Origin of the sequence: Paenibacillus sp. FJAT-27812 (genome assembly GCF_001273905.1) — a bacterium.
In the GTDB taxonomy this organism is placed as follows: Bacteria; Bacillota; Bacilli; order Paenibacillales; family Paenibacillaceae; genus Pristimantibacillus.
This window is the reverse complement of sequence record NZ_LIGH01000001.1, coordinates 4,490,674-4,600,437: the sequence shown is the minus strand read 5'-3', so window position 1 is coordinate 4,600,437 and position 109,764 is coordinate 4,490,674. Positions and strand designations below refer to the sequence as shown.

The following is a 109,764-nucleotide window of genomic DNA, read 5'->3' as shown; positions in this document are numbered from 1 at the left end:
AAGGGCTATGACCCGTTTCGTAATCCCATCGTACCGAGGCGCTTGTTTTTTTGCAAAGCTGATAATTAACGCTCTACAGGAATGCTATCGTTACCGTTAGGTCAATGCCAATCCCATTCCATTCCGAGTGATGGTGATGATTAGGCCCCGTTAGAGCCTCGCGAACGTGATGTAATCGACTTGGACGGGCTCTGCAGATTCGATCCGAAGTGCCCGGTTGATCTGTCCCCGGTGATATTGCCCATGTAAGAGGACCTGCGACAGGATGTCCCGGACGGACGTTCGGAACGGAACCCCGCTCTGGTTCTCATAGTCGACCATCTCGTCCAACTCTGATTCTTCGAGCCCTTCGATATAGACGCGATATTGCTCGGCGTTCTCTTCAAACATCGTCCGGATCGCCGTGAGGTCTTCTGCTTCCTCCCACAAGGAATATTGCGCGCTGCCCTTGCCCTGTAATCGGGACAACCAGACTCGTTCCGCGACCGCCACGTGCCGAACCAGCTTCAGAAGGTCCTTATTCTTCGTCTCACTCTCCTCGAGCGCGTCCAAGATACGTCCGTCCGCCCAGTACAGGTGGTCCATCATGCGCTTGATCGTCTTCATTACGGTTTCCCCCTATTCGTCTCATCGATTACTTGAACCTACTGTTCCTTGTTAACGTAATAATTTTGCATTTAAATGAAGCCCTAAAATTTCAATAATTTCTGCGATCGCAACTTTCCTTGGACCTTCCACAAAAAATAGAAAATTCCAACATTAATCCGATTCTCTGTACTTCTTTCCTCATTTCAGGGAAAATAATCCACATCCTAGCTTTCCCTTCCGTTGGTACAGGTTTATCGCTTTTTAAAACGACATTTCCATATTCATCCTCAAACTCAGGATGTATTGCGCTGTATTTTCCTGTATTCAAGTTATTTCCATCATAAAAAAATAAGAGCGTTAGCCTTGAAATACGGGATGCTTTCTACCACCTTCTTCCTGAGTTTAAAGCCTGTAATTAACTCTAAAACCAGATGGATGGTTCCATATTTCTTCATAGGATTTCCACACCGAGGCTTCCTCTTCACGGAATTAGTTCTCATCTCGAGAATACCATAACCAGGGAGACTGCATGCGGATTACTGCCAATTAGTTCAATAAAAAGATCAGGCATCGCAGCCCCTGCTAATCATGATTGTTATTTACCCGTTAGCTTAACGAGTTAAAGTATCTTGAATAACTCCAAGTTTGCAAATGTGTTTGCTGCATGTACCTTGTCTCCGTAAATGCCACTTACTCCGTTAAACCCTGCGTTTATCCAAAACCTAATTGCTGGCCAGTTTTTAACTGCAACATTCGCCCTTATTTCCTTATATCCTAGTTTTTTTAATTCGTCACTCAATTGAATTTCTGATTCTTTTCCAAATCCTTGTCCCTGTTTATCTTTGCAAATATACAGAAATGCGATATAGGCTGAATTATTTTTTGGATACCCATGGTAAACGCTTAATATCCCTATTAATTCGTTACTATCCATGAGTCTTACAGCAAACAAACAATAATTCTCTTTAACACCTCCTGGAGGCAAATCTCCGGTATAATACCATTGTTCGATTTGACTGGCATTGAGCTCACTGCCGTCCCACTCGCTAATATACTGACTACCTGAATAAAGGTTCTGCATCTCGGTTATTTCGTTTTCTAATAATCTTCGGAACACAAGATTTCTGGATTGCCATCTCTCAGGAAGAACGGATATCAATTAAAATCAACCCCTTTTGATACTTATCTAATTTAATAATAATCTAATTAGTTTGTTTTGAGAAGCTATGGGAAGAGGCATGCATTATATTGGCTGCCCATTAGTTGAGAAAACGGCAGCCACTATATCGGCTGCCGTCTCATCGAGTATATAGAACTTTCGTTTTCCGATAATTTAATGAAAATGCCTGCTTCCTTATAGTAGGAACCCTATATCCTTAGTATCTAGTCATTCCATTTATGAGTGGATTCATGCTTAAATTAGGTGATGCCTACAAATCATCGTGATCGATCTATTTTGTATCATCTTTCCTGCAGTCAACGTAGCTTTGATGCTACAAGGCCAAAATAAAGATCTTTTCATCCCGCTTTGACAACAACCTTACCCCATAAAATAAAAGCGTCGCGATTTACGTGGCACTTAATAGCTTAATAGCTAATGTTCTTGTCACCTGACAGCTAGAGTGGCACGGAACGTTTCGGACAAACGAGTCTTAAAACTGATTCGTTCCTACTTGAACGCAGGTAAGGTTATCATTTTTTTATTTCATTATTTCAAGAGATATTTATAATATGCTGGGAATTCTCGTATTACTGAGTAAATGTCTCTAGACTCAAAGATTTTGGCATGCGCTGCATACACTTCTTTAATATCCATTTTTCTAAACGCTAGTTTTGTCCTGGATATATGAAAATATTGAGTAATAACCATAACGGAGTCTAATTCTAATTCATCCATAATCTTGCTGGTATTTTGGGCGGTCATATATGAGTTGTACCCATTATTATCCTCTATAATTTTATTTTCCGGTATCCCTTTATCTATTAAGTAAGATTTCATAACCTTTGCCTCATCGAAGCCTTCCTTACCAATACCGCCACTTACAATGATAAAAGTATAATAGCTCCCACCATAAAGCTCTACGGACTTATCTAATCTTGCTTTTAACCGTTCAGAAGGCTGTCCATTAGCTTCTACTTTATTTCCTAATACTACAGCTACGTCAACAGGTTTTAATTCATCTTTCAACCCATCTATTATCACAAAAGTAGTGTGAATGATAAACCAGATGAAGAGACTTGCTAACAATATTAAAAATCGTTTAATGTAAACAAAGTTCAAACTCTCACCTGCATTCTCTCGTTTTTTATCCATAATCCTTCCTAAATCTTATCACACTTGGGCGCATGAAAATTGGATTCAATTCGCTAAATCCATCCGATATCCTTTATTTCCTTTGACGTAGAATCGTTGAGCTGTCATGCGCTCAATTAGTACATAAAAACCTCCCCACAGCATCGCTTCGCTGTAGGGAGGCTTCCATCTCATAAAATATCTTCTTATCCCGCTTTTCCTTAAGGATCTTCAACCTTTCCGAAACCGCACATAATCTACGACTCCGCACCTGTAGTACGTCGTGCACGAATACAGGCTGTTACAAAATCCTTCTCTTCTTTTGATAAATTTTATCCGTTTCATAATTTGAACTATTAAATCACTAGCTTCTCAGCTAGTTACCCTTGACTCAAACCTATTTTTATTTCTTAAATTTTGCTTTTACAAGTACTATTACTCCGCCAATAAAAATCCCAATAATGGCCCAAGTTGCAATAAATAATATCGAATCCATGATGTACGCTCCTTAGTTATTACTATTTTAGTGAATATATTCAGATCATTATTTCTCTTCAAACAATTATACGATTGAACGGGTACTTTGTCTCAGCTTTATAGAAGCACTCTTTAACCTTAAAGCTAGCACGGTAATATTCCAAAATGTCACATGATTAATTTGTGATTTTCCCCAAAATAAGTCTTCATACACTTCCCATTCTTATATGTTGAAAAACAAAAAAGCATCTGATCCTGCAAATTAAGGATCAAATGCTTTTTGTTGATCTTTCTATGTTCTTGCAAATCTAGCCTATGCTCAAACTGTTAATTTCACGCCAGTCAACTCCTCACTGATTTGCCAAAGCCTTTCCGCAAAATCCGGATCGATCGCCCACGGAAATACACCCGTTAGCTTTTGGCTCAGCCCTTGAGGGGCTTCTGCCGTAATGACTTCGGCAATATCGGCATCTAAACAGTAAACGCCGCCTTTGCCCTCAAGCTGAGGACTGGTCGCACACCACACGCTAGTTGCAGCACCCTGCCGTGTGGTTTTTAACTCCCCGGTTGCTGCAACCTTTTCCTCTTCTGACATAAAACGCACTAAATCAGTCATGATTCTGCCAGGATGAAGAGAAAAGGCGCGGACACCGTGCGCTTGACCGCGCTTGTCCAGCGCGAGCGCAAAAAGCGCATTAGCTGACTTGGACTGGCCGTAAGCTTTCCATTTGTCGTATTCTCGCCGTTCGAAGTTTGGATCCTCAAAATCAACGCCACCGAAGCGAACGCCAGTTGAAGAAACAGAGACCACTCGCGCCTCTCCCGCCTGTTTCAATGCAGGCCAGAGCCGTAACGTCAACTGAAAGTGTCCCAAATGATTGGTTGCAAATTGGGATTCGTAGCCGCGTGCATCACGTACTAGCGGAGGAGCCATAATTCCGGCATTATTGATCAAGATATCCAGCGGTCGCCCAGAGTCCAGAAACCGCTTCGCGAATGCGTCGATTGAAGCAGGATCGATCAGATCCAGCTCCTCCAGCTCAACTCGAGGGATGCCTGCAACCGAAGTGCGAGCTTTATCTGGTGTTCGTGCGGGTACAATGACTGTCGCACCTGCTTCAGCCAAAGCACGTGTTGTTTCGAGTCCGACGCCAGAATACCCACCTGTCACGATAGCCATTTTTCCACTCAAATCACGGCCTACAAGTACTTCCTGTGCGGTTGTTTGCGGACCAAAGCCCGAGTGAATCGGTTTTTGTGGCGTAGCTTGATAGTTGTTATCTGTATTCATGTTCAAACTCCTCCTAATCTTGATTTGCATCATTAGGTCATTGAAATGGTCCAGCTTATAATTCACCACATCCAAAGTAGCCCTCATTGCCACCATCTGCGACTCGATGTTGAGTTTATGTTCATAAAGTAAGTTATAACAGTTCTCGTAATTTTGAGCGGATGCCAATGTCATATAATGTTCAATTTCCTTTAGCGGCATGCCGGTTCGTTTGAGATGTGAAATGAAAATTAATCGTTCGAGATGGATTGTGCCATATTCCCTCTGCCCTTTTGCCTTACGCCTTGCTGGCGGCAGGAGTCCGATCTTTGCATAATACCGTATCGTATCGTAAGTGAGGCCTGACTTTTGGGAAATCTCTGCGATTGAATATGTGGGCTCCATCCTTCTCCTCCTCTCTGATTCCAGGTAAGCAGTTTCGTTTTCCATTGCATCCGCATCTTAACGTATGGAGCTTACTCCATGTCAAGCGATTCCTTCTAGAGTGTGCTCGATATCGCCATAAAATAATGATCCCATTTCATTTTACCAACCAATGTACCTATTTCTCGGAGCGGCATGATTATGAGTTTTTTGATGGAGCAAATCAATAAAATAAAAACCTCCCCACAGCCACTTCCGCTGCAGAGAGGTTTCCCTCTAATAAAAGATCTTCTCATCCCGCTTTTCCTTCAATATCTCCACCGCTTCCCGGAAACGCAGCGAATGCACGATCTCCCTCTCCCGAAGGAATTTCAAGCTGTCCTGCAGATCGACGTCATCGGTCAAATCAATCAGCCATTGATAAGTAGCCCGCGCCTTCTCTTCCGCCGCAATATCCTCATACAGATCGGCAATCGGATCGCCTTTGGCTTGGATGTAGGCAGCCGTCCATGGGACGCCGCCTGCGTTCTCATAGAACAAGGCGCTGTCGTGCGCGACATAGTGAGCACCGAGTCCGGCCGCCTTTAATTGCTCCGGCGTCGCATCCTTGGTCAGCTTGTAGATCATGGTTGCGATCATCTCGAGATGCGCAAATTCTTCCGTTCCTATGTCTGTAAGCAGTCCGATCACTTTATCCGGTATCGTGTAGCGCTGGTTCAAATATCGCAGCGCCGCTGCGAGCTCCCCGTCGGCACCGCCATACTGCTCCATGAGGAACTTGGCCATCAAAGGATCGCATTTGCTGACGCGTACGGGATATTGCAATTTTTTCTCATACACCCACATGCACGGTTACCTCCTCTAAAATGGATTTTAGCCAAGCACGTACCTTAAACCTGCCACGGCCATGGCGCTTCATTCCAGGACCAAGGCGTACCGGATAAGCTTTGGCCAAACGGCTTTAACGGACCATAATTGGTTTCATAGCGATGAGCGATTTGCTGCCTTAGCAGCGCGTACTGATTGTATTGCTGGATCGCATTCACATCTGTCGGATGCGTATCCAAATATAAATTCAACTCCACCAAAACAAAATCAACGGCCTGCAATTCATGCAGCAGTTTGTAATATTCCTCGTTGAGTACGATGGACACGCTTAGTCACCCTCTTCCTCTCTGTCGTGTTTCGAGCTGTAAGGACTGAATAACGAGGGCCAAAGGGTCCCGTATTTTAAGGCCTCGAATGGAGTGAATTGGGGCAGATTGGGGGGCTGGAACGAAATAAACAATTGTGGCGGCGTGCTGTAGCTCTTCACCAATATCGGTGGACAAGGATCGAGCGGACTGACAAAAGGCTTATAAAAACGAACCTGATCATTCACGATGATGTCTCCTCTCGCAATGTTCTTCACATCAATATATGTAAGGATGCTTGCCCATCATTACTGCTGCCTTTTAACCCGCATTTTGTACCGGTACAGATAGCCCTTTTTTTTGTTGTTCCTAGTCCGTTACTCGTTTACGATGTAATTACGGTTGCACAAGGTCATTATTAAAGCAGTCGATTTTTTAAAAATAAGAGGTGTATGCAAATGAATGGGCTGACCAGCGAGGAAATAAAAAGATATTTAAACAGAATCGGAATCGCAGATATTCAGGCTCCTACCCAGTCCTATTTGTTTGAACTGCATAAAGCTCATGTAAAGCATATTTCGTGGCAGACGATCGATATTTTTGCGGGAAGACCTGCTTCTATTGATGATAAACAAATAATTGAGCTTATGTTAGCTGGACGGAGCGGTTATTGCTTTCACTTAAATGGGGCGTTCAGCATCCTTCTCCGCTCGTTAGGCTACAAGGTTAACTTCCACCGAGCTGGCGTTCAGCCCGTAGGCACTGAGCCCCGGGTCAATGGCTTTCACTTAGGGCTCACCGTTACGTTGACTAACGAAAGTCAAATCGAAGAAATTTGGATTGTTGACGTTGGACTTGGCGACATGCCTTATGAGCCACTCCCCCTGCTAGCCGGCGTTTATCAACAAGGCCCCTTTATATATAAAGTAGTGGAATCCGGCGTGGCTCCTAAGGGTTGGCGATTAGAGCATGATCCTGTAGGTTCCGTTGTTGGCGTCGATTATGCCCCGGCGATCATCAAGGATTTAGAGCCATTTAAGCCAAACCACGAGCATTACAGCCGCTCAGCGGATTCCCCGTGGCTTAATTTGTTTATTCTCAAACAGCGGCACGAGACCGGCGGTAACGAAATACGCGGCTGCATTTGGACAAAGCGTGAAGAGAATGAGACTGTGAAGATCGAGATTACGAATAAATCGCAATGGCTTGACGTTTTAGCTGACCAGTTCGGAGAGAAGCTTGTTAACTATACGAAGCCGGAGCGTGATGAGCTGTGGAGAAAAGTACTGCTGAAGCATGAGGAATGGAAATTATCTAAAGCGCTGCAAACAACCGAATAAACCGTTTCGAAAATAGGCGTTTGCGGCGTTTGCAGGCGCCTTTACTCGTTCATCCTGCCGCAATCCCGTTTTTTTACCGTCCTTATGTGCATTACGACCTATTTTTTGCCAAAAGCATTTTCATTCCCCTCTTTAGCATAGGGAATCCTAGGAAGGAAATGAGTCTATTTCCATCCCCGTTTGTAGGATGTTCGCCTCTTATTCCCTTTTTTATAAAAGGGTATGCTAGCAGCAATTAAGGAAATGATTTCAAATTTTCGATGATTGCATCCTATTTAGAGAGGTGAAATTAGGTGGCATTTGCTCAAAAAATCGTCGCTGCCGCACTCGCTTTTGCAGTCACGGCAACATTATGCAGCGGGCTGTCGTTAAGCGGCCAAACCACTATGAATGTGAAGCATGGATTCGCTGGTACGGCAAGTGCAGCCGAGGCAGCGCCCAAAGCGAATTTGCAGAAGCTTTACAGCATCCATAATTCGCTGTCCGCAGGCGATCCTGCCGATGTACAAGCTGTGAAGGAGCTGCGCGCGGAAATAGCTGAACTGAATGAGGCGGCTGATCAAGCGCTAATCGATCCCGTATGGAACAAGATCAAGCTCAAGCTTCCAGCCTACGTTGACCAAACGAAGCTGCGAACGAATCTTTTCCGATTCGTGAACGCGGTTCGCCTCTATTTATTAGATCCGCAAGAGAACGATTTGGACCAAATTCGCAGCGATCCCGAATTCCGCTCTTCGCTTCAGATCATTTCTTCTGCCGCCGGGCTGCCTAGCCTTACGATGGAGGATTTCCTCCTTTTCTTATTTGGGGACAGCGCCATCCGCCCGGGGCTTGAGGGCACGCTTCGCGAAACGCTGCGGAACAAGTCGCCATACGAGCTGGCAGAGCTGATCAACGACATGGGGAAATCAAAAGCTTTTCTCTATCAAGAGCTGTCAAAGGTGCTCGGACTTGCAGACAAGTATCAGGTTAGCAGAGTGCTGCGCAATCTTGGCGTGAAGGCGCAGGACGTAACGGATATGCTGAAAAATTTTGAAACGAAGCTTCAAAAGGATGATGCTTCCTTTGCTGCTATCGCCATCGCCTATATGCGCTCGGAAGCGGCGATACAGGCCTCTACTTCGCATGTGCCGGAGCAATATTTGGCCTATCGGTACATTTTGCAATTATTTGGCGCGTACGTTGCCCCATATGACGATCTGCTTCCCATTCAAATGGCGAAAATTTCGGGAAGTCCAGACATCCTAGTAAACGCCTTCAACTCGACATACATTGGCTCTGCCTCCCTCATGAACAACGTTAGAAGTGCGACGGCCATCGTTCAAGTTAAGCTGCTGCATCCTTTTGGGGGACCGGAGAAGGTTATTTTAGAGAAGGAGATCCGACTTGCATATCCGATTTCCGATTTTCCGAAGGAACCTTTTTTCGAGTCGGCCAACACGCTGCACGAGTCACTGCGTACGGCTGCTCCGGCAGACGCACAAGAGGTTCAAGCTTATTATGATGAACGCCAAGCGCTGGATGCTACTGCGGACCACAGCTTGATTGACCCGATATGGAATAAGATTGAGCGTTATTTGACCGCAGCCGTCGACAAGCAAAAAAACAAACGGTCTCTATTTCAACTGGTAAAGGAAGCAGGTCAATTAGCCTATTATGCCGATGCAAATGATTTGCAAGCGTTCCTTACGAATGCGGAATACGATCAAGCGCTGTTTGACTACCTGACTACTATTCAAACCAACCTCTATGCCGAGGATTTGATGATTTTCCTATATGGTGACGGTGCAGCGAGGAAAGGTGTTCAGCGTACACAACTGGAGCTGCTTGCTGGTAAAAGCCCGCAGGAGCTGCTCTCGCTTCTGTATGACCAAGATAAACGCGATTTGCTGCTGCGTTCGGCGATAAGCACCGTCATGAGCCAAACGGATGAGAACTATTACAGATTTAGTCAAGCACTCAGTAAGCTTGGTGTTACTTCTGATGATATTATGGCAGTCGTAGCGCAATTTCAGAGCAAGCTTGAACATAGCCAAACAGCTGCCAGCGCCATGCTGCTCGCTTATCTGCGTACGCATACGGTCGAAAAAGTAACAATGAGCACGGATGGCCGCCAGCACGACTATACGTTATCTACGCTTGGCAAAGATATGCCGAATGAGCTTCTTGTCTGGTCCAAAGCTTCCGGTAGCGACGCCATATCGGTATCTGCCGGGGGAACTGTTGTCCTCTCCAAAACTAACAGGGAGGGCGCTGCTGTTATTGTGGCAAAAGCATTGAATCCTATCGACGGATCGGCGAAAATCATTTTCCAGAATGAGGTGACTTTGACGGCAGCGGACACAGGAAGCTCTATTCCGCAGGCGCTGCTTGATCGGATTCAGAAGCTGCATGAGGCGATAGCTGCAGGTGACGCGGATGACATTCAGGCTCTGCGCAATCTGCAAGAGGAAATAGCCAGCCTAAACGATGCGAGCCATCTGGAGCTTATCAACCCTATTTGGAACAAGGTAAAATTGAAGCTGCCCGCATCTTCCGACGAAGCGAAGCTTAGGAGCAGCTTGTTCAATATGCTGAGGGCATTTGGTTCTTTCCATTACGATCCGCAGCTTTCGGAACTCGAAGCCATTGCCGCAAATGCGGAGTACCAAGAGCTTCTCAGCACGCTTGCAGCTGCCGGAGGAAATTCGAATGTTGCGTTCGAGGACTTGCTCTTGTTTATTTTCGGAGACGGCAACGAAATCAATGGGATAGAGGGCACAATAAGAGCGATACTCGCTGAGAAAAAACCGCAGGCATTGTCCGCTTTGCTGATCAATAAGGATGCCATGAACAAGGTGTTTAAAGAGGCGCTAGTGGAAGTATTGAATCAGAAGGATACTTACGCGTTAAGCGGGGCATTGTCTAACCTTGGCATCAAGCCCGCGAATGTTTGGTCTACCATTCTGAATGTCCAAAATACGCTGAAGACGGACGAGCCGGCATTATACGCCCTCATCACTGCTTATATCCGTATGGAAGCAGCGGAAACGGTGAAGATTACTTCCAATGGCAAAAAGCATCATTATACGCTTAAGGTAATCGGATTCGAGCTTCCGTCTCTCCCTTTTATTACGTGGAAAAAAATATCGGGCGCAGACGAGGTTACCGTAAATCCGAATGGAACCGTGACGATTCCGAACAAAGCGGACAGCGGCACTGCGGTCATTGGCGCGTATCTCATGCATTTTTTTGGCGGGGAGGATAAACTGATTTTCCAAAAGGAAGTAACGCTCGTAAATGATAAGAGTGCGGATTCACAATAATGTAAAAAAAAAGGCGAGCCTGCTTCCCTTAGTCCGGGAGGAAGACTCGCCTTTATGCATGAAACCGTTAATCCCGAACCCAGCCCTCTTCAATCTCCAGCTCGCGGATCACCTTAGCGGGGCTTCCCCCTGCAAGCACGTTGCTGGGTACGTTTTTGTTAACGGTGCTTTTAGCTGCGATAACCGAATTATCGCCGATCGTGACGCCAGGAAGAATGGTGCAGTCGGCTCCAATCCAGACATTGTTGCCAATCGTTATCTTTTTGCTAAGCTCGCCTTTATCGGCGCTATCCATGCGATGGTAATTGCTATCGAAAATGCTCGTTCTTGGACCTATTTTCACATGATCGCCTATCGTAATTTCCTTATTGGCTGCAATTCCAACGCCTGCATTAATATAGACATGATCCCCAATCGTTAGGTTTGCGCCCTTGGTGCTCGTAATTTGAACAGCCCATGGATGCCCAACGATGGAAAGGTTTCTACCGACCTCGATCGCACCTGTTCGATTAACAAACACTTTGCCGCGCAGCTTTGGAGCTGTTTTCCCGAATTTGTAGAGTCCTTTGAGCTTGTACAGTACAGTATTAAACCTCATATAAATCCTCCCACTCCACAAAAGTTCGCTTTTCGAATATTATATCAGAAATAATGACTAATTTATGTTAAAGTTATTCAAAATGAATAATTTATAATAAAATAAAAACGGATAGCCAATGGATTGACTACCCGCTTTTTAAGCTTCTATTAGGATTCCCCATATTCCCACACCTGCAAAGCCGCACCGATCATGCCGCATAAATTGCCGCGATAGGCAGCAGTAATCCGTACGCCCTCCATCATCGACGGCATCGACCGGCGGCTTACTTCATCCCTAATTCCTGCGAACAAACGCTCGCCCGCTTCAGCAACGCCGCCGCCGATTACGATGACTTCCGGATTAAACATATGGATGAGGGAAGCGATGGCAGAGCCTAGCGCAGCCACCGTCTCCTCCATTACCTCAGCGGCAAGCGGATCGCCCGCCTCCCACCTTGCGAACACTTCGCGTGCGTCTACATTTTCACTGAGGCGGCCGTTCATCTGGAGCTTTTCCTGCATCCGGCGGGCAATGTTCGTACCAGACGCATATTGCTCCAAGCAGCCCTTACCCCCGCATAAGCAAGGCCTGCCATTAAAATCGACTGACAGATGTCCAAGCTCGCCGGCTCCGCCCCATGAACCATGAACTAGGCGGCCGTCAACGACGATCGCTCCGCCCACTCCCGTTCCTAGAGCAAGACAAAGAAAATGGTCGACGCCCCGCGCCGCTCCAAGGTATTTCTCCGTCAGCGCAAGCACATTCACGTCATTATCTACAATGGTTGGCAGAAGAAATTGCTGCTGCACCATACGTTTCAGTTCTGTTCCTGCATAATGAGGAATAAGGTCGGAGGCAGAACGCACGCTGCCCTGCGCCCAATCGATTTGCCCGGCGCTGCCAATGCCGATGCCTTTAAGCTGGATGGCTGGCTGCTCTGCTTTCACCTCTGCCAGCAATTCCCGAACAGCCTGCAGCACACGGTCTGCTGTTTTGGCTTGCCCAGCCAAGGTGCTGAGGCTTAAAGTGTGCAGGACATCCCCTTTCGCGCTTACGACGCCGGCATTTATTTTTGTGCCCCCAATATCCACGCCAATGGCATACTCTGCTAGGGGATCAGACCATTGCAAATCCACAAGCTTCCCTCCTTCATCCTATCGCGTACGAAGCGCGCTGACATAACGCGCCGTAATCAGCTGCGGCCTTGTAATCGCACTGCCTACAACGACATAAGATGCTCCGGTATTTAGCGCTTTCGCCGCATCCTCCGGCGTCCAAATCCGTCCTTCCGCAACGACCGGAACGTTTACCGCTTTGCATAATTGCCCCAGCAATTCAAAATCCGGCGTTTCCTGCTGCGTACTGTACGGCGTATATCCCGAAAGGGTCGTGCCGATGAAGTCCGCGCCAAGCTCCTCGGCTGCAAGCCCTTCCTCAAGCGTAGAGATGTCAGCCATCACCGCTGCGCCATGTTCATGGGCATACTCGATCAATGCCTTTACGGTTTCCAACCGTCCTTCGCGGTTCGTCACGTCGAGCGCAACGATATCCGCTTTGGCGGCTACGATAGCCTTCACTTCTTCCAGCGTCGGTGTGATGAAGATCGCCGAGCCCGGCATATCCCGCTTAATGAGTCCGATGACCGGTACATCCACTTCCCGTTTAATCGCAACAATATCCGGTACGCCGTTCGTTCGAATGCCGATGGCGCCTGCGCTTACGGCAGCACGTGCCATTTTTGCCATCGCATCGCCGCCATGAAGCGGCTCCTGTTCGAGCGCCTGACAGGAAACGATCAGCCCTTGCTTCGGAAAAATATCATTCATTCGAGTCATATTGGCTTATTCCCTTTCCGAGTCAATCAATGTTTACGCTAAGCTCTTTGCTTGCGATATATCATTCAAGATTCTTTCGTTCAACAGTTCAATTCGGTCCATATCGGAAGCTGCAACAGGCAATAACGGCATTCTAGGCTCGCCTGTATCGAAGCCGCGCAGCTTCAATATCGCCTTGCATGCCCCATATAAGGACGGGAAGGACAGCAGCTCTACAATAAGCTCATTAACGATGAACTGCCACTTCTGTGCTTCCGCCATTTTGCCTTGTACGTAACATTGCTCTATCTTTAAGAACAGCTCCGGCATGACGCCATACGTACCGCCGATTCCCCCATCCGCGCCGATGCTCCGGCCAGCCAGATATTGCTCGTCTGGTCCATTTAATACGAGGAAGTCCTTGCCGCCGGCAGCCTTGAATTGCTGAAGCTCAAACGTGCTCTCAGCGGAGATCTTTACGCCAATCACTTTGCCTTGTGCCGCCATCTTGACGAGCAGTCCCTTCGATAGCTGAAAGCCCGTCGTTTGTGGAATATGATAAATAATAAACGGCAGCGATGTGCTGTCCACGATTGCCTGCCAATGCGCTTCGACGCTTTGCGGAGATAACCGGTAATAGATTGCCGGCACGGCCGACACGGCATGAGCGCCAGCTTGCTCCGCATGCTTCGCCAGCTCTACGCTGTCCCGCGTTGACGGCGCTCCGACATGGGCAATAATCGTAAGCTCTTGGCCTACCTCCGCAATGACCGCCTCCAGCATTTGCTTGCGCTCCTCCGTGGATTGCAGCATCCCCTCGCCTGAGCTGCCTCCCACATAAAGGCCGCTTACACCAGTTGAAGCGTAGTGCCGTGCCAGCTTCCGCGCCGCTTCTTTATTGATTTCGCCATGCTCGTTGTAGCTGGAATACATCGCGATTGTAATGCCTTTGAATCGATCCAAATCATATGGTTTCATCGTATAATAGCCTCCGTTATTAGATAATTTTGATATAGCAATCCCCGAAGCCCTTACCCCTTAACGGCTCCCATCGTAATGCCTTGCGTAAACGCCTTCTGGAATAAAAGGAAGATAGCGATCATGGGGATAGAGGCCAGTGCCGCGCCTGCCATCAAAAGCCCGTAGTTTGTCGTGAATTCGCCTCTAAGCGTTGCTACGCCTAGCGGAAGCGTCATCATTGAGGTGGACCTTGTCATAATGAGCTGGCTGAAATAATCATTCCATGACGTAATGAACGTAAAGATAGCAAGTGCGCCTAATGCTGGTTTTAGCAAAGGCAATATGATCGTTGTAAACAAGCGCAGCTCCGAGCACCCGTCGATCTTTGCTGCCTCGATCAGCTCGCCCGGTATCGTTTGGGCAAATTGCTTCATGAGAAACACGCCGAATGGCCAGCCGATCGCCGGTAAAATAAGTCCCTTATACGTGTTCACCCAGCCGAAATCGGCCAGCATCGTAAAGAGCGGCACCAAAATAACCTGTTTAGGCAGCGCCATTGCCGCCACGAACATCGTAAATATAACGACGCGGCCGGGGAATGATTTTTTGGCAAGCACATATCCGGCAAGCGATGAAACGACACAGATCGCAATCATCTCCAGCAAGGCAATTATGAAGCTGTTGAACATCCAGCGCTCCACCGGATTTTTGAACAGTTCCGTCCAGTTCTGCATCGTTGGCTTGAGCGGGAACCATTCTGGCGGAATGGTGGTCGCTACGGTCTGAAGCTTAAAGGAGCCGGAAACGACCCAATAGAAAGGAAAGATAAAAAATAGAGTAGCCAATATTAAAAGGATGCCAGCCAGCACTTTCGATACGGTAAAATCTTTTTTCCATGCGCTTTTTTTGTTTGGCTGCATCATCGTTGTTTTCATTTCTAATGAATGGTATGCACTCATGATGTCCCCCCCTTAGTACTCAACATCGCTGCCAAAGTATTTGAATTGAATAATGGAAATGATGCCAATGACGATTGCGAGTAAAACACCCATCGCGGAGGCGTTGCCGAAATGCCCGAGTACGAATGCTTGCTCATATACGCCATACATGACGGTTGATGTACTGTAAACGGGACCTCCCGAGGTAAGCAGCTGAATCAAAGCAAAACACTGGAACGTATTAATCGTCGTGATCACGATAATATACAAATTGGTAGGCATCAGCATCGGCCAAACAATTTTCCGGAAAATTTGCCAAGGCGTCGCGCGGTCAAGCTCCGCCGCTTCAATGTAGGAGGTTGGAATGTTGCCAAGCGATGCGACATACAGAATGATCGGCTGACCAACGGATGTCGTAATTAAAACGGCGATAATCGCGAGCAGCGCAGTCCTCGTGTCCCCAAGCCAAGAAATAGGCTCAGCGCCGAACAAGCTTGTCAGGTAATTGAGAATGCCGTAGTTCGGATGGTAGATCCAGCCCCATACGACCGTAATGCTGACGACAGAGGATACGGCCGGCAAGTAGAACACGCCTCGAAAGAAGGATCTCGCAAACTCTTTTTTCTTATAAATATTGACCGCTACAAATATAGAGAACACGATAACGATCGGTACGGTAATGACAACAAGCAGAAGCGTATTTCTCATCGATTTCAAAAATGTCTCGTTATGAACCAGCGAAATATAGTTGTCGAACCAAATAAAATTAAAGTCTCTCAACGAGTAATCAAAAAAGCTGATATAAATCCCTTTGACCATTGGATAAGCGACAAAGAGCAGAAAAAATCCAAACGCCGGCAGTAAAAAGATATAGCTCATCAGCCAATCGCGCAGCACATAACCTTTCGTTTTGCGGACGGTTGCCTCCATTTCCCTCTCCCCATTCTTCGATGTTTTAAAAAGAGCAGAGCACTCGCGCACTCTACTCTCTCATGGACGCCATGTTTTTTATTTTGCAGCTGCTTTTGCTTTGGCAATCGCTTCGTTCGCACTCTTGGCAAAGCTGTCCAAAGCTTCTTTGCCCGTAGCGCCGCCGATCAATGCCCGCTGCAATTCAGGGAACCAGAACGTACGGATATCGGCATAACCGTCTGCGATTGTTGGTGCATCCGTCGTGAATTTACGTGCATATTCCGCGTAAGTGTACTCTGGGTCGTTATACAGGCCAGTTACGGAATTACGAACGGATAGCCCGCCGGTTTGAATCAAGTTTTTCTTGCCGTATACCGCATCATTCGCGATGAAATCGATCAATTTTTTGGAAGCTGCAATTTTATCCTCATTGCCGTTGTTGAACACGGCCATGCCGCCAAGGTAAGGCTCAAGCTTAGGCTCGGAACCGTCCATTGTAGGGAACGGAAGCAACACATCTTCAAACTCGACCATTTTTTTGGATACGTTTTGCGCTTTAAGAACAGCGGAATAGTTCAGCGTGAAGGCAAGCTTGCCTTGCAGGAACAAATCGTTCACATCTGCCGCAGCAAGCGAGGCTGCGCCAGCGACGCTTAATTTATCATTGGTCGCTTGAACGATCCAATCCAGCGCCTTTGCGGCATTGTCTGTATTAATGGCTACTGCGGAATTATCTTCATTCAAAAATCTGGATATGCCTAGGTTAGCGATATATGCGCGTGTTCCTTGATCTCCAGCTTGGCTTTTGGCGAAAAACCCGGTTGGAATAACCTCCGGCGCTTTCTCTTTAACCGCTTGCAGCGCTTTCTTGTACTCGTCAAACGTCCAAGTTCTGTCCTCTTTGTTCAGCGGAAGCAGATCCAGCGCACCGATTTTCTCGAAAATCGTTTTATTGACAGCCATCATGAACGGCGCGGTATTAATCGGATACATATAAATTTGATCGCCTACGCTCGACTGCTTCCAGAAGGCTGGCGAAATATCATTTTTCACTTCATCGGTTACCATATCATTCAGCGGAGCAAGCAAGTCCTTTTTGCCCCAATCGATAATGCGTCCAGGTGCATCATAGATGACATCAGGCGCTGTATTGGATGCGATCGCGACATTCAGCTTCTCAGGGCCGCCTTCAAAGGTGATCATTTCTAAATTAACTTTAATTTCCGGGTTTTTCTCATTGAATGCGGCAATAATTTCTTTCTCATATTTGCCGACCTCTCCGTCCAGCGCTTGGAAAGTTGGGAAGTTCCACCACGTAATTTCAACGGGCTTGGCGGCTGCTTCGGTAGCAGCAGGCGTATCACTGGCTGTATTGCTAGGCGCATTTGTCGCATTCGTATTCGTGTTCGAGTTTCCGCAGGCTGCAAGCTGCATGCCTAGTAAAGCGACACCTACAATCGTCATAAGTCCTTTTTTCATAACCGTCATTCGAATACCCCCCATTATGTTTTGGAATAAAATGAGAACGTCTTATCCCTTGCGCTAATCATAAAACATTTGTAAATTTAGAAGAATCCCTTACGATTGACATTCATGGTCGTATTCTGACATGTTCCTTCTATCATTCTATTAGCATGTTATAATTCATTACATCTATCGAAGAAATCCACTATAGGCATATCCTTCAGGAGGGAATATCATGTTTAAACTAATGATTGTAGAGGATGAACCCATTATACGGTTGGGATTAAAACATTATTTTTCCTGGGAAGAGCTTGAGGTTCATTCCATTATTGAAGCAGAGAACGGAAAGGACGGTCTTGCGCTTGCTCTCCGAGAGAAGCCTGATCTCGTCATCACTGATATTCGGATGCCTGAGATGGACGGCCTTCAAATGATCGAGCAGATCCGCGTGACGCTGCCCGGTACGCTATTTATTATTTTGACAGGTTTTAATGATTTTGAATATGCGCAGCGCGCGATCCGCGCGGGCGGAGTCCATGCTTTTCTGCTCAAGCCACTAGAGTATGAGGAGAGTCTGGCAACCATAAAAGATGGCATGGAAATACTTAAGCAGAAGCGGCATGAGCAGCAAAGCCTGTCTATTTTGGAGACGGAGATGAAGCAAAGCTCGAAGCTCAGAGGGAGCGAGCTCGTGAAGCTTCTGCTTGAGGATGAGCATGCCGAGGTTGATGAATCTATGATCGGCGAGTTATGCGAATGGAAGTGCGACTCGTATGTATACCAGCCATTTGCATTAACATGGCTGCCGTTGCTGGAAGCGCATACGCAGCCTAGCAGCTGGGGCAGGCAGCAAGCCGAGGCGTTCCTATCGGATGCGGCACAAACTCTTTTTCCCTGCCCTATTCCGCGCCATATTCTCACCTATGCCTATAAAACGAAGCTCTATGGCATGATTGCGTTGCCAGCTAATAACGCTAGCGAAATCGAAGTCTCTATAGCCGGGAGCATACAGGATCAATTGGAGCCTATGCTAATTAGCGCTGGCAATAAGCACCAGACCTCCCTGTTCATGGCGTTAGGCAAGCTTACATCCGATTTATCCCAAATGAATAAGCTGCTGCATCAAACGGATAAAGCGCTGTATGAGCGTTTTTATGAGGCAGGCCGCTGCGTATTCCTTGCAGACCGCTTGGGAGACGCTTCCCTATCAACCAAAGCAGCCCTTATCCAGCTGGATGAAAATGACCGTAAACGGATCGTTGCCTGCTTGGAAAGCGGCAATAAACTAGAGACCGAGCTGCTCATGCAGCGGCTGGCCCATGCGGTTTTGAGTAAAACTTCCTCTGCTTCTTATGAAAAAGCGCTTGCTTATTTACAAGAATTAATCAGCGTTACGATTCGATTTGCCCATAAAAACGGCATTCATATTGAAGGCGTCTATAGCGAAAAGCTTTTGAACCTTACATTCGTGGACGATTTCCCAACGCTTGAAGCACTTTTTGAGTGGCTGGGCAGATGGATGGTGCATTTGGGGCTCGTTTATACAGAAGGGTTAACGCAGCACCACCAACAGGATGTCATCATCTTTGAGCATATCGAGTCCTTCATCAAGCAAAATATCGATCAAGAGATTACGCTGCAAATGGTTGCTGACCGCTTCTTCTACAATCCCTCATATTTGAGCCGGCTGTTCAAGCGGAAGCTCGACAAAAACTACATGCGCTTCGTCACCGAGATTCGCATTCAATTTGCGCAGGAATGCTTGAGGAAGCCGGACTATTTGATCACTGATGTGTGTACGATGTGCGGCTATAAGAGCTATAAGCATTTTGTCAAAACGTTTAGAAGCATTACGAATATGACACCGACCGATTACAGAAAACAATCAGGATGGTGACCCCGTGAGAAAATTAGGCAGGTCCACCTACCAATACCGAATGAAGCATGTCAATCATCAAATTTTTGTGCTCATGGTTTTAACAATCACCATTCCACTGCTCGTCATATCGGCAATCATTTACATATTTTCAAATCAGGCCGTCAAAAACGAATATCAAAGCAGCTCCAATCTTATTCTCAACAATCTCTCCTTTAATATTGACCAGTATTTGCAAAGCATCGAGAAAGGCACGCTTAATGCCCAAATGGATAGCCGGCTTCAAATTGCGCTTGAGCATTGGACGAACAGCAAAGACAATACGGGCAACGACCAGAGCATTCAATACGGCAATACGATTGAGCATTTCATCAGCTCGATCGAAATGACGATTAAAAATGTCGACAGCGTGCAGATTTATGCGGGCTCCCGCGTCTTTTATTCCGCAAATTTCAACCGTGCCGATTACGACTTTAAAGACTTCACCAAAGAGGATTGGTATATTCAGACTCAGCAGAAAAAAGGCGGCGTCATCCTCTTTGGCAGCCATATTCCTTTTCACCGAACCAACTCCAAGGAGCCGGTGATCTCCATCGCGAGGGTGATCAACAAGGTCGGCAGCAAGCAGCCGTTAGGCGTCATGCTCATCGACATTCGCCTCGATTCTTTGCGGGAAATCTTGAAGTTATCCGAGACGAGCAAACGCAATTTCATTATTATCGATGATAAAGGCGGCATCACTTACCATTCCGATGCAAACGCAGACATTAACACATCCGTTTCTTTAGAGGATAATACGCTCCGAACCTTTTTGGAGGAAGACTCCGGCAGCTTTTATGCCCATGTAGCCGATACCAAGTCTTATATCAATTTTGTAACCTCTGGTTATTCGAATTGGAAGGTCATCCAGTATATCGCGGAGAAGGAGATGACAAAGCAAGCCGCTATACTTGGAAAAATCATTTTAACGTTAGCCATTCTATCGCTTGGCACTGCCATTTTGTTCATGTACATCTTGTCGGAGCGCGTAACAAAGCCGATTATTTTATTGAGCAGGCAGGTCAAAATGGTCGGCATGGGCAAATTTGATGTTGATCTAAGCAGTGACCGTCAGGATGAGTTCGGCGTTCTGTATCAAGGCATCCGCAAAATGGTCGAGGATCTGCAAAACTATATTGAACGATCTTCAATGGCGAAGGCTCAGCAAAAGGTCGCACAGTTTGGCGCGCTAAAGAGCCAAATCAATCCGCATTTTCTTGCAAATGTGCTGGAGTCCATCCAGATGAAGGCGGTCATAAACGGGCAGCGCGATATTGGCGAGATGGTCGGTACTGTCGGGCGGCTGTTTCGAATCCATATTCAAACCGGCAAGGATACGGTAACGCTTAAGGAGGAGCTGGAGCACATCCGTCTGTATGTCAAAATACAACAGCTGCGCTTCGGGGATAAAATTCAATATATCGAGCGGTTAGCGCCAAATAGCGAAACCGTTCAGGTGATGCATTTCTCGCTGCAGCCTTTGATCGAGAACGCCATCGTGCATGGCTTGGAACGCCGCAGCGGCCCCGGTCAGCTTGAAGTATCCTCACTTCGCTCCGGCAATGAGATGCTGATTATGATCAAAGATAACGGCGTCGGCATAAGTGAGGAGCAGCTAAAGCAGCTCCGATACCGTCTCTCTCAGCCGTCAGACACGCTCGACGAGGCGCATATAGGAATCAAGAACGTGCATGATCGCATTCTGTTTTATTTTGGGGAGCAATACGGACTTGAGATTGACAGCCAGCTGGGGGAAGGAACGACCATTAGCATCCGGCTGCCGGCAAATTAACTTTACTTGCGCTTGAAGCATTTTCAAAAAAAAGGAGACATTATGTTAGGATTCGCTATATTACTAGCCTTTAATTTGCTGGGAAGCTGGCTTCATCTGAGCCTTCACATCCCGTTGCCCGGCAATGTCATCGGTCTTATTCTTTTTCTCGTCGCGTTATTTACGAAGTTAATCAAGCTGGAGTGGGTGGAGCAGGCAGCAGGCTGGCTAACTGGGCATATGATGCTGTTTTTTATTCCATTTTTGGTAGGGACGATGGTTTTTTTCCCGCTGATCGGATCCAATTGGCTGTCGATTGGAATAGGCGTTATCGGGAGCGCTGTAGCCTCCCTTCTGGCAACCGGGTTCGTTACGGCTAAGCTGCTGAGAAAAGAAACACAAGGCGGTGCGGAATGAATCTGCAAGCATGGATCAATCAGCCGTTATTTGGCATTACGCTTAGCGTTGCCGCCTATGCCGCCGCACAGCTCATCCATCTTCGGTGGCGCTGGCTGCACCCGCTTTTTCTATGCTCGGGGTTCATTATTCTGCTTCTGCTTAGCTTTCACATTCCCTATGAAACCTACAAAGCAGGCGGAGATGTCCTTACCCTCCTGCTCGGACCCGCGACAGTGGCGCTCGGCGTGCCGATATACAAAAACGTTGGACTGATCAAAAAACATTTCATCAGCATTCTAATCGCGATAACCGTCGGCTCGCTTACGAGCATCGCAAGCGCCGCCGCTCTTGTTGCCCTGCTCGGCGGCAGCCGTGAAATCTTGCTGAGCATGCTTCCAAAGTCGGTGAGCTCCCCTATTGCGTTAGAAATTTCACGCCAGCTGGGAGGACTGCCTGAGCTAACTGCCGTATTAACCGTCCTTACCGGACTTTTTGGCAGCATGTTCGGAAAGAAGCTGTTAACCTCGCTTCGGCTGACAAATGGCATTGCGATTGGCGTTGCCATCGGCACCTCCTCACATGGCATCGGTACGGCAAAGCTCCTTCGAGATTCCGAAATGCAAGGCAGCATGAGCGGCTTTGCGATGGGCGTAGCTGGCATCGTGACCTCCCTCCTGTTCATCCCGATATATTGGTGGATGTCGAACTGAACAAATAACAAGAGCCGCGTCCCAGTACTGGGTGCGGCTCTTTCTTGTTAAGCTTCGATTTTATAGACGATTTTTCTCACCGTTTGTTCAGCCTGCTCATGAGCTCCCACCAAATGTGTGTCCTCAGGAAAACAAATGAGGAAGTAGCCTGGCTCTAAGTAACCTTTGAAGGCATGCCCCGCTGATGCATCGCCGAATTGAATATCATGCTCCGGATCGTACTCCGTCAAATCGGAAAGCCGCTCAACATCGCTTACCTCCACGTACTCTCTTCCCTCTAGAACGACATGAATATCGATAAACTTCCGATGCGCTTCGAATCGTTTTTCCCCTTTGGGGACCGTCGTAAATAAAAGGCTGTTCTTTTTAAAATCATTTGTTTCGGCCGCTTCACCGTGCAGATTATGGCTCATATCCGCAACAGCCTTCATTAATCGAACGTTAGGAAAAGCATACAGCCCTGCATTCGTGATTTTATCATAGATCATTTCGCCACAGCCCCATTTATTATGATTTATTTTCATTGTAGCTAAGAGAGACGTGTGCTGTCCAAATAAGAATGGAATGATTCAATGAAAATAAGCTATCTAATGGAACGTTTTAGCGTTCTAAAGATGGCTTATTTGGTGTCACTCTAATCATGGGTTATTAGATGGCTTTCTAGCTTACCATCTTTGCCGAATTTCAATTTGAGCAGACTGTCGTCAACTCCCAGACCCGCTCTCCCCAAGTAATATACAAATTCATGATTGGGTTCTTCGATCTTTTGCTCCGGTTCGCCTAATAAGCTTATAATTTCGCTCTCCGTTTTATCTTTCAACTCGCCTCTATTAATTAGATGATCTACCATACTATTTCTTTGCTCAGGTTCATCTTTCCATACTTCCGCGCTGAATTGTTTTTGACACGAACAAAGAAATAATAAAACTAACAAGGACAGCAATATCCTCTTCATCTTCTGCACCTCTATATTTCCGGAAATTTGATATAGATTTAAGCTAGTAAAACATAAGTTGCATCTGTTCCTCAAGCGAAAGAGCTTGCTTCTTTTTTCTAATGCCAAATAGCTTGAACATTCTCTTCTCCCCTTTAAGCTTTAGTGCTCAAACCTCCGCCCCTAACCTTAAACGTATTTATCATCCAATTAGTTTCTAAAATTTACCTTGGGCTAAACAATAAATAGGTGAACATCTTGTAAAAAAAACGCTTGATCCCGCGTGCTCGGTGGAATTGCCCGTAGGCGCTGTTCCAAAAAATATGCCTTTATGCGTACCCTTCACAATCATCCTTGATATGACCTTCTCCCCTTGTGCGATCATCTCTTCTACTGTGTAATGTTTATCGGGAAAAGAAGCTGATATTCGGCTTGCACATTGTTTCAGGCCTTCTTTGGATTGATAAGAAAATAAACAAAAGCCAGAGCCTAGCTTTGCCCGGAAATAAAACATTGCTGAATTATTTTTCAAAAAATAATTGCTGCTGTGTCGATTTTGCCGTCAATCGTTCGTCGTCTTAGTAAAGGCTCATACTCAGCGGCATTAGCAAAGGAGATATAACATGTACACAATAAAATCAAAAGACGGCACGAAGATTGCTTACGACAAAGCTGGTCAAGGGCCAGCGCTTATTTTGGTAGCAGGCGCGTTTAGCTACCGGAAATTTCCCGGACAGGTTCAGCTGGCTAATTTGTTGTCAGAGCGCTTCACGGTCTATAACTACGACCGCCGCGGACGCGGAGATAGCGGAGATACACAGCCCTATGCCATAGAACGGGAGATTGAAGATCTTCAAGCCATCATGAATGAAGCCGGAGGCTCGGCTTATGTTTGGGGGTTGTCATCAGGGGCGGCACTTGCGCTGCAGGCAGCAGCGAGCGGCTTAAATATAACGAAATTAGCGCTGCATGAGCCTCCATTTGTGGTCGATGCTGCGGATCGAAAGCCGCCGAAAGATTTCGTCAATCACGTTACGAAGCTTATCGCCGCTGATCAACGGGCTGAAGCTATCAACTATTTTATGACCAAGGGCATGGGCGCTCCATCATTCGTTATTGGTTTAATGCGCATTATGCCGGGAGTTTGGGCTAGGCTTATGGCCGTTGCCCACACGCTCCCTTACGATGCGGCATTATTGGATGGGTATATGGACGGTAAGCCGCTGCCAGCAAACTTGTGGAGCACTGTTAACATGCCTACGCTGGTGCTCGAAGGTACAGAAAGCCCCGCAGCGCTGCGTCACGCTGCTCAGGCACTGGCAGAGGTGCTCCCCAAAGCAAAGCTGCTGAGCAAAAAAGGACTTGGCCATACCAAAAAGCTCAATTCAAAGCTAATTTCATCGGAGCTTGTATCATTTTTTGTGGGCAACCATTAAATCTCATCACAGTAAACGTCAAATAAGGCTGCTACGTAACAACGTCGTCAGCCTTGGCACGTGATTTTTTACGCTTGTTTCTGCTTTTTGATCATTACTGCTAAACTGGACTCTATCACAGACCCATCCTCATTATCGAAATCCAGGTTCCACTGGCAAGCCTGCTCCAATCCGAGCCACAACTCTCCGGCATAGATGGCATTAGGCGCGACTGAAGCTTGAATCCACTCGTTGCCTAACGAGAGGTAAGCCGGACAGTATTAGAGACGTAAAATTGCAGCCATTGCCGTAAATCAGCTTTTGGTTTTTCATTTATATGTACCTCTTGCTAATCATTTTTTATTCTATGTACTCTTATTTCTTTTTAAAGAAAGCCTATGAAGGACGAGCGGAGTGAGTGCAAATAAGATGCCTATAACAATAAAAACGGTACCGTAAGTATGTAAGTGGTAGTCAGTAGCAGGAATAAATAGCCAGCTAAATTTATAGATCCCCATACTGCCATCGTAGCTTCTAGCACTAAATGTATAGGTAGAATAACCTTGATACATAAAGTATACGGCAGCTAAAAATAATAACACCCTTCCGAACAGCTTCAAATCGATTCCTCCTGCAGCATCGTATTATTGAACAAACTACATATTCTCATAAACGTTAAAAAATAGAATAATGTTGCTTCTTTTTTAGTTTTAAAATTCAACATTATTTAATTAGTCCGCTCGATCACTTGCTTTAGAAATAGGCAATTTAATAATAAACGAGCTTCCTTTATGGAGGCTGCTCCATACATCGACACTGCCATTATGCTCATGCAATATCCATTTTGCTATCGATAATCCAAGACCGGTTCCCGGCGTATTTCCTCTTGAAGGATCAGCGCGATAAAATCGTTCGAATATATGGGATACTTCAGTGGCATCCATGCCAATACCACTATCCATGATGTTGAATAGAATCTCATCCTCTGTCGTTGATAGCTTAAACTCAACCAACCCTCCCTTAGTGAATTTAAAAGCATTATCAAGAAAAATAAAAAAGAGCTGCTGTACGTAATCTTTATCGCCAGCAATATTAAGGTTCTCAATCGACTCCAGATTTTCAACCTTAAAAATAACCGATTTAGGCATTAAGTGTGCCGTTCTTACAACTGTCTCTATGATTGGCTTAATCTCAAAGCGCTCTTTCTTTATTCGTAGATTCGCATCCGCTCTTTAATTCATGCGAGGCATCCGCTACAAAGCGACGTTGGTTTAAAAATGATCTGTCTAGTTCAGCGTACATCGTTTGAATGCGTTCAAGCATTCCATTGATCGTCGTACCTAAGAGACTGACCTCGTCTCCCTTATGATGAAAGCGCACTCTTTTACCCAAATCCTCACTGCTTTGAATTTGCTTCGTCTCCTCGATCAGCGAGTAGATCGGTTTTAAAGATTGTTTGGCAGATAACCAACCGATATATGATGCTATGGCTACTATAAATAACGATAATGAAAAAAGAAGCCATCGCAAAATAGTGAAAAATTTGTTTATGACACCTATATGATAAGCGGTCTGTAAAACCCCAATTACATTTCCTTCAACCATTAATGGGTCATTGTATATGATAAAAAGTGAATTTTCGATTTTTGCCGTAACGAAGTAGCCTTGCTTTCTCTCTTCAAGATTCGTATGGGAATAGGGCAGCTCTGCGTTTCCTAGGTTTCTTGATCTCATTTTATTGCCATTCATCAGATTTATAACCTGTACATACATGCCTGACTGCACCGTATCGAAATCATCTACTTGTACTAATAAATGCCAGCCTGTCGGATCAATTTTCAGTTTGTATTTCACATATTCCTGAAAGGTTTCCGTTTGCTCTTTGAGCGAAGACTTCAGATCAATAAAGATGTAGAACTGCAAAAAGCTATACAAGGCTATACAAAAAACGAGTAATGCGGCTGCCAAAATACCTGCGTAAAATAAAGTCAACCTCAAACGGATCGTCATAACGTCCTCCATTTGTTTTTCCTTTATTATCCACATGATTACTTAAGAGAGCCTTAACTGAACATAAAAATCTTTTCGATATCGCTGGATCTTTTCTTCTTGGGGTTAGCTATAGCTAATTTCAGCTTTCGGAGGCCCAGAAGCTCATTAGATGGGACGGGAGAAATAGAGCTAGCTTCTAGCTCTATTTTCAGAAACCGGCGGTTCAGAGGCTCATTTCGATGGGTGGATTATCCCGTGTGCATCAGCCTTTCTAGCGGGCATCATGTCTGCCGTCCCCCTCTTACACAGCAATAACTTCAAGCTGTCCAGATTGGCAAAAACGGTTCCCGTGATTATCGTAAACACCCCTATTATCGATAACCAGCTAATGGTCTCTCCATATAATAAAAACCCTAGCACGAGGGCAATCGTCGGTGAAACATAAAACCAAGTTGCCGGGAATATGGGATTTGTTTTGGCAATAAGCCAGTAGAACAGGCTGTGTCCAACCATTGACCCGATAACGATTAAGTAGAGCAAAGACCCGATTGCTTTGGTCGTTAACATGCTCTGGATGTCCACTTGTTCTGTGACCGATGACAAAATAAGCAGCAGCAAGCCTCCCCAAATCATCTGAGCCGCGTTAAGCGCTATGGGCGATGCTTGCGGGAAGCGTTGAATGACTCGTTTCGAATAAAGGGTACCCGATGCATAGAAGAGCTGTCCGAATAAAATCGCGACGCAGCCGATCATCCATCCTAAATCAGCGGATAATGTAAGGCGCGGCAGCAGCAATAAGACGATTCCAGCAAATCCTAAAACGCTTCCGAATACGGAGCGTGCCGACGTCTTTTGCCGCAAGACAAGTACTTGCAGCACGAGAATAATCATAGGCGCGGTAGCTGATAAAACGGCGGCGATACCGGATGAGACATACTGCTCGGCCCAGTACAAAGTCGAGAAGGTACCGAACGTCAGCCCGATTCCCGTTAGCAGCATTTCTTTGTGAAAGAGCAGAGCAAAGCTAGCTTTCTTGTTCCAAGCCAGCCATAGGAACACAAGCAGGCCTGCTGCGAAAAACCGTATTCCCGCTGAGAAGAAAGGCGGTGTTGAAGCATCGACTCCTATCTTGATGGCTAAAAACGTCGTGCCAAAAATAAAACAAATAAGCAAATAGTTAAATATAATCATGGATGTTCCCCCTCTTGCTACGTATTATACAAGGCAGGGAATAGAACAGATGCGGGTTAGCAGAACAGATGAAGTGGACATCATATATAATAAGCTTTATGAGGGGGGAGAAATAATGAAGAAGTCACAGTCATCCACGAATGAGAACAAGCTGCTTTTCAGACAAGCTTACGATTACATCGCGACCAAGATCGAGCGTGGAGAGCTGAAGGCTCATGACAAGCTCCCTTCGATTAGGCTGCTCGCCCAAGACCTTAAGGTACACCGGCTGACGGTGCTTCGAGCCTATCAGCTGCTTAAGCAAAACGAGAAGGTTTATGTAAAAGAAAAATCAGGTTATTATGTGAGCCCGGATCAACCGGAGCCTGTTCTATACGAGGAGCAACTGGAGATAAGTCCAATCATCTCTTCCGGCCACTTAAAAAACGCCTTGTCAGAAATCCAGCAGATACCTGCCGTATACCAGTTCTCCCAATCGCTTATTGATCCGAATTTGCTGCCGAATCTATATCTATCCGACTATGTTAAAAAAGTTTTTGACATCTATCCAAAATTAATGGGAACATACGCAAGCGTACAAGGGGACGAAGAGCTGCGCGTGTTCTTATGCCGCTACTTGATGCAATACCACAGCTTTGAACTGACACCAAACGATCTGTTGATTACGACCGGGGGCCAGCAAGCTATTGATTTAATTTCCCGAATGTACATCAAACCGATGGATTTCATCTTGGTCGAGAGACCTACCTATAGCGCTGCGCTCGATATTTTCCTCCGACAAGGGGCTAGGTTTCTCCCTGTCGACATTTACCCGAGCGGCTATGATTTGGAGAAAGTTGAAATGCTCATGCAAAAATATCGGCCCCGTATTTTTTATATGAATCCTACCTTTCATAACCCGACAGGATATACGGTTCCTGCCGCCCAGCGCAAGCAGCTTGTCGAGCTGGCGGAGCGGTATCGGTGTTTACTAGTCGAAGACGACGCGATTCATGAAATGTATTTTGATCAGCCGCCGCCTCAGCCCTTCTTTTCTTACGACACAGATGGCTGGGTAGTCTATCTCCGCAGCTTCAGCAAGTATGTGGCGCCTGGACTGCGCATTTGTGCCGTTATATGCCGTCCATCCGTCATGAAACCGTTAATTACCGCAAAGTCATTGGCTGATAACGGAACGCCGCTCGTCAATCAGAAAATATTTTTACATTACTTCCAGTCCGAGCGGATGACGCAGCACTTCGACAAACTGCGTATCGCCCTCCAAATACGAAAAGAAATCGTTGAGAAGGAATTGTCCGCTTCCGGATGGAGCTGGGTTAGTCCAAATGGAGGCTTTAATTTGTGGCTTAAGCTTCCCGATACGCTTCCCGTGGAAGAGCTTTTGAACGAAAGCATCCGGCAATCCATCTCCTTTATTCCGGGTATAATCTGCGATCCGCATAGAGAGATGCGGTCTTGGATTCGCTTAAGCTATTCCTTCGTAAGTGAAGGACAATTGCGGGAAGGAGTCAGACGACTCGTAGAAATCTCTCAGCGATACTAGGGTAAAACAAAAAAGGAGCATTCCCCTAACAGAATGCTCCTTCACTCTCTAACCTGTTACTCTAAAATCCTCCGTGCTGCCAGCGCCAAATCGTCAATATTGATTATACCGTCGTTTGTTAGATCCGCATGCTTCACTTGCGCCCAGTCCAAACTGCTCGTATCCTTGCCGTAATTTGCCGCAACAATGGCAAGATCGCCGATCGACACTTTTCCATCATTGTTCACGTCACCCGGAATGCCAACAGGAGCTGCGGTTACTTGAATACGGTAGGCTGCGCCTGCTGCCTCCTTCTCCGCCCCCTCTTCATCTCCCATAACTATTTTGGATGCTATAATCCAGCTTTCTGTCGTTTGTGCCACCGTTTTGGCTTTGAAGGACAGCTCTAATAGCTGTGCATCGCCCTTGATCGCATTCGCGGGCCCTTCGCTGACCATTAGCAGCCGGATTTGACCAGGCGTATGCTTTGCCGCGTCCAGCAGTGCAACGCCTTCTTTCAGCGACTTTGAGGACACAAATTCCAGCGTATTCACGTCATAATCCAGCGTAATGTCAAGCGCGTAGACGCTGTCAGCCACACTCTTTAGACCAAGCCGGACACCAAAGGTTTGGCCTCCCGCAGCTGATCCGGCACCCGTTAACTCCGAATGCGTCCCTTCTGGAACAACGACTTCACCATCCCGCTTCACAGGGATCATTTCATGAATCTTTGGTTTTACGGCTCCGTCCCACGTAAGCTTCACCTCCAGCACATTTTCGTACTTTGCTGTGTCAATGACGTTGAACGATTGCGTTAAAGCGCCTGCTTGATGCCACCCTTTCAAGTCTCTTATCGAAACCTCCGCATTCGAACCTCCGAGCGGGCTTTGCATAATAATAACCTTGCTTAGCACCGTTTCATTCGATAGCTTGTAGTTCAAAGCACCTGCCCCCGCACCTGCCACCGGAGTATAGAAGGTTGACAGCTTATGATCGATTGCAGCTTCCGCTTCATTGCCTAAGCTCCCTTGCGGGCTTGCTTGAATGGAAGGATTCTCCCGTCCCGTATTTGGCAAGCCCTCATTGACGATGATTTCATTAAGCGCTAGCCACGAGGAGTCATTTACGGTAGAGATTAGCCTGATATATCTAGCTGGTTTGTTATCCACTTGAACACGCTTATAGCGGTATGGAACCTCATGCTCAGGAAAATTCAGGCTGCGATCATTCGGATTGTTAAAGCTATGAATCGTTTCCCAATTTTGGCCGTCTACCGAAAGCTGCAGATCACCCTTGCGAAAATAATCCCCTTCTCCGTCGCCGATGACAACCGCTGCGTTCTGTACACGGACGATTCCGCCCAAATCGACTTGCACGTATTTGCCAAGCCTCTGTTCGCCGCCGAACCAAACTTTATTTTCCAATTTCCCATTAAAAATATCTTGCAGCGAGCCTTGGTAGACGCTCTCGTAATTATGGGTGACAACCGGCTCGGAAAACTTATTCAGCCTGACCGTTAGCCTGCTTAATTCAAATGGAATAGGATCATCCCCTTTGTTTATTAACCTTATATAAGCGGCATTATTATACGGGCCTCCCGCGGTTGCTTCGCTCCATTCCACGCCGTTTACCGATAATTCAAGCACGGCTTGTAACGCTGTGCCTTCAAAGGTAATATCCGATATTTTCGCAATTGAAGGCAGCTTTATGCCTACGTATTGAGAAGGCTCCAGCGTCAATTGGCCAATGCTGTTTAGCTCGGCGGATGCATCGGCAGCAATAACAGCCTTTTGCTTCAGCGCCTCCACATTCGTATAGATGGCTGCCTTCCCTTTATCCGCATTTACCGTAAATTCTCTAACCGCTGTCCACAAGTCGGGCTTTCCGCCGGGAATTCCTGCATGCGTCAACCGATACCGGACATATCTAGCTTCCAGATCAAGCTCATTCGCCGTAATGCCAAAGCCTGATCTTTCCTCGCCAATTGCCGTCCAGGCTTGATTGTCATTCGAATATTCAAGAATGCCTCTCTGAAAAATATCATGATCCGTATCCGTTCTGCCCTGCGTAATCGCAATATCTTGTACTTTAATCGTCTTGCCAAAATCGATCCCGTACCAATCGCCGTTTTTTTGCAGCGTTTGGAAATAGATCGATGTGCTGCTGTCTCCATCAATCATCTGATTTAGTCCAGCTGGCGAGCCGTACGAGCTCACAGGAAGCGGTATAACAAATGCAGGGTCAATCGCCGTGTAAATTTGCGCATCCAGTTTGCTGAGTAATTGCTCGGCAAAAGGAACGAGCCGCTTCGCGCCCGCTTCTACCGTTACATCGGGGTAGTTTAATTTTTTGATCTTCATCTTCTTCGATTCGGATAAGGCATTCGTCGCTTTTGCAAGTCCTTCCCACGCGGCGCCCAGCTCACCCTTTTGAAGCGAAATAGCGGATTGCGCCGCATATTTGCTTGATTCAGCGACATAGCGCAGGCTGCTCAGCCACGGGTCAATTTCCTCGACCATGCTCGGGTTTTGGCTTTTTTCTCTGAACGACTCGATGGCTTGCAGCACATGCTCAAATTCAGCAATCAAGGTCTGCCCAACCCCTTCAACCGATTGCCCGCCCGCAAACCGGCTTGAAAATTGCTCAAGCTCAGCCTTTATATTTTCCGACTCCCCCACCTGCAAACCATGCCCGCTTGGCGATGGATCGCTTAGATGGTAAGCGATCGCATTAAGCTCGGATGCAGCCTCAGGCGCAACATAATCAAAGGAATTTATCCAGCTTTCATCGCTGTTAAAATCATCCACGTTCCACGTATAATCGGCAACGGCGAATAACGCTATTTTTGACAGCTCCGCATGCCCCATCGGATTGGATACGACGCCTGAAATATTATGCGTGCCTGGGCTTAGTACTTCCCCTTTGCCCAGCATCAGTCTCGAATCCTTATAATCATTAACCGGCCAGTTCAACCACACATAAGGGTCTCTGCCATGGGCATCCTTCGGCCACTGCATATCGGCCGTATTTACCGTGCCCACGACGCCTCTCCCGGTCCACATGATCTCCACGTTTTGCGGAACGCCGCGCAGTGCTTGAAGATAAGGCTTGCCCGATTCTCCCGTCCAGCCCTGATTGTAAAATGGCGGGCAATAGATCAACGATTTGACATCGCCCTTCGCTGTGACCCACTTGGCGACATCCGTAATCAGCTTCACATGTTTGTCCTTGTCCGCCAGCGATTGCGCCGTACTTATATCGTCCATAAACAGGCCGAATTGGCGCACGCCAACGCTGTAAAGCTGATCGAGCTTATTAAGCAGCGTTTGCAGCTCCGCGTCATAATTGTTCCAATTGATCATGTTGAAGCCGGGATGAATCGCCCATACAAACTGCGTTTTGGATTCGTGTCCGACATCAACAAGCTCTTTGATTTTCGCTAATTCAGCTGCCGGATACAGCGTTCTCCAAGCGGAGTTATGATACTTATCGTCCTTTGGCGCGAAAATATACGAATTCATTTTGACCGTGCCGCCAAAGCGCATTAAGCTGATCCGGTCCTCATGCGACCATGGAAATCCGTAGAAGCCTTCGATAAACCCCCTCCACTTCGCATCGGAATAATCCTCGTATTTTACCGTTTGAATGCTCTTCCCCGGCATTTGGTCAAAAATCATCTTTAAAGTAGCAAGCGCATAATAAGCGGCGTCCGTGCTTGCCCCGAGTATCGCGATGCTGCCGGCTTGCGCGGGCTTCTTGTCGATATCCAATACGTAAGCGTCATTTTTGCTAAAAATAGCAGCATCATACTTCACATGTTGATCGAAGTAGGCGTTTACGATTCCACCCGAATTTCGGACGCCGATGAGCACATTCGTCTGACCTGGCACCGCCGAATCCGACCGTGTCGCCTCAATCGATTTTGATGAGAGAATGCTCTCAATCAGATGAGTCGTTGCAGCATCAATTTCACTTTCGATAACGAGATTCACCTCATCCGTAATCGTAAAGCTTCCTCCGTAGTAGCTCTCATTGTGAGGCAGCGGATATACTTCATAGGTACCCTCGCCGCTTCCGCTTTGCAGCTTGCCCTCATCCGATTGTGCAGCGAAGCTCACCAGGTTAGAAAATACCGTTGTCAGCATAAAAAGCGCAAGCCATAGGCTAATCGTCTTTCTTGACATCTTATCCTTACCTCCCTTGTTTTTCACTAATCACGTGCCGCTTCAAACGAATGCCCACATTTGGGCATAGCAAAAAAAACCTCCTTCATGAACGCCGGAGATCTGGTTGCGAGTATCCCTAGAGGTCATTGGGGCGATTCTATCGCCTCCAATGTCTCTCTGCTGATTCTGCGGATGTGTATGAACACTTTGGAATGAGCGGAATGGGCGGCAGCGCTCCGTTAGCCTTTTAGAGCGCCCGCCGTAAGTCCGCCCGTAATTTGCCGTTGATAGAGAACATACATAACGATGACCGGGATCATCGAGATCGCTAATCCCGCGAATAAAGGACCCCATTCCGTCCTGTACTGCATCTCCGCCTGCATAATCGCAATGCCGACAGGGACGGTATATTTCTCGGGATCATTGATTAAAACCGTCGCCATAATATATTCATTCCAGACGGTTAAAGCGTTCATGATGCCAACGGTCACCAGTCCCGGCTTCGATAACGGAAGCATAATGCGGAAGAAAATGCCGTAATTCGTGCAGCCATCAATGGTTGCCGCCTCTTCCAGCTCCTTCGGAAGCGTCTTGTAGAAGCCTACCAAGAAGAAGATGGCGAATGGCAGAATACCGATTGTACCGACCGAATATACGATCATAAGCCCAAACAATGAATTCGACAAATGCAGATCGCTTAGCAGAAAAAATAACGGGATTAATCCGAGCGTGGTCGGGATCATCATCGAGGCGACATAAACAAAATATAGCGTCCCTTTTCCCTTAAACCTATATCGAGCCAATATGTAAGCCGTCGTAGCGGCCATTACCAATGACACGATCATGCTGCCGACTGTGACCATAATCGAATTGAAGAAGTAATCACCAAAATGCGCCCGGCTCCACACATCCGCGTAATTTTTAAAGTGAAAAAACGTTGGAATATCCCATGGCTTGCCCTGCATGACCTGTTTGTTATCCTTCAATGAGGTTAAAAATGTCCACATAACCGGATAGAGGACAAGCAAAGACCAAAGCAGTAATAAAATGCGAACGACCGATTTGGATAGGGTTAGCAGCGGCTTTTTGGTTGCAAGCTCATTCATTTGTTCACCTCATTACATTTCTATAGTGTCCCGATGAAGGATACGGTTCAGAATCAAGGTTGTAACTAGCGATAGTACTAAAATCAGAACACCTATCGTTGCCCCGTAGCTGAGATGATATTGCTTGAAGCCCATTTGATACAAATAATAGCCTAGCACCTGCGTTTGATTATCGGGCCCGCCCTCTGTCATAAGCTTCACGATAATAAATGAACCATTCAGCGTTGTAATGACAATGTGGATAACCGACGTCTTGAATTGCTCCCAGATGAGCGGCATCGTAATTTTCGTGAACTGCTTCCATTCGTTAGCCCCGTCTATGCTCGCTGCTTCATACAAGGAGCTGGGAATCCCTAGTATCGATGCGATGATGAGGAGCATATAGAAGCCAATGCCTGCCCATACGCTCGGCGGGAGAAGCGACCATATCGCAAGGTTAGGGGAGCCGAGCCAGTTAGTCGTTACGGGGTTATCGGTAAATAACGAGAGAAACGCATTCAGGAAACCAAGCGTCGGATTATAAATGAAGCTCCATAATACCCCGATAACGACAACGGATATAATATTCGGGAAGAAGAAGACAACCCGGTAAAATCCGTATTCCTTGAGCTTGAGCCTCGTTAAGGCGACCGCGAAAAAGGTAGCCAGCAGCATGATCAGGATGACCTTCCAGAAGATTAGGAAATAATCATTTTTAATGGCTGTCGGAATAATAGAATCCGAGAATAGTTCCTTATAATTATCAATACCGATAAAATTCATCGTTTCCGACCCGCCGGACCAATCAAAGAAGCTCAAGTATAAGCCGCGGATCAACGGATAGATCGTAAATAAAGAGAATAAAGCTAATGTGGGGAGCAGGAAGCTTGCAATAAACAGCTTGTTGCTCCGTGAGCTTGTATTTTTCTTTTTCTTTATTGTCGAGATCATGATTTCCTGCCTCCCTTATGATTTGAAAGAACAATCAGAGGAACGAGCGTCCTCTGATTGTTGGAATGAAGAGAGGTAATCGGATTAACGTGCTTTAGCTGCTGCTTTCTCCATCCGGTCGATCCACTCATCCGGTGTAATGGTCTTCTGCAGCAAAGCGATTGTTGCGTCATTTTGCGCTTGCTCAAGGTCCGAATTCAATTTGAATACAGGTGCTACGATCGTGTCGCCGCCGTTAAAATAGTTCATCGCTGTTTTTACGACGTTGCTTGCGCTGGAGGATTCCAGATCAGCTTTCACGTTCATTAGTGCGCCAGTAATCTCTGCCCAGCGTACGGCTGCTTTTTTCGTGAAAATAAACTCGATAAACGCTTTTGCGGCTTCCGGGTTTTTCGCTTTTTTCGCGATAGCGATATTGCTTGTGTACGGAATCGCTACATATTTGCCGCCTGCATTTTGCATAACCGATGGAATGAAGCCGAATGTAAAGCCTTCAGGCGTATCCTTGCTCATTTCATTTTCCAGCCATAGACCGTTCGGAATCATCGCATCCTTATGCTGCAAGAACAGCATTTGCGAATCGGTATGGTTCATACCGTAGGAAGCATTGTCGAAGTAGCCTTTATCGCGCATATCTACTAGCTTTGCTAAAGTTTTCTTAACGGCATCATTGTTGAAGGAGCCTTCTTTAGCTGCTTCCTGGTCTTTCAGAATTTGCGGGTTATCGCCGTTTTCGGATACGAAACCGGAGTTGAGCAATCCGCCCACGATGTAGTATGGATATTTGCCTGTGTGAATGTAAGGGTTAATGCCGGATGCTTTGATTTGTTCGCTTGTCGCCATGAAGCTATCCCAATCCGTTGGCACAGCCCAGCCCTTTTCCTTGAAAAGAGCCGCGTCGTAGAACGTTCCCCACGAGCCGAATACCATTGGAATCGTATAGTTTTTGCCGCTAAAATCTTGCGGGCCGGCAATCAGGTTGCTGACCAGATTCTCACCGTCAACATTATTCGCCTGCTTCACCCAATCCGTGATTTCCATCAGCTGGTCATCTTGAACCATTTGCGTTTCGTTCGAACCGGCGCCATCAATGTACACGACATCCGGCGGGTTGCCTTGAATCCAGCGCGGCTTCATTTGCTCATTGATTTGGGAGCCTGCGGACTCTTTGATTTTCAAATCAGGATACTTTTGTTGAAATTCGCCAATGACTTCTTTCCACCATGCGTCGCCATAGCCGCCGACAAAATATTGGATTTCAAAGTCTCCCGAAATTTTTGGTTCCTCTGCTGGCTTCGCTGTTTCTTCAACCTTGGGAGCATCCGTTGGCTTCTCTGTCGCTGTCGCCGGCGTGTTGTTTTTGTCGTTGCCGCTGCAGCCGGATAGAGCCAGCAGAACAAGAAATAGTGCCATTCCCCATGTAACTCTTTTTTTGAATTTGTTCCCCATTGCTTGTAATCCTCCTTAAAGTATCGTTCATGCTTCTTTCATCTGCTGTCTTCCTCCGAACTCTAGTTGTTTTCGTCATTTCTGTTTTCTCATTATATAAGTTGTAAAAGCGCTGCCACATGATATCTTTTGTAGTGAAGTTGATGTTTTTTGTCCTAATCTTAATTCCTTATCCCTATTAGAAAAGGGTAGGCCGCATGGCCTACCCTTCGTCCATTATTCTAAAATGATTTTGGCGATCGCCGCGAGATCCTCGATATCGATTTTGCTGTCTTTATTCGTATCTGCCTGTTTAATTTGCTGCCAATCCGGGCTCGTAGAATCTTTGCCGTAATGGGCTGCGACGATAGCAAGATCGCCAACGCTTACTTTGCCGTCTCCATTGATGTCACCCACGATTCCCACAGGAGCCGGCGTAATCTCTATGCTGTGCGCGGAAGGAGCCGCCTGCGCTTCAGCTCCTAGCTCATCGCCGAGCACGGCTGACGATACGGTAATCGTTCCCGTTACAGCGGCGCTCGCTTCCTTCGCTTTAAAGCTTAGCTCCAGCAGCTCCGCAGCTCCCGTGACCGCATGGCCGGCGCCAACGCTAGCTAGAATGAAACGAACTTTTCCCGGCTCGCTCGTTTCGGTTTCAATGAGATTAACCCCATCCATTAACGATTTTGCGGATGTGAAATCCATGACAGCAGGGTTGTAGAGCACCGTAATATCTTGTGCGTATACGCTTTGCGTGACATTTTTTAAACCGAATTGAATCTGGAATGGTTCACCCGATGCCGCTTTGGCTGCTCCCGTAAGCTGAGTCGCCGCTCCCTGCGCCTCGGCAGCTTTTGAGACGACTTGCGTTTGAAGCTTGTTTGCGGCCGTTTGTGCATTAAGGGCATTGCCGTAAGCATTGTAAGCTTTCAGATTAGGTCCAAACCCTGCACTTAGCGTATAAGCGCCTGGGGAGAGCTCCGGAAATTCCGCCTCGAAAATAAACTCCGTACCGGATGTATTCTGGCTTGCCAATTGGAACACTACAGCTGCGTCACCGATGGTGCCCTTTAAGCTTTTGTCGCCGCTAAGCAGCATATAATGGTCAAATGCCATTTTGATCCGCAGCTTGTCATGCAAGGCATATCCGCTTGGTTTAGGCGCGTCAAGCACGATCGATTTCGCCTTCGCTTCGGGACTGCTGCCTTGACGCTGCCATTTCAAATACGATTCATTAAATTTGATAAAGCTCATTTGCTCGCTTCCGGTGCCTTCATAAAATAGTCCAATCTCGCCGTTTGCTAGATTAGCTAGGCTCGAATACGCATAATGGCCCTCCTTCACCAGCTGCGAATATTTCCAATCGAAAGCATATTTGGTTCTGCCATTCGAATAGGTGCCGTTTTCAACGATCAGCCCAACTTTAACGGTACCATTAGTTCGGCTTGACGAGCTGCCCGGGCTGGCAAAAATAACGGCTTCCTTCCCATCGATTTGGCCGTTATACCGAATAGCCGTCATTTGGCAGTACGCAGCCGGCAAGCCGCGCTCGGTTACAACCTCCGAATCCCATGTTTCCCCGCCGTCAAAGCTTGTTGCGATTTGGGCGTAACCCGAATAGTTTCGCATGAATAGCTTAAGCTGGCCGTCCGGCATCTCAACGACCTGCGATTCCGTAATCTCATTGCCCGTAAAAGTCCTTTCGTTTAACGTAATCCCATTTACGATGCGCCCTTCATTAGGCGATTCCCCGCGATGCCAAGTCGCGCCATGGTCATCGCTATAGATAACCGCGCTTGCTTGAGCGCCGTTTTCGTTGGTGAAATAAACAGGATAAACGAGTCTGCCCGCGTGAGTTCCCTCGGTCAGCTGGATTCCCGTTCCCGGCCCAGCGCCGAGAAACGCCATCCAATCCTCTTTCAGCCCCGGATTCATATCGACTGGACCCTCCCAAGTCAGTCCTTCGTCGTCGCTGTGCCACAGCTCAAGGTAAGAGGTGCGAATCGGCTTTAACGGCGATGCCGGGAGGAAAATATGGCTGACCACAACGCCGTTGTTTGACAGGTTTCTCTTCTGGTCTACGACGTATGTCGTTTTAGCATTCGCGCTGTCGTACACCTCGCCGTTTTCTCTTACGGTAAACTCATTATTGTTTTGATCCTTAAGAATCATATATCGTTTTCCATTGACCGTCTTGAAGCCGCTGCCTTTCACCGAGGTAGGAAATCCTCCGCCATCTGGAAAACCAAGCACAAGCGAGAAGATTCTCTTCGTTTCGAGATCTTGCAGCAAGGACTGGTCAATATTAGACGCGTTGCCGGGATAATTGTTAATGAGTATGCCGCTCTCTTCCCACGTCTTGCCGTTGTCCAAGCTTCTTCTAACGAGCATATCGATATTTGCCGGCGAGTCGCCGCCGTGGTTGATCCGTTTATCGATGCCTGCGAGCAGCGTTCCCGCTTCCGTTTGCAGAAGAGCAGGAATGCGGTAAGCGTTCGAGCTATAGAGTCCCGGATAAAAAACGGAATATGGCTCTGTAATGAGAGCGCCCTCCGGCAATGGATTTTGCACCGGATTCGTGTTTGTAACGCCCGTAATCGCAAGCAGCTCCTGATCAGCAAGCGGCTTTCCGTACACCTCTGCAAAATCAATCTCGCCGTTAAACGGATAGGTGTTGGAGCCGGCCTTCCGCTCCGTGCGCCCGAGTTGCGAGCTATTGGGTTCATACACACTGCTCAGAAACTTTCGTGCTGATGCCGTATCGGTTTTGACCAATTTTCCATCGAGAAAATATTTATAGCCTTGATTTTTGTCAACGGCCATCGCTACCGTATGAACCTCTTTTTGCCTCACCGCAACGTCCGCTTTGACATGCGTGTTTACAGCTGTCTGGCCTGGCGCTTCCAGACGGTTTTCGCTGCCGATGGCAGACGGGGTCACATAGAGATGAAAGTGGCCATTTGCCATCGTGCTGTTGCTTAGTGAAAATAAGGACATAATCGAAGTGCCGGAATAACGAAACCGAACGATAATCGTCCCTTCCTCCAGCCCTTTCAGCGCATCCACCTTGTCGTTCAGATTCGTATAGTTATTGTTGTAAATTTGCTGATTGTCGACTCGAAAGACGAGGTTAGGGTCGGACGCTTCCAACGTTTGTTGGTTTGCCATAATCGTTGACGGCAGCATAACAAAAACCATGATCAAAGCAAGAAAAGCAGATGCAGCTTTCTTCAATTTTATACAGCTCCTTCGTTTTTGATAGAGAAGGGAGAAGCATGCGAGATGCCCTATGGTTCCCCCATTTTCTAGAATAGCTATTCCAGCATTTTCCGAGCGACAGCAGCTAGGTCGATAAGATCGATGCTGCCATCTCCATTGATATCCGCATGCTTAACCTGTGCCCAATCTGGGCTGGACGAATTTTTGCCATAGTGCTTAGCGATAATCGCAAGATCGCCGACGCTTATTTTGCCGTCGCCGTTCGTATCCTCCGGATTGCCCCTCACCTCCGGCGTAACCTCAATCGCGATAACGGCAAGGCCTACACTCGTCTCGCTGCCCTGTGCATCTCCAAGCAAAGCCGATGCAATCGAGACATTTGCCGATACCGTATCCGATACTTCCTTCGCTTTAAAAGCAATATCCAGCACCTTCGCATCTCCCGTGACGGCTTTTCCAGCACCCGTGCTTGCAAGAATAAACCGGAGCGTGCCTGGCGCGTTATGCTGCGTCTCTAGCAGCTGGACGCCATCCTTAACGGCTGCGGCAGATACAAAATCAAATCGTTCCGCGTCATAGCTAAACCGGAAATCCTGCGCATAGACGGACTGGGTCACGCTTTTGAGGGCAACGCCCACTGTGAACGTTTTTCCGCTGGCAATCGACTTTGGCCCGGTTAACTCGGCAGTCGAAAGCGCTTCGTCCTCGTCGTAAGGAAGATACTCAAAGGCGTCGATCATTCCAATCGTATTGGAGGAAGCGTTGTTCTTGGTACCTTTCACTACTACTTTTATCGTGTGCGGCCCTTTTGGCAGAGCCGCCCGCTCGAATAAAACCTGCTGCTTTAACGTGGCTGGCCCGTAACCATCGATGTTCTCCTCCGCTAGCTCGCCATCGATATAAACGTCAATTCGGCCATGGTTCGCCTGCTTCGCGCTTATTAGCTTGATCTCGGTGCCTGCGAACGTCAATTCCGCAGAGCTGCCCGCCGTGCTGCTAAAGGACTCCGTGCCTTTATAGTCGCCGCCATCGTTGTAAGGGCTCCATGTCCCTGAATAAACAACCGACGCATCACGATCATCTACTTTTACCGGCAGAATCGGCGGCTTCATATGCGATACGATTCGGTATTGCTCCCCTGCCTCTGTGCCAAAAGTAACGATGCCGTCCTTCAACGCGTAATGGATGGATTGGTTGTCTCTTGCACGAACGATATTGAAGGAGCCTTGCTCCACAAAATCCTTATATTTCACCTTCGCTTCATTGCCTTGCTTCGATGTAATGGTTGCTTCTTTCAGCGCTGTATCCTTCCACGTCATCGCCACCTCGAAGCCGCCTCTTGCCGCCAAGCCTTTTACGCTTCCCGCTGCCCATGCAGAAGGCATAGCCGGCAAAAGGTCGATCGTTCCCGTATGGCTTTGCAACAGCATCTCCGCTATGCCCGATGTCGCGCCAAAATTGCCGTCGATTTGGAACGGCGGATGCGTATCAAACAGATTTTGCAGCGTGCTGCCCTTCAATTGCTCCCCGAGCAGCTTGTGCGCGCGGTCTCCGTCCTGCAATCGCGCCCATAAATTAATCTTGTTCGCTTTGCTCCAGCCTGTTCCGCCGTCGCCGCGTGCGTTTAAGGTCACTTTGGCCGCAGCGAATAAATCCGGCGTATCCACTTTATTGATGAGCGTGCCCGGATACAAGCCGATCAAATGCGAGATATGGCGGTGCTGGTCGTTCGGATTGTCGATATCATTTTTCCATTCCTGTACCTGACCCCAGCTTCCGACCTTCGGCATCCACAGCTTGCTTCTTTTCTCGAGTGCTTCTGCGCGCAAGCCGCTATCCAGCCCAAGAACCTCGCTTGCTTCAATAAACTGCGTGAATAGCTGCCAGATCAGCTCCTGATCATAGGAGACGCCGATAGCTACGTCTCCTTGCTCCGGGGAATACGAAGGGGACGACACCAAGCTGCCATCCGAATCCTCTACCAAATACTCCAGCCAAAACTGCGCCGTTTCTTTCATCATGTCATAGACTCTGCCTTTTAATAGATCCGTATCTCCGCTGAAGGCATAGTGGTCCCATACCTGCTGAACCATAAAAGCATTGGCTGCGGGCGACCAGCCCCAATAAAAATCCGAGCCGGGAGCCGTATAACCGAACGGGTTGTTTACGGTATGGATAGCCCAGCCTTCGCCCTTTATGCCATGCTGCTTTTGCGCCGTTACGCGGCCCGGCTCCCTAAGTGAATCAATGTAATCGATATAAGGAATATCCGTCTCCGCAAGGTTTACTGCCTCAGATGGCCAATAGTTCATCTGCACATTAATATTCGTATGGTAGTCGCTATTCCAAGGCGGGTTATTCACCTGGTTCCATACGCCCTGCAAATTCGCCGGAAGCGAGCCTTCACGCGAAGAGGCAATGAGCAAATAGCGCCCATATTGGAAGAAGAGCGCTTCCAGGCTTCTTTTCTCACTCTCAGTCGCATTTGTTTTATATTTGTTCAGCAGCTCACCGGTAGACAGCTCAGCCTCTCCCCCGCCTAAATCCAGCTCTACGCGGTCAAACAGCGTTTGATAGTCCGCAAGATGGCTTGCGCGCAGCTGGTCAAAGGTTTTGGATGCAGCCGCATTCATACTCTCTTCTACCTTCGCTTTAGGCGTTATAACGCTCTTATAGGTTGGAAAATCATTCGCGTAATCCGTTGCGGCCGTCAGCAAAATCGTGACTGCGCTCGCCCCAGCTACCGAAATCTTTCCTCCGCCCGCGGTAAGCGTTCCTCCCTCGTTTTTCACCTTAAGCTGAGCTTCGTAACCCATTTTGTTGCTGGGGACCAGACCCTTAAGGACTAACGTGTCATTTCCTGAAGCTGTAACGGAATGGGCAGGCTGCGCGCCTGTTACACGCACGTCAAAGCTTAGCGGACTCCCTTCCGTAGTCAATCTCATGACCATAACCTTGTCGGGATAACTTAAAAAATACTCCCGTTTATACTTCACGCCATCCTGCTTGTAGGTCACTCTTGCCATCGCATCCTGAATATCCAGCTCGCGCCTGTACTCGGATACGTTTTTTGGCGCTTCCGCTCCATCATTCAGCTGAAGCTCCGACAATTGGATTTGCGTACCGCCCTTGCTTGCAAGATCAAACTTGTAGAAGACATAGGGCTGACTGTTCGTAAAGGTGTATGATTTCTTTTGCTTGCGGCTCTCGAACTGTTCATTTGTCCTTGTGTCTAGAACCGTCCACGTCAACCCATCATTCGAGCCTTTAAGCGTCCAGTCCTTCGGGTCGCGATTCGCTACATCATTCGCGGAAGTGAACGAGTAACTAGCGATCGCCTTCGCCTCGCTGTACTGCCAATTAATCCAAAACGGCGGCTGGCCGTCGCCGGAATACCATTTCGTATCTACGGAGCCATCCGTAAGCTTCTCGATCCCTTCACCGTAAGCCGGATTCGACGAGCTGGCTGTTACCGTATAGGTCGCCTGCTTATTGAAATCCAGAAATACGTCTCCAAAAGCTTGGTAAGCGCCAAAGGAAGAATCGTTAGCGCCCATGTTGCCGGTTATGCGGCCAACCAGCGCTCTTGCCTCATTGACTTTGCCTTCCTTCAGCAAGGTACGAATCGTCTCGACATGCGTTTGAGCGCCGTCTTTGATCCCGTATTGATAATTCGGGTCAGCGCCTGGACCGCCGCTCCATAACGTCTTTTCGTTAAACTGAATGCGCTCTTGGTCGACGCCGCCGAACACCATGCCGCCCATATGTCCGTTGCCGATCGGCAGCGCCTGCGTCTCCCAGCTCGTTGCAGGCTGCCCGTACCAAAGCGACAGATTATTCTCAGGTTTTGCTGTATGCGCTGTCTCTGACGCGAAACCTGCACCGTCCGCGCTTGCCCTCGAAGGCACGATATACGTTGCTATGACCGAATAAGTCATTAACACAGACAACAAAAGCGCCGTTTTGGCAGCCAGCTTATTCGCTCCGGTATTCAATGTCAGGAGTCTCCTCTCTTGAAACAAATAGGGGCTTATCATCCTGCGGATAAGCCCCCCCATTCATGGCTTACTCTAGTATTTTCTTAGCAATCGCTGCCAGATCCTCGATGCCGATCTTACCGTCGCCGTTCAGATCAGCGCCTTTGATTTTCTCCCAATCCGGGCTTGTCGTATCTTTGCCATAATGGGAAGCTGCCAGAGCAAGATCCCCAATGCTGACTTTCCCGTCATTGTTCGTGTCACCCGGAATTCCGATGACGACCGGAGCCACTTCCACGCTAATGGAAGAAGCCTTCAGCTTCGACTCCGTCCCGTTCTCGTCGGCGAGTGTCGCATCCGTTACCGCGATCGTGCCTGATACGGCTTTCACAACATCGCTTGCCTTGAAGCTAAGCTCCAGCACCTGCGCATCTCCAGTCAGCGCTTGGTCTGCACCTGCGCTTGCCAGAATAATCCGCAGCTTGCCCGGCGATACCGTCTTCGTTTCAATAAGCTTCACGCCTTCGATTAACGACTTAGCCGATTGGAACGTCATGACCGAGGCATCGAAGTCGATGAAAATATCCTGTGCATATGCCTTGCTCGTCACAGCTTTGATTCCAAATTGAATAGCAAATGACTCGCCGCTCTGAACGCTGCTCTTGCCTGACAATTGGGACTGCGGCTCCGTGGCGGTTTTCTTCACTTGGAATACCGAAAGCTCGGCTGCCGAAGCAAATTCGCCTACTCCTTGAACGGCTTCCAGCTTCACGTAAGCAGCATCGACCGGCTTGAAATTCGCTTCCTTCAGCGCATTATTTCTGAGCCATGCGCCGCTCGTTGCCTTCGTAAACGTTTCGCCATCCATGCTTGTGTACACGTTATAGCCGGTAATCGTTCCGTTAGCCGCATCCGGCCTTGGCAAATAACCAAGCTTGCTGACCTTGAACGTGCCGCCTAAATTTACGGTAATCGATTGCGGCAGCGGATCAACGTTGAACCATTTCGTATGCCAGTGCGTATCCGGATCTCCGTCAAGCGCAAACTTCGGATCGTTTGTGCCGGTTTGCGAGCTTGTTGCCGTAGCGCTCATTTGGCTTGCCGGAATCTCCACGAGCTCCGTCTGGCCAATTACCGTCACTTCGCTTACAGCCGTAAAGCCTCCCTCTACAGTCGTAACCGTAATCGTCGCCTTGCCCTGTCCCTTCGGCGTCACTTTGCCTTTGCTGTCAACCTCTGCTATGCCCGGGTTGCTGCTTGCCCATGTTACCGATTTGTTCGCAGCGCCATCAGGCTCTACGCTTGCGATCAAAATAACCGGCTCATCCAAAACATTCAGCGCAAGAGATGCCTTATCAAGTGAAACGCCAGTAGGCTTCTGTCCCCCGCCTAACGGAATGCCGAATAATTTAAACTCCGAGAAGCTCGCTTTCGCAACCGCATCCGGCAGTCCGGTTACCGTAATTTTTGCGTATCTGCCTTGGCTGCCAAAGTTATCCTTCAGCACCGCGCCAATGGTAGCATTGCTTGAACGGTCTACGACCGTAATCCAATTCGTGCTGCCGGCCTCTCTCACTTCAATCTTGTATTTATAAAGCTTGTCGCTATGCTCGAAGGAAACCTCCGAGGATTGAATCGAGTACATGCCGCCCAAATCAACGGTCCATGTATGGTTTGCAGACGCATCGTTTGCTGACCATCTTGTAGCCGGGTTTCCATCATTTCCTCCAGCTGCCGGGAACAATGGATCCTCGCTATCGGCTGTTGCAGCCTTGCCTTCGGAGATAAGCTGAAGCTCCGGCGCCCCTTTCGGCGCTTCATATACGTCCAGCTCCGAAGCAGACGCGAAGCCGCCAAGCGCAGCGACCGCTTCCAGCTTCACATAACGAGCCGATACGGTATCAAAGGAAATATATTTTTTCACATTATTTCGAATCCACGTGCCGCTAGAAATATTCTTATACGTTTGTCCGTCTGTGCTGACGTATAGGTTGTAAGAGGTAATCGTTCCGTTTCCGGCATCCTTGCGCGGAGCATAGCGGAACTGGCTGATCTCATACGCCTTGCCAAGATCAAGGATGATCGATTGCGGCAATTTGTCGGATCCGTCCCACTTTGTATGCCATACGGAATTGGAATCTCCGTCGATCGCTTTGGATGCTTCGCTGCCGGATTGGAAGCTCACAGCTGTAGCCTTCATCAGCTTTTTCTCGATAGCAGTCGGCGCCGGCATCAACAGATCCCGGTACACGTTTATTTCCGCCGCAGAAGCGAGGTTGCCTACGCCAGCAGTCGCCTCCAATTTAACAAAGAGCGCCTCAGCAGTATCAAACGTATCCACCTTCTCCAGCTTATCGGCGTTCCATTGCCCGCTGCTTACCTTCGTATAATTTGTGCCGTCCAAGCTAACGTACACGTTGTAATCTGTAATCATTCCGTCTGTGCCTCCGTACTGCCTTGGCAAATATTTAATTTTATTCACATACTGCTTGAATCCTAAATGGAGCGTAATCGACTGCGGCAATGCAGCGCTACCGTTTAGCGCGGTGCTCCAAATCGATTCGAAATTGCCGTCAATCACGTTTGATGCAGGGGCAGCTGCATCCGCGCTAGTTGCGGTTGCAATCATATCGTCCTGCGGAATTTTGCTTGGATCGGTATCCGTCGTTGGCAGTTCAATAACGACCGTATCCAGCAGCGGCGTCGTATCGGCTGCGAAGCCTGACACCTTCAATTCAAATGCGGCATTCGTAGGCATATCCAATGTTTTCACATATAAGATGCCTCCTTTATTCTGCGCATCGTAATACCAGCCGCTTGCTGAAGCATCCCATGCTGCCTTTGTTGCAAGCTCCGCGGAGCCAGATGCATCAACGGTAACGGCAGTCGGCTTATTCGGCATATGAATCATAAATTGATTCGTGCGCGAGGCTAACTTGCCGTTATAATCGCCCACGCTAGCTCCGACTTGAATGACTAAATCACCTGTTCCTTGTTCCGGCGCGATTGAGGTAATGACCGTTTTGGCAAACTTGCCGCTGCGATGCTCCTTGGTCACGCCGTCATCCTCATACAGCTCAAAGCTTGACGTTCCGTAAGGATACACATCATACGTGATCGGATTCGCCGGAACTTGCCCGTCATAGAGCGATTCCGGGTACATCGGTATAATCGCGCCGGCTTTGACCAGAAGCGGCAGACGGTTAAGCGGCGCCTTGTATTCGTCCAGCATTTTGGAGCCGTAATGCGCTTCGCCAGTCCAGTAATCCACCCATTTGCCTCTTGGCAAATAGATGCCGTTTCTGCTCGAAGTGTCTGAATATACGGGAGCTACCAGAAACGAATCGCCAGACATGAATTCGTACTGCGTGAGCAGCCCTTTTGCATTCGGATCGTTCGGATATTCATAAATCATGCCTCTGACAAGCGGTGCGCCTGATTCATATGCTTCATTTAAATAGGTGTAGAAATAAGGGGTCAGACGCTCTCTTAATTTCAAAGCGTCCCGATTGTAGCTCGTGTAAGGCTCGCCCCAAACCCATGGCTGTTTGTCTTTAGAGGCCCAGCCTGACATGCTCATTAGAATCGGCGTGAACGTCTTCCACTGCAAATCCCGCACGTACGTCTTGGCGCTTCCGCCAAAGATGCCGTCCACATCGCCCGTGGCATAAGGGATGCCGGAGAGCCCCGCGCCAATCAGCGTTGGAATGTGGAACCGAATATACTCCCAATCACCAGATTGATCGCCTGACCATACGGTGGAATATCGCTGCGTCCCCGCCCAGCCGCCGACGGACCAGACATAGCCCCTAGCGTCTGAGTTGTTTTCAATGCCTTGATACGCCTGTTTGCTTCCGTTTAGGGCAAAGTCATAGCCAGGACCGACCCAAGCCACGTCAAGCTTGGCTAGCCTCGTTCCGTCCACGCCAACCTCATGCGCGATTTGATCAACGCCGTTTTGCGTCCATAAGCCCGTATAAAAACCTAGCTTTTGCAGCTCATCCACCGTGTCGCCTAGATTCGTATAGCCGCAGCCATAACCGTCATTTGGCAAAATCCATGCGCCAGGCATGTCATGGTCCCGATACGCTTTGGCAACCTTGTCTACGACGTCAATCGTCGTTCCAGGCGCTCGGTTGTAACAATTCGCATCGCCAAAGCCCATCCCCCATCTTGGGATCAAGCTCGGCTTGCCCGTCAGATCGGTATAGCCGTTCAAAATATCCTTCATCGTATCGCCGTAGAAATAATAAGCATCAAAACGGCTCTCGTTATGCGTCAATGAAAGGACATTATCGAAATCGTACGTTCCGGTTTGGAAAGTATTGCGCAGCACGCCATACCCGGCTGTACTGAGGTAAAATGGGGATGGGTTCGACACGGTGCCGCTTCCCCAGTTGCCGTATTTGTTCGCGATGTCAATTTTTTGGCCGCGGTGCGAGAAAAAACCGTTTTGCATCCCGCCGCCATAAAAATATTCATCATCGCCGCGAACGAGCTTTTGCGTTGTAGACGAGTCATTGTAGGTTAATCCGCTCGCTTCCTCCCATACGAGCGTCGCGTTATCCTTTTTGTACATAGCGAACTTTAAAGGATTCTTATAAGCGCGCAATACGAATTTGCCCGACTCCATTTTGTAATAAGCGCCCTCATCGGACCATGTCACCGCGACTGGTCCAAAGTCCTCCTTGATGACGATTGGCTCAGCGGGCTTAGCTGACGTTTTCCCTTTTAACTCGGTGAACTGGCCTCCGACTCCGAGCCATAGGCGCACCATATCCTCTTTGAGGAAAATAACTTTGACCTTGTCGCTGCCAGAGGTGATCGTGAACGTCTTGTCATCCGTTTTTTCAAAGCTCGTAATCTTTCCTACAGCGGCAGCCTTGACGGCATGCGGATTTAACAATAAGAGCGTTGCCGCCAGCATGGCGATAAAAGCAAACGCAAACCCCCAGCGGTATTTGAAAATGGCCACATAATCTCCCCCATTCGGTTAATGAACTACTCCAACAATTTTTGAGCGACAAACGCAAGATCTTGAATGTCAACGATGCCGTCTTTGTTCACATCTGCCCGCTTCGCTTGCTCCCAATCCGAATCGGCCGATGTTTTTCCATAGCTCGCCGCGACGATAGCAAGGTCGCCAATGCTGACTTTGTTATCTCCGTTCATGTCTCCCGGCAGTCCTGGTTCCTGAATCTCGAAGCTAATCTCGGCAGAGGATGCAGCGGCTTTGAATTCTTCTCCGCTGTCGGTGCCCATCCATGCGTCAGACACGGCAATCGTCCCGATTAAAGGCTGATCCAGCTTCTTAGCCGTAAAGGCCAGCTCCGCGATCAGCGAATCTCCCGTTATGCCATGCTCTGCCCCTCGGCTCGCCATCAGCAGCCGCACGGAACCCGCTCCCTGCTTGACCTCCAATAGAGCAACGCCTTCGATCAGCGATTCAGCTGATTTAAATGCCATAAGATTGGCATCATACCGAATCGTAATGTCCTGCGCATAGACGGACTCGGTTACACTTCGGAGACCTACGCTGACTTTGAACGGCTCACCGTACGTTACCTTGCTCGGAGCCGAGATTGACGTAGATAAAGCTTCCGTATTTGGTACAACCGTCACTTTGCTAACAGCCGTAAATCCGCCAGATTCGGTCGTGACCGTCATATCGGCATTGCCCGCTCCAATCGCCGTAACGATTGTTTTGCCATTCACGAGTTCAACCTTAGCCACAGCCTCATCGCTGCTCGCCCATACCGCTTTTTTGTTCGTCGCGCTTCCCGGGAGCACAGTCGCAACAAGCTCAGCCGTTTCCCCTTTTTTCAATTGAATCGACGGTTTATCCACTTTAACGCCGGTTACCGCAACTTCGGCAACATTATTGTTAAACTGGAAGTCGTCAAAAACAGCTGCCGTTGAACCGAATACCCGAGCACCCATCTTGCCCGCTTCAACTGGGAGGTTAGGCAGAACGCCTTCATAATAGGTCGCGCCATTCACGATCAGCGTAATAAAGCTCCCCTCGAACTTGACCTTAACGGTTGCCGTTTCGCCTTTTCGCAGCATGGCCCCTTGCTCGGAGGTCATCGCCCCGTAGCTGTCCTGCGCGTTCACCCAGTACCAGCTGCGCTGGTCAAAGCCAACCGAAGCCCATGAGCCTTCATTCGCATACCGGAAAATAATGCCCGCGCGAATGACATCGCTCTGCGGAGTCACTTTGAATTCAATTTCGCCGTTCTGAATCGCCGGAGCATTTTCATCCACAAACACGTTGCTGATGTTATTTGCAGTCAGCTTTAGCGAATGCTGCCCTGCATTCCCCGGATCGTCCACAAGGGACATGCTGCCGACGCCGGCTCCGATCGCATGTTTCCAGCCGTCCAGCGCGTTATCTTCGAAATTTTGCTTATAGCGCACAGGCACCGGGACCGGAACAGGATCATTCGGATTCGCCGGATAAACCTCAAATTCGTATAAGGAATAACCGTATTGGCCGATCCGCTTCGTACCCAGCATTCGCACATATCGTGCGTTTTCCGCTGGGAATCGAACGATCTCCACTCCGCCTATGCCTGCCCCAGTCGAATAAACGTCACGCCACGCCTGCGCGTCATCCGAGACTTGAAGCTTGTAGCCTTTGGCGTAGGATGCCTCCCATTTGAGAATGACCTTGCCAATGTCGAGGGTTTGCCCCAAGTCCACATAAATCCATTCATTATCCGTATACTTCGAGGACCAGCGCGAGGTCTTTGATTCATCCTCATCGAATGCCAGGTTTGCTGGAAAGGAACTTACTTCTACGGAAGAAGCCGTTGCCGTCTTATGAGCCGCAGCGTTGACGGTCCATGGAGGTGAGCCTGCTTCCTCGCCAATCTCTTTCCCCGTTAGAACGCGGTCATAGATTTTGAATTCATCCAAAGCTCCTAGGAAGGAGCCCGTCTTGCTGCCGATGGCGGCCGCAGGCAGCAGCGTCGTTTCGGATACGGTACTTTTAAGCTCACCGTCAATAAATAGGGAAGTTCCCTTCAAATCGCCACGGAAAGCGACATGCACCCAGCGTCCCGTTGGAATAGGGGCATTGAAGGCGAAATCATAGCCTTCGCGCGAGAAGCCGGCATTTGCGCTGCCTTTTTGCTTCAGCTTCAGCATGCCGTACTCCGATTCCGTGAAAATCGCTTCATCCGATGACGAGCTGTCAGCAAGCTTTACCCAAGCAGCCGCCGTCCAAGGGAAACCTTTAACCGTCAGGCCAGTCTCGATCCGATCCGTCTTCTCGTTAAACTTAACCCCTTTGCCCAGCTTCCCTTCATTCGTCCGCTCCGCGCCTTTGAGCGTGCCATTGTATGCATTGCCGGATTGATCCGCTGCCGATTCATTCCCCTCTTCAAAGGAATAGTGAACGACCGTCTTACCAGCCGAATCCACCTCATGGAACAGATCGTTTCCAGGCCCAATGCCTAGCTGATCGCTAAGCTGCTTGAACTCGGCATAAGTAGAATCGCTAGATTGCCCTCTCCACATTTTTTCCGCCATCACCGGCATCGCCTGCGCCACCCGGTCATGGACATCCGCCGCGCTTACTTTCTTGCCAAGCAGATCGTTCCACACCGCGAACATGCCGCCGAGCAGGTTAGGCTCCCCGTCTTGCAAACGGAGATTGTTCCCGAAGTAGGTTGGCTCCCAATTGTTATAGAGCCAATTCGTATCCAAGTAATCGCGGTAATAACCCGCCTTTGGCACCATGTACAGGTAACCGTCCAGCGTATTGATGACCTTAAAGCCCTGTGCGACTGAATCGGCTGGATTTTGCCAGCCATTGTTCCAAATGTGGGTAATGATGTCCTTGTCGACTGGCGTCGTTCCGGTGAATAACGACAAGCTGCCCCACATGCGGGACACTTTCCCTTTGCTCTTCAAATACGCGTTCATTTGATTGAGGTATTGCCTATAAAACTCAAAGGTCGTTTTATCATTCCGATCAAACTCGTCGGCGCCAAAATGAATTTCTTTGCTATCGAACCATTGATCGTCCAAATATTCATCCATGACGTCTTTGACAAAATCGATCGTTTCCGGGCGTGTAATATCCAAATGGTCGACAGGCAAATTATTTTTCACGAGATCCGGTCTAACCTTCGTTAAGGCGAGCGCATGGCTAGGCGATTCGAATTCAGGCGTAATATTGAGACCGCGAACGCCTGCCAGATCCTGAAGCTCGCGGAAATCCTGCTTCGTATAGTGCCCGTCCTTAGCGGTCAGCTCCGGGTATTTGGCGCTTTCCAAACGGAACGCAGAGTATTTATTCCAGTTCAGCCTGCTGGTATCGGAGAAGATCTCGTTATCATTAAGATGAAGCTGGAAATCATTCAGCTTGTAGTAGGACATCATTTTGGCATATTCCTTCAGATCGCTCATCGGAAAAAATTTACGCGCGACGTCCAGCATGAAGCCGCGTTCCTGGTATTTAGGAAAGTCCTTCGCGATTCCTTTCACGATGCTCGTCTTCAACGGGTCCTGCTCCAAAATTTGCAGCGCTGTTCTCGTTCCGTAAAAAACGCCCTTCATCGTGTTCGCTTTTATTTTCACGTAATCGTCAACCTCAAACGTATAACCTTCGTCACCAATCGATTCATCTCTCGCGCTGTTTGCCGCAAGAACGAAGTCACCGCTTGAGGCTGGCTGATCACTGACAATCGAAATATTTCTGCCAGTCACCTCTTTCAGATCGTCTTGGAACACTTTCGCCGCCGCTGATAGATTGCAGTTGCAGCCCGCGGACTGTAAAACAATGCGTGAACGGTCTGTTATCGCGTAGGAGCCGCTTCCGCCCGTCCACTCCTGCAAGCTTGGTATGACTTTAGGCTTAGCATTCACTGCTGCTTCCGCTGCGCCGATTGACTGCAGAGGTATGGAACAAAATATCAGGCTGGCAATACCGATGATACTCATCCACTTTTTCATATAAAAATCGCCCCGATTCCTTATTTTGAGCAGGCAGAAAGAAGGCTAGCGGCATCATGCTGTCAATCACATCATGCCGCTAGCCTAGTTGAATTAATTTACTCTACGATTTTTCTAGCGACGATAACAAGGTCTTGCAGATCAATAACGCCGTCTCCGTTAATATCCGCTTTTTTCGCTTGCTGCCAATCCGTGCTGGACGTTGTTTTACCGTAGTGGGCTGCAATGACCGCCAAATCGCCGATACTTACTTTGCCGTCACCGGTAACATCGCCGCTAATGCCCTTATCGGCAATCTCGATGCTAATCGTCGAAGGGGCAGCCGTCCATTCCACATTGCCGTCGGAAATGTCAGCGCTAGTTACGGAAATGATACCGATCACTTTCCCAGCCGAATCCTTGGAGCGGAAAGTGAGCTCCAGCACATCCGCATTTCCAGTGACCGCATTCGCGGCTCCCTCACTAGCAACGAGGAAGCGAAGCACGCCTGGCGTTGCATGCTGGTCACCGACGATGCTCACACCTGTAATTAACGATTTTGCGCCTACGTACTCCATCGCGCCGGCGTCGTATTGAAGCTTAATATCCTGCGCAAAAATCGTTTGTTCCAAGCTGCGAAGCCCAAGCTTCACGGCAAATTCCGTTTTTGTCGGAACGCTTGCCGGCCCCGTCAGAATCGTTGACGGCTTCAGCTCTACCTCCGCTTTTTGCACCGTAACCTTGCTTGTTGCCGTGAATTTCCCGTCTACCGTCGTTACGGCAATATCAGCTGTACCCGCCTTCAGCGCTGTCACGACAACTTTGCCATCTTGCGCAGCCACCGTGGCAACCGTATCGTCGCTAGTAGACCAGCTTACCTTTTTATTCGTTGCATTCTCTGGCAATACCGTTGCCGTAAGCTCCGTCGTTTCACCTTCCTTGAGCGTAACCGCCGACTTGTCTAACTGAACGCCGGTAGCTCCGATGACTTCGGATGGGTCCTGCACCTTAAACACATGAAGCTCCGCTGCCGAGGCAAAATTGCCTACGCCCTCTGTCGCCTCCAGCTTCACATGCGTTGCTGCTGTCTCCGCGAACCTGACGGATTTCACCTTCTCATCACGAGTCCAAGCACCGCTTGCAACTTGCGTGAAGTTGACGCCATCCGTACTTACCGACAGGTTATAACGGGTAATGATGCCGTTTACCGCACCCGTTCTTGGCGTGTAATTAAATTGATTGATCGTGTAGCTTCCGCCAAGATCCAGCGTAATGGATTCTGGCAGGTGAGGCGGGCTCCACTTTGTATGCCATAAAGTCGAGATGTCGCCATCAAGCGCGTTCTGCGGATCGTCGCCCGGCTGGAAGCTGGATGCGCTAGCTGTCATTTGCGATTGCGGAATGAGCGTATTCGCTTCATAGACATGGATCATTACAGCTGCGCTTATTTGGCTTCCATCGGTAGAGGCTGCCGTAATGGTAGCCGAACCGATGCCATGAGCGGTCACTTTGCCCGCTTGATCCACGGAGACGATTTCCGCATCGCTTGAGCTCCATTGCAGCGTTCTATTAAAAGCGATAGCTGGTTTTACTTGCGCAACCATTTGTGCGGATTCACCTTTATTCAATTCCATTTCTTGCTTGTTAAGCGTCACACTCGTAACGAGTACGCCTTCAACAGGTACGATAGGTCCTTCATCGTCAACGCGAATATTATCGACGACGAGTGTTCCCGTTAATTCCTTTTGGTTATTTGTTTTGTTTTTTATAATGGCTAAATATGCGTTTTGTGCGCCTTCCGTAGCAAACGTAAGATCAAGCTTGTTTTTCCCTTCCGCTAGATTTTGGGTAACGAGATCACGCACGACACCGTTCTCATTAACGCGTACAGCTACGGTGTACATATCCAGCTCGTCGGAATTGTAGTCCAACGTCAAATGATACATATTGTCCTGCTTCATCCGGAGCGTGTGCGGCAGCGTCCGCAGCCATTCTCCCGTTCCTTCTTCATTCGTTTTGAGCGACCATTTGCCATCCAGCACATAGCTCTGAATATGGCTGCCGCCCTTTTCGACCAGATGGGTACGAACTGGGCCTGTTTTCGAATAAACGAATGGTCCCCAGCCCTCATCAACATTCTCGAAATCCTCGTACAGAATGGAAGCGCCTGCATCTGTTTTAGTTGGATTTTCCCATATTCTCACGTCGTCAAGCACTACGTTGCCGCTGCCTTTCTCCACCTTCAACGACAAAGTTGCCGTGCTGCTCACCGCATCAAACGATACTTTAATGCGTTGGAATTTGGCGCCCGAATATTTATGCTGCTGCGACAAATAGCCGTGCTCGGTGTCCTCCAAATAATTGACTGCCTCGGAGTCTCCTTGCTTCACGCCGATTTGCATCTTGCGTTTGCCGTCTTCCTTCACCCATACGGAAGCGCTATACGTTTTGCCTGCCTCAAGTCCAGTGATCGTCTGCTCGATCGTTGCGTCCTCCGGCCCGCTTACCTGGAGCTGATCCTCCGCATTGTTGTTTTTAACAATTTGGATATGATCGGTATTTGCTGCCGTCGACGATTTGCTCCAGCTATTGAAGCTTTGGCTGTCGAAGCTCGGGTCCTTCACCAAGCCGCCATCGCCCCACAGCATATCCTTATTTGCCTGAGCCGCCGTTTTGTAGAGGACATAACCGATGCCCTTCTCTGCCGTTAGCGTCACCTCGCCGTTTGTCACTTGTACGCTGCCCGCCGGCTCATGTCCAAGGTCCGTCAGCTTATATAGCTGAGCCGTCTGCACATTGCTCCATGAAGCCGGCACTTTCCAAGTCGTAGCCCCGCCAGCCGGATTCCAGTGATAGATTTTCTCTTCCGATTCCGGGCTCCAAGGAATGAATACCGTGCTGTTGCTGATGCTGCTGCTGTCTGTCATGATCGCTATGTCATTGCCGTCCTTGCTCAAATGGATTTTTGCGTCTTGACGGCGCTCTACGACCACATTGTTTTCAAACTCAACGCGGTTTTCAGTCATTTTTGTAATCGGGAAATACTGCATATATTTGGTCGGCAAATTGTGGTTGAAAAATGCCGCTGTCGTATCCTTATAGCTGTTAAATGCAGAATTGCTTTGCCAGTAGCCTACGCCAACCTGTTTGTTCCCCTTAAGCAGCGGCGTCGTTAAAAATCCATCCAGCACGTGATTGCGCATGAAACGGATAATTTGGCTGCTGTTGCCTTGATTCGGATAACCGGGATCCGTTCCCCAGTGTACCCACGCGGCTTGCTGGAATAGCGGGCCGGCAAATTCCGTTCCGAGCATCCAGCCGTTGCCGTTAATATAATCGGAAAGCTTCTTCGCATTGTAATCCGCGCCGGAATAGACATCTACATATACAAAGGATAGATTGTCACCGGTGTCGCTCTTGAGCATATCAAGGCGACGCTTCAACTCGCCGGATTCCACATCCTTTGTTTTGTTTACGTAGTAAGCCTGATCGAGCCAGCCCCAGCCTTTGCTGAGCGGCTGCGTCATATTTTCCATCTTCGTTTCGTAAGCATCGAGCATATATTCCGTGGCATTGATATGAACGCCGCCGAGAATATTGTATTTTTTGCCCTCGCTAAGCACGTAATTGAAATCGTCGATACCGCCTTGGCGAATACCGATATGGCCGCCGTAATCCGGATGCGAATCATCATGCCCTTCGGCTTGATACCCTTTGAACAAAATGATCTGCCCGAATCCATCCGTCAAATTCGATATTTTCTTCGCGTTATCGAATGCGCGGAGGAAAGGGGTGGATGTCGTCGAGCCAATGTTCATGCTGACATAGGAGAGATTGTCGCGGATCTTCTCGCTGCCAAACGGCACCTCTGCATGCTCGCGGTTAGCGATTGCGCCATCCTGCCAGTCGACCAGGCCGTCATCGTTCGCATCCGGTGTCAGAATCACTTTCGCCCATGGCAATGGCTCGGGTTCCAGCACATCGCTGCCGCGGTATACCCAAGCACCGCCCGAGATGGCTGCTTTCTTCGTCCCAAGCTGCGCATCCGTTGCCACCTTCACGCGAACCTTATCGTTATCGTTCACGACGTTCGTGATCATTGTTGCCGCTAATTGATCCGTGTTGAGGAAAGCATAGGTGCGTCCGCCGCTAACATCGGTTGCCCCTGCTTTAAGGTCTTTGTATTCCTCATTAATTTCATTCCAGCCGCCCGTTACCCAAGCAGCCGTTTCCTGCGCCTTGGCTTGTGTTCCGAGAACCGAAACGAGATCGTGATTTGGCCATTCGATCGTTTTAACCTTTACCGTGCCCTTCTCCTCCAAGCTAACCACGTTAAAGTTAAGCACGTTATGCGATAGCTCCATCGCCACCTTCAAGTCCACGTTAATCTCTGGAATTTGAAGCGCGTATACGGCCGTTTCTCCTTTCGAGCCTGCTGCTGCACTCTTCGCATAGGCGGCGGCTGTAGGGAAATAGGACTTGTTATTGATTTTGATCTCATTAAACCCGTTTATCTGGCCTTTCATTTCCGCATTGCTGCTGTTCCAAACGTAAGATTTCACCCGCGGAAATTCCTTGTCGATTTGGACGGTCATCTGCTCGGATGCGAGCGTATCAATGACCGTAATCGGCTTAGGGTCAGGAGTCGTTACCTTCGCTTCCGTCACCTTCAAATCATCAATGGTTATCGTCTTATTGGCGAACCAGCTGCGCAGTCCGATCTTGCCGGCACCAGTCGGCACGCTCGGCAAGCTTGTGCTTAGAACGCTAGTGCCGTCAACAAACAATTCCACGCTGTCTTTCACATAACGCAGCTTGAACGTATATTGCTGCCCGGCTGCAAACGATGGACTGGTGGAAGCGATATTGCCGTAGGTTTCTACGCCGGCCTTCACGGCATCCCAGCCCCAGCTGCTCGTATCGTATTGGATGACATTATAATTGCTGCTATCGACATAACGGTAGACCAGCCCAAACCGCGTCGGCGCCTCATTAAACTTCAGCTTGACTTCATACTCGCCATCCGCGTATTGCGGTGAATCCTTGTCGTATACGATCACCGCCCCCTGCGTAACGGCTTTGACTGCTCCGTTATCCGCGGTAAACGTTGTCGTTCCTTTGCCTGCGGTCCAACCGGTAATCATGCCGTCATTGTAATCCTTAATGTAGGCATCACTGGTCTCAGCTGCAAATACAGCGGCTGACGGCATGCAAAGCTGCACGCCCAGTAACATGGCCAAAAGAAAGCTAAACGGCTTGTTGCTTCTTTTCACTGCGATCATCCTCTCTTTGCTAAATTAAAAACAAATGGACCCTGACCCTCTCTATATCTCTTTTTTTGCATCCCCCCTCCAAAAAATCAAAGAAGTCGCGATACAAAATGTATCATCAAACGCCTGACAGCAACCGTTTAATGACAACCGCAGACTCTGCTCTTGTAGTGAGCTTTTTAGGCGCGAAGGAGCTTGCCGTTCTTCCTTTCAACAAGCCAGAAGCCGTGGCAAAGCCGACCGATTTTTTAGCCCATTCGCTAATTTCCCCTTCGTCTTTGAACCCTTTTAAGCTGCCTGCTTTAAGGCTGTCTACCTTAACCCCCGCAGCATAAGCTTTGGCTCGCATCAGCATGACGCTCATTTCCTCCCGCGTAATGCTTTTGTCAGGCGCAAAGGCCACGCTTGTTACCCCATTGATAATGCCTGCGGCATAAGCGCTTTTGACCGTATCCTCATACCAAGAGCCTGCTTTCACATCTGCAAACGGGTTCTTTCCGCTGCCCTTCTTCAGTTCTAATGCCCTTGCGATCAACGCCGCGAACTGCGCCCTAGTCACGTTGCTGTTCGGAGCAAACCGCTCGTTATCGATGCCTTCGACGATGCTTTTATTGACCATTTGCATAATATCGTCTTTTGCCCAGTGCCCAACGATATCGCTGAACAGCTTTGTGAAATCGACAGATTCCGTCAGCGTAAAAGCTTGATCCTTGAGATCTCGGTCAATGATTTTCATCGATGTCCAATTCACCTTAGCGGTTCCCGGCTTTTTCGCTTTGAAGGTAATGGTGCTTATATCGATGTTCCCGGCTTCGCCCTTCACATTTCCGATCTTCGTGTGGGCAAACGTAATTTCATCGTTTTTGACAATGGGAGACACGGAAAATCCTTTGAAGCTTGATTCTGCTTTTACGATCTCCAATTGTTCGGGATCAAACTTGAATTTCACTTCATACGCGTACAAATCCTTCATGTTATCTCCGCTAAGCTTGATGGTGAATTGTGCGTTCGCAGATTCCTTAGCCGATGAGCTCATCCCAAAATCCGATGCTTTCTCCGCGCTGGCCACCGTCATCATCAGCATGGTACAAATCGTACAGATCAACGTGTTCAGCAGTATTTTGCGATACAAAATGTATCCCTCCCCTTGGTTTTATTGACCCCTCTATCATACAAACCGTGGAAACGGATACAAATGATCTATTTTGTAGTAAAGTTGATTATTTTTGCATTGAACGCTAATTTTGCCTGAAAACGAAAAAAGAACCTCCCTAACCACGATGAAGTGATTAGAAGGTTCTTATAGGCTGCTAGATATAGGAGGATACGAAAGAACGTTTGTCTTTCTCCTTCCGGTAGGCGACCGGGCTAAGTCCCGTTACTTTTTTGAAAATCCGGCTAAAATGCTCTGGGTTGACGTACCCTACCTTCTCCGCGACATCGTATATTTTCAAGCCGTTTTCTAACCCTTCCTTCGCTTTCTCTATCCTCAAATTCGTCAAATAAGAAATGAAGTTAATGCCGGTTTCTTTGGCGAATTGCTTGCTTAAATAGCTCTCGCTGACGCCGACCATTTCGCTAATATTGGATAGATGAATATCCTCGTCAAAATGATTTTCCAGAATCGCCTTTGCTTTGGCGACAACCGGGCTGAGCCAAGCAGCTGCGCATTGTACTTTGGGATGCAATTTGTCATGAAGCTTCGTAACGAACAGCTCCACCCACTGAATGGTCTCGTCCCACGTCTCCAAATGGCGTACATGCTCCATCGGATGAGGAAACTGCTCATGAAACTTCTCCCAAGATACGCCATTCTGGTGCATCAGCGATCCCACTTCCCAGATCAGGTCGCTAAGCGTCGACTTGATGTCGTCGGGTGATGAGGGGAACCGCTGCCCCAGCCGCTCGAAGCCCTCCTGCAGCCGCTGCTTCCAGAGCGCTTGGTCAGCCTCCTTTAACGTTTGCAGCAGCTCCGACTTAAATGACATCCACTCTTCCTTCCAATCATCCGCCTCTATTCGAAAAGGCCGCTCCGCTTCTGGATACAACAAACGGTCATAACCATGATAGTAGCTTAGAATGGACAAGCGCTCCGCCTGCCTGAACAATCGGTTCCACTGCATCACGCCGCTTGCCACATCGCTGATCCCAATGGATAGATTAAGATTCAAAAACTGGCGCAGCCTGATTTTCACATCGGTTAATACGCTATGGGTCAGGCTGCGAATGGCTAACGTGCTGCACTGCTCAGGAAATGTGAAAAATAAGGTGTAATGGCGGTCATCATGGCGGCAAACGCGGCATATCCCTTCATTCCGGTCTGTATTTGTAACGGTACGTATCGTCTGCAAGACCATGCGATGGATATGCTCGAAGGGGATGACCTCCGACAATCGAATAAGCGCCACCTCTTGATTTTTCTCGCCCAAATGGTTTTTTACAAATTCCAAGTCCTGCTTCAATTGTTCATCTTGCTCGTAATCCGGCAGATTCGCGGCAGTCGACAAGGAAAGCCGGTGCAGGATCGAGCATACCCTTTCTTCTTCATCCTGAACGGGGGCTAGGGCAACCGCTGTTTTTTGCCGCCTATTTAATTCCGCTATCGTCTTGTGCAGAACAGGCGCGATATAAGCCTCGTCCAATTTTGCTTTGAGCATGTAATCGAAGGCGCCCAGCACGAATGAATCTCTCACATACCCGTAATCGCCATACGCGCTCAGCATGATGACAAGCGGCTCCCTGGCAAACGAAGCATCACGAATCGCTTTAAGCAGCTCCACACCGTTCATCCTCGGCATCTGAATATCGGCTAATACGATATCGATGTCCTGGCGTTCCCGAAGCAGCGATAACGCCTCTTCACCGTCCCCGGCCTCTCCTGCGATTTCAATATCCGTTGAAGTTAATGAAATGTATTCCCGTAGTGCAAGTCTAGCCAAAGGTTCGTCATCAATGATGAAGGCTTGGTATTTCGCCATTCTATTTCCCCCTTTTGATATCACTTGTCAAAATACAATGGAAAATGGATATTGTTGCTCTCGACGTATTCAACCGCCTTGCTCCAATTTTCATTCATTTCACTTACAATATCAGCCACGGATGCGCCTGCAAAAATTTGCTGCGCCATCTTTTTCTCGTCATACTGGGCAGCGTTTTTTATTTTCACGAATTGCTCATCCAGTCCTTGGTACATAAACGGATTAAAGGGATGCCGGTTATTCACCTTGTTGAAGAAGGGCAGATTAGCCGTTACGTCATTTAAGGTGGAAGAATTTTGCGAGTTGTTAATATATTGCTGGTAGACTTCGGGACTGAACATCCATTCCAGAAAAGCTATCGTTTCTTCCGTGTTTTTGGAGTTTTTGTTTATCGCCATATATTGGTCGGGCATGGTGACAGCTTGCAGCTTCTCTTTGGTCGTCGCTCTCCAAGGCAAAGCGAATGCATCAATATCCTCATCCGTATTCACCTTCGACATATGATCGGAATAATACCATTGCCCAAGTGCGATCATCGCTGCTTTGTCCGATTGAAACAATTGTGTCGCCTGATCGAATCCGATCGCAAGCGCGTCGTCTCCTGCAAGCTTGTTTTCGGATATGGTCTTCAGCATATTCGCCGCTTTCTCGAAGGCTGAGCCTGCTCCGAACGGCCTTTTAATATTCGCGAGGTTAGCCAGATAATGCTCATCCTCCGTGAGTACAGGCGGGCCAAATTCGATAAACGGATAAAAGGTCCAATCGTCCTTCCCGCCGATCGCAATCGGTATATATTTGCCATGGGATTTGATTTTCTCAAGCACATTCATAAACTCGTCATAGGTCTGCGGCACCTCTACGCCTACCTCTTGAAAAATGCTAGGGTGGTAATAGACGTATTCCGAGAAGGACACAAGCGGCAAACCAAGGATATGGCCGTCGAGCACGGCTGGGTACCTGTTTCTCCCCGTTGCCTGCAATTCATCAAGGGACAGCAGCGAATCCTTATAGATCGTAAGATGGCCCGGCTTTAAGTAAAAAAGATCCGGCAAATCATTGGCCGCGAGGCGCACCTTCAAGTATTGTCCGCTGTTATCCGGAATCGTCTCCACTTCGACCGTTACATTGGGTTTAATAGCTGTATACTCCTTCACTTTTTCGGTCCAAAACGCAATATCCGTCTTCGATTCCCAAATGCCGAGTTTAATTTTGACAGGCTGATTTTTATTGGATGTTATGTTTGATTGTGAATCATTTGTTCCAAATGAATTAAACTTATTATTTATTTCGATCTTGTTGTAGCCGATGTAACCCGCAAGCAAGCTTATAAAGATTAGGCTAATCACTAAAGCGGAACCTACTCCTTTTCTCAATCTCATTCATTTATCTCCCTAGGATGCTTGGAATTGGCTAAGTATTGTTGGCGCTTTCAGCGTTATAAATCCCATCTTACACGGTAAGGAGATGCGGCGATATGACGTTTTTGGTTCTGACATGATCTTTTATGGCTCATATTCCACGCATTGCCCGGAACAAAGCCAGCTTATTTCCTTAAATTGATGTCGGCCATTTCCTCATCCGGCTCATTAATCAAGGGCAGCCTTATGATCACCTTCGTGCCATGCGGATAATTCGGTTCATACTGCAAACCGTACCGATCCCCATAGTGCAGCTGAATTCTTCTATGCACGTTTTTGTTGCCCATTCCGCTAAAAGCATAGCTGGGCTCTTTATCCTGCGCCCGAGTCATTAGCTCCTCCGGCATGCCTGCTCCATTATCTGCGATTGTAATGATCAGATCACTTTCTTTCGCTTTGATGGATACATCGATCGTTCCAGGGTAATCCAATTCCTTCAAGCCATGAATGATGCTATTCTCCAAAATGGGCTGCAGCAGCAGCTTGAGCAAGTAATGGCGGGCTATTCCGTCATCGATATCCCACTCGGTCTGGATCGATTTGCCGAATCGAATTTCCATAATGTATAAATAATGCTTTAAGTGGTCAACTTCCTCCTCTATCGTCGTAAGCAGGCCGCCGCGATTAAAGGAAGACGCCAATAAGCGCGTTAACGCATGCGTCATGTTGCGGATATTATCCGCCTTGCTGATTAAAGCCATATACTTGATCGAATTTAACGTATTGATTAGAAAATGAGGATTGATTTGAGACTGCAGGGCGGCAAATTCGGCTTTGCGCTTCTCGATCTCCTGCTGTTCGTGCTGGTCAATCAGCTCCTTAACCTGTTCCGTCATTAGATTAAAGGAATGGCCCAGCCGCACCATCTCCAAGCTGCCTGAACCGGTGTATCTCGCATTGAGATCGCCGCCGGTAACGCGGACCATTTGGCGGAGCAGCGCACTAATCGGCTCCGTGACATTTGATACGAGATAGAAGGAAACGAGCACAAACGCCACGATGATCAAAATCGCCAGAAACCATACAAACGAATTGACGCTTCTGTAATTTTCGAGCAAATCCTTGTACGGAAGCATCTGTACGATATACCAATTTGAATTATCGACCCTGGCATACGTAATTAATTTGCGGTTGTCCTCCGTATCATCGACGAAAGAGCCCTTCTCGTCTTGGCCGATTTTTGCTTTCCAATTATCCGAAATGATGCTGCCTCTATCCACGATCGTATTGGAGGCGATAATTTCGCCTTTTTCGCTTACAATGTGCAGAACGGATTCCGAATTGTCGCGGGATTGCAAAATACGGTCAAAAGCGCCGCTTTCAAACGTAAACAAGATCATCTCTAGCTTCGAAAAAGGGTTAGGATCGCTGGGAGAAAGGGCAGCCGCCATAATGTACGGATTATAATTGCCATACAGCATATTGGGCTGCATGCCCAAAAACCTTACAATGTTAGGCGTGCTCGCGGTATCGTGGTACCACTCTTGCTGGCGGAGCATCGCTTCGTCAGTCATCATGTTTTTTAAATAGGAGTAGGATTTGCCGTTATCAAAAAAGAAGTTGACCGAAAGGACGCGTCCCGATACGGACGCCGTGTACTTCTCGATCAGTATTTTCAGCTTGTTGCTGGCTAATTGTTTCTCTATGCCTTCCTTGTGATGGACGTCAAACACCGTTAATATGACATCCTGGTCGACCCCGATCGAAGCGAACAAACCCGCCATCCGATTGATTTCCTGACTAACGGAATAAGCAACCGCCTGAGAGGTTTGCAAAGACCGCCCCGTATTTTGCTGAAGAATATCCCGCTCATAGATGTTCAAGATGACCGCGCAGATCAAGATGACCGGCACGATAACAACTAAAATAAAAAAAAGCCGGAGTATTGTGGACATGCGTAGATTTTTTTGCATATTGACTCCTTAAACAATATTTTCAGAGCCGCCTTGCGATTACAGCATTTGGAAATCGATATGCTCTCGTTTCTATTCGACAAACTGCGATAAATCCCTCTCGCGAATGTGTTGGTTAGCTTTATCATAAATGACTAATCCCCTTTTTTATTTAGCCAGAAGCGAGAAAAGTTGGACAATTCCGTTATAACGAACCGTTTGGCCGCCTTGTAAGCGGCTCGGAACAAAATAAGACAGGTTTAGTTCAAAATAGTTCATTTCCTGTTGCGCACGCCCAAGGTACAGTTACTGATGAACAACAGCGCAGACAACGAATACTGGGGGGATGTATAAATTGCGTGTATATCAATCATCGTTACGACTCGAAGGCGCAGCGGTTGGAGGGGAAAATCCGCTGCCTATGTTTCGAAACAGCCAGCATCATAGAGAAGTAGCGGATAACGGCACCCTCACGGAGGGCCATCGCATGAAGCTTGGTTACGAAACCGGAGAACGGTTTTTACCTTACCGGATGCAGGACCGTTATTCCAGAGAACGGAATGAGCTTTTAATCGAAACGATTATATTGGAAAATGATCAGCTGCAAGCGGTATTTTTGCCCCAGTATGGGGGTAGATTGTATGCGTTGATCGATAAAAAATCGAATCGCGATATTTTATATACGAATCCTGTTTTTCAACCCGCTAATTTAGCTATCTTGAATGCATGGTTCTCTGGAGGCATCGAGTGGAATATCGGCCAGCTCGGCCATACGTTTACGACGTGCTCACCCGTGCATGCCGCCATTCTTAAAGACCATAAGGGAGACGATTTCCTGCGGATTTACGATTATGAACGGACTAAAAATGTGTTCTGGCATATTGATTTCCACCTGCCTGCCGGATCGGATAAGCTCCTTATTTATGTACGAATCGTCAATGACAACAACCGGGCCGTACCGATGTATTGGTGGACCAATATTGCCGTCGAGGAAACCGCCGGAGCCCGTGTTTTCTCAGCAACCGATGAAGTCATCTATATTGACCACAGCATAAAAGGGTTTGGCTTAGGCAAGCTCCCTCATCTGCCGACCGTTCCAGATAAAGATGTATCGTATCCGCTGAGCTTTCCGTTCTCGAATGAGTATTTTTTTCAAACGCCGGCTAACAACGAATATCCGTGGGAAGCCGTTGCCTACGAAGACGGCAGAATGTTCTACGAACGCTCGACCTCGCGGCTGCGCTATCGCAAAATGTTTTGCTGGGGCAATCACGCTGGCGGAAGGCGGTGGTGCGACTTCCTTGCAAATCCGGGCGAGGGCAATTATATCGAAATCCAAGGAGGCTTTGCGCCCACCCAGCTGCACGGACTCGATATGCCCGCCCATTCGGAATGGGATTTTACCCAAGCGATCGGCATGACCTGTATCGAGGCTGAGCTAACGCACCAGCAGGATTGGAATAAAGCAAAGTCGTATGTTCAGCAATGCGTCGACCGGCATATCGATGAAGAAGAAATGCTGGCGATTCATCACTCCCTTCGGACGCTAGCTGGCAAAAAACCTGAACATAAGCTGTTTCACGGCTCCGAATGGGGCGAGCTGGAAAGGCTTCGCAGGGAAAAGCTGGAGAACCGCCAAATTCCTCCAGGATTTCATTTCACCGTGAGGCAGCAAGCCGAGAACAGCCCAAGCCGCGACTGGCAGGCGCTGCTGAATGATGGCCGTTTTCCAGAGCGCGGCGTTCATGAAATTCCAAGCGCCTGGATGGTGCAGGAGGAATGGCTTGACCTTCTTGAAGCGAGCCTGCAATCCGCGCGCAACCAATCTTGGAACGCTTATATGCATTTGGGAGTGATGCTGTATGAGAATGGCAAGGAAGCGGATGCGATTGCCGCATGGGAAACCTCCCTCCGCCTTCAGCCATCGGTCTGGGTATACCGAAATCTCGCTGAAGCGATGAATCGAAAAGGGTTGAGCGAACAAGCGCTGAGCTATTGGGAGCGCGCGTTCCAGCTTACACATTCCTTTCCTGACCAAGCGCTTGCTGAAGAATATTTGAACCTGCATATAGGAATGGAGCGATACGCTGAGGCATGGCGTGTCTATCATAGCTTGCCGGATGCTTTCGCAAGCAGCGACCGCATTCGAATTATTGTCGGAGCCGCTGCTCTTGAGCTGGATGAGCTTGCGTTTGTGGAGCGCTTATTTCTTCAGGAGTTTGCTGTTATCCGAGAGGGAGAGACGCTCGTTATCGAGCTTTGGTACAAATACAAGGCCAAGAAGCTGGCAAAGGCAAGAAACGAGCCGTTAAGCGAGGCTCTTATAGCGGAAGCCAAAGTGATGTTCCCGCCGCCTGCCAACATTGATTTTAGAATGATCGGCGAATAGCGGAGCAGCAAAAGGGGACTTGCGGTCGTTGATCGTCAGTCCTCTTTCCGTCAACGAACACCTCCACTGCGGCTAAACAAAAAAACCGCCCTTTTAGAGGACGGCGAAAGTTTTATGAAGATGTGCGGTCCGTTTTCTGAGATTCGGACATTCGATATTCGGTTGGCGTTTCCTGGCATGATTTGCGGAACACTTGCGTGAAATGGCGCATATCGTTAAAACCGACCTGCACCGCGATATCTGATACTTTAAGATGGGTATCCCGCAGCAACGCTTTCGCTTTTTCCATTCGGAGCTGTGTAATGTATTCTTTGTAGCCCGCTCCAACCTTCTGTTTAAACAGTAAGCTGAAATAGGTGGGATTCAAATAAACGGCCGCCGCGACTTTGTCGAGCGACACATTCTCATGAAAATGTTCATGAATGTATTGAATGGCTGTGTCGATCATTCCGGTTGACGCTTTATCGGCATCATTAACGGTCGGAATTGCCTTTAATGCCTTTTCTTCAAGCTCCAAATGCTCACTGGCGGACCTTTTTTGTTGCTCCGTTTCCATTTCAGCGCGCAGCCGCGTAATTAGTGCTACCAGCTTTTGTTTGCCAATCGGCTTAAGAATATAGTCGGAAGCTCCTTGCCTGAGCGCTTCTTGCGCATAATAGAAATCGGCATGGGCCGAAATAATGATCCATTTTATGCGTTGATCCAATTCCTTGCCTGCCGCCAATAGCATTAATCCGTTCATCTTCGGCATCTTGATGTCTAATATAACGATATCAACCGGCGATTTGGAGAGGATGTCCAGCGCATCTTTCCCATTTCCAGCTACTAAGATCGAAGCCTCTGGAAAGGAGGAGAGAATCGTTCGCTTCACGCCGTCACATATCGGTTTCTCGTCATCAACGATCAGTACTCTCATGCACGCTCCTCCTCCAAATTAGCGGGTACGACTATCGTTACCTGCGTTCCTTCTCCGAAAGTGCTATGGATTTGAACGCCGTATGCAGGCCCATACCATAGCAAAAGCCGTCGATGCACGTTAGACAGCCCGATTCCTGTATCGGATTCCCGCTGCATATCTGTCGAGATTAAGTCTTCTGCTTGTCCCTTCGGAACTTCTTCAAGACTGCTTATCGCCTTCCTCTCAAACGTGCGTTCCTTTTCCGATTTGGTATGAAGTGCGGTTAACAGCGCTGCGAGCTTTTCGGGCTCCATTCCCGCACCATTATCCTTAATATGAATATAGAGATTACCCGCATCAATGTGGGCCGTTATAAGAACAACCCCAGCCTCATCCGAATCCTTCTCGTCCAGTCCATGTACGATTGCGTTCTCAACAATGGGCTGTAAAATCATCTTCGGAAGCTTTATCGCATGCCATTTGGGATCAATCTCTATTTTGATTTCTAATCTATGGTTCATGCGGGTTTGACAAATAAGCGCATAGTTTCTAATTTGTTCAAGCTCTTCGAGCAGTGTCACGCTTGATGAATGCTCCCAGTTGCTGCTGTATCTAAATATTTCGGAAAGGGAAAGTACAACCTCGCTTAGGGTTTCTTCTTCCTTCTCCTCCAGCATCCAATAAATCATGTCCAACGTGTTATACAAAAAATGGGGATTCACTTGTGCTTGAAGCACCTGAAGCTGCACATTTTTCTCGCTTGCGGAAATTGCCCGAATACGAGCGATCAAACCATTAATCCGGTCGACCATTCGGTTAAACCGCTGTGCCATCTCCCTGATTTCTTCGAAGGACTTTACTTCCATCATACCATTAAAGTCGCCGCGTTCAACCTGCTTCATTTGGCGAATCATTTGGCTGATCGGCAAGGAAAATGATCTTGATACAAACAAGGCCAAAATAATCGATAAGAAGATCAGCAGCATAAAAATCATTAGAAGAAACTGCTTGGTTTGCTTGAGCTCGAAGGCAAGATCCGATTTTGGCGTTAGGCTTAGCAGCTGCAAATCCAAGCTGTTCAGCATGCCATTAACGATTAAATACCGATCATTGTCTATGAGCTGGACGGGTTTATTATCATGAGCATCCGCGATCGCTCGAGCAGTCGTGGTTGCAAAATGATCCGGCTTATTATGTGCTAAAATAGCTTTCTCGCTGTTCAAAAGAAAGGATTCGCTATTGCTCGACAGCTCTAAATTTTTCATGATGTCATTCATCCCTTTAGGCTCCATCTCGACCAGCACGATTCCCATCGATTTCTGGTTGGTGAAATCCACGAGCTGGCTGCCAAAGGCGAATACGGATCTTTTCTCAATCTGATCAATGATTGAATTTTCCTTTACGCCAAGCCAAATTGGCTCGCCTTTGGAATGCTTGATCTGATAGTACCAAAGCGAATCCTTATAACCTACGTCAATGACCTGCGCGTTTCGGCTGCCATAGCTGTACACTTTTCCTGTATCCGTTATCACATAAATGCCAATGATGTCATCCCATGAATAAAAAATAGCGCCTAATGCGTTCGTTATCGAACGCTCTCTTATCGCTTGCAATGCAGGAATATCTTTTTGCTCACGCGCAGCATAGCTTTGAATCTCTGGACTGCTGACAATCGATTTCGCCAAGATCGAATAGCCTTTCAGAAGCAGCTCCGCATGTCCGCTTGCTTGCGACATGCTCTTTAAGGCCACTTCCCCTACTTTGTCATTAACTTGCGCAGCAGAGCGCTGATAATACAGCATGGTCAATACAAGCATGAGGATAATGGAGCTTCCAACAAACAATAGAAATAAACGAACACCTAATCGATTAAACCATTGTTTGCCCCACCTCATGCTTTTATCTCCCCTGAATCTTTTTTTATGCGGGCCTGTATCGATTATCCCTTAACGGCTCCGGCAACCATGCCTGAAGTAATTTTGTCAGCAAGAAGGAAGTAAACGATCAGGACTGGAATAACGCCTAATATCAAGTATGCGCCAATAGCGCCGTAATTCGTCGTATATTTACCAACAAAGCTATAAATACCGAATGGCAAAGTTTTTAAATGGGCAGACGAAATAAAAGTTGCCGCCATAATGTATTCATTCCAAATGCTGATGAACGTAACGATCGATACGGTCATCAATGGCGGAATCGTAATCGGAAAAATGATGCTTGCAAAAATCCGGAAAATAGATGCCCCATCCATCGCCGCCGATTCCTCAAGCTCATGTGGAATGCCCTTATAAAATTCGGACAGAATAAAGACAGCCATCGGTACCGAAAATGCGATATAAGGCAAAATAAGCGAAATATGCGTATCCATAATGTGCAGCTTATTAAACAATACGACGAGCGGAATCAACGTCGCTTGCGTCGGAATCATAATGCCGATTAGAAAAATAAGCATCACAATTTTAGAGCCTCTCCATTTGAAACGTCCGATTGCGTAGGAAACCATGGCGCCAAGCACCAATGTGATCACCATCGATATTCCTGTCACAATAACGCTATTCCATAAATATTGCAAGTAGTGGCCGCTCACAAAAGCATTGGAGTAGTTTTCCCACTTCATGATTTTTGGAAGAGCGAAGAAGCTGCTCGACAAAATTTCCTCGTTGGTCTTAAATGAATACAATACCAGCCAAAGCAATGGATATACCTGTGTTAATATTAGAAGGGCCAAAAATGCCCGAACGATCGTTTTTTTGATTTTCACTTGTTTCATCCTCCTATTCCGCCATACTAAGATGCGGCATTCTCTGATCGTTTGAAGGCAAAATTAAGCAATATGGTTGCGACCAATCCTTCTGCGACCAAGAATACGGACATTGCGCTGCCGTAGCCATATTGGAAGGACATGAACGTTTTGTTATACATGAGAGTGGAAATCACTTCGGTCGAATTGCCTGGCCCTCCGCCTGTCATAACCATAACAATATCAAAGGCATTAAGTGAACCGATGACTGCAAGTATAAGTGAAATTTTCAGAACGGGTGCCATCAACGGCAGCGTAATATAACGATCGGCTTTAAAGCCTTCTGCTCCATCGATTCGTGATGCTTCATATATTTCCTTGGAAATATTCTGTAGTCCCGTAAACTGGATCAGGACATGATAGCCTAGGTACTGCCACAAGGCGACGAAAAAGATCGCGTAAATCGCTATTTTAGGTTCTGCGAGCCAAGTATGCGTCCAGCTCTCCAGCCCTACAGATATCAGAAGCTTATTCAGCATCCCGCCAAATTCAGCCGGGTTGTAAATCGAGCGCCATAGCTGCCCGATAACGACAACAGACAAAATAACCGGTAAAAAATAAATCGAAACCAACGTATTGGGTTTGCGAAGGTAACGTGTGAGCAATATGGCTACAAACAGCGCTACAGGAATTTCGCAAGCGGATATGAGTGCAAAGAGCAATCCGCGGTTAACCGCCGGCCAAAATAATGGATCTTTCGTGAGCATAGATACAAAGTTATGAAGTCCTACATATTTTGCTGAGCTCATCCCATCCCATTGGAAGAACGAGTAAAACATCGATATGACAATAGGTACGAACACCATCAACACATACAAGATCAGGCACGGCAGAACGAAGATCGCTAGTGTTGTTTTCGAAACTTTCAAAATATTCATTGTAATCCCTCCGTGTTGCCATAGGCTGCGTTGGCCTGGTTATTGAATAAAGGAAGGGAACCGTTTAGGCTCCCTTAGTTTGTTTTTAAATTTGAAAATCAAGGATTGTTCATGTCAAAATTGCTTTTATGCTCGGCAGCGATGTCCTCAGGCTTAACCTTCTGGATGAACATACCTTGAAGCGCGTTTAAGTGATACTGCGTCGTGCTTGGATCAATCAAGTTGTCAAACGCGATCGTTCCGCCTTTTACCGATTTGATAATATCGAGAACATCAATTGCTGCTTTCGAGTAACCGGCTTTAACGAAGTCACCGTCAACGATTTGCGCAAGACCTACCGCGCCTTTCATTTCGAACATCTTTTTCGGATAGTTAGTCATGTAGTAAAGCAAAAATTGTTTGGATTCTTCCATATGCTTCGTGCTGGCAGAGATCACGTAACCTGAACCAGGCCCAAGCATAAATTCATTCGGATCGCCTTTGCCGTCTACCGTTGGGAACGGTTTCGCGGCAACTTTGTCCTGAATATCAGATCCTTCAATAGAAGCGGTTACCCATGAGCCCATATAATACATTGCTGCTTTGCCGGTCAGGAACAAATTCTCGCCTTGCTCGTAATCGAATGACGTAGCGCCTTCCTGGAATGCGCCTGCTTGGATAAGATCTTGCATTTTTTCAATCGCTTTCACGAATGCCGGGTCATCAAACGACTTTTTCTTGTCGATTACATCCTGCAAGAAGCTAGGTCCGCCAAGGCGAAGAACGATATTCATAAACAAGAACGATCCTGTCCACGGCTCTTTCTCACCGATTGTCATCGGGATGATCCCTTTAGCTTTAAGCTGTTTGGAAGCTTCTACGATCTCTTCGAAAGTAGTCGGAATCGCTACACCCGCTTTTTCGAACAGCTCCGTGTTGTAATACATGAGGCCAATATCGTTTGCCTCCGACAACCCGTACGTTTTACCATCAAACGTATAGTAATCGAGAATTCCTTTTTGGTAGGAGTCGCGCAAACCGTCTTTGTCTAAAATGTCGTCAAGCGGAGCAAGCTTGCCGCCATCTACATAAGGCTTCATTTGAGCGCCCGGATTTACTACGGTAACATCCGGCATGTCATTGGAAGCGGCTTGCGTTTTCAGCTTCAATTTTTGTTGGTCGCTGTTTAACGCATCAACATCGATTTTAATGTTTGGGTTAGCTTCTGTGTAATCCTTTACAATTTGACGAAGCGCTTTCAATTGAACGGAAGATTCATCGGCCGTATGAATTTGAAACTTTAGCGTGACCTCTTTTTTGGTGCTGCCCGCGTTCCCGTTAGTCGGGTTACTGCTCTCTTCCGTGGCTGCATTGTTGCCGCCGCAAGCTGCTAAGCTTACAGCTACTAATGCCATTACCATGACCAGAATTAATTTCTTCATCTTTTTATCCCCCAATTCTAAAATTTATAATGCGCTTTCCTATTTACAATTATCATGTAGTAAGGGCAGTAGACGTGATACGTTTTTTTTTGGTTTGATGTTAAATTTTTTTGGAATTGTTCCTTTTCATCGCAAATCAACGACTAAAGCATATAAGCAGGCTTGCATCAACAACTATAATCTGGATAAATTGTACCTTAATAAACAAAAAAACCTCCACGGAGAGCACAAGAAACCATCACTGGTTATCTTGTGTTCTTAGTGAAGGAGTAAACAAGCCATTCCACTTATTTAATGACAGCTAAATCGCCCAGTTGCCATTACGGAAGATGGGTTCGCGCGTGCCGTCCTGCGTTATGCCGTCAATATTCATGTCGGGAGAGCCGATCATAAAATCTTCATGCGTAAGGCTGCGGTTTGCACCGTGAGCGAGCAGCTCCTCAGGAGACATTTTCGTACCGCCAGCAAGGTTAACCGGATACGCCTGGCCTAGTGCAAGGTGGCAGGAGGCATTCTCATCATATAAGGTATTAATAAAAACCACGTTGGAATTGGATATAGGCGAGTCATCAGGGACAAGCGCGATTTCACCCAAATGCCTTGCGCCTTCATCCGTGTTAAGCAAATTAGAGAGCGCCTCATAACCTTGCTCCGCCGAATAATCGATTACTTTGCCATCCTTGAAGGTCAAGGAGAAGCCGTTAATCACTTGACCATTGTAATTTAAAGGCTTCGTGCTGCGAACGACGCCATTCACGCCCTCTCTATGCGGCATTGTGAATACTTCTTCTGTCGGCATGTTCGGATTAAAAAATACCCCTTTGGCATTCGCTTTTGCTCCGCCCAGCCAAATATGGCCTTCCGGCAGGTCTACGGTCAAGCTTGTGCCTGGCGCTTCATATTGCAATTGCTTGTAACGTTTGCCGTTAAGCAGCTCAACCATTTGGAGAAGCTTCGCGTTATGAGCTTTCCACGCTTGAACCGGATCTTCCAACCCGACGCGCGTAGCTTCCACAATCCGCTCCCACAGCTTCTGGACCGCTTCTTCCGTCGATACATCCGGAAATACTTTGGATGCCCATTCCGGCGTGGCATACGAGATAAGTGTCCATGCATTGGTATGGTTCATCAAAGCGCCGCGGTAGCCGCTCATCGCAGTAGATGCCGTCTTAGTCGCAGTCGCAACGCGTGCCGGGTCCACATCGTTCAGAAGGTCGGGGTTCGGGGAATAAACCGTAATAAACGCCGCGCCCTTGTCTACGAAATCCTCCCACGCCTTGGCACGCCAAATCGGGTATTCCGAGAAGGCTTCCTCTGGCGCTTGCTTGTATTTAATGCGGGAAAGCTCCTCATCGTTATATTCCACGTGTACGTTTTTGGCACCGGCTTCATAAGCCTTAGAGGCAATGAGCCGAACCAGCGGAGCCGCGGTAATCGGAGCCATAACGACAACCGTCTGCCCTTGCTGCACGTTGACGCCAACCTGAACAGCCAGCGCTGCGTAATTTTCTAATTGCTGATATGTAGGATATGTCATAGTCATTTTACCTCCAATAGTTTTATAAATGAACTTAGCCATTGCTTGCTTCTATTATAGTACTCCCATGCTCAATGCTCAAATGAAGGCAAATGAAAGAAAGAATGAAACATGGACAGCGCAGAGCATTGAGCATTTGGCCATTCGTTGGAGTGATAGATCTCCTCTATGAAAGAAAAGGCGATTCCCCGCCGACCCGGTAAGAATAGCCTTTTTTTGCTTCAATCTTCTTATTAATTCGGCTAGGTAATATCCTTGCCCAGAAAACGCCAGAAATTACGGTTTAGCAGATCATCCAAATCTCTTTTGATTTCCTCTTCGGTCACTTCCCACCCGCTGTGGTGCAGCTTCTCATATTTGTCCGCCAGCACGCTACCGATAATTTTCCGCGAATGCTCCCATTTATAGATCAGCTGCTCGAAGACACGGCAGTCGGAGTGCTGCGGAATGACCGAGGTGCCTAGAAGCTCAATGCGGAACCTCGTCATCTCCTCAACCATGGATTCGATATGCAAAAACCACCAGCATCCAAAGATCATCAAATTGCGGAATTTGCGGGCAAGCACCGTCAATTCATGCTGATTCTCTCTTGCCAGCATCGTAACAAGAAACTTTTGCTCCGGATAACGTCGGCATAACGCTTCCACGGCAGACACGTCCGACAGCATGCTCATATCGCCGGCTAATCCGAGCGCCGGGTTCACTCTTCTCCGAACGCCGATCATGAGCGCAAAAGGGATCTGCTGCTCTTGGCATACGGGAATCATGACCTCATCCATCATTTTGCTTCTATGATCCTCAGCGGGATACCTGAAATCACCCGGCATGGAGACCGCAAGGTAAAGAGCATCCATCCGAATGATCCATTCCGATAGAAAACGGCGCGTTTCCTCCTTTGTCCGCTCCGTCCATTCCGCCGTTACGTCAAATCCGAGCTTTTGCAGCTCGCTTACGGCGTGAGGCCAATCATTAAGTAGGGCATCCACCCGAAGCGCCGCAAAAAAACGAGGGTCCGACTTTCCTTGGCCGGACAACCAGATCGGCCGCTCTAAAGCGTCAAAAGGGTCGTTTGTCATGACGATTTTTTCAATTCCCGCAATCTGCATCACTGTATCAACCTGTTCATAAACGGAGCGATTCGCCAAGGCTTGACGGTAATCGTCCAGATTGCGAGAGGACACGTCGAATCCGAGCCGTTTCAAAATGGTAATGAAACCGCTGGCCGCCTCGCTTACCGGGGAATGGTCGATGAACAATTGCTTCCATATCCAATCCGCTTGCTCGCGCTTAGACATCGACCAGAAATGGCCGTATTCGTCCTCGGACCATCTGAATGATTCCGAAATCAAATAATGGTACGTCAGCAGATCATCAATGCCCCATAGCAGCAGCTCTCCAAATCCAGGCGAATATAAATGGGTATGCATATCCGTGACAGGCATGCTGTTAGCCAGTTTCTCTACCGTTACACGAAGATCTGCCAAGCTTATAACCGATTGTGTATTCATTATCATTTCCCCCTTATTAAGTTGATCCATTACTCGCAAGGATCGCATTATAACAACGTTGTTATAGATAGGCAAAAGAATAGCGCCCATTGGGTTGCGGGACGCACATGCGGCCAACAACCCATAAACACGCTTCGCTAGAGGCCTCTTAATCGTTTAAACGTTTATATACTTCGCGATATACCGTTTCAAGAGGTATTCCGGATGTACGGGCAGCTTGCGCCGCATCCTCAAATTCCGGAGATTGGCGAATGATCCTCTCGCCGTCGATAGCCTGCTTCACTCTGACTGAGCCGTACTCGGTTTCGACCGTAATCCATCTTCGCTCAAGCGCCTTGCGCTGCCACTCGCTGCGGCGCACGCCGAAGGTGGACGTCTCGGCAAGCAGCGTATCCTCGCAGCGATCGCTATCCGCTGGACGGCACAATACGCTGATGAGAACACCGGGACGATTTTTTTTCATGTATACCGGCGTATGGTAAACGTCGAGCGCCCCAGCCTCGAATAACCGCTCCATCGCATAACCAAGCGTCTCCCCCGTAGAATCGTCCACTTGGGCTTCGAGTACAACGATCGTCTCTTTGTTTTCTTTATGCTCCTGCCCGTACAAAACTGCGCGCAAAACGTTCGGATGTTCAAAATCCTTGGTTCCTGCCCCATAGCCAATCCGGTCAATCGTACCCGCGGGCAGCGGACCGAAGCTAGAGGCAAGCGCTTTGACGATTCCGGCTCCTGTCGGCGTCGTCAATTCACCTTTCGCCGTGAACGCCGATAACGGTACGCCACGAAGCAACTCCGCCGTCGCAGGAGCCGGAATCGGATACAAGCCATGTGCCATGCGGAGCTTGCCTGTTCCTGTCGGCACGGGAGAAACGATGATGCTGCCGGCATCGAGGCTCTCCAATGCTAAACATACGCCAATGACATCTAAAATAGAGTCCATCGCTCCTACTTCGTGAAAGTGCACGTCAGCCGGGTCCATGCCATGAATTTTGCCCTCCGCTTCGGCAATTAATTGAAAGATAGACAAGCTTCGCTCTTTAACGCGGTTCGGCAAGCTTGAATTTTCGATCATCCGCATAATATCGGAAGCTTTTCTGTGCTCATGGCTGTGAGCGTGACCATGCTGGTGATCATGGTCGTGGCTATGATCGTGTGCATGATGATGTTCATGATCGTGGCTATGACCGTGCGCATGATGGTGTTTATGATCATGGCTATGATCATGCGCATGATGGTGATCATGGTCGTGGCTATGGTCGTGGCTATGATCATGAGCATGGTGATGCCCATCAACGATATCCTCTTGCCCGCTGCTATCAAAGCTTAGCTTCAGCCATTTCGCTGTGATGCCCCTCCGATCCACCTTGACGAATTCCATCGTAAACGGATCGATCGGCAGCTTCGATAGATGGCTGATAATGTAGTTCGGGTCTGCGCCAAGGTCCACGAGCGCGGACAATGCCATATCCCCTGCGATGCCTGAAATGCAATCCAAATAAACCGTCCTCATGCTAAGTGCCCTCCGCTACCAATTGTAAAATCATCGCCGCCTGAAAACCTGCCCCAAAGCCGTTATCGATATTGACTACCGTTACCCCGGCTGCGCAGGAAGTCATCATGGCAAGAAGCGTCGTTATGCCTTGCAAATTCGCCCCGTATCCCACTGAGGTTGGCACGGCAATAACCGGCCTTCGCACGAGTCCTCCGACCACGCTTACCAAGGCGCCCTCCATGCCAGCGACTCCAATGACAACTGAAGCTTCCCTGATCCTGTCCTTCTGGCTGAGCAGCCGGTCGATGCCTGCAACGCCAACGTCATAAATGCGATCAACCTCGCAGCCCATCCACTCGGCAGTTCCCGCCGCTTCCTCCGCTACCGGAATATCGGATGTGCCTCCGGTCACGACGGCTACCTTACCTGGGAGCCTCCGCGCTGAGCGGCCTAACGAAATAAGGCGAGATGCTTCGTCATAATGCGCGTCTGGAAATTTAGCGACCACTCGCTCGCCCATTTCAGCCGTTGCCCGCGTCACAAGCGCCCTGCCATGGACTTCAACAAGCCGGGAGAAGATCGTTTCAACCTGGTCCGTTGTTTTGCCCTGTCCAAAAACGACCTCCGGATGTCCGGTTCGCTCGCTTCGCCCGATATCCAGCTTGCAAAAGCCTAAATCCTCAAACTCATTCATAGCGCCGCCCCTCCACGTTCAAGCACTTTGTTCATGCTGCCGCTGCGGTAACCGGATAGATCCATCGCCACATAAATAAAACCAAGCTCTTTCAACCGTTCTGAGATCGCTGACGAATGGCCGATCAACTGCTCCATCGCTTTGGGCTCGACTTCGATTCTGGCGATATCGCCATGGCTTCTTACCCTTACTTGGCCAAATCCGAGCGAACGGATATAGCGCTCGGCTTCTCCGACGCGGCCAAGCTTCTCGATGGTTATCGTCTCTCCGTATGCAATTCGCGAAGAAAGGCAAGCAAAGGACGGCTTATTCCAAGTGGCTAGCCCATGCTCGCGGGATAGGTCACGGATTTCTTCTTTATAAAGGCCCGCTTCCTGCAACGGGCCGCGCACGCCACGTTCCTTCGCTGCTTGAACCCCCGGCCTATGCTCATTCATGTCATCCGCGATCAGCCCATAGACGATATGGCGGTAAGCTCCGTCCTTGATGAACGGCTCCAAATGCTCGAACAGACTCTTTTTGCAAAAATAACAGCGGTTCGCATTATTCTCTTTGTAGCCCGGAATATTAAGTTCCGATGTCTCGATCACTCGGTGCGCTGCGCCAAGACTCTTCGCCAGCTGAATGGCTTCCTGAAGCTCTTCCGTCGGGTACGTTTCCGAGTCAGCCGTGACCGCTAAGACACGCTCGCTTCCGAGCGTTTTTATGGCGGCATCCAGCAGGAATGTGCTGTCGACGCCTCCGGAAAACGCGACCACGACAGATTCCATTTCCATTAGAATCGCTTGCAGCTTGTTAAATTTATCATGCATGGTCCTGCTCCCTCCTACTGCTCAACTCATCCAACAGACGTATGCTGAATCTTCGATATGTCCCTCATCGGTTCTTTCAATCGATCATATAAGCTTAAATATAGCGGAAGTAAACGTTGATATTGTTCATGGTTCGTTGCATTCGGTTCATAGACGCTTCCATCTTCGACCTTCCACCTGAGCAGCGGACCTTGGCAGCCTTCCATCGCGTAGAGTCCAAGCTGAGCGGCTCCAAGTCCCGAGCTTTCAACCGATACCGGCACTCTTACGGATACGCCCAGCATATCCGCCATCATTTGGCACCATATAGTTGAACGCGCAAATCCGCCTGAAGCCCGCACTTCCTTTGGCGCTTCTCCGGCTTGCTTCATTAAAGAAACAATCGCTGTCATTTGGAAAATAACGCCTTCCATTGCAGCACGGAGCATATCTGTCTCGTTATGCGAGAGGGTCAAACCGAACATGACGCCTTTCGCCTGCGCGTCCCAGAAGGGAGCCCTCTCACCCGATAAGAGCGGCAGAAAGAGCAATCCGTTAGCTCCCGCAGGCACAGCTGCTGCAAGGGGAAGCACCTCTTCAACGCTCTTGCCTGGGTAAAGGCGATCCGTAATCCACCTCGCAACGATAGCGCCATTATTGGAAGGCCCGCCTACAATCCAATGCTCCTCCGTCAGCGCGTAACAAAACAGCCGCCCTGCAGGATCGAAAGCAGGCTTGCTAACCGCTGTTCGCACCGCGCCGCTTGTGCCAATCGTAACCGCGAGCACGCCTTCGTCCACAGCCCCGATTCCGAGATTGGCAAGCACGCCGTCTTGTGCGCCGACAATGAATGCCGTACGCTCATTAAGCCCCATTCGCGCGGCCGCTTCCCGCCTCAATCCATCGATCCGTTCCGTCGTTGGAACTAATGTTGGCAGCTGTTCCTCGCGGATACCAGCCAGAAGCAGCGCTTCGCTATCCCATGTCAACGCTTCCAAGTTAAATAGGCCGGTTGCGCTTGCGATAGAATGATCCATAATGACAACCCCGAATAGCCTATTCAATATATATTCCTTTATGCCAACGAACCGATGTGCAGCGTAAAACAAACCCGGTCGCTCTTCCCTCATCCAAATCAGCTTGACGAGCGGCGACATCGGGTGGATCGGCGTTCCCGTCCGCAAGTATACCGGCAAGCCGGTGCCGTCGGCGAGCAGCCGCTCGGCTTGGGCAGCGGCGCGCAAATCTGCCCATGTAAGGCTTGGAGTAAGCGGGAGTCCGCCTTCATCCAGAAGAATCAAGCTGTGATTCGCTGAACTAAAGGTAACGCATACCACTTGCTCAGCCGAATATCCGCCTTTCTTCATGACGCTGGCTACACCGTCCAGCACAGCCTCGTAGATGACATCCGGTTCCTGCTCAGCATAACCCGGACTTGGCGTGTGCAGCGGATATTCAATCGATTCGCTGCCTTGAATGTTTCCTGCAAGGTCGACAGCCAGCGTCTTCGTGCTTGTCGTTCCGATATCAATGGCGATGACAATTGGGTTATCCGCATTCATTTTGGCAAATATCCTTCCTCGTCAAACGTCCAGTCGTATGGTCCTTCCAAAATTTCAATGCGCGGATTGCGTTTTGCCTCCTCAAGCAGCGCTACCGATATTTCAATCGTCCCAAGGTGAAGCGTATCTCGGATGCGAACCAGCTTGCAGGTTGTATAGTCCAAAATGTTGCAGGTTTTGATGCCCGCTTTAATGGCATCCCGGTCATTCGCAAGCGTCGTCGCTTGTTTGGTAGGCGCGCAGACCGTTGAGGTCAGCCCATTGGCATAAGTGCTCGGCCAATCCGTCTTGCTAACCAGCCGGCTCGTCGTGAAATCGGCCGTGCCTACTCCATTGGCATTTCCTTGCGACTCTGGCGTAAGGTCAAGAACGACCATCTTATTGACCTCAGGACCGCCATGCGCGTACGGCGTAGGGTATCTGCCTGTAATGTTCGGATCGGCTCCGTCTCCGCTAATGTTCTTGCCGATGTAATCGATCACAAGCACGTCGAGCTCGGTAAGAAGAATCTGGGGAAGCCGGCTTTTCGCTTCCACGAGCAGTTCCTTCTCCCTTTCCTCCATAATATCGGTGCCCAGAACCTCGATCCGGCAGATCTGGTCATAGGCGTTCTCCACAACCGCTACTCCGAATTTAATCGGAAGCTTCTCGATCATCACCTTTGCCATTGCTGGCACGTTCTCAGCCATATATTTAAAGCCAAGCTGGTGGCAGGCTTCCGCTCCCTTTTGCTTGCCAAGACCGATGGAGATCATCTTAAACATGCCGCTTTCAATCGTCCCGCGAAAAGCGGTATGCGGCTTAATGCGGTTAATGACGACGATTGCATCCGCCTCCGTCGCCGCGATTTTGTCACAATATACCGGCAAGCCGTTCGGCAAATGTTCCAGCAGGACAACTTCCATCGACGAACGAACGGGACAACCCATCCGCTGCTCGTCTATGCCAAGGTGTGCAAGCACCTCCGTCTGTCCTTCTGCTGTCGCTCCCCCATGGCTTCCCATGCACGGCACAATGAACGGCTCAGCGCCGATTCTCTTCAGCTCGTCGATCACCGTCTTGGTCAGCTCATCGATGCGGGAAATGCCCCGGCTGCCAACGGCGACCGCAACCTTGCTTCCGGTTATAATCCCGATCATCGAATCGGATGTTCGCAGCCGCTCGCTTAGATGTCCAATCGGATCCTCTAGAGTCGTGTCGTCAAATGATTGGCGAATCTTCACAAGCTTTGGAATCGGTATGTCCTGAACTAGCTGTGATAAAATATCGCTCATATGGTCATCGCTCCAAATCCGCCGTCTACCCGCAGAAAAGCGCCCGTTACAAACGACGATGCTTGCGGAGAGGCCAAGTATACAACCGATCCCTTAAGCTCCTCCGGCGAGCCGAACCGGTCCATCGGCGTATGCCGCATAATCGATTCAATTCGGTCCGGCGATAAAATCTTTTTGTTTTGCTCCGCAGGGAAGAAACCTGGAATAATAGCATTAACCCTTATGTTATGCGGAGCAAGTTCACGGGCCAGAAACTGCGTTACGCTGTTGACTCCCGCTTTTGAAGCCGAGTAAGTAAACACCCGGGATAGCGCAGGGGCGGATGATACCGATGAAATATTAATAATGGAGCCGCCGGTACCCTGTTCAACCATTCTTTTCCCAAAAACTTGGCTTGCCAGCACGACGCTCTTGAGGTTAACGTCCATAATCCGGTCCCATTCATCCATTTCGAGTTCAAAAAACGGTGTCGAGCTGTTCGTGCCGGAGGCATTCACCAGCGTATCCACGCGTCCTCCCCATTCCAATACTTGGCCCAGCACGGATTCCAGCTCATCCTTTTTAGTCGCATCGGCTTGGAAGGATGTTGCTGTACCGCCGCTTTGCTCGATTTGCTTGCAAACCAATGCGGCCTTCTCCATATCCCGGCCAACGACAGCCACCTTTGATCCCGCTTCGGCAAGCGCACCTGCCATGGCGCTTCCCAGCACGCCATTTCCGCCGATCACGACTGATACGGTATCCTGTAAATTAAACATCAGCGAATCACTCCCACTCCAAATTAACAACGTTGTTATTTTCATCATAGCCGAATCTTTCTTAGCTGTCTATACGAAAAACATACCGCTTTCATTTGCAAAATAGGTGTTCTGTGATAAAGTGAACGACATAAAAGAGTCAGGTAGATGTGCCTTCCGGAGGGAATCCATGGTAACCATTAAAGATATTGCAGACCGCGCTGGCGTCAGCTTCTCCACTGTCTCGAAGGCGCTAAGAGACAGCCCGCTCGTCCAGCACAAAACAAAGCAGCATATTCTTGCCATCGCCAAAGAAATGGGCTATCAGCCCAACATTGCCGCACGGAGCCTCGTCTCCAGAAAAAGCGGGGCAATTGGCGTCGTATGGCCGTCGATCGAACGCGCCGCGCTTTCCTCCCTGATTACCAAAATTAATGAGCAGCTCGAGATGCAGGGCTATGTCACCTTGCTATCGATCAGCAATTTAGAATCGGCCGTCGAAATCTTCCGCAGATATCAAGTCGATGCCATCCTTGTCTTCGGAGACCAAGATAGCTTTTCCAGCTTCAACCAGCTTAATCCGCTGCAAATCCCCATTCTCACCTATGGCGCAGCCGGATACACGCCTTATTCAGCGGTTGACGTTAACCGGGGCCAAGCCGTTCGCCTAGCCGTTCGCCATTTGGCGGGACTCGGCCACACTAATATCGCTTATATCGGGGAACCGCAGTCGCATGATCCTTTGCAGACGGTCAAGATCGAAGCTTTCCGGGAGGAGATGGACGCTCTAGGTCTCCCCGCCGCGCACGAAGCCGTGCTTTTGATGAACGGACTAGAATTTCACGACGGCTACATGGCCGCGCGAACCATGCTGGAGAGATCGCCGCGCCCAACGGCTGTAATCAGCGGCGGCGTCGATTTGACCCGCGGCATCCTTCGGGCAATCGGCGAGCACGGGCTTTCCGTTCCGCAGGATTTATCCGTCGTCAGCTATGACAACCTGCCGCAGATGGAGGACCTCGGCGTCCCGATGACCGTAGTTGGCGTTGCCATCGCTACGATAACCTCGGTGATCGCCGCAACCATTCTTGAACTTATAGATCAACCGGAATCGCTCAAAACCGTTTACCTAGAGCCCGAGCTTGTCGTTCGCTCTTCTACATCCAAGATGAATTAATTTCTTTTCGTTATTACTAGCGATCACATCGTATTTCGGTAAACGGTCGGCGTCATGCCTTCCAGCCTTTTGAATATTCGTGCAAAATAACCGGCATCTTCAAAGCCGACATACCCGGCAATCCGGTCGATCGAGGCGCTGCCCTCTTTGAGAAGGAGCTTAGCCTCGTCTATCCGCATCCGGTTTTGAAAATCAGTAAGCGTCATTCCAGTTTCCTTTTTGAATTGCCTCGACAAATGCGCAGGATGCACAAGGCAATGCTCTGCCAGCCGTTTCAGATTCAGCGGTTTGCTGAAGTAGATCCGAATCTGTTGCGCTGCTTTCTGCACGACTTGCGAATACCCTGAAACGGCCTTGTTTTTCACTAAATCGCAATATTCATCCTGCATCACCTCACGAAGAGTATTAAGCGAATTAATGCTCTCCGTACGCTCGATTTGCTTTGAAAATTTCTCGGAGATGTGATGAAGGAAAAACGGATGAACCTTCCCTCTCTCCGCTGCCATTCGTAAAATCGTATTAAATACGATGAGCATGTTTTTCATCGCCCTGATCGGCTGATTCGGAAATCTGGAAGAAAAATCGAACCAATTTTTGCTCTGTGACATCGTTTCTTTTAATTTTTGTTTATCGCCATTTTCGACCGCTTGCATAATTTCCTTCTCCAGCTCGTATTTGACCTCCATTAATTTCGAATCATGCTCATCCGGCTGCTGCAAAATATGCAGCAGTTCTTTCCGCTCTAACCGATCCGAAACCTCGTCTTGCAAGTCAACGCAGTCATAGGGAGCCTGACGGACCATGCCCGCGTGTTCCAGCAAGTTGACGGCGCTCTGAATTCTGGAGCTGCTGAACAGTTTTAAGCCGCGCATAAAATCCTGCATGATATTTCGCTTATATGGCTCTGTATGGAAGATTGAATCGATTTTATTCAGATCCGGCATTTGCATGAGAAAAGGCCCCAATACCCAAATACTCGCCTCATCCCCTTCGATCGCGATCATTTTTGATAAATAAGACAGTCCCATCTCATTGGTATACAAACAGCTTCGGCTGCCCTCCTGCTTTGTTTGCCTGCTTAGCAATAAGAAATCTTTAAGCTGCATCGCAAATAAAAAATCCGGAATCAAATCACGTTCATGCGCTAACCGCACAGTCCCATCCTTCGCTAAAATGGTCGTATTCGTATCGATCAAATGATAAATCGTTTGGCTTGCCGATGTCAGTAGTACATGCTGCACCATTGTTCACCATCCCTCCATAGCGTTAATACAGTCCTGAATATGCTTATTTCATCCTTCTCGCGTTATTTAAATCTGATTATACTCATTTTGTAAGCATTTTCAAAGTGATATACACGACAAGGGGGACTTCATTTGTTATATCCGATCATAACGGATTCACGTGGCATTATTGAATTGAACGGCATTTGGAATTTCAAGCTGGATAAGGGTGAAGGCTTTGAGCGCAAATGGAACGAAACGAAGCTTGCCGATACGATGCACATGGCGGTGCCTGCTTCTTACAATGATGTAGGCGTAACTGCTGACATTCGCAATCATGTCGGTTATGTCTGGTACGAGCGAGAATTTACGATTCCAAGCCTTCTCTTGTCGCAGCGTATCGTGCTGCGGTTTGGCTCTGCTACGCATACGGCGCAGGTTTATGTGAACGGTAAGCTAGCGGTCACGCATAAAGGCGGATTTACGCCGTTCGAAGCCGAAATCAATCCATTCTTGATAAAAGGCAAAAACCGATTGACGGTGGCCGTCAACAATATTTTGGACGAAACGACGCTTCCTATTGGCGATTATAGCGAGAAGGAAGTTGCTGGTCTTGGCAAGGTCATCCGAAACAAGCCTAACTTCGACTTCTTCAATTATGCCGGTATTCATAGGCCAGTGAAGATCTACACAACACCTCAAACCTATCTCAAGGATGTCACCATCGTTACAACGCTGCAAGGAGCATCCGCCACTGTACAATACGAAGCAGCTGTCGTTGGCGACGCTGAGGTGCATGCCCGCATCTTGGATCAGGAACAAACCGTCATCGCAGAAGCGGCCGGGGCGCAAAGCGTTGTCAGCATCAAGGAGGCGCAGCTTTGGGAGCCGATGGACGCTTATTTGTACAGCCTTCAAATTACTTTAATCAAGGATGGCAATATTATCGACGTGTATGAACAGCCCTTTGGCGTCAGGGAGATAGAAGTAAAGAACGGTCAATTCCTCATCAACAACAAGCCCTTTTATTTCAAAGGCTTCGGCAAGCATGAGGATTCGCCGATCCATGGCAGAGGTTTTGATGAAGCGGTCAACGTGACTGATTTCCGGTTGATGAAATGGATCGGAGCGAACTCCTTCCGGACGGCTCATTACCCTTACTCCGAGGAATTGATGCGATTAGCGGACAAAGAGGGTTTAGTCGTTATCGACGAAACGCCTGCTGTCGGCCTTCATTTGAACTTTATGGCCACGATGTTCGGAGGCGGCGAGAAAAGAAATACATGGCAAGAGCTAACGACCGGTGAGTATCATGGGCAGATTATCCGCGAGCTGATCGACCGCGATAAAAACCACGCCTGCGTGGTCATGTGGTCCATTGCCAACGAGCCCGCTTCCGAAGAAGAAGGCGCCTACGAATATTTCAAACCGCTTGTGGAGCTTGCCAAATCGTATGATCCGCAGCATCGGCCTGTAACGATCATTACACATCTCATGTCAACGCCTGACACATGCAAAGTAGCAGAGCTGGTTGATGTGCTTGCTCTCAATCGCTACTATGGCTGGTACGTGGATAGCGGCGACTGGGAAATAGCGAAGTTCAATCTGCGCAATGAATTTAATGGCTGGTATGAGCGCTGTCCTGGCAAGCCGATTATGATGACCGAATATGGCGCGGATACGGTAGCTGGCCTGCATGATGTTGATCCTGTCATGTTTACGGAGGAGTTTCAAGTCGAATACTTAAAGGCAAACCATGAGGTTTTTGATGAGTTTGAACATTTCATTGGCGAACAGGTATGGAACTTTGCTGATTTTAATACGAGCCAAGGATTCATCCGCGTGCAAGGCAATAAGAAGGGCATTTTCACGAGGGACCGAAAGCCTAAATACGCGGCGCACGAGCTCCGCAAGAGATGGCTTGCCATTCCAGACTTCGGGTATAAAAAGTAAAACGCTTTGGCATGCAGCTATCATTACAGCCGGGAGTGATTATTGGTCTCCCGGCCTTCATGAATCATTCGGTAATAGGGGTGGACAAATATGCTTCAACACGCAGAACTCGCAAATGAAATCATTATTCCTTCAAAGATAAAACAAAGAAAGTTCGGCAGCAGGGATAAAATCGGCTATATGTTCGGCGATATTGCAAACGATATGTTTTTTGCGTTAATCGGCGGATATTTGATGTTATTTTATACGGATATTTACGGGATTTCCGCTGCGGCAGCAGGCATGATCTTGCTGGTGGCGCGAGTGGTGGATGCGATTTTCGACGTTGTTTGGGGAGCGTTTATCGATTCAAGGCCTGTAGGGCCAAGAGGGAAATTTAGGCCTTATTTATTATTCAGCGCCATTCCTGTAACCGCTTTCGGAGTGCTGACCTTTACGCATTTCCCCGTGAATGAGAGCTGGAAGGTGATCGTAGCCAGCATCGCCTATATAATTTGGGGTTTGGCTTACTCAACGATCAACATTCCTTATGGCTCGTTGGCTTCTGTCATGACCTCCGACCCTGTAGAGAGAACCTCCTTGTCTACGTTCCGAACACTCGGCGCTATTTTGGCAAACGTTTTCATTATGGTCGTAGCGCCTATCATTATTTTCGGGTCGGGCAAATCGCCATCCGCCCAAGGCTTTCTAACCATTGCTGCGATATGCGCGGTGCTTGCCAATTTGTTCTACTTCTCTTCCTACAAATTAACCGTTGAACGTGTGCAGGCAGCAAGGAACGCTCAGAGAAAAATAAATCTAGCCGCTTCCTTAAAAGGCTTCTTCAAAAATAGAGCGCTGCTTGGGCTTATGCTCGCTTCCTTCGGCTTTTTAGCTTCTTTTATGACGGTTAATGCCCTTACGCCATATTTGTTTAAAGATTATTTCCACGCTCCGCAGCTGATCGCATTGTCCGGATTAATCGGACTTGCTTCGAGCTTTGTGGCAATGCCGATTATTTCTCCGCTTGCCAAGCGTTATGGAAAAAAAGAAACGGCCGTTATCGGCTTGGTCATCGCTTTTATCGTTAACGTGCTCATGTACCTTCTTCCGATTACTAGCCCTTATGTCTACATGGCATTAAACTGTATTTCCGGCTTCGGCATGGCTTTCTTGAATATTCTAGTTTGGGCGCTCGTGTCCGATTGCATTGATAATCAAGAAAGAATTACCGGCAATCGTGAAGAAGGAACGGTGTACTCGGTCTATTCGCTCGTGAGGAAGATCGGGCAAGCTGCGGCAGGCGGGATAGGCGGGTTTGCTTTGGTAGCGGTCGGTTATAACTCCAGCTTGCCTTCACAATCGGCAGAAGTAGCTTCGGGAATCAAGAGCATTATTACGTTAGTTCCCGCATTAGGCGCGTTAGTGGCGCTTGTCTCGATTTACTGGATTTATGATTTGACCAAAAAAAGGCTGTTTGAGTTAAATGCAGAATTAACGCACATCCGCGAACAGAAATAAGGGAGCCAATGGCCGATTACCGTGCCCGTGCCGACAGCCCCTTTACGAATTTCCAGCTCGTTTGGGTGAAATAGAACTACGCTGCAGCTCTATTTTCGGCATATGGTGAAAGGGTTGCCATTTGCCGGGTATCGTGAACCGACACGGCTTTGCGCCAATCTGCAATAAAAAAAGAGCGATCCCAAAAGGTCATTCCAGACCTTTCGAGACGCTCTTTGTCGATTATCTAGATTCAAAGTTTAGGAATGGATAATGGCTTCTTGCGGCTTGTTCATAAAATATTGCTTCAATCCGTCTACAATGGCCCTCGCAGTACGATCTTGTCCATCCTCACTGAGGAGAGCAGCCTCTTGTGCGGGGTTCGTCAAATAACCAACTTCAAGCAAAATCGCCGGCACCTTGCTGAGTGATAGAACCTTCAGCTGCCCATTTTTGATGCCACGGTCATCAAAGCCCAATTCCTTTACTACACTGTCATGCACAACTTGGGCTAACTGAATGCTGTCGTCATGGCGGTAAAAGGTTTCGGTTCCTCCAACGGATGGATCGGTATAGGTATTGGCATGTATGGATACAAATGCATCTGCATTCATCTGATTCGCTATTTCAGGACGCTCGTCCAAGTCGATAAACGTGTCGTCACTTCGAGTCATATAAGGCTCAAACCTTTCGTCTAGCTTAAGCAGATCATAAACCTTTGCGGATAAGGACATCGTAAACAGCTTTTCCCTTTGTCCGCTAACCCCTTCAGCCCCCGGATCTTTGCCGCCGTGTCCCGCGTCGATGACTACCTTATATTTCTTTATTAATTGATCGACCTCCACAAGCTGATTCGACGGTTTTTCTGTTGGAATTGCTGACAATGCTTGTGATTGCTCTAATCGGTTAGCGACAATGCCGATCATCGTTACGGCAATCAACAATAGTATAAATAAAATAACGATAAATCTTGCGAGACGAACTTTTCGTTTCTTCGTGTACGAATGCATGTTGTCCTCCTAAAAATATAATGTCTATCAGCTACTTCTAGTTATACTTGAGCGTCATTTCGAGCGTATGTCAGACTTGTAAACAATTTGTATCTAAACTTGCCGAATCCCGTCGTTTAACGGCAACAAAAAAACTGCCCTTACAGCGAATGGCTGCAAGGGCAGTTTTGAGAAATAACATTATTTAAATTCAATGATGTATTGCATCGCATTTAACACGCTCGTTTTGCTTTTCCTTTGAGCATCAAATGACTTCCAGCCATTCACATAAAGCTTCTTGCCGGACGGATTCCACTCCAGCTGCGCCGGATTCATCCCTTTAAAGACCTCCTGTTCATTTAGAAGGTTGTTTCCTTGCAGCTTGGCAACGTAGGTATTTTGAGCGTCTTTGGAATAGGCAATATACTTGCGATCCGCCGTTAACCGAAAAGCGCCGATTTGCTCGCTTAAAATCGAGGTCGCCTTATTGCGGCGGTCAAACACAAACAACAAATTATTTTCGCTGACAAACATAATTTGATCATTGTTTAAGTAATCTACCGCCCCATCATTGCTAAGCTTATGCTCATAAATTTTTACCAATTGGTTGCCCTCTAGTTTACCGAACAGCACCGACTGATTGTAGACGATCAGAACGGTTTGCCCATCGTCGGACATTTTCGCATACCTCACCCAGCTCTTCTCCTCGCTCAATGGCATTTCCACTTGCTTAAGTTTCTTGGTGGTTACATCGTAAATGTGCAGCTTCTCCTCTCGCCACTGATCATCCCATAGAAAAAAAGCAACATAACGGCTGTTGTTAGACCACATGATCATGCCTGACGATGGAAAATTATTATCAACGATTGTTGTCGTATCATCGTTCTTCAGGTCATACAGCTTCGTTGTTTTGCCTTCGTGTTCATCCCAAGCGTAAAGACTTATATACCGTCTGTCCGGAGATAGCTGGCTGGGTTCGGCATTTATGTTCAAGCTCGTTACCGTTTCGCTGGTTTGCTTCCGATAATCGATTTTTCTCATCGTTTGACCCATATCAATGGACATGATCTTGCCAATAAGATGCTCGTCATCTGTCCACCCAAAAATTTGCATCGACCTCTCTTCGTCCTCAAACATGCGATATATTTTGTTTACTTCAAATTCGCCGTTCGAGTGCGCCAATTCCGGTACAGCCTCGGTCTCCGGGATGACAATCGTTTTTGATTTGAATTCGAGCGATGAACAGCCCGACAACAAAACGACGGTCAGCAGTACAAAGAAAGATTTTGTAATCATACATTCACCTGCTTGGTTTCGATTCGAGGAATTTGTACGAGCACGCTTGTTTCCCCGTTCTCGCTTCGGATTTGAATAGTTCCCTGATGTTCTTCTACAATTGCTTTGCATATGCTTAGTCCTAGTCCTCGGCTGCCGATTTCCTTCACAAGATAGCCGTGCTCTCTAAAAAAAGGCTCAAAAATGCGTTCCAAATGTTCAGGCGGGATAACCTCTCCCTGATTGAAAACGGAAATCTGTACGAATTCCGATGTCTGAGCCGCGTTCACGATAATTTCAGAGGACGTGTCGCTATATTTAATGGCATTATCAACAAGATTGATAAATAGCTGTCTTAGCTTCGTTGCGCTCCCTTCGATCATGAGCTGCCCCTCTACCTCGCATAAAATGTTCTTTTTATATTTTTGGGCTTTAAATGCCATTCCCTCGCAAACACTCTCCAAAATAGCTCCAGCCTCAATGCTTTCAAAGGCGGATTTAGAATCCGTCTCCTTGGACAGCTCTAATAATTGCAGCACCATCTCGTGAAGACGCGCGCTTTCATCCGCAATATGGTCGATGCCTTTTTCGAAAAAAACCTCATCGCTCTGGCCGTTCTCCTTGATCATCTGCGCATAACCCATAATGGAGGTCAGAGGCGTTTTCAGTTCATGGGTGACATTGTCGTAAAATTGCTTGCGATGCCTGTTCAGCTCTTTAAGCTGATCCCTGTCTTTTTCGATTTTGCCGATCTGCAAACGAATTTTCTCGATCATTAGGTTGAAATTGTGGGCAAGCTTGCCTAGCTCGTCCTTTCGGTTCAATGCGATATGAACATTTAGGTTGCCGCCTATTACTTCCGTGGATACCTTTGTCATCTTGACGATCGGAAGCGTAATATTCCAAAACAACGCGAAGCAGAGCAGCAAGCCCAGCGCAAAAATCGCAATCGTCACATACATAATGACATTTAAAATTTGCTGGCTATGCCCGTAGAGCAAGGAAGCATCCTTGGCGAATCGCAAAATGCCTATTTTATCGCCGTCGATTACTACGGGATACGCAAAGTATATGGACGATATTTTATCTTGATGGGTGATGGTGTAGGCTGTTTCTCCTTTTAAAGCGTGCTTGAAGTCGTCCCCGGGAGGGTTCTTGAAGGCAGCCTTGTCCGATGCGGCAAGCAGCTCGCCGTCAACCGAATATACGGCAACGCTGCTGGACGTAATTTTATTCAAATCGGCTACTAATTCCTTCGACATTTGCTCAAAATAAATTTCATCATGGCTGTAATGATTGATCATAAACGTCTGTCTGACATAAACATTGCTATTTTTCTTTATGCTGTTCAAATCCTGCGTGATCGTCGTTTCGTTGCTGGATTCGATAATTTGCAGCACAAAATGGTGCAGCAGCAGCAGCGAAGCGACAAAAATGACCAATAACCCGATTAGAAACTTAACCTTGATTGACTGTATCATAGCTTATTCCACATTTTTCTCGAATTTGTAGCCAACACGAAATACGGTAGTAATCATGTCATTGGCATCTAGCTTTTTGCGCAAACGCTGAATATGGATATCAACGGTTCTTGTATCTCCAAAATAATTGTAGCCCCACACGATATCCAGCAGGTTCGAACGGGTAAACACTCTTCCTCTTGAGCTGGTCAAAGTCATTAGCAGGTCAAACTCTTTTGGCGTCAGCTCGACCGGTTCGTTGTCTTTTTTGACGGTTCTTTCGATGACATTAATTTCGATCGCTTTAATTTTGATCAAAGCAGGCACCGGCTCCTCGGCTGCAGCCGATACCGGATTAATTCTGCGCAGCAGCGTACGGATACGGACGATCACTTCGCGCATATCGAATGGCTTCGTAATGTAGTCATCGGCACCAAGCTCCATCCCGATCACCTTGTCTGATATATCCGATTTGGCTGTAATCATAATGATTGGAAGCATATATTTCCCCATAATTTTTTTGCATATATCAAGGCCGCTTTGATCTGGGAGCATCCAGTCGAGCAGCAGCAGATCCGGTTTGAATTCCTCAATCTCCCTTAATCCGTCTTTGCCGTTATGTGCAACTGCCGTTTGAAAGCCTTCTTTCTGCAAGCCGTATGCCAGCAAATCCGCAATAGCCGCTTCGTCTTCTATAATTAATATTTTCGTTAGCTCCATCTGTTCATCTCCATTCAAACTTGATGGTATCACAGCCGCGATTTGACTAACAACTAACGTAACGAAAGTTTACAGTTTAGAAACAAGTCCCATGAATAAGAGTCGAAAAACTTAGCATGCGCAAAAAAACCTTCCACACACTTAAAAGTGGATGGAAGGTTTAATTATGGGTTCCTTTATTGATTTTTCGGTAATCGCGGGGCGCGAGATCAAACTTTCTTTTGAACGATCGCTCGAAATTAGGTATCGTATTAAAGCCTGAGGCATAACAGATTTCCGTAATTGGCAGCGGCGTGCTGCAAAGCAGCGCTCTCGCGAACTGCAGCCTTTTCTCCTGCAAATGCTCTTGAAAGGAAGTTCCTGTCTGCTTGCGGAAGCATTCGCTAAAATAATTTGCGGACAGTCCCACATGCTCTGCAACTTTATGCAGCGTAATCGGTTCACGGAAGTGATGCTGGATATAGATGACCGATTTTCGGATCGAGGGATGGACTGCGGTTATGGCAACCGGCTCTGCTGCAAGCTTCTGTCGTCCGATTTGCCTGAACAGCTCAATCAATATCCGCTCAAAGCTGCCTTGAACGACCATGTCGCTGCCTAGCTGCCAAAGCTGCGTTTCCTCCCATATGCGATCGAACTCCGCTTCGATGCCGTTAGCCAAAGCGCCTTCGAAAGTATGCGCATAATGCGAGGCATGCTCAAAAAGCATTTCGGATAACGCTGGCCGAATGAACGAATCCTCAAATATAAAATCATATAAATGGATCGTTTCGCCTTCATCCGGTATGATCTCATGGAAATCGGCGGTTGTCAGCAGAAAAGCCATTCCTCTCTCCAAAGGAAATGGCTCGCCGTTAAGCACATGCGTTCCTTTCCCTGACACGACAAAAGCCATTTCAAAAAATTCATGCCAATGCGTCTGAATTTTGTGATCGAGCACATGCTTGTAAATACGGAAGGGGGAGGACAAGGTTAAAAAGTTTTTGCTAAGCAGCCGCTCCGGCGTTTTGTAATGTTCCAGCCTTACTCCCCCCTTGATTATTGATTATTCGTTAAACCACTCTGCATAGTTGGCGGAAATATAATCGGACATCCATTGATTCACTTCCCATAAATCAGCGACCGGCTTATTGGTGAATGGCTCTGTCGGCATGTAGCCTGGAGGTCCAAATTCAGCTGTAAAGGTAGCGAACGCTTTGCCTTTCATCGCTTGGTTATCAAATATTTGCTGCCACCACTTCATAAAAAGCACAAGCTCAGCCTTATACTCCGGAGCAGCCGGATGCGGAACCTGCGGGCCCTGCGGAAACCCTACTCGGCCATGTACATGGATCGTTCTATCGATCGCAAGCGCAAGCTCTTCCTCATGATTATCGAGATGCGATTCGCATACGTTTACCCAGTGGCTGAAGTCAGCCGTAAGGCGCAGATCCGGAAATTGCTTCAGCAATCTAGCCGTTGTCCAAGGCGTAAACATCGCGCGGCTTCGATGCGTTTCGTGCCCAACCGCGATATTGATTTTTTTCTCAACTGCTAAAGCACTCTCATAGAAACGATCCTGCTCCGCTTCCGTCATGCTGTCTCTTGCGCTTTGCGACACAATAAAGAGCGGCTTAAAGCTTGCGGCGCGGACCATCTGCTCCTCGAAGCTGGCAAGATGGTCGCCCTGCGTGCAGACCTGCGCAATAAAAGCTAGATTATGCCGCTCAAGCGCTTCTTTAAAGGATTGTTCATCGGATAAGGAAGGCAGCGGAGCTTCAATGCCGAAGTATCCTGCCGCTGCTGCGCGGGAAAATTGCTCTTCATACATGCCTTCCATTCCCCATAACGCTTTTATTTGCCTTAGTTCCATGAAGTGCAGCTCCTTCTAGCCTTTATTCATTATACATTTGTGAATGGATTGCCTGCTATATCCTTGCCTCTTGCGAGCCATATTTTATGATTTTGGTTTTTCTCGGTATATACTTGTGCTTCTGTCGAGAAATAGCGCATCGTATAGCCGCAGCGGCGGAATGGACTCGTATTGGCTGCTGCCCCGTGGATAATGCGGGAATCATGCAAGGAGCACTCGCCCGGCTCAAGCTCGAAGTAAACGGCTTTTGATTCATCCGTGTTTTTAATTTCGGTATTAAAAATGTTCTGGTTTCCGTCAACCTCTTCGTATTCGGAAAACCCGTTATTATGCGTGCCGGGAATGACGCGCATGCAGCCATTTTCCTTCGAGCTGCGATCGATTGCCAGCCATACGGTCACGATGTTGTCAAAGTTGCTGAGGCGGCCGTTCCAATAAGCGGAATCCTCATGCCATGGCGTTTGCTTGCCGATCAGCGGTTCCTTGCAAATGAAGTGGCTTGACCAAAGCCCGATATTAGGCCCAATCAGCGGTTCAACCATATCGAGCACCTCATCGCTTAAGAGGAACTTCAGCAGGCGCTCATCGCGGAAATGCGGCGTATCCAGCTCGCTGTTCAGCCTTCTGCCGACAAGCTCCCATTGCTCTTCGAATATGGCGGACAGCTCTGCCATTTTCTCTTGACTGAATAACTGTTTCTTATGGAGCGCATATCCATTCTGTTTATAAAATTGAACCTCTTGCTCGGATAGTGTTGCGTTTGCCATCATAATCCCCTCCACATATGTGATCTTGCCTTGTCATTATCATAATGGGGGGGAAGCTTATTTACTTCTCATTCGATCCGCAAAAGTATGCATATCTTCGGCACTAGCATTTACTCGCTTAGTTTGCCCGCTTCATCTGCCGGTACTGATTCGGAGACACGCCATGCTTCTTCTTAAACACCGTAATAAAATAAGTGCTATTCAAAAACCCGATGTTCTCGCTAATTTCCTTGATCCGAAGCGGCGTGTGCAGCAGCAGCGACTCCGCCTCGCTCAGACGGAGATTCGTAACATAAGCGGAGAAAGTCATTCTCATGTTCTCATTGAACAGTTTGCTGAAATAAGGAACCGAAATGTTAAGCGCAGCAGCCACGGCATCGGCAGAGAGATCGCCCTTGCGGTACTGCTGCTGAATATATTCGCAAGCATTTTTAACGATTTCTTTGCTGTCCCTGTACCGATTGCTCTTCAAATCTTGAATAATGTAATCAACAAGCTCCAAAAAGAATCGATGTAAGCGCTCAAAATAAATCAAGCCTTCAATAACGCGAGCCAAGGACTGCTGCTCATAACGCTTGCATAGCGGAGCAAAGTCTACGATATCGTTAAACTCATGATCAATGCTCGAACCGAGCTGCTTTAAAGTCGCATAGCTGTCCTTAATGGCATAATGCTTCAGCTCTCCGAACAAAGCTTCTACCGTTTCTTCTGAGGCTCTTCTATCATTTAGCTTCAATTGGTTGATTAACGTTTGCTCCAGCTTCACAGGATAATGTGCCTGCTTGCGAATTTGGGCTTGAATGTTTTCGTAGTCATACACATTTTCGTCGCTGACGACAAACATGTAATTAAGCGCCTCTTTGGCCGTCTCATACGACTTAGACAGCTCTTGCATGCTGCTTGCCCGGATGCCAACCCCGATTTTTAATCGAAAGCTCATTAATTTCTCTACCTGATACACAAACTCGCCTATTTTGGCCTCGACGTTGCTTCCATCAAAATCATTCAAAATGAACACGAAGGAATGGCTCCCCGTATCTATTTTTTCCAGTTCGCCATGCTCCGTAAATATTCGCAGGGCAAGCTCAACCATCGCATCCGCTACGAAGTTCATTCTAAGATCCGGCTGCTCCTCCTCAAGCTCGGCACTCTCGGTTTGCCCTTCCATGACCAATAAGAGCACCCGAAGATCATTCGGCCTAATTTGAACGTTAAGCTTGCTGAAATTCAAAGCTAGCTCGGCTTCATCCATCCGCCCTTCCCCATTCAGCCAATCTCGGAGAAAAGCAGCCCGCAGCCGATTGCGGTCCTTGACGGCCGAATCCTCCAGCGTCGTTACTTTCTGGATAAGCCCCTTGAACACATCGCTCACATATTCAACATCATCGTAGTTATCTTCAGCAGGGACCGCGGGATGGCTGAACTTGATCATTTTCACGACTCTGCCAAAGGGGGTGTAAATTTTGTTCGTAAGCAGGACGGTCGCCGCAATGCTTAATACGAGAATGATGACGGATATCAAAATGATGTTTTGGAGCACTTGAAGATTATCCTTCGCCAAATACGAATAGCTTGTCGTATTGATGAGATACCATTCCAATTTATCGTTGTAAACGTAGGTGACCAGCGACTTTTCGCCATCAACAGAACCTATGAAGTGGTCTGATTTGGCAGCTGCATGGATAACCTTGTCGATATAGTCTTGATCACTTGTATCGTGCAGGAATAAATCCGGCTTCGAGCCGTTAATAATATTCAACCCACTTTTATCTACAATTATGAAGTTTGAATATGCGGAGTTGCCCATTTTATTAAAGAGATCCAAGATCGCGTTCAGCTCTAAGTTAATGAAGATGGCATAGCCATTATTGCCGCCGGAATACGTAAAAATTAACGAAAGAATGTTGTTGTCATACGCTTTGGATTCATAGACATAGCTTTGCTTATGCGGTAAAAAGATCATTTTCTGCATTTGCTTCCGAACCTCGATTAAGGCCGGCGCTTCTTTATCGATCGTTTGAATGGATACGTCCCTGCGGATGGTATGAATAAACCGCTCCTTCTCGCCATTATAGAGATACACGGAATTAATGTATTTGTTCGCGTTTACGACATCGTTAAGCTTGCTTGCAACCTTCATCGAGTCGACCGGGCTTAGCTCATTGGAGAAGAGTCCTTTTACTACCTCCGTATCATTCAGAAGCTGCTCCCCAATTTGAAAGACGCGCTCGTATAAGGCTTCAATGTTATAGTCGGTTTGCGTGAGCAAGCGTTTGTACATCAGCGAGGTATGCTGATCAATAATTCGGGTATTGTTACCGTAGTTCAGAACGGATAGCACAATGATCGATAAAACAAAAATAACTACGTTTGCAACGATTATTCGACTTAAGAAACTCCCGCGCTGCTTTATAGGCTTCAACATCGAATCATCCCTGTCCTTTATTTTTGTAACCGTTTACATAATTCGTTAAAAATAACCATCGCCGCATGATGAATATACTCTTTAACTGGAAAAAACGTCAAGATCAACTTTGTCCGCTTATCATAAATCCCCCGGCTAACCGGTCAAATCCAAAAGCGCTTGGACTTCTTCTTCGCTTTAAAGAAGAGGTCCAGCGCTTCCGGTTTGATTCATCCGACTCTGCTTTAATCGACTAGTTTGGCAATCGCCTGAACACTTTCAGCTCGCGTAGCCAATCCTTGCGGCTGGAACCGATTTCCGCCTGCGCCTTGAAGAATGCCTAGTTCAAATGCCGCATTTACGGAGCTCCTCGCCCATTCGTGGATCAGCTTATCATCCGCAAAGGAATTTGGCTTTGCTGCTGAAGCTTTGCTGCCCGTCTTCACCTCGTAAGCGCGAACGATCATTACGGCCATTTCTTCGCGCGTTATCGTCTCATGAGGGGCAAAGCGGGTCGAGCTTCTGCCTGTCGCAATTCCTGCGTTATAAGCGGTTACTACCGCCGACTCGTACCAAGCGCCCTTCTCCAAATCCGTAAAGGACTTGGTTCCGGTCGTTTGCAAGCCTAAAGCGCGAACCAGCATCGTGATAAACTGCGCACGGGTTACTTTCGCTTGCGGAGCAAACTCTGTCGCATTCACGCCGGTGACGACACCTTGGGCGACCATTTTCTCAATGACGTTTGCTGCCCAAAAATGGCTTGGAACATCAATGAACGACTTCTTATACGAGAGTACGCCATAGACACTAAAATGATTGATTTGCGCCTCTAATTTACCGTTAATCCGTTTGCTTCGTTGATGCTCTAGCTCGCCATTTCCCTTCACATAATAGATCGCGTTCAGATGGCTGTCGCCGCCTTCAGGCGCTGATAGACTTAGCGTAATTGGCTCGGCAAAGGCAGTCAGCTGCTTAAGCGCCGCATGATCGAGACCGGTAACGGCTAATGACAATTCAAATAGTTGACCCGCTGACGTAATAGCAGCATATGCTTTGCTCGAAGCCTCCTTAAGCAAACGATCAACCTCTGTTGGCGCCAGCTTCGTAAATGCGAAGGAAATATACGGCTGCTTCTGGCTAGCAGCTAACTCAATCAGCTGTCCAATTACTTTTTTAGGCAGCTCTAGCGTTAGCTCATCGCCTTTGAATATGAGCCTATCGAGATCGTTAAGCTCCTTCGCCTGAAGCGGAATCAGCACTTCCTTCACACCTGTCTGCATGGCTATTACAGCTTTGCCATTGCTGACTTGAAGCGCAGATACGATCTGCTGTTCCTTGCTGCCGCCGCTTAATCCATTGTCTCCGCTTGTCGGCGTTTCCGTTCCGGGATCGGGTTTCGTCGGTGTCACGGTGAAATGGATCGCATAAGCAAGCTTCGTAACCCCATCCTCAGCCAGCACCTCAATCGAAGTTGTTCCAGGCAGCGACGCTGCCGGAATGACCTTGACTGTCGCCTCGCTATCCGTCGCAACAGCCGTAACGAGCGGCACCGTTTGCGCTCCAGCCGGCAGCGCCACATCGTACGACAGCTTATTGCTTTCGAAAGCAGCAAGCGCTTGATTATTAACCGTTATGCTGCTAAGCGCGGCCTCTGAGCTAGGAGCCACGACGACGGGCCGCTTATACAATTTGGCATCCGCCCAATCGGCATTATCGTTAGCTGTGCCGTTTCCGCCATCCGTTACGATCAGCTTAAGCTCACGCTTGCCGGCGATGTTTACGTTAACCTTCTTGGCTGCCGTTCGGCTGTCCATTTTATCGCTGTCAAACAGCTTCTGCCCATCTGCCCAGACTTCGAAGGTCACTTTGCCGGCGCTGCTTTCTTGATCGACGCCTACGAAGGCTTCAAAGCTTTCATAGCCCTTTCCATCGATGTTGTAAATGAATTCCGAATTCGAATGCGTGCCTAGCCCATGCTTATAAGACTTGCTTCCCATGCCGTCGAATAAGGTCAATACATTCCCTTGAATGCTTGAATCTTTTTTAAGGTATCCCCAGCCTGTCGTCGCGGATGCCCAGTTCAGGTCGGTTAGATAGGTTGGAGCATCGGCATAGCTAACGGTGTAATCATCCTGGTCATCCAGCTTCACGGTAACGGTGTTCGTATACGCGGCTGCTAAAGTAATCGGCTTGCTGATGGAGTTGGCTTCCACCCAGCCCGGGAAAGCAGCGGGATGCGACCATATCGAATTGATTTCGAATCGAATCGTTCCATCGGCGTTAACCGAGCTTTTGACCGAACCATTGCCGTCTCCCTGCGCGTTAATCCGTTTGCCCGTATCTCCCAATATCAGCGAAGCAAAGTTGAAATTGTTTTTGGAGGCAACAAAGTCTGCCGTCCCGCGCTGCCCGGGATCATCCTTGCCATATTTGCTGAAGTTTTTCTCATCCTTCGACCATGCCCATGTCGGCTTCACGCCGTATTGTTCATCGCCTTCGCCTCTTGCTTTGTACGCCGTTCCCGTGTTTCTGCCAATCTGATCCTCTGGGTAAGCCGACCAAAGCCCGCTGCGGTCCCATGTGATCCGATCTGCTTTGGCTGCGATATCGAAGGCAACGCCGATGGTGTCATAAGCCGAAGGCAAATGAGTAACGGAATATGTTGTCGAGATCAGCCCGCTGCCATCAACGGCTAGCGTGAATACAACGGCTGTCTGCCCATAGCTGCCAGCGATAGTTACAATAGCCTCGCTATCGGTAGGCGTACTATTGATGCTCGAAAACGTCCATGGCCCAAGCTTGGAAGTGAAGCCCATATTCAGATAAGGTCCGCCGGTAATAATCGTTTCTCCTTTATACGTCCCTTCCTGAATCATGCCCGTCGCTTTGCTGAAGACCAGCTTGAAGTCTTGCCCCGTAAGCGTGAGCGCATCGCTATCGCTCTTGATTGCCGGAGCATTGCCCTGTGCGCCTGTAAAATGGAAGCTCTTCTCGCCGATCGTCAGATTATACGCATCCACCAAACGATTGGTCTTGTTGCGATCGCTTTGATAAAACTTCAAGCCTACAATGTCGCCAAGCTTCCATGCTCTAGCCGGGATCATCAAATGCCCGCTGGACATCGGCTCAATAGAAGGGCCGCTTAAAGTGCCCGATTGGTTTCCTGCTTTCCACTCGACCTTAATCTCATTTAAATTGGTATGGTTATACCTGTTCTCAACCTCGATGCTGAGCGGATTTCTCGCCCCCGGATTCGGCAAGGAGCTGGCGTTAATGCGGATCGGCGAATACGCCTTCTTCACGTTCCAATACTCCGGCTTCTCCCGATTCCAAGAATCCATAATTCCCCATTCGGCTCTGAAGCCGCATACGGCCGTCTCGCAATAGGTGGTCAGATCCCTCGAGTGCCAGATCGCGCCTCCAAGCGCCCCCTCTGAGTGATAGATATTATCCCACAGGCGCTTGATTCCCTCGCCATAAAAATCCTCGAATGAAGGATCCGCATTAAACCAGTCTTCGTAATACACGTACAAATGGGCGTATTCATCGACGATTTCCGGCTTATCAAGACCGCCAAGCTTTAAGCTGTTATCGACGTAATGAACGCTAAACAAATCATTGTACTGGCTTGGTGCGTTGTACCCGAAACTGGATTTGACGACGCGCGTCGGATCAATCGCCTTTACATAATCATGGGTAGCTGCCACGTTGCTTCCCCAGCCGCTCTCGTTCTCAAGCGACCAAATGACAATGCTTGGATGGCTGCGGTCCTTCTCGATGGTCTCCGAGAATTGGCCCATGAAATAACTCAAATAATGGGCATCGTTCAAACGGGAATCATTGATGAACATGACGGAATTTTCTTGCTCCACATACAAGCCGAGCTCATCCGCATAATCCAGCACATATTCAGCTTGCGGCCAGTGGGAGGTACGGATATAGTTGACATTCGCGTCCTTCAGCTTTCGCAGCGATTCCTTATCATGCTCAGGATCGGCAGCAACGCCAACGCTAGGCGAGGATTGATGCCAATTGACTCCCCGAAGCTTAACCTCCTTGCCGTTTACAAGCATCTTATTGCCAACAATTTTAATCGAGCGGAAGCCGATCTTCCGGGTAACCGTCTGTACGATCTCTCCGCCAACCTTTACATTGGCAATCAGCCTATAAAGGCTCGGATGCTCCGCATCCCACTTCTCGGGACTGCTAACCGGAATGCTGATCGTATGATCAGGGTGCTCTGCATCCAAGCTGATGCCGCCTGGCTCGATCGGCACGAGCTTGCCATCCGGATCAATAAGGGTAAGTTCAACTTGGGAACCTGACGCTAGGTCGCTGCCAAAAATCATTCCGGCAGAAACCTTCAACATCGCATCGGTATACGAAGCATCAAAGAGCGTCTCCGCATGCAAGCGGGTCAGGTAATTGACCGGAAGGGCGAACAGCTTCACTTCGCCAGTTAAGCCGCGAACATGCTGGTACTCGACGAAACCTTTCTCAGCGGTAATGCCTACTGTTACCCATGCGCTCTCGCCGGGCGTCACATAGTCTGTGATATCGCAATCAAAGGTCGTAAATCCGCCTCGATGCACTCGAACCAGCTGTCCGTTCACCCAAATTCTAGCGACATTAAACGCCGCTTCGAATCGCAGCATAACCTTTTGGCCTTGATAGTCCTGCGGGATCGGGACGGATTTCTTGTATACATTCTCGATATTGCGGTCAGGGAACCAGTCCCCGCCCTGCTTGCCGCGAATATCGAAGCCGAGGACCTCTAGGTTCGCAGGCACTTTCGCATCCGGCCAAGCCGACGGCTCTACGCTGTTTTTCCAAAAGCCCTGTTCAGGCGTTTGCGTAAACTTCCATGTCCCGCTGAGATTAATAATTGGATTCTGTACGCCTATGACGGAGTCAGGCAAAGGAGCGATTACTGGCCTTACCCATCCGTTAGTCGATGGTCCGACAGGTACCGTCGGCATCGCTTCGCTTGGATAACCGAGCACCTCAAACTCTGCGATAGCCGCTTTGCTGCCAAGCTCAAAATCGGTAATGGTTATCCGAACATACCGCCTTGCTGCATCAAGAAAACGATCCGTGCTTACTTGCTCCCGATCCTCTGCAGCCGTTTGATCGACAGCCGGATACCAGTTTATGGAATCCGATGACACTTCGATTTTGTACTTGTAGTTTTTGTTGTCTCTCCAAGTTACCGCTGTGCCGGTCAATTCATAATCTCCGCCTAAATCAACCTGAAGCCATTGCCCTTTGCTTGTCGTATTCGCTGCCCAGGCCGTTTCCGCATTTCCATCAACGGCCTTAGAAGCACCATTTGCACTCTCTTCAGAGGAAGCAGTTGCCGCCTTCCCAATCGCAACATTGGACTCTGCATTGCCAATGCTGTATGGGAAATTGATGACTGTGCTGTGCTTTCCTCCTTCGCTGACGTACGTTCTAATCACCATATCCTTCGTAATGATAATCGGATTCGAATAAAGCTGCTTCGATGCCGAGGCGATCGGCTCTGTTCCATCGGTTGTATAATAGATTTCTGCGCCTGCAACCGAGCTGGATAAGGCTACGGCTGTATGCTCATCTACGATTCCAGCTTCAGGGCTGGCTGCTATCGCGATTACCTGATAAGAGAATGATCGGACTAAGCTATCCGCCTTCCCCTCAACCTTCGCATACGCTTTTAGCGTGAGAATCGAATCGATAGAAGCAGCAGCAAGCGCAATCTTATCTGTATAAAGCTGCTTCGTTTCCGAGATTAATGGGTCGCTGCCATCGGTCGTGTAATAGATTGAAGCGCCAGGCTCCACCGAATGTAAGCCAACCCGCGTCCCTTCAGCTACTACTTTGGCGGACACGTCTGCTTGAACCGGATACGCATTGGATGTGTTGTACAGCTCAAACTCCCAAACCGCAGCTGCGAGACCTATGTTAGCTAGCTGATGCAATCTCACGAACCGTGTATTTTGTACCGGGAATTTGTAATACTTATCCTCTTGATCCGTATTGCTGTTTTCGGTGACAACCGTCGACCAATCGGTGCCATTGTCCGAAACGTCTATCGTAAATTGCGTAATATAATTTTGATGGTCGGGATTTTTGCGAAGCACCGCGTAATTGACAGCCTGAATGCTGCCAAGGTCAACGATCAGATCCCATACGCCCGCTTTCTCGGGCTGGGCATAGGTTGAAAAGTTGCCGTCAATGGCGCGCCCTGCTACATTGCCCCACCCGGCTTCAACCGTCATCGTTGCCGTCGCTCCGCGCGCTAAATTCGGATACATCGATATATCTTCCGTCGGAAGCGTATAGGTCAGCGATTGTATGTCGCTTACTCCGCCGCCTAGCTCATCGATGGCTACTACCTTCAAGCTGACATTGCTATTAATCGTTAGCGGCTCTGAATAACGCAATCTACTATTCGAAGTCGTTGGGTCGCTGCCGTCAACCGTATAGTAGATGGCGGCGGAAGCCAGCGTGCTGCTGAGCGTAATCTTCTTGCCTTTGATCACCTGGCCAGATCCTGGAGATGCCGTTAACTGCGGTACTATGGCCGATTCCGAGTAAAGCTCCAGCTCGCCGATCCTGACAGCCGGCCAATCCGATCCTTCCTCCGATTTTTTCGTGACGTGAAGTCGAACATACCTCGATTGTATCGAATCGGCAAGCATTCGGTCCGTGATGTGAGCCGTATTGTTCGTAACCGAATCCGCGGCTTGCCAAGGCCCGTTCCCATTCCCCGTGCTATACTCCAGCTGGAAATCCCTCGTCGTGAGGTTTCCAGTCGCCGCATGCTTGACGATCCAACGGGAAATCGCATAGCTTTCGCCAAGGTCTACAACCGCCCATTCATCGGTATACGGACTTGATCGCCAGCCCGTATCGCTGGTCGACCACATCGTATCCATGGAACCATCTGTCATGTAGCTTGGCGAATGCTGCGGGAGGAAGCTGCTCGCCGATACACTCTTGCCTAGCGCTAGGTTTCCCTTTACAGCATCCTTCGGTATTTGATAGGTCAACGTTTGTATGTCGCTGATGCCGCTGCCTAATTCATCAATTGCTGCCGCTTTAATCGTGATGTCGCTGTCAATCGTAAGCGGCTCATTGTAAAGCAGCCTGCTTGATGAGGATGTTGGGTCGCTGCCGTCAGTCGTATAATAAATCGAAGCGGCCGCTACCGAGCTGGTTAGCGTTACCTTTGTGCCTTTCGCTACAGTGCCGGAGGCCGGAGCCGCGCTTAGTACGGGAACTTCGGCGGCTGCTGCTTCATACAGCTCGAACTCGCCAATTCTGACTGCCGGCCAGTCCACGCCATCCGACGTTTTTTTTGTTACATGGAGGCGAACATACCTTGCATTCACAGCTTGATCCAGTAAAAGGTCTGTGAACCGGGTCGTATTTGCCGTCACCGCATCGGCGGTTATCCATGGCCCGTTATCCGTATCCGTGCTGTACTCCAGCTGATAGTCACTGGTTACCAGCGCGCCGTCGGCACCGCTCTTGACGACCCACCTTGAAATCGCGTAGCTTTCGCCAAGATCCACAATCGCCCACTCATCCGTAATCGGGCTTGTTTGCCAGCCCGTATCACTGGTCGACCACATCGTATCCATCGATCCATCTACCATATAGCTTGGCGAATGCTGCGAGAGCGAGCTGCTGGCCGTTACCGTTTTCCCTAATGCCAGATTCGCTGCATTCGCAGCTGCCGATACGCGGTTTGACTGCGGACTGATTGAAACAAAACTACTCGCAATAATGACCAAGCTTAAAAAGAGATGAAGCAGCTTCCTACCTCTTCGCTTCACGAGTTGCCCCCCTTTATATCAAATAGGTCACAGCTATGGATTGCATAATTATTTCGCTTTGTTTGCTATAAAATCGTTAAGCTGCTTCTGCACCTCGGCGATTACTTTATCAATTCCCGCAGACTTCAGCTTTCTCTGGAATTCAGGGTAAAACTTATCATACTCGATGAATCCAGAGTAAGCGGCACCTACATACTCTTGCCCCACCGCGTCGATTTGAGCGATTTCCGATTTTACCGGATCGGCATTAAAGCGGAAGCCAAGCGTTGGCGCAACGATAGAATCGTTATCCCATACCTTCAAGTTCTCGATGTAGCTTGGATCCACATTTTTGCTGAAATGCTTCAGCCTGATATCATCCCATGCCCAGTACACTTGATTGTAAGTCGAATTCTCCGCAATGCCGTCAACCGAAACCGCAGCGCCATCCAGCTTATAGTTCACGTCCTTGACGCCGTAGGAAAATAAATCATAGTTTTCTTGGTTGCTTCTGAACCAGTTAATGAAGGCCATAGCGCCTTCGCTGTTTTTGCTGGTTGAGAAAATAGACAATAGATTCGCAGCAGCGTCAAAAACATATTTCGGTTTTTCCGGATTTAGAAATACGTCCTCCAGCTTTCCGTCCGGAAGCGTTTTCTTAAACGTGTCTATACGCTCTGAGGTTTTAAGAACATTCGACCATGTCGCGCCGATTTTGCCGTTGTTCAGAGCGGATTCGGAATCTTTAATTTCCTGCGCATCCTTCGGCATCCATCCATTCAAGTACCATTTCCGCTTCGTTTCTACTATTTTTCTGAAAATATCAGACTCATAAAAGCTTTTGACCTCTAGATTCGGATCTGCCGGGTCAATGTACGCCGGGCCTGCGCCGTTATCGCCAATAGGCAGGTAGACGTCGCCGAATTCACGGAAGAGCCCACGGTTGTTATCATTGGCAATCGGCACCATATCGGGTTCATTCTTTTTAATCGTATCCAGATAAGCCTCAAAATCAGCCAAGCTTTTGATTGGGGCCAAGTTGTATTTCTCTCTTAAATCACCGCGGATAACGAAGAAGTTATTGTTCTCTGCAGTCGGAACAAGCGTAGGTATGCCATAGATTTTGTTATCGATGGAAGCGCTCATGAAGCTGGCGGCAGGTACGCTCTCTTTTAGTTGATGACCCTGCTCATCCAGTAGATCATTAAGCGGAATGATGACATTTTTGGCCGTAATTTGCGACAACCAGCTGACATGCGTCCAAGCCATATCATAGTCCTCGCCGGATGCTGCGATCAGATTAAGCTTGTTTGAATATTGGTCCCAAGGGAAATACGTGAACTCTAGCTTAATGTTAAGCCCATCGGCTTGCAGCTTCGCCTCCATCGCCTTTTGAACGCCCGCCATATCCTTCGGCTGATCGCCCGGCAGCACGATTTTTACGGTGCCTTCTGCTTTTGGCGCTTCTGCTGAAGCTTCAGGCGCTTGGCCTTCCCCTTTATTCGTAGCTTCTGCCGTATCCCCTTTTGGCGCGTTCGTTTGTTTATTGCCGCCCTCCTCTTTGGAGCATGCAGCAAGCATGCTGAACAATAAAATGAGAACCAAGACGACACCCGTTGCTCTAATCTGTACTTTTTTCAAAAGACTACCTCCCAATTTGTTTTCGTTTTTTCTTTATGCTGAACCTATTGCTAGGAAACAACCTAACCCTTCACTGCTCCGATCATAATCCCTTTAATGAAATATTTCTGCACAAAAGGATATACAAGGACAATTGGCCCGATCGTAACGAGCACCATCGCCATTTGGGCGGAATCCGAGGGCATCGTACTGCTGCCTACGCCAAAATTGCCGCCGGAGCTCATGTAGTTAATCATCGACTGAATTTTGAACAGCATGAATTGGAGCGGATATAATTCACGGCTATCAATTAGCCATAACGCTAGATTCCAGTCATTCCAATACGCCAAAGCGTAGAATAGAGCGATGGTAGCCGTAATAGGCGCTGACAGAGGAAGGATGATTTTTGCGAAAATATAAGGCGGGCTCGCACCCTCCATCTCTGCCGATTCGATAAGCGCCGGCGGCAATGATTTGAAATAGTTTCGCACCAAAAATACGTTAAACGGGCTCACCAGCATCGGCAGGATCAAAGCAAGTATCGAGTCCTTCAAATGCAAGTACTTCGTAATGAAGATATACCATGGCACAAGCCCCGCGTTAAAAATCATCGGGATAAAGACGAGCAGCGCGATCGCATTTCTATATTTCACCTTTTGAACCGCTATGGCGTAAGCGAGCAGTGCTGTAATCAATAGGCTGAGCGCTGTGCCTAAAACCGTTACAACGATGGAAATCGTATAGGCATTGTAGATCTCGCTGCTGGAGAAGATCAGCCGGTACGCATCCAGCGAGAACGCTTCCGGGAAGAAGCGATAGCCGTGCTTGACTATCGAATTCTCATTCGTGACCGATACTATGATGGTGAGAATAAATGGAATCGTCGTAAAAATACAAAACGCGAAAATGATGATATGGAATAGCATTTGCGCTACTCTTCCGCTTTGGTTGTTCACTACTCCACCCCTATCTAAAACAATGAACTGTCATCGTTATATTTTTTTACCGCCCAGTTGCAGACGACAACCGTAATAAATCCGCATACCGATTGATAAAGCCCCACAGCAGCCGGCATGCTGATATCGCCTACCGATTTAACCGCTCTGAACACATAGGTATCGATTACATCCGTGGTTGCAAAGAGCAGCCCGTTATCGCCGACGATGGAGTAAATCGTTTGAAAATCGCCATAAAACATTTTGCCCACCGACAGCAGCGTAAGAATAATAATGGTCGGCACTAATAACGGCAGCGTAATATAGCGGATTTTATGCCATCTCCCTGCGCCGTCAAGAGCCGCTGCCTCGTACAGCTCATGGTCGATGCCAACGATCGTAGCCAAATACATGACCACGGCATAACCGGTATTTTTCCAAATAAATACGCCGACTAATATCGAAACCCAGTACTGCGCGCTCGAATACCAATCAACCGATGTCCGGTTCAGCGCCTCAAGCAGCTGATTTGCGATGCCGTATTTGGTGCTGAAGACTAAGTAAACGAAGTTCCCCACTACAATTGCGGAGAAGAAAAAGGGCAAAAACATAAGGCTTTGGTACAGCCGCTTAAGCAGGCCGTTTCTTAGTTCATTTAATAGCAAGGCAAAGGCAACGGCAAAAAACGTCCCGAAAACAATGTAGTTCGCATTGATAAACAGCGTGTTGAACGTCGTTCGCCATGCGTACTCCCCGTTGAAGAAAAACTTGAAGTTATCGAGCCCGACCCAGCTGCTGCCGAACATGCCTTCGAGAAAGTTGTAATCTTTAAATGCAATGATTAACCCTGGCAGCGGCATATAGCTGAACGTTAAAAAAAACAATATGCCGGGCAGAGCCATCATATAGTACCAGCCGTTTTTCCACAGCTCATGAAAAAAGCCTCTTCTTGATTTGCGCGTTTGATAATCCTTGCTAGTTGTTAATGTTACCTGACTCAATTGATTACTCCTTTCCGTGTCTCCCTCGAATGTAAGCGTTTCATATTTACATCACGATCATAGGGCTTAGAGTCCGCATTTGAAAATATCTCATTCCGCAGAAAGGTTAAAATATTTATGATTTCAAGCTTCATTTTTTTAATAAGATATAAATTTATTACGTTTATTCGCCTTTTTCCAGCTAATTGTTACAGGCAAGCCCCAAATAAACAGCTTCGCTTACGATCATAAAAAAAGCAGCCTCTCCGAAGGAGAAGCTGCAGCTTGTTCATCATTAACGGGAAAAGCGGTTTGACCCCTTAATTTTGGAGTTTTAATTGGAATTCAATAGTCGGTTCTTACGCTTGCACTTTATTTCGAGTAAATGCTCCAGAATTCAAAACCCGGTTACAGTTTAATCACCATCGGCTGTATTTGGTTTTGTCGCCAAGCTTGAAAGAAGCATGTCGGTGATAGCATAAAAATACTACGATGCAAACGTCGGTTGTTATAAAA

General features: G+C 48.2%; 72 protein-coding genes and 1 pseudogene. 13 read left to right on the top strand and 60 right to left on the bottom strand.

The features are described from left to right. Positions 1–150: 150 nt before the first annotated feature. Both ADU23_RS18975 and ADU23_RS18970 read right to left on the bottom strand, forming a co-directional pair. A complete protein-coding gene (locus ADU23_RS18975) occupies positions 151–606 on the bottom strand; it encodes a DinB family protein (RefSeq protein WP_053375163.1) in 456 nt (151 codons plus the stop codon). A gap of 601 nt (positions 607–1,207) precedes the next feature. Next, on the bottom strand, positions 1,208–1,747 hold the full coding sequence (locus tag ADU23_RS18970; RefSeq protein WP_053375162.1) for a GNAT family N-acetyltransferase: 540 nt from the start codon (positions 1,745–1,747) through the stop codon (positions 1,208–1,210). A gap of 451 nt (positions 1,748–2,198) precedes the next feature. Here ADU23_RS18970 and ADU23_RS34255 point away from each other — a divergent pair. Beyond that, positions 2,199–2,273: pseudogene (locus ADU23_RS34255) on the top strand (reverse transcriptase domain-containing protein); the annotation flags it as partial. A gap of 23 nt (positions 2,274–2,296) precedes the next feature. On the opposite strand, the gene ADU23_RS18965 reads toward ADU23_RS34255, so the two are convergent. The 5 genes from ADU23_RS18965 to ADU23_RS18945 all read right to left on the bottom strand — a co-directional run bounded on the left by ADU23_RS18965 (position 2,297) and on the right by ADU23_RS18945 (position 6,393). Continuing rightward, complete coding sequence (locus ADU23_RS18965) at positions 2,297–2,902, bottom strand: YdcF family protein (protein ID WP_053375161.1); 606 nt, start codon at positions 2,900–2,902, stop codon at positions 2,297–2,299. Positions 2,903–3,677: 775 nt separating this feature from the next. Then, positions 3,678–5,033: an oxidoreductase gene (locus ADU23_RS18960; protein ID WP_197286088.1), complete on the bottom strand. Its 1,356-nt coding sequence runs from the start codon at positions 5,031–5,033 to the stop codon at positions 3,678–3,680. 255 nt (positions 5,034–5,288) lie between these two features. Continuing rightward, positions 5,289–5,858 (bottom strand): manganese catalase family protein, encoded by a 570-nt coding sequence (locus ADU23_RS18955; RefSeq protein WP_053375160.1) that lies wholly within the window; start codon positions 5,856–5,858, stop codon positions 5,289–5,291. Positions 5,859–5,902: 44 nt separating this feature from the next. Further along, the gene (locus ADU23_RS18950) at positions 5,903–6,166 is read right to left on the bottom strand and encodes a spore coat protein CotJB (protein ID WP_082198331.1); all 264 of its coding nucleotides are present in this window, start codon (positions 6,164–6,166) and stop codon (positions 5,903–5,905) included. A 2-nt stretch (positions 6,167–6,168) separates the two neighbouring features. Next, positions 6,169–6,393 (bottom strand): spore coat associated protein CotJA, encoded by a 225-nt coding sequence (locus ADU23_RS18945; protein ID WP_053375159.1) that lies wholly within the window; start codon positions 6,391–6,393, stop codon positions 6,169–6,171. A gap of 210 nt (positions 6,394–6,603) precedes the next feature. Between ADU23_RS18945 and ADU23_RS18940 the strand changes: the two genes are divergently transcribed. Together ADU23_RS18940 and ADU23_RS18935 are read left to right on the top strand one after the other, a co-directional pair. Continuing rightward, complete coding sequence (locus ADU23_RS18940) at positions 6,604–7,485, top strand: arylamine N-acetyltransferase family protein (protein WP_053375158.1); 882 nt, start codon at positions 6,604–6,606, stop codon at positions 7,483–7,485. Between the two features lie 293 nt (positions 7,486–7,778). Next, positions 7,779–10,790: a hypothetical protein gene (locus tag ADU23_RS18935; protein ID WP_053375157.1), complete on the top strand. Its 3,012-nt coding sequence runs from the start codon at positions 7,779–7,781 to the stop codon at positions 10,788–10,790. A gap of 67 nt (positions 10,791–10,857) precedes the next feature. On the opposite strand, the gene ADU23_RS18930 is transcribed toward ADU23_RS18935, so the two are convergent. The 7 genes from ADU23_RS18930 to ADU23_RS18900 form a co-directional block, all read right to left on the bottom strand. Beyond that, positions 10,858–11,388, bottom strand: coding sequence for an acyltransferase (locus ADU23_RS18930; protein WP_053375156.1), 531 nt, complete (start codon positions 11,386–11,388; stop codon positions 10,858–10,860). Positions 11,389–11,537: 149 nt separating this feature from the next. Continuing rightward, positions 11,538–12,506, bottom strand: coding sequence for an ROK family protein (locus ADU23_RS18925; RefSeq protein WP_082311146.1), 969 nt, complete (start codon positions 12,504–12,506; stop codon positions 11,538–11,540). A gap of 18 nt (positions 12,507–12,524) precedes the next feature. Further along, a complete protein-coding gene (locus ADU23_RS18920) occupies positions 12,525–13,196 on the bottom strand; it encodes an N-acetylmannosamine-6-phosphate 2-epimerase (protein WP_053377716.1) in 672 nt (223 codons plus the stop codon). 42 nt (positions 13,197–13,238) lie between these two features. Continuing rightward, entirely contained in the window at positions 13,239–14,162 is a 924-nt protein-coding gene (locus tag ADU23_RS18915) for a dihydrodipicolinate synthase family protein (protein WP_053375155.1), read from the bottom strand. Positions 14,163–14,215: 53 nt separating this feature from the next. Further along, a complete protein-coding gene (locus ADU23_RS18910; protein WP_231637486.1) occupies positions 14,216–15,103 on the bottom strand; it encodes a carbohydrate ABC transporter permease in 888 nt (295 codons plus the stop codon). Positions 15,104–15,115: 12 nt separating this feature from the next. Continuing rightward, a complete protein-coding gene (locus ADU23_RS18905) occupies positions 15,116–16,012 on the bottom strand; it encodes a carbohydrate ABC transporter permease (RefSeq protein WP_053375154.1) in 897 nt (298 codons plus the stop codon). A gap of 78 nt (positions 16,013–16,090) precedes the next feature. Beyond that, a complete protein-coding gene (locus ADU23_RS18900) occupies positions 16,091–17,482 on the bottom strand; it encodes an ABC transporter substrate-binding protein (RefSeq protein WP_053375153.1) in 1,392 nt (463 codons plus the stop codon). A gap of 211 nt (positions 17,483–17,693) precedes the next feature. Here ADU23_RS18900 and ADU23_RS18895 point away from each other — a divergent pair, with 211 nt between their 5' ends. From ADU23_RS18895 to ADU23_RS18880, 4 genes are read left to right on the top strand one after another with little or no spacing between them, the layout of a single operon-like run. Further along, positions 17,694–19,355 (top strand): response regulator transcription factor, encoded by a 1,662-nt coding sequence (locus ADU23_RS18895; protein WP_053375152.1) that lies wholly within the window; start codon positions 17,694–17,696, stop codon positions 19,353–19,355. A gap of 4 nt (positions 19,356–19,359) precedes the next feature. Continuing rightward, entirely contained in the window at positions 19,360–21,165 is a 1,806-nt protein-coding gene (locus tag ADU23_RS18890) for a cache domain-containing sensor histidine kinase (protein ID WP_053375151.1), read from the top strand. 42 nt (positions 21,166–21,207) lie between these two features. Then, positions 21,208–21,561, top strand: coding sequence for a CidA/LrgA family protein (locus tag ADU23_RS18885; protein WP_053375150.1), 354 nt, complete (start codon positions 21,208–21,210; stop codon positions 21,559–21,561). Next, entirely contained in the window at positions 21,558–22,253 is a 696-nt protein-coding gene (locus tag ADU23_RS18880; protein WP_053375149.1) for an LrgB family protein, read from the top strand. The genes ADU23_RS18885 and ADU23_RS18880 overlap by 4 nt, the downstream gene beginning before the upstream one ends. A 47-nt stretch (positions 22,254–22,300) precedes the next feature. Here the strand turns inward: ADU23_RS18880 and ADU23_RS18875 are convergent, their stop codons facing one another. The 3 genes from ADU23_RS18875 to ADU23_RS32210 all read right to left on the bottom strand — a co-directional run bounded on the left by ADU23_RS18875 (position 22,301) and on the right by ADU23_RS32210 (position 23,701). Next, positions 22,301–22,741, bottom strand: a complete 441-nt coding sequence (locus ADU23_RS18875) for a YhcH/YjgK/YiaL family protein (protein ID WP_053375148.1) — start codon at positions 22,739–22,741, stop codon at positions 22,301–22,303. Between the two features lie 146 nt (positions 22,742–22,887). Next, positions 22,888–23,208 carry a hypothetical protein gene (locus tag ADU23_RS18870; RefSeq protein ID WP_053375147.1) on the bottom strand — a complete coding sequence of 107 codons (321 nt, stop codon included), beginning with the start codon at positions 23,206–23,208 and terminating at the stop codon, positions 22,888–22,890. Between the two features lie 196 nt (positions 23,209–23,404). Further along, positions 23,405–23,701, bottom strand: coding sequence for an ester cyclase (locus ADU23_RS32210; protein WP_082311308.1), 297 nt, complete (start codon positions 23,699–23,701; stop codon positions 23,405–23,407). 109 nt (positions 23,702–23,810) lie between these two features. Here ADU23_RS32210 and ADU23_RS18865 point away from each other — a divergent pair, with 109 nt between their 5' ends. Beyond that, the gene (locus ADU23_RS18865) at positions 23,811–24,623 is read left to right on the top strand and encodes an alpha/beta fold hydrolase (RefSeq protein WP_053375146.1); all 813 of its coding nucleotides are present in this window, start codon (positions 23,811–23,813) and stop codon (positions 24,621–24,623) included. A 344-nt stretch (positions 24,624–24,967) separates the two neighbouring features. Here ADU23_RS18865 and ADU23_RS18860 read toward each other — a convergent pair whose 3' ends face one another. The 4 genes from ADU23_RS18860 to ADU23_RS18845 form a co-directional block, all read right to left on the bottom strand. Next, positions 24,968–25,222, bottom strand: a complete 255-nt coding sequence (locus ADU23_RS18860) for a hypothetical protein (protein ID WP_053375145.1) — start codon at positions 25,220–25,222, stop codon at positions 24,968–24,970. A gap of 111 nt (positions 25,223–25,333) precedes the next feature. Then, on the bottom strand, positions 25,334–25,750 hold the full coding sequence (locus ADU23_RS33670) for a sensor histidine kinase (protein WP_053375144.1): 417 nt from the start codon (positions 25,748–25,750) through the stop codon (positions 25,334–25,336). A 43-nt stretch (positions 25,751–25,793) separates the two neighbouring features. Continuing rightward, positions 25,794–26,612, bottom strand: coding sequence for a HAMP domain-containing protein (locus ADU23_RS33665; RefSeq protein ID WP_053375143.1), 819 nt, complete (start codon positions 26,610–26,612; stop codon positions 25,794–25,796). A 213-nt stretch (positions 26,613–26,825) separates the two neighbouring features. Then, the gene (locus ADU23_RS18845) at positions 26,826–27,785 is read right to left on the bottom strand and encodes a DMT family transporter (RefSeq protein WP_053375142.1); all 960 of its coding nucleotides are present in this window, start codon (positions 27,783–27,785) and stop codon (positions 26,826–26,828) included. 115 nt (positions 27,786–27,900) lie between these two features. Here ADU23_RS18845 and ADU23_RS18840 point away from each other — a divergent pair, with 115 nt between their 5' ends. After that, the gene (locus ADU23_RS18840) at positions 27,901–29,328 is read left to right on the top strand and encodes an aminotransferase-like domain-containing protein (protein WP_053375141.1); all 1,428 of its coding nucleotides are present in this window, start codon (positions 27,901–27,903) and stop codon (positions 29,326–29,328) included. Between the two features lie 56 nt (positions 29,329–29,384). Here ADU23_RS18840 and ADU23_RS18835 read toward each other — a convergent pair whose 3' ends face one another. From ADU23_RS18835 to ADU23_RS18775, 13 genes are all read right to left on the bottom strand, one after another. After that, positions 29,385–33,491 carry a beta-N-acetylglucosaminidase domain-containing protein gene (locus ADU23_RS18835; RefSeq protein ID WP_053375140.1) on the bottom strand — a complete coding sequence of 1,369 codons (4,107 nt, stop codon included), beginning with the start codon at positions 33,489–33,491 and terminating at the stop codon, positions 29,385–29,387. A 221-nt stretch (positions 33,492–33,712) separates the two neighbouring features. Continuing rightward, positions 33,713–34,579: a carbohydrate ABC transporter permease gene (locus ADU23_RS18830; protein WP_053375139.1), complete on the bottom strand. Its 867-nt coding sequence runs from the start codon at positions 34,577–34,579 to the stop codon at positions 33,713–33,715. Positions 34,580–34,591: 12 nt separating this feature from the next. Beyond that, positions 34,592–35,509, bottom strand: coding sequence for a carbohydrate ABC transporter permease (locus tag ADU23_RS18825; protein WP_053375138.1), 918 nt, complete (start codon positions 35,507–35,509; stop codon positions 34,592–34,594). Positions 35,510–35,593: 84 nt separating this feature from the next. Beyond that, the gene (locus ADU23_RS18820) at positions 35,594–36,958 is read right to left on the bottom strand and encodes an extracellular solute-binding protein (protein WP_053375137.1); all 1,365 of its coding nucleotides are present in this window, start codon (positions 36,956–36,958) and stop codon (positions 35,594–35,596) included. Between the two features lie 216 nt (positions 36,959–37,174). Further along, the gene (locus tag ADU23_RS18815) at positions 37,175–40,171 is read right to left on the bottom strand and encodes a sialidase domain-containing protein (RefSeq protein WP_053375136.1); all 2,997 of its coding nucleotides are present in this window, start codon (positions 40,169–40,171) and stop codon (positions 37,175–37,177) included. A gap of 80 nt (positions 40,172–40,251) precedes the next feature. Continuing rightward, positions 40,252–44,151 (bottom strand): glycosyl hydrolase family 95 catalytic domain-containing protein, encoded by a 3,900-nt coding sequence (locus tag ADU23_RS18810; protein ID WP_053375135.1) that lies wholly within the window; start codon positions 44,149–44,151, stop codon positions 40,252–40,254. A gap of 70 nt (positions 44,152–44,221) precedes the next feature. Beyond that, a complete protein-coding gene (locus ADU23_RS18805; protein ID WP_053375134.1) occupies positions 44,222–49,108 on the bottom strand; it encodes a discoidin domain-containing protein in 4,887 nt (1,628 codons plus the stop codon). A 26-nt stretch (positions 49,109–49,134) separates the two neighbouring features. Continuing rightward, a complete protein-coding gene (locus ADU23_RS18800) occupies positions 49,135–53,094 on the bottom strand; it encodes a family 20 glycosylhydrolase (RefSeq protein ID WP_053375133.1) in 3,960 nt (1,319 codons plus the stop codon). 98 nt (positions 53,095–53,192) lie between these two features. Next, on the bottom strand, positions 53,193–58,346 hold the full coding sequence (locus tag ADU23_RS18795) for an endo-alpha-N-acetylgalactosaminidase family protein (protein ID WP_053375132.1): 5,154 nt from the start codon (positions 58,344–58,346) through the stop codon (positions 53,193–53,195). 115 nt (positions 58,347–58,461) lie between these two features. Further along, positions 58,462–59,475, bottom strand: coding sequence for an S-layer homology domain-containing protein (locus ADU23_RS18790; RefSeq protein ID WP_053375131.1), 1,014 nt, complete (start codon positions 59,473–59,475; stop codon positions 58,462–58,464). 178 nt (positions 59,476–59,653) lie between these two features. Beyond that, positions 59,654–61,321: a helix-turn-helix domain-containing protein gene (locus ADU23_RS18785; protein ID WP_053375130.1), complete on the bottom strand. Its 1,668-nt coding sequence runs from the start codon at positions 61,319–61,321 to the stop codon at positions 59,654–59,656. A gap of 20 nt (positions 61,322–61,341) precedes the next feature. Then, complete coding sequence (locus tag ADU23_RS18780; protein ID WP_053375129.1) at positions 61,342–62,700, bottom strand: ABC transporter substrate-binding protein; 1,359 nt, start codon at positions 62,698–62,700, stop codon at positions 61,342–61,344. Positions 62,701–62,864: 164 nt separating this feature from the next. Further along, the gene (locus ADU23_RS18775; protein ID WP_053375128.1) at positions 62,865–64,652 is read right to left on the bottom strand and encodes a sensor histidine kinase; all 1,788 of its coding nucleotides are present in this window, start codon (positions 64,650–64,652) and stop codon (positions 62,865–62,867) included. A gap of 334 nt (positions 64,653–64,986) precedes the next feature. On the opposite strand from ADU23_RS18775, the gene ADU23_RS18770 reads away from it, so the two are divergent. Further along, complete coding sequence (locus ADU23_RS18770) at positions 64,987–67,020, top strand: DUF5107 domain-containing protein (protein ID WP_053375127.1); 2,034 nt, start codon at positions 64,987–64,989, stop codon at positions 67,018–67,020. Between the two features lie 112 nt (positions 67,021–67,132). Here the strand turns inward: ADU23_RS18770 and ADU23_RS18765 are convergent, their stop codons facing one another. From ADU23_RS18765 to ADU23_RS18705, 13 genes are all read right to left on the bottom strand, one after another. Further along, entirely contained in the window at positions 67,133–67,936 is an 804-nt protein-coding gene (locus ADU23_RS18765) for a response regulator transcription factor (RefSeq protein WP_053375126.1), read from the bottom strand. After that, complete coding sequence (locus ADU23_RS18760; protein WP_053375125.1) at positions 67,933–69,813, bottom strand: sensor histidine kinase; 1,881 nt, start codon at positions 69,811–69,813, stop codon at positions 67,933–67,935. Before ADU23_RS18760 ends, ADU23_RS18765 begins: the two co-directional genes overlap by 4 nt. Before the next feature lie 44 nt (positions 69,814–69,857). Further along, positions 69,858–70,688: a carbohydrate ABC transporter permease gene (locus ADU23_RS18755; protein ID WP_053375124.1), complete on the bottom strand. Its 831-nt coding sequence runs from the start codon at positions 70,686–70,688 to the stop codon at positions 69,858–69,860. A gap of 17 nt (positions 70,689–70,705) precedes the next feature. Further along, positions 70,706–71,596 (bottom strand): carbohydrate ABC transporter permease, encoded by an 891-nt coding sequence (locus ADU23_RS18750; RefSeq protein ID WP_053375123.1) that lies wholly within the window; start codon positions 71,594–71,596, stop codon positions 70,706–70,708. A 98-nt stretch (positions 71,597–71,694) separates the two neighbouring features. After that, complete coding sequence (locus ADU23_RS18745; protein WP_053375122.1) at positions 71,695–73,017, bottom strand: extracellular solute-binding protein; 1,323 nt, start codon at positions 73,015–73,017, stop codon at positions 71,695–71,697. Positions 73,018–73,318: 301 nt separating this feature from the next. Then, positions 73,319–74,554: an aminopeptidase gene (locus ADU23_RS18740; protein WP_053375121.1), complete on the bottom strand. Its 1,236-nt coding sequence runs from the start codon at positions 74,552–74,554 to the stop codon at positions 73,319–73,321. A gap of 242 nt (positions 74,555–74,796) precedes the next feature. Then, positions 74,797–76,062, bottom strand: a complete 1,266-nt coding sequence (locus tag ADU23_RS18735) for a glucuronate isomerase (RefSeq protein WP_053375120.1) — start codon at positions 76,060–76,062, stop codon at positions 74,797–74,799. A gap of 148 nt (positions 76,063–76,210) precedes the next feature. Beyond that, positions 76,211–77,575 carry a nickel pincer cofactor biosynthesis protein LarC gene (larC, locus tag ADU23_RS18730; RefSeq protein WP_053375119.1) on the bottom strand — a complete coding sequence of 455 codons (1,365 nt, stop codon included), beginning with the start codon at positions 77,573–77,575 and terminating at the stop codon, positions 76,211–76,213. Between the two features lies 1 nt (position 77,576). Then, positions 77,577–78,251, bottom strand: a complete 675-nt coding sequence (larB, locus tag ADU23_RS18725) for a nickel pincer cofactor biosynthesis protein LarB (protein WP_053375118.1) — start codon at positions 78,249–78,251, stop codon at positions 77,577–77,579. Next, on the bottom strand, positions 78,248–79,063 hold the full coding sequence (gene larE / locus ADU23_RS18720; RefSeq protein ID WP_053375117.1) for an ATP-dependent sacrificial sulfur transferase LarE: 816 nt from the start codon (positions 79,061–79,063) through the stop codon (positions 78,248–78,250). The genes larB and larE overlap by 4 nt, the downstream gene beginning before the upstream one ends. A 26-nt stretch (positions 79,064–79,089) precedes the next feature. Next, positions 79,090–80,604, bottom strand: a complete 1,515-nt coding sequence (locus tag ADU23_RS18715; protein WP_053375116.1) for a gluconokinase — start codon at positions 80,602–80,604, stop codon at positions 79,090–79,092. Beyond that, complete coding sequence (locus tag ADU23_RS18710; protein ID WP_053375115.1) at positions 80,601–81,878, bottom strand: lactate racemase domain-containing protein; 1,278 nt, start codon at positions 81,876–81,878, stop codon at positions 80,601–80,603. Before ADU23_RS18710 ends, ADU23_RS18715 begins: the two co-directional genes overlap by 4 nt. Beyond that, positions 81,875–82,636 (bottom strand): SDR family oxidoreductase, encoded by a 762-nt coding sequence (locus ADU23_RS18705; RefSeq protein WP_053375114.1) that lies wholly within the window; start codon positions 82,634–82,636, stop codon positions 81,875–81,877. Before ADU23_RS18705 ends, ADU23_RS18710 begins: the two co-directional genes overlap by 4 nt. A gap of 169 nt (positions 82,637–82,805) precedes the next feature. Between ADU23_RS18705 and ADU23_RS18700 the strand changes: the two genes are divergently transcribed. Next, positions 82,806–83,792, top strand: a complete 987-nt coding sequence (locus ADU23_RS18700) for a LacI family DNA-binding transcriptional regulator (RefSeq protein ID WP_053375113.1) — start codon at positions 82,806–82,808, stop codon at positions 83,790–83,792. A 23-nt stretch (positions 83,793–83,815) separates the two neighbouring features. Here the strand turns inward: ADU23_RS18700 and ADU23_RS18695 are convergent, their stop codons facing one another. Further along, positions 83,816–85,036 (bottom strand): helix-turn-helix domain-containing protein, encoded by a 1,221-nt coding sequence (locus ADU23_RS18695; protein WP_053375112.1) that lies wholly within the window; start codon positions 85,034–85,036, stop codon positions 83,816–83,818. Positions 85,037–85,168: 132 nt separating this feature from the next. Between ADU23_RS18695 and uidA the strand changes: the two genes are divergently transcribed. Continuing rightward, positions 85,169–86,968, top strand: coding sequence for a beta-glucuronidase (uidA, locus tag ADU23_RS18690; protein ID WP_053375111.1), 1,800 nt, complete (start codon positions 85,169–85,171; stop codon positions 86,966–86,968). Between the two features lie 90 nt (positions 86,969–87,058). Then, positions 87,059–88,468 (top strand): MFS transporter, encoded by a 1,410-nt coding sequence (locus ADU23_RS18685; RefSeq protein ID WP_053375110.1) that lies wholly within the window; start codon positions 87,059–87,061, stop codon positions 88,466–88,468. Between the two features lie 239 nt (positions 88,469–88,707). On the opposite strand, the gene ADU23_RS18680 is transcribed toward ADU23_RS18685, so the two are convergent. From ADU23_RS18680 to ADU23_RS18625, 12 genes are all read right to left on the bottom strand, one after another. Beyond that, positions 88,708–89,457: an N-acetylmuramoyl-L-alanine amidase family protein gene (locus tag ADU23_RS18680; protein WP_053375109.1), complete on the bottom strand. Its 750-nt coding sequence runs from the start codon at positions 89,455–89,457 to the stop codon at positions 88,708–88,710. A gap of 180 nt (positions 89,458–89,637) precedes the next feature. After that, the gene (locus tag ADU23_RS18675; protein WP_053375108.1) at positions 89,638–90,732 is read right to left on the bottom strand and encodes a hypothetical protein; all 1,095 of its coding nucleotides are present in this window, start codon (positions 90,730–90,732) and stop codon (positions 89,638–89,640) included. Further along, positions 90,729–92,192 (bottom strand): sensor histidine kinase, encoded by a 1,464-nt coding sequence (locus ADU23_RS18670; RefSeq protein ID WP_053375107.1) that lies wholly within the window; start codon positions 92,190–92,192, stop codon positions 90,729–90,731. Before ADU23_RS18670 ends, ADU23_RS18675 begins: the two co-directional genes overlap by 4 nt. A gap of 3 nt (positions 92,193–92,195) precedes the next feature. Next, positions 92,196–92,891: a response regulator transcription factor gene (locus tag ADU23_RS18665; protein ID WP_053375106.1), complete on the bottom strand. Its 696-nt coding sequence runs from the start codon at positions 92,889–92,891 to the stop codon at positions 92,196–92,198. Between the two features lie 160 nt (positions 92,892–93,051). Then, complete coding sequence (locus ADU23_RS18660; protein WP_053375105.1) at positions 93,052–93,861, bottom strand: AraC family transcriptional regulator; 810 nt, start codon at positions 93,859–93,861, stop codon at positions 93,052–93,054. 75 nt (positions 93,862–93,936) lie between these two features. Then, complete coding sequence (locus ADU23_RS18655) at positions 93,937–94,743, bottom strand: sugar phosphate isomerase/epimerase family protein (protein ID WP_053375104.1); 807 nt, start codon at positions 94,741–94,743, stop codon at positions 93,937–93,939. A gap of 29 nt (positions 94,744–94,772) precedes the next feature. Further along, positions 94,773–95,513 (bottom strand): phytanoyl-CoA dioxygenase family protein, encoded by a 741-nt coding sequence (locus ADU23_RS18650; protein ID WP_053375103.1) that lies wholly within the window; start codon positions 95,511–95,513, stop codon positions 94,773–94,775. A 115-nt stretch (positions 95,514–95,628) separates the two neighbouring features. Further along, positions 95,629–97,935 carry a helix-turn-helix domain-containing protein gene (locus tag ADU23_RS18645; protein ID WP_053375102.1) on the bottom strand — a complete coding sequence of 769 codons (2,307 nt, stop codon included), beginning with the start codon at positions 97,933–97,935 and terminating at the stop codon, positions 95,629–95,631. A 224-nt stretch (positions 97,936–98,159) separates the two neighbouring features. Then, a complete protein-coding gene (locus tag ADU23_RS18640; RefSeq protein WP_053375101.1) occupies positions 98,160–105,734 on the bottom strand; it encodes a glycoside hydrolase family 2 in 7,575 nt (2,524 codons plus the stop codon). Positions 105,735–105,782: 48 nt separating this feature from the next. Beyond that, positions 105,783–107,354 (bottom strand): ABC transporter substrate-binding protein, encoded by a 1,572-nt coding sequence (locus ADU23_RS18635; protein WP_053375100.1) that lies wholly within the window; start codon positions 107,352–107,354, stop codon positions 105,783–105,785. A gap of 62 nt (positions 107,355–107,416) precedes the next feature. Beyond that, the gene (locus ADU23_RS18630; protein WP_141680364.1) at positions 107,417–108,289 is read right to left on the bottom strand and encodes a carbohydrate ABC transporter permease; all 873 of its coding nucleotides are present in this window, start codon (positions 108,287–108,289) and stop codon (positions 107,417–107,419) included. A gap of 14 nt (positions 108,290–108,303) precedes the next feature. Further along, positions 108,304–109,269, bottom strand: a complete 966-nt coding sequence (locus tag ADU23_RS18625) for an ABC transporter permease (protein ID WP_231637485.1) — start codon at positions 109,267–109,269, stop codon at positions 108,304–108,306. Between the last annotated feature and the right edge of the window lie 495 nt (positions 109,270–109,764).

What these genes read in the sequence shown, in the direction of transcription:
- ADU23_RS18675 (WP_053375108.1), bottom strand. Translation starts at nt 90,732, where the DNA reads ATGATTACAAAATCTTTCTTTGTACTGCTGACCGTCGTTTTGTTGTCG.
- ADU23_RS18965 (WP_053375161.1), bottom strand. Translation starts at nt 2,902, where the DNA reads ATGGATAAAAAACGAGAGAATGCAGGTGAGAGTTTGAACTTTGTTTAC.
- ADU23_RS18885 (WP_053375150.1), top strand. Translation starts at nt 21,208, where the DNA reads ATGTTAGGATTCGCTATATTACTAGCCTTTAATTTGCTGGGAAGCTGG.
- ADU23_RS18900 (WP_053375153.1), bottom strand. Translation starts at nt 17,482, where the DNA reads ATGACGGTTATGAAAAAAGGACTTATGACGATTGTAGGTGTCGCTTTA.
- ADU23_RS18930 (WP_053375156.1), bottom strand. Translation starts at nt 11,388, where the DNA reads ATGAGGTTTAATACTGTACTGTACAAGCTCAAAGGACTCTACAAATTC.
- ADU23_RS18715 (WP_053375116.1), bottom strand. Translation starts at nt 80,604, where the DNA reads ATGAATGCGGATAACCCAATTGTCATCGCCATTGATATCGGAACGACA.
- ADU23_RS18830 (WP_053375139.1), bottom strand. Translation starts at nt 34,579, where the DNA reads ATGAATGAGCTTGCAACCAAAAAGCCGCTGCTAACCCTATCCAAATCG.
- ADU23_RS18785 (WP_053375130.1), bottom strand. Translation starts at nt 61,321, where the DNA reads ATGGCGAAATACCAAGCCTTCATCATTGATGACGAACCTTTGGCTAGA.
- ADU23_RS18820 (WP_053375137.1), bottom strand. Translation starts at nt 36,958, where the DNA reads ATGGGGAACAAATTCAAAAAAAGAGTTACATGGGGAATGGCACTATTT.
- ADU23_RS18755 (WP_053375124.1), bottom strand. Translation starts at nt 70,688, where the DNA reads ATGAAACAAGTGAAAATCAAAAAAACGATCGTTCGGGCATTTTTGGCC.
- ADU23_RS18840 (WP_053375141.1), top strand. Translation starts at nt 27,901, where the DNA reads ATGAAGAAGTCACAGTCATCCACGAATGAGAACAAGCTGCTTTTCAGA.
- ADU23_RS18865 (WP_053375146.1), top strand. Translation starts at nt 23,811, where the DNA reads ATGTACACAATAAAATCAAAAGACGGCACGAAGATTGCTTACGACAAA.
- ADU23_RS18875 (WP_053375148.1), bottom strand. Translation starts at nt 22,741, where the DNA reads ATGATCTATGATAAAATCACGAATGCAGGGCTGTATGCTTTTCCTAAC.
- ADU23_RS18740 (WP_053375121.1), bottom strand. Translation starts at nt 74,554, where the DNA reads ATGACATATCCTACATATCAGCAATTAGAAAATTACGCAGCGCTGGCT.
- ADU23_RS33670 (WP_053375144.1), bottom strand. Translation starts at nt 25,750, where the DNA reads ATGCCTAAATCGGTTATTTTTAAGGTTGAAAATCTGGAGTCGATTGAG.
- ADU23_RS18975 (WP_053375163.1), bottom strand. Translation starts at nt 606, where the DNA reads ATGAAGACGATCAAGCGCATGATGGACCACCTGTACTGGGCGGACGGA.
- ADU23_RS18735 (WP_053375120.1), bottom strand. Translation starts at nt 76,062, where the DNA reads ATGAATACACAATCGGTTATAAGCTTGGCAGATCTTCGTGTAACGGTA.
- ADU23_RS18870 (WP_053375147.1), bottom strand. Translation starts at nt 23,208, where the DNA reads ATGAAGAGGATATTGCTGTCCTTGTTAGTTTTATTATTTCTTTGTTCG.
- ADU23_RS33665 (WP_053375143.1), bottom strand. Translation starts at nt 26,612, where the DNA reads ATGACGATCCGTTTGAGGTTGACTTTATTTTACGCAGGTATTTTGGCA.
- ADU23_RS18655 (WP_053375104.1), bottom strand. Translation starts at nt 94,743, where the DNA reads ATGGAACTAAGGCAAATAAAAGCGTTATGGGGAATGGAAGGCATGTAT.
- larC (WP_053375119.1), bottom strand. Translation starts at nt 77,575, where the DNA reads ATGAGGACGGTTTATTTGGATTGCATTTCAGGCATCGCAGGGGATATG.
- ADU23_RS18695 (WP_053375112.1), bottom strand. Translation starts at nt 85,036, where the DNA reads ATGGTGCAGCATGTACTACTGACATCGGCAAGCCAAACGATTTATCAT.
- ADU23_RS18825 (WP_053375138.1), bottom strand. Translation starts at nt 35,509, where the DNA reads ATGATCTCGACAATAAAGAAAAAGAAAAATACAAGCTCACGGAGCAAC.
- larB (WP_053375118.1), bottom strand. Translation starts at nt 78,251, where the DNA reads ATGAATGAGTTTGAGGATTTAGGCTTTTGCAAGCTGGATATCGGGCGA.
- ADU23_RS18750 (WP_053375123.1), bottom strand. Translation starts at nt 71,596, where the DNA reads ATGAATATTTTGAAAGTTTCGAAAACAACACTAGCGATCTTCGTTCTG.
- ADU23_RS32210 (WP_082311308.1), bottom strand. Translation starts at nt 23,701, where the DNA reads ATGTTTTATTTCCGGGCAAAGCTAGGCTCTGGCTTTTGTTTATTTTCT.
- ADU23_RS18745 (WP_053375122.1), bottom strand. Translation starts at nt 73,017, where the DNA reads ATGAAGAAATTAATTCTGGTCATGGTAATGGCATTAGTAGCTGTAAGC.
- ADU23_RS18650 (WP_053375103.1), bottom strand. Translation starts at nt 95,513, where the DNA reads ATGATGGCAAACGCAACACTATCCGAGCAAGAGGTTCAATTTTATAAA.
- ADU23_RS18895 (WP_053375152.1), top strand. Translation starts at nt 17,694, where the DNA reads ATGTTTAAACTAATGATTGTAGAGGATGAACCCATTATACGGTTGGGA.
- ADU23_RS18955 (WP_053375160.1), bottom strand. Translation starts at nt 5,858, where the DNA reads ATGTGGGTGTATGAGAAAAAATTGCAATATCCCGTACGCGTCAGCAAA.
- ADU23_RS18670 (WP_053375107.1), bottom strand. Translation starts at nt 92,192, where the DNA reads ATGATACAGTCAATCAAGGTTAAGTTTCTAATCGGGTTATTGGTCATT.
- ADU23_RS18920 (WP_053377716.1), bottom strand. Translation starts at nt 13,196, where the DNA reads ATGAATGATATTTTTCCGAAGCAAGGGCTGATCGTTTCCTGTCAGGCG.
- ADU23_RS18700 (WP_053375113.1), top strand. Translation starts at nt 82,806, where the DNA reads ATGGTAACCATTAAAGATATTGCAGACCGCGCTGGCGTCAGCTTCTCC.
- larE (WP_053375117.1), bottom strand. Translation starts at nt 79,063, where the DNA reads ATGCATGATAAATTTAACAAGCTGCAAGCGATTCTAATGGAAATGGAA.
- ADU23_RS18765 (WP_053375126.1), bottom strand. Translation starts at nt 67,936, where the DNA reads ATGAGAGTACTGATCGTTGATGACGAGAAACCGATATGTGACGGCGTG.
- ADU23_RS18960 (WP_197286088.1), bottom strand. Translation starts at nt 5,033, where the DNA reads ATGGAGCCCACATATTCAATCGCAGAGATTTCCCAAAAGTCAGGCCTC.
- ADU23_RS18910 (WP_231637486.1), bottom strand. Translation starts at nt 15,103, where the DNA reads ATGAGTGCATACCATTCATTAGAAATGAAAACAACGATGATGCAGCCA.
- ADU23_RS18760 (WP_053375125.1), bottom strand. Translation starts at nt 69,813, where the DNA reads ATGAGGTGGGGCAAACAATGGTTTAATCGATTAGGTGTTCGTTTATTT.
- ADU23_RS18780 (WP_053375129.1), bottom strand. Translation starts at nt 62,700, where the DNA reads ATGAGATTGAGAAAAGGAGTAGGTTCCGCTTTAGTGATTAGCCTAATC.
- ADU23_RS18710 (WP_053375115.1), bottom strand. Translation starts at nt 81,878, where the DNA reads ATGAGCGATATTTTATCACAGCTAGTTCAGGACATACCGATTCCAAAG.
- ADU23_RS18685 (WP_053375110.1), top strand. Translation starts at nt 87,059, where the DNA reads ATGCTTCAACACGCAGAACTCGCAAATGAAATCATTATTCCTTCAAAG.
- ADU23_RS18880 (WP_053375149.1), top strand. Translation starts at nt 21,558, where the DNA reads ATGAATCTGCAAGCATGGATCAATCAGCCGTTATTTGGCATTACGCTT.
- ADU23_RS18800 (WP_053375133.1), bottom strand. Translation starts at nt 53,094, where the DNA reads ATGAAAAAGTGGATGAGTATCATCGGTATTGCCAGCCTGATATTTTGT.
- ADU23_RS18705 (WP_053375114.1), bottom strand. Translation starts at nt 82,636, where the DNA reads ATGTTTAATTTACAGGATACCGTATCAGTCGTGATCGGCGGAAATGGC.
- ADU23_RS18845 (WP_053375142.1), bottom strand. Translation starts at nt 27,785, where the DNA reads ATGATTATATTTAACTATTTGCTTATTTGTTTTATTTTTGGCACGACG.
- ADU23_RS18645 (WP_053375102.1), bottom strand. Translation starts at nt 97,935, where the DNA reads ATGTTGAAGCCTATAAAGCAGCGCGGGAGTTTCTTAAGTCGAATAATC.
- ADU23_RS18665 (WP_053375106.1), bottom strand. Translation starts at nt 92,891, where the DNA reads ATGGAGCTAACGAAAATATTAATTATAGAAGACGAAGCGGCTATTGCG.
- ADU23_RS18775 (WP_053375128.1), bottom strand. Translation starts at nt 64,652, where the DNA reads ATGCAAAAAAATCTACGCATGTCCACAATACTCCGGCTTTTTTTTATT.
- ADU23_RS18680 (WP_053375109.1), bottom strand. Translation starts at nt 89,457, where the DNA reads ATGCATTCGTACACGAAGAAACGAAAAGTTCGTCTCGCAAGATTTATC.
- ADU23_RS18835 (WP_053375140.1), bottom strand. Translation starts at nt 33,491, where the DNA reads ATGTCAAGAAAGACGATTAGCCTATGGCTTGCGCTTTTTATGCTGACA.
- ADU23_RS18905 (WP_053375154.1), bottom strand. Translation starts at nt 16,012, where the DNA reads ATGGAGGCAACCGTCCGCAAAACGAAAGGTTATGTGCTGCGCGATTGG.
- ADU23_RS18940 (WP_053375158.1), top strand. Translation starts at nt 6,604, where the DNA reads ATGAATGGGCTGACCAGCGAGGAAATAAAAAGATATTTAAACAGAATC.
- ADU23_RS18915 (WP_053375155.1), bottom strand. Translation starts at nt 14,162, where the DNA reads ATGAAACCATATGATTTGGATCGATTCAAAGGCATTACAATCGCGATG.